Genomic DNA, 115,343 nt, shown 5'->3' with positions numbered 1-115,343 from the left:
TTCCACGGGTCGTCGAGCCGGTCGGCGAAGCGCTTGTCCTGTTCCTCCTGCGTGACATGGACGAACAATTTGACGAGGTTGGTGCGGCTACCGGTCAGCTGCGCCTCGAACTCGTTGATCTCGTCATAGCCCTTGCGCCATTCGGCCTCGCTCGCGAAGCCCTCGACGCGCTCGACAAGCACGCGCCCATACCAGCTGCGGTCGAAGATCGAGATTTCGCGGTTGCCGGGCAGGCGCTTCCAGAAGCGCCAGAGGAAATGGCGTGCCTTTTCCTCGTCGGTCGGCGCGCCGATGGGCCACACCTCGAAATAGCGCGCGTCGAGGCATGCGGTCAGCCGCTGGATGATCCCGCCCTTCCCCGCTGCGTCCCAGCCCTCGATCATGATGACGCTGCGCTGGGCGTGGATGATATGCGCGGCCTGTAGCCGCTCGAGCCGGTCTTCGAGCGCCGCGATAGCCGCGGAATAATCGCCGTCATATTTGGCGCCGGTTTCAAATTCGGAAAGGGAAATGCTCATCGGCTCATTCTAGCGCAAACAAGCGGTTCGGACCAAGCGGGCGATGCGCCCCTGTCATTTTCTGGCACAGAGCCAGCGCGGTTTGTTACGCGGGATTGCGTCAGAGATGTCCGGCGAGAAGAGCGGCGACGCGCGCCGGCGCTTCCATCGGGATGAAATGGCTGTGTTCGGTCCATAGTTCGTCACGTTCGGCGCCGATCGCCGGACCAAGGCCGGTCCAGGTCGGGCTCAGCGAAAAATCGAGCGGGCCACCGCGCTCGCCGGTCGGGGCACGGATCAAGGTCGAAGGCACCGAAAGATAGTGCAGCCACTCATGCGGGTTGGTGCGCAGCGCATTTTGATAGACCGAGGCCTCGAGCGCTGGCGGGCAGGCAAGCTCCAACCCGTCGCCATCGGCTGCCGGAACCAGTCCGTAGGCGCAATAATCGTCGAGGGCACCCGGTTCCCAGTTCGCATATGGCGGCCGGTCGGCAAAACGCGCGCGCATCTCCTCGACGTCCGTCCAGACATTGCGCCGGCGCGCGACGGGATGATCGGCGGGTTCGGGAATCGGCTTGGCACTCTCGCCCTCGTAAAGCGCCGGGTCCATGATCACCGGATCGATGAGGATCAGGTGGCCGAAAGCTGCAGGCCGCTGCGACGCGAGCCGGGTCAATATATAGGCACCCATACTGTGCCCGCAGCCGACGAGCGGGTGGCCGCCAAGCCCGTCGAGCAGCGGCAGCAGCACGTCGGCGGTCGCCGCCCAGTTGGCGAGCGTCGTGGGCCGATAGCTGCGCCCATGTCCGCGGTGATCAGGCGCGATGACGTGCGTGCCCGCCGGTAGCGCCGCGACGACCCGATCCCACAGCCGCGCATGAAAGCCCGTCGCGTGGAGCAAAAGCAGCGAAGCGCCCCGCCCCGGCGTTCCCCATTCGAACCAGCAGATATCGCCTTCCGGCGTTTCCAGCCGGTGCTCCCGGGGCTCGCTCATGCCTTAACTCTTGGGGCCGTCGACGATGCGGATACCAAGTTCCTTGAGCTGCTTGTCGCTGACCGGCGCGGGCGCGCCCATCATCAGGTCTTCGGCCTTCTGGTTCATCGGGAAGACGACGACTTCGCGGATGTTCGGTTCGTCGGCGAGCAGCATCACGATGCGATCGACACCCGGTGCCGAGCCGCCGTGCGGCGGCGCGCCGAACTTGAAGGCGTTGATCATGCCGCTGAAATTCGCATCGACGTCGGCCTGGCTGTAACCCGCGATTTCGAACGCCTTGTACATGATGTCGGGGCGATGGTTCCGGATCGCGCCTGACGACAGTTCGACGCCGTTGCAGACGATGTCATACTGCCAGGCGAGGATGTCGAGCGGGTCCTTGGTTTCGAGCGCTTCGAGCTCGCCCTGCGGCATGCTGAACGGGTTGTGGCTGAAATCGATCTTGCCCGTGTCCTCGTCGGCCTCGAACATCGGGAAGTCCACGATCCAGCACATTTCGAACTTGTTCGGATCGATCAGTTCGAGCTGTTCGGCGACGCGCGTCCGTGCAAAGCCCGCGAGCTTCGCCGCGGTCGCTTCCTTGCCCGCCGCAAAGAACAGCCCGTCGTCGGGACCGATTCCGAGCTCAGCGGCGAGCGCGTCCATCTTGTCCGTGCCGTGGTTCTTGGCGATCGGGCCGCCCCATCCGCCGCCCTTGCGCGTCGCATAGCCGAGGCCCGCAAAACCCTCACCCTGCGCCCAGCTGTTCATGTCGTCGAAGAATTTGCGGCTTTTCTCGGCGGTCGCGGGCGCGGGGATCGCGCGCACGACGTCGCCCGCGGCGACGATGTCGGCAAAGCGGCCGAAGCCCGAACCGGTGAAGTGCGACGAGACGTCGGTGATGATGAGCGGGTTGCGCAGGTCGGGCTTGTCATTGCCGTACTTCAGCATCGATTCGCGGTAGGGGATGCGCGGGAACGAACCCGCCGGGGTCACCGACTTGCCGTTCGCAAATTCCTCAAACACGCCTGCGAGCACCGGCTCGATCGCGTTGAAAACGTCATCCTGGGTGACGAAGCTCATCTCGAAGTCGAGCTGGTAGAATTCGCCGGGCGAGCGGTCGGCGCGCGCATCTTCATCGCGGAAGCAGGGCGCGATCTGGAAATAGCGGTCGAAGCCCGCAACCATCAGCAGCTGCTTGAACATTTGCGGCGCCTGCGGCAGCGCATAGAATTTGCCGGGGTGGACGCGGCTCGGCACCAGATAATCGCGCGCACCCTCGGGCGACGAGGCGGTCAGGATCGGCGTCTGATATTCGGTAAAGCCCTGTTCGACCATGCGGCGGCGGAGCGACGCGATCACATTCGAGCGCAGCATGATGTTCGCGTGCAGGCGTTCGCGGCGCAGGTCGAGGAAGCGATATTTCAGACGGATATCCTCGGGATAGTCCTGTTCGCCCGCGACCGGCATCGGCAGTTCGACCGCCGCCGACTGGACGGTAACCTCGCGCGCGCGCACTTCGATCGCGCCGGTGGGCAGGTTGGCGTTGATCGTTTCGGGCGAGCGCGCGACGACCTCGCCGGTGATCGTCACGACGCTTTCGACGCGCAACCCGTCGAGCGTGGCGAACGCCGCGTCGCTCGAGTCCGCGACGATCTGGGTCAGGCCATAGTGATCGCGCAGATCGACGAACAGCAGGCCGCCATGATCGCGCTTGCGATGCACCCAGCCCGATACGCGTACCGTCTGGCCGACGTCGTCGGCGCGAAGCTGGCCGCAATTATGGGTCCGATAGGCGTGCATTGTCTCGTCTTTCAATTGTCCGGGAAGGCACGCGCAAACGTGCCGATATGGCCGCGCCTAAGGCAGCGCGCAGAGCCATTTGTCAAGGGTTGAAGGGCGTCGGTCAACAGGTCAGGCCCAGCCCGTCGAGAACCTCGCTGCCGAACAGGGCGCGATGCCCGGGATCCGGGAGCAGCCGATCACGCGCAGCGCGCCAGCGCCGGAAATCCTCCTCATAGTCGGCAGCAACGCGCAGCGCGTCGAGGCGGCAGCTTTTCGCCCAGTGCCGCGTGAAGGCGACCCCCTCGGCATCGAGGCATTCAACGACGCGCGCATAGGCATCGGCGGTGCGCGGGCTGCGCGGACCATCGAAATCGATCACGGCATTGTGAAGGAAGCGCGCAGGCGCGAGCAAGCCCTGCGCGCGCTCCATGAAGCGCACGGTGACGACGGTCGAGCCGCCGTGACGCGCGTAAACCGCGCAGATGCGTTCGAAGGCGCGCGCAAGGTCGGCACGGTCGATGGTGACCGAGGCGTTGAACAGGTCGGCGAGCGGCCGGTGCGTATCAAGCCCCTCCCCCCAGCTGCCATAGACGGCGGGCGCATCGACGTCGGGGCCGCTGGCATAGCCCTGTTTCATCGCGAATTGCAGCAACGCGCCGCGCGCCCACGGATAGTCATTGAGCAGCCGGCCGAGCAGGCTGAGCGCGTCGTACCCCGCGCCGAGTTGGCCGGGCGTCGCGCGCGGATAATCGTCACGCCAAGGCTCGCGATAGAGGAAGCGGAGCATCGCGGGCCGTTTGAACGGCTTGTAGGGATTGACGATCATCTGGACGAAATCGGGGTCCCGATCGAGTGCATAGGTCGCCGAGAAGCGCCTGAAATCGCCTGCCGAAAGCCAGTCGAGCGCGGCGCAGTCGACCTTGCGAAGATTCTGGATCGGGCGAACCAGGAATTTGGGCACGCTATCGACGACGAGCGCGGTGATAATCCCGAGCGCGCCGACGGGAAGCTGCGCCGCGGCGAATATCTCGTCATCGCGCATCGGGGTCGATCCGGTCGCGGCGATGAAAGCGTCGCTCATCACGCCGGCTTCGGGTTCAATCCAGTGGACGCCGCCGGACGTCACGACCTGCACCGCGCGGATATGGTCCTGGATACCCCCGCGCGCGATCATCGAGCCGTGGGTGCCGGTCGCGCAGGCCCCGGCAAAGGTCTGCCCGTTGCCCGCGCCGCTGGTCCACAGCGAGCGGCCTTGCGCTTCGAACTTGTCGGACACTTCATCGACGAGCGCGCCCGCCTCGACGAGCATCAAGGCCGCCGCATCGACGCCCGGCCGTACATCTTCGGCGCCGATACGGAAGCAACGGTTGAACCGGCGCGTATGCAGCAGCCAGCTCTGCGAGCTGATATTGATGTTCGATGGCGACCAGCCCGCGCCGAGCGGTCGGACGCGCCGGCGTGCGGCGGCGGCCTCGGCGAGCCAGGCCAGTACCGCCTTCGCCGCGATCGCGATCTCGTCGCGCCCGCGCTCCGCATCGCCGCTGCGCAGCGCGAAGCGTGTCGCCGCCTCGCAGGTCCCGGTGCCATGATAATTGGTCCAGCGTCCCTCCTCGCCCAGTTTGACGATCGGCATCATGCCTCTCCCAGCGGAAGGATGCCGGCATGCGCGCGCCAGGCCACCGTCACGGGGCGGAGGAAGCCGAAGGTCGCGATCGCGACGAGCATCTGGGGCCGTGTCGCGAAGACGCGGACATCGCAAAGGCCATGGTCGGATTCGGGCGTCACGAACGGCTGCGCGGCCTCGGCCGCGAAGCCCCAGCCTTTCTGCGTCACAACCATCGATTCCTCATCGAGCGGCCGCGGATTGGCGATCGAGAGGAAGACATCCGCCTGCCCCGCCAGATATTGCCCGAAAAGCAACGCAAAACCGAGCGCGGCGAGCGCCCAACCAAGCCAGATCATGCCCCAAACCCCTTCGTCTTTTTTCCCGGCCGGTGTTCCGGCTCCGCAACCCGAAGAGAGCGGGCAATTTTTCCTGCCCGTTCCTTTCAACTAGCTGTATAGGCGCGCTATGCAAGTCCATCCGTTGATCGAAACCAACGCCGCGCTCGTCGAATTCTGCGACCTCATTCGCAGCAGCGATTTCATCGCCGTCGATACCGAATTCATGCGCGAAAACACTTTCTGGCCAGAGCTTTGCCTTATCCAGGTGGCCGACCGCGACCATGCCGCGGCGATCGATCCGATGGCACCGAACATCGATTTGAAGCCGCTGCTCGACCTGCTCGTCGACAATGAGGATATGTTGAAGGTCTTTCACGCGGGCGGGCAGGATGTCGAAATCATCTTTAACCTGACCGGCAAGACCCCGCACCCGATCTTCGACACCCAGATCGGTCAGATGGCGCTCGGACAAGCTGAGCAGGTCGGCTATTCGAACCTCGTCGAGGCGTGGATCGGCCTGCAACTCGACAAGGGCGCGCGCTTCACCGACTGGAGCCGGCGCCCGCTCGACAAGCGCCAGATCGACTATGCGATCGGCGACGTCACGCACCTCGCAAAGATTTTCCCGATGATGCTCGACAAGCTGATCAAGACCGGGCGCGGACATTGGCTCGACGAGGAAATGGAAAAGCTCGCCGATCCCGCGAACTACAGCGTCGATCCCGACAAGGCATGGCAACGAATCAAGATTCCGACGCGCAAAGCCGATGTGCTCGGCCGGCTGCAGGCGCTTGCCGCGTGGCGCGAACGCGAGGCACGGAACAAGAATCTGCCGCGCGGGCGCATCGTCAAGGACGAAACGCTCGCCGACCTCGCCGCGCATCCGCCGAAGGATCAGGACGGGCTGGGCCGCGTGCGCGGGCTGTCTGCGACGTGGCGGACGAACGATATCGGCGGCCGGCTGATGGACGCGATCGCAAACGCCAAGCCGATGTCGAAGGACGATATGCCCGACCGCGCACCGCGCGGTCCGGGGCTGGGCAAGGAAGGGACGCTCGTCGCCGACCTGCTCAAGCTGCTGCTCAAGATCCGCGCACGCGAACTTAATGTCGCGGCGCGGCTGATCGCGCGCAGCGACGATCTGGAGGCGCTTGCGGCAGGCGCACGCGACGGCATCCAGATGATGCAGGGCTGGCGCTACGACGTGTTCGGACACGCGGCGCTCGACCTTGTCGAAGGGCGGATGGGCTTCGCCGTCAAGAACGGCAAGCTGGTGATGAGCGAGATCGACGCCGCAGCCGCGGCCGAAGTCTAAAGCAGCACAAGCTCAGGCTTGGCATCAAGCGCCTGCGCGAGAACGCGCAGGCGGCGTTCGACCGATTCGCCGGCCAGATGATGCCATCCGGCCGCGAGAGACAGCCGCAACCTGCCATCGACAAGCGCGATCCCGCTCGCCTTGAGCGGAGCCTCGACGCCGCCGGTCAGTCGCTGCGCAAGGCGGATCGCGAGACCCCATTGCCGCGCGCGGGCGAGCCGTTCCTGCGAAACGAGTGTGCCCATTGCGGGAAATTCGGCATCGGCACCGCCGAAGCCCGCGTAAAGCGCGCGGGCGAGCAGGATTCGTCCCGGTATGTCGATGCTGCGCCAGTTGCCGTGCAGGCCGATTTCTGTACCGCGTTCGGCGCGGAAATCGGGGTTTGCCGACCAGGCGACGTCGCTGAGCAGACTCGCGGCGAGTCGCACTCGGCTGTCGGCCGGCGCCTCGTCGGCAAAGAGCGGTGTGATCCAGTCGGCGATCGCGCGGCCGTGTGGGGCAAAGCGAGCGAGACGACGGCCTTCGAATTCGGCGGCGACGATCAGCGGATCCTGCGCGCGCGTTTCGGCATCGAGCGCCTGATAGAGCAGCCCTTCGCGAAGCCCCGAAGACGAAACGGTCATTTCGGGCACGTCGAGGATGTTGACGAGCGCCGCGAGCAGCGCCGCCGCATCGGGCAAGGCCGCCGCGCGGTTCGACGCCATGCCGGGAATCGCGCGCAATTCCTCGAAGCTCAGCCTTTTGGTCGCGCGGATCAGTCGGCGAAGCGCGCCGCGCGGCAGCGTGTGCTGATCGAGCACCGCGAGCGGGTCCTTGGTCAGCTCGAGGTCGAGGCGCGAGAGCGCGCGCCACGAACCGCCCACGAGGTAGAGCGGCAGCCCGGTGAGTCCGTCACCGGGCCAGCCGGCGGCGCGGAGCATCTTGCGGATCGCCCGCTCGAACGCCTGTTCGCCATCCTTGCGCAGCGCCGGCAGGCGGAGCACGCCTAGCGGGAAGGAGACGCAGCGGCCGACCCGCCCGTCCGAAACCTCGGCCAGTTCGAGGCTGCCGCCCCCCAGATCGACCGCGATGCCGCGCGCGTCGGGAATCGCCGAAAGCACACCATGCCCGGCGGCTTCGGCCTCCTCCTCGCCCGAGAGCAGCCGGATTTCAAGGCCGGCTTCGGCCGCCGCGGCGATGAAGTCGGGACCGTTCGCCGCGTCGCGCACGGCGGCGGTGGCGACGCACTGGATCGTCTTCACGTCCATATGCTTCGCAAGCAGGGCATAGCGACGAAGCGCGACGAGGCCGCGTTCGGCATCTTCGGCCGCGATGCGGCCGTCGATCGCGAGGCCGCGGCCGAGGCCGGCGGCGACCTTTTCGTTGAAAATCACCGCGGGCGCGCGCGACGGGCCTTCATAAACGACTATGCGGACCGAGTTCGAACCGATATCGATGACGGCGGACCGGCTGACCGCTTGTCGGGAGGTGCGCAGGAAACTCAACCTCTTCTCAATCTTCACGCATGTCAAAGGCGAGCGTGGGAACGTCCTGGCGCTGGTGGAGCGCGGTTCCGCGACCCGACAGCGACGGGTTATTCATGAAATAATGGTGTAAATTGAAAGGCTTGTCTCCCGGAGCGACGCGCATATAAGTGCCGTCAGGCTGCAATATCCAGCTTTGTTCATTGTCGATGAGGTTCGCAACAAGCACCTGATCCAAAATCTGGTCGTGCACCGTCGGATTTTCGATCGGGATCATATATTCGACGCGGCGGTCGAAGTTGCGCGGCATCCAGTCGGCGCTGCTGATATAGAGTTTGGCGCCGCGATGCGGCAGCGGCGCGCCGTTCGCGAAGGCCCAGACGCGGCTGTGCTCGAGGAAGCGGCCGACGACCGACTTGACGCGGATCGTTTCGGAAAGGCCGGGCACGCCGGGGCGGAGGCAACAGATGCCGCGCACGATCAGTTCCACCGGGACGCCCACGGCGCTCGCTTCATAAAGCTTGTCAATAATGTCGGGGTCGACGAGGCTGTTCATCTTCGCCCACACCCCCGAGGGCGCCCCCGCCTTCGCCGCGGCGATTTCGGAGTCGATCAGTTGGCTGAGATGCGCGCGCATGTTGAGCGGCGACATGGTGATCAGGTCGAGCCGTTCGGGCTCGACATAACCGGTAATGTAGTTGAACAGCTGCGCCGCATCGCGGCCCGCGCGCGGATCGGCGGTGAAGAAGCTGAGATCGGTATAGATGCGTGCGGTGACCGGATGATAATTGCCGGTGCCGAAGTGACAATAGGTGCGATACCCCTGCCCCTCGCGGCGGACGACCATCGAAATCTTGGCGTGCGTCTTCCACTCGATGAAGCCGTAGACAACCTGCACCCCGGCGCGTTCGAGCTGGTTCGCCCAAAGCAGATTCTGCTCCTCGTCGAAGCGCGCCTTGAGCTCGACGACTGCGGTGACCGACTTGCCGGCCTCGGCCGCCTCGATCAGCGCGCGGATGACCGGGGACTGGTTGCCCGCGCGATAAAGCGTCTGCTTGATCGCGACGACGTCGGGATCTGCGGCGGCCTGCCGCAGGAAGGAGAGGACGACGTCGAAGCTTTCATAGGGATGATGGACGACGATGTCCTTCGAGCGGATCGCAGCGAAACAGTCGCCGCCATGTTCGCGGATACGTTCGGGGAAGCGGGGCGAATAGGCCGGGAATTTCAGGTCGGGACGATCGACGTCGACGAGCGGCGACAGCGCCGCGAGGCCAATGAAACCGCCGATCTTGGCGACGATCGCCTCGTGTCCCTGGATATCGGCGTTCAAGACCTCGGCGATTTCGCCGGGCATGTCGGCCTCCAGCTCAAGCAGAATGACACGGCCACGACGGCGGCGGCGGATCGCGGTGCGGAACAGGCGCACGAGATCCTCGGCCTCTTCCTCCAGCTCGATATCGCTGTCGCGGATGATACGGAACACGCCGAGCGAGCGGATCGTGAAACCCGGGAACAGCAGGTCGCCGAACAGCTCGATCAGATATTCGATCGGCACGAAGCTGCTCACCTGGCCCGGCACCGGCACAAAGCGCGCCAGCGAGGCGGGGATCATCACCAGTTCGCGCACCGTCTCTCCGTTCGCCTTGCGCTGAAGGTCGAAGATGACGCCGAGGCCGCGGTTGGGGATGAAGGGAAAGGGGTGCGCGGGATCGAGCACCTGCGGGGTCAGGATCGGAAAGATCTGGTCGATGAAATATTGACGCAGCGCGGCGCGGAGCGCGTCCTTGTCCGATCCCGCGCCGTGGACGACGATGCCCTGTTCGCCGAGTTGGCGATGGAGCAACTGCCATTCGCTCTGTTGCTGATCGACGAGGCGGTTCACCTCGGCCTCGATCTCTGCGAGTTGCTGCCCCGGCGAGCGGCCGTCGGCGGAGGGGTCGTCGATCCCCTGGAGCTGCTGCCCCTTGAGCCCCGCGACACGGACCATGAAGAATTCGTCGAGGTTGCTGCCCGAAATCGACAGGAAGCGGAGGCGTTCGAGCAGCGGATGCGCGGGATTGCGCGCCTCCTCCATCACCCGCCGGTTGAAGGCGAGCCAGGAAAGTTCGCGGTTGAAAAAGCGCTCCGGCCCGAAATCCGGCCCCGCCGTATCGGGATCATTGTCGGCGCGAAGAGGTCCACCGGCTATCGACATGTCGTTCCATCCTGCCTTTCGAGGAGATCGGGGTCGATCAGCCCTTGTGACAGCAATGTTTCACGCGCGAGACGGATGCCAAGACGCCGCCCCTGTTCGAGCGATGCCGCGTCGAGCGCCGCGACGACGCGGTGGAGCATAGCATAGCTGCGCTCCATGCGCGGCACGATATAGGAGGCGACGCCGGGCGCCAGCGCGACGCCGCGCTGGGCGAACAGCGCCTCGATCAGGTCGCGCGCAAGGCAGTCGTCGGGTTCGCCGATCGTCAGTACCGGGACCGCCGCGAGGCGCGAGCGGAGATCGGGCAGAGCGACATTCCAGTCCGCGGGGGGCGCGTCGGCGACGATCAGCAGCGGCGGGCCGACCTGCGCGGCGTTCCACGCATGGAAGATTTCCTCTTCCGAAACGCTTTCATGGCCGTCGATGACCCGCCCGCCCGTGTCCTGTGCGAACAGCCGACCCATCAGGCTGCGCCCCGAACCGCGCGGTCCGTTGAGCACCGCAGTGCGGACCGGCCAGGTCGATACGTGGCGCAGATAGCGCACGGCATCGGCGTTGCTGGTACCGATAATCAGCGGGCCGTCGTTGGCGCCACCCGCGCTCCAATCGAGCGGCAGGGCAATTTGTGAAGATTTCGGGCTCATCAGCGGCTGATCCGCAGCTGCCCGCCGCCTTCCTGGACGTTGAATCCGCGTGCCGCGAGCGCCGCGCGCAGCGCCGCGATGTCGCCGCGGAAGGTGACGCGCATCACCGACATGCCGCCCAGCGCGAGGCTGGTGGTCGAAGCCGACTGGACGCCGGCGGCGCCGGCGACGGCGCGTTCGGTCGCGGTCACCGAATCGACGTCAGGCGAGCTGTACTGAACGGTGAAGCTCTGGACACCCGCGACAGGCCCGGTGGGCACGCTGGCGTCGATCTCGCCGGGCAAGGCCTGTTCATCCGTCGTCGCGACTTCTTCGGGCAAGTCTTCCCGTTCGACCGGCTTTTCGAGCACGAGATAGGTGTCGGTACGCAAGACGCCCTCTGTGAGCGCGTTCGTGTAGATCGAATCCATCCGCGCAACGGCTTTTTCCATCATGTCGGGCAACGCCGCCGCGCTCGGCCCGGTCATCGTGAAGCTGGAAATCAGCTTGCCGTCGGGACCGAAACGCGCGGTAAAATAGCCTTTGATCGGCCCACCGGGATAGGAATATTCGACGCGCGCGATCGGCGTCAGCACGTCGGCGGCGCCATATTGATCGAGGATCACGCGCCACCAGACGCGGCCGCGGCGGCCCGTCTGCCCCGCGTTGATCAGCAAGGTATCCGCCCCGGTGCCCGCGGTGCGGACATAGTCGATCGCGCTCTGCCCCGTATTATATTCGGCCCAGGCGCGCTGCCAGGCGCTGCGCTGTTCGAACACCTGCGGGATGCCATCGATCGAATAGACGGGGATGACGAGCAGGGGCGGCGACCGCAGCGTCCGGCCGCTGACGCCCAAAATCTGCCCGGCGCGCACCCGGTCGAACTGAATGCCCAGCTTTGCTACATAGCGGCGCGGGCCGATCTGTTCTTCCTCGACGACAATCGACGTGACGATGCCGTCGAGGACCGAATCGCCGAGCGCGGGGCCGTCGCTGCCGTTCAGCCGACGATAGAGCTGTGCCCAGCCCTTGCGCTGCGCCTCGCGCCAGCCCTTTGAGCGCGCGTCGTCGGCATTGTCGCCGGTTACGTCGACGAGGATCCCGCTGGCGAGGAAATCGCCGCTGCTGTTGATCGGGGTAATGCCGCGATTGCCGCGAGTGATCTGTCCATCGACGATCCCGGCGAGCAGAATCGCGAAGAAAAGGCCGAATAGCACAGCCCAGCGCCCATCGCGAAAACGAATTGCGTCGAAGGGAAGCCGAGGCGCGAAGCGGGGGAAAGCAGCCGAAATCATATCTTCTCTATGCTTTGCCCAAAAGCGCGGGCCCCGACAAGGAAATCATGGCAATTCTCGGCTGGAACCGTTAGTCGCGCGTGCCATGGATTCCAAGCAGAACAAACGAGACGGGCAACCCGCCTCCTACACTTATGCCGAGGCCGGCGTATCGATCGAGACCGGCAACGCCTTGGTCCGTGCCATTGCCCCGCTCGCCCGCGCGACGCGCCGTCCCGGCGCCGATGCCGACCTGGGCGGGTTCGGAGGCTTTTTCGACCTGAAGGCGGCGGGGTTCAACGACCCGCTGCTCGTCGCGGCGAACGACGGCGTCGGCACCAAGCTCAAATTGGCCATCGAATCGGGCAAGCATGACGGCGTCGGCATCGACCTGGTTGCGATGTGCGCGAACGACCTGATCGTGCAGGGCGCCGAGCCCCTGTTTTTCCTCGATTATTATGCGACCGGCAAGCTCGACAATGGCGTCGCGACCGAAGTCGTGGCAAGCATCGCCGAAGGGTGCAAGCAGGCCGGGTGCGCGCTGATCGGCGGCGAAACCGCCGAGATGCCCGGCATGTACAGCGACGGCGATTATGACCTCGCCGGCTTTTGCGTCGGCGCGGTCGAGCGCGATCAGGTGCTGACCGCCGACAAGGTGGCGGCCGGCGACGTCATCCTCGGCCTTGCCTCGTCGGGCGTCCATTCGAACGGTTTCTCGCTCGTGCGCCGGCTCGCGGCGGACAAGGGCTGGAAGCTCGACCGCCCCGCCTTGTTCGACCAGACCATCCTGCTGATCGACGCGCTGATGGCGCCGACGCGCATCTATGTGAAGAGCCTGCTCCCGCTCGTGAAGACCGGAAAGATTCACGCGCTCGCGCACATCACCGGCGGCGGGTTGCTCGAAAATATTCCGCGCATCCTGCCGAAGACCTTGCACGCGCATATCGACGCCGACGCGTGGGCGCAGCCGCGGCTGATGGCGTATCTGCAGGCGCAGGGCAATATCGAACCCGAGGAAATGGCGCGCACCTTCAACTGCGGGATCGGCATGGCGGTGGTCGTTGCCGAAGGCGATGTCGCCGAAGTCACGGCGGCGCTCGAAGCCGCGGGCGAGACGGTGTTCCGGATCGGCGATATCGCCGAAGGCGAAAAGGGCTGCACCGTGACGGGCAGCGCCGAAACGTGGAGCGCGATGGGGGCATGGAGCGCGACGCATAATGGCTAAGGCCGCAGAAGCCCCCTCCCGCTTGCGGGAGGGGAGAAGTTGAAGGCCAAGGTCGCCGTCCTGATCTCCGGCGCCGGGACCAATATGGCGGCGCTGCTTTATGCGGCGAAGGCCGAAAACTGCCCCTATGAGTTGGTGTTCGTCGGCAGCAACGATCCCGACGCAGCGGGGTTGAAGATCGCCCAGGCCGAAGGCATCGCGACGTGGAGCCTGTCGCACAAGGGCATGAATCGCGACGCCTTCGACGCGCTGGTCGACGAGCAATTGCGCGGCGCAGGCGCCGAGTTCGTCGCGCTGGCTGGCTACATGCGCATTCTGTCGGACGATTTCGTCGGGCGCTGGGCGGGCAGGATGATCAACATCCACCCGAGCCTGCTCCCGCTCTACAAAGGCCTCAACACGCACCAGCAAGCCATCGATGCTGGCGACAGGTTCGGTGGATGCAGCGTTCATATCGTGACGCCCGGCGTCGACGAGGGGCCCGTGCTGGCGCAGACGCCGGTGGCTATCCTGCCCGGCGACACGGTCGAGACATTGAGCGCACGCGTGCGCCTCGCCGAGCATCAGCTTTATCCCGCCACGCTCGCGGCCTTCGTGACGCGCGAGCGGTCGCCCGATTATCTGCGCGGCCGGGTGCGCGAACTCGCGATGGCATTGCCCGAGGCTGACGAGGTGGTGTCGCACGGCATGCCGTGTTTCGGGATCGTGAAAGGCAAGAAATTCGCCTATTTCACCGAGGATCATCATGGCGATGGCAAGACCGCGCTGCTGGTCAAGATCAGCGGTGCGGACGAACAGGCGTCGCTGATCGAAATGGACTGTGAGCGCTATTACCGCCCCGCCTATTTCGGTGACGGCTGGATCGGCATCCGCCTCGATCTTGGCGATACCGACTGGGATGCGATTGGCGATTGGCTGCGCAAGAGCTGGCTGGCGGTAGCGCCGAAGAAGCTGGCGGGGCTGATGGGGGTAGCCGACGAGTTCTGACGAAAAAGGCCGCCGGATCGCTCCGGCGGCCTTATCTTTTCGGTCATGCCGTTCAGCTTAGCCGACGATTTCTTCGGGCTTGAAGAAATAGGCGATTTCGATCGCCGCATTTTCGTCGCTGTCCGACCCGTGCACGGTGTTCGCCTCGATGCTCTCGGCCAGTTCCTTGCGGATCGTGCCGGGGGCCGCGTCCTTGGGGTTGGTCGCGCCCATGATGTCGCGGTTGCGCTGCATTGCATTCTCGCCTTCGAGAACCTGCACGACGACGGGCCCCGAGGTCATGAATTCGACGAGTTCGCCGAAGAAGGGGCGTTCCTTGTGGACCGCGTAGAAGCCTTCGGCCTGTTCGCGGGTCATGTGGATGCGCTTCGACGCGACGACGCGCAGGCCGGCGTCTTCCAGCATCTTGGTGACGGCGCCGGTGATGTTGCGACGCGTGGCGTCGGGCTTGATGATCGAAAAGGTGCGGGTGACCGCCATGGGAAAGCTCCTGCGTTGGTGTGTTATCTGATGCGCGCGCCTCTAGCGGCGCTTTTGCGGGACCGCAAGGACAGAGCGCCGACGCCCTAGGGCCCTTCCGACCAGCGACCGCCTTCGTCCTGTTTCCAGAAGCGGTTATCGATATCCTCGCGCGCGGCGAGTGCGCGCCAGAGCGCGCGGGCGTCGTCGATGCGGCTGTTGTCGAAAAGGAGGAAGGTGCGTTCGAACACCAGCGCCTGCTCGCGCCACTCTCCGTCGGCGAGCGCCAGGAGGGTTGCGCGGTTGGGCGGCGACGGGTCGAGCGTGCCTGCGATCAGGATCGGCTCGATCGCCTCGTCGGGCGAGCCCGCGTGACCGTGCGGCAGGAAGCTGGCTGGAGTCAGCGTCCAGAGCGCCTCGTCGATCGCCTGACGCTGCATCGCCGAGGCGGCGACCACCAGCAGGCGGTCGCCGTTGCCAAGGATGCGCGTCGCGAGCGCCGGGAGCACCCGTTCGGCGGGGTCGCGGGTCAGCCGGTAGAAGTCGATGCGCGCCATGACCAATTCCGTCATTGCGAGCGAAGCGAAGCAATCTCCAGCCCGCAGCCTTGCGCAAGGCCGCTAGCAGGAGATTGCCGCGTCGCTTCGCTCCTCGCAATGACGAGCATAGGACGATCAGCCTTCGTGTTTGGCGGCGATGTAGCGGTCGAGCAGGCGCACGCCGTAGCCGGTCGCGCCCTTGGCATAGACCGGGCCGTCCTTGTCCGCCCACGCCATGCCCGCGATGTCGAGGTGCGCCCAGGCGACGCCATCCTCGACGTAGCGCTTCAGGAATTGCGCCGCGGTGATCGAGCCGCCTTCGCGCGGGCCGATATTCTTCATGTCGGCGATGGGGCTGTCGATCAGCTTGTCGTAAGCGGGCGACAGCGGGAAACGCCACAGCTTGTTGTCGCTCGCCTCGCCCGCTGCGAGCAGATCGGTCGCGAGCGTGTCGTCATTGGCGAAGATGCCCGCATATTCGTGGCCGAGCGAGATGACCATAGCGCCGGTCAGCGTGGCGAGATCGACGATCACCTTGGGATCATAGGCCTTTTGTGCCCAGCTGATCGCGTCGCAGAGGACGAGGCGACCCTCGGCGTCGGTGTTGAGCACCTCGACCGTCTGCCCCGACATGGTGGTAACGATGTCGCCGGGGCGCATCGCGTTGCCGTCGGGCATGTTCTCGACGAGGCCGACGACGCCGACGACATTCGCCTTCGCCTTGCGGCCCGCGATCGCCTTGATCGCACCCGCGACCGCGCCTGCGCCGCCCATGTCCCATTTCATCATGTCCATGCCCGGCCCGGGCTTGAGGCTGATCCCGCCGGTGTCGAAGGTGACGCCCTTGCCGATGAAGACCACGGGCGCGTCGCCCGGATTGCCGCCGTTCCAGCGCATCGCGAGGAGGCGCGGCGGGCGCGTCGAGCCCTGCGCGACGCCGAGCAACGCGCCCATGCCGAGCGCCTTCATCTGGCGCTCGTCGAGCACTTCCAGTTCGACGCCAAGGTCGGCGAGATGCTGGCAACGTTCGACGAAGCTTTCGGGATAGAGGATGTTCGGCGGTTCGGCGACGAGCGTCTGGGTGAGCGCGACACCATCGGCGATCGCTTCATTTATGGCCCAGCGCGCCGCAAGGTCGCCGTGCGGCGACGCGATCGTCACCGTCTTGAGGCTCGGTTTCGCCTTGTCGGCGAGGCGGGTGCGATAGGTATCGAGGCGCCAGTTGCGCAAGCGCGCGCCCATCGCAAAGGCGAGCACATCGTCGGCGTCGCTCGGCCCGGTGCTCGCGAAATCGACTTGGACCTGGGTCGCACCGCTCGTCTGGAGCTTCGCGGTCAGCGCCGCGCCGCCGCGTTCAAGATCCTGCTCGCTGCCCTCGCCGATACCGACGAGCAGGAGGCGCTTCGCCTGTGCGCCGTCGATCGCCGCGGTTTCGGCGATCGTACCCGCCGCGCCATCGAAGCGCGCCTGCGCCGCCGCCGCACCGAGCAGCGCCCCGAGCGCGCCCGCCTCGCCCTTGCGGACCGGAAAAGCGACGACGTCGGCAGACGCATCGATTTGCGCGACAAACTGAATGTCCATGCCTTAACTTTCTTATGCGATGATTGATTGGAACGTGGCGGACCGATAGGGGTTTCGCCTGCGAGTTGCAAAAACAAAGCAGCCGGTCCAAGCCGGGACGCATCGATTAGGGTCTGGGACAAAGGGATTAAATGAGCTGGGCTTTGTTCCATCGGGCAGCGGATGCGCGGCCGTTCTGGCTGGCGACGGCGAGCGGCTTTGCGCTGGCCGCCAGTCCGGTGCTGGCCCAGAGCGAGGCGAATCCGGCCGAGGCGCAAGAGGTCGTGGGGGAACCCGACCTCCAGACGCCCGACGTCGCCCCGACGACATCCGACGCGCCTGATACCCAGAGCGAGCAGCAGATCGGCTTTGCCGCCGACAACCTCAATTACGACAGCGAATCCGAGGTGGTCATCGCCGAGGGCAATGTCCAGATGAACCGCGAAGCGATCGAGATGCGCGCGGACAAGGTGACGTGGAACCGGCAGACGGGACAAGTCTTTGCGGAAGGCAATGTCACGATCAAGAATCCCGAGGGCGACACCGCCTATGGCGACAAGATCGAGCTCACCGACAGCTTGCGCGACGGCGTGGTCGAGAATCTGCTCGTCGTGCTCGACAATGGATCGCGCCTCGCTGCGGTGAAGGGCACGCGCTTCGACAACGGCAATATCGAGCTGGAGAATGCCGCCTATACCCCCTGCCCCGTCGAGGATGACGACGGCTGTCCCAAGAATCCGAGCTGGCAGATCCGCGCCGTCCGCGTGATGTACGACCGGGTGAAAAACAAGGTGCGGTACAAGGGCGCGCGCGTCGAGATTTTCGGGCTGCCGCTGATCCCGCTCCCCGGCCTCAGCCATTCGATCAACAATGAGGCGAGCAGCGGCATCCTGGTGCCCGAAATCCGGCTCGACCGAAGCAACGGCTTCGAGATCGCGGTGCCCTATTATCTGCGCCTCGCCCCCGATCGCGACATCACGATCACGCCGCATCTCTACACCGACGCGGCGCCGATGATCGAGGGCGAGTTCCGCGCGCTGACCGACATCGGGTCGTTCCGCATCAACGGCTATGCGACCTATGGTTCGCTCGTCCCGCTGGTCGGCGAGGACCCGGACAGCCAGAAAAGGTTCCGCGGCTATCTCGAAAGCGCGGGCAAGTTCCAGTTCGATCCGCGCTGGAGCCTTACCTATTCGGGGCGCATCGCGACCGACCGCACCTTCATGCGCCGCTATGACATCAGCCGCGACGACCGGCTGCGCTCGACCTTCGAACTCGAACGGATCGGCGGCAATAGCTATCTCTCCATCGCCGGCTGGGCGACGCAGACGCTGCGCGTCAACGACATTCAGGGCCAGCAGCCGATCGCGCTGCCGATCATCGATTATCGCCAGCGGCTCGACGATCCGATCTTCGGCGGGCAGTTCGAGCTGCAGTTGAACACGCTCGCGATCGGCCGCACCGCGGGGCAGGACACGCAGCGCGCCTTTGCCGGCGCGCAGTGGAATTTGCGCGGACTGACCGGGCTGGGGCAGGAAGTCACCCTGACCGCGATGGTGCGCGGCGACGTTTATCACAGCGACGAAAATCTGCTGACCGAAATCCCCGGCTATCGCGGCAAGTCGGGCTGGCAGGCGCGCGGGATCGCTGCGATCGCCGCCGACATGCGCTGGCCGTTCATCGGCGAATTCGCCGGCGGGACGCAAACGCTGACCCCGCGCGTCCAGGTGGTCGCGACGCCGCCGATCAAGAATCTCGACATTCCGAACGAGGATTCGCGCGCCTTCGACCTGGAAGACAGCAATCTCTTCGCGATCAACCGTTTCAACGGCCACGACCGGTTCGAGGACGGCGCGCGCATCACCTATGGCCTCGAATGGAATTACAGCCTCCCGGGCTTCAACATCAACAGCATCGTCGGGCAGAGCTATCGTCTGACCGACAAGCCGAGCCTGTTCCCCGACGGCACCGGCCTGACCGACCGCACGTCGGACATCGTCGGCCGGACGACGATTGCATACAGGGATTTCCTGCGCCTGACCCACCGCTACCGGCTCGACAAGGACAATCTCGCGATCCGCCGCAACGAATTCGACGCGACGATCGGCAACCGCTCGACCTATGCGGTGCTCGGCTATTCGCGGCTCAACCGCGACATCCTGTTGCTCGGCGAGGATTTGCAGGACCGCGAGGAAGTGCGGGCGGGCGGGCGCGTCGCGTTCGCGAAACATTGGTCGCTGTTCGGATCGGCGATCGTCGATTTGACGCAGCAAAGCGACGATCCGCTGAGCGATGCCGACGGGTTCGAGCCGATTCGGCACCGTCTCGGCCTCGCCTATGACGACGAATGCCTGTCGATCGCGCTGACCTGGCGGCGCGATTATGCGGATACCGGCGATGCACGGCGCGGCAACAGCTTTTCGTTCCGCATCGCGTTCCGCAACCTGGGGTTCTGACGGCAGTCGACCGGAAGCCATCGTTGGAGATGTGCGCCCCGGCGAAAGCCGGAGTCCGGAACACCGGCGCGAACTCAGCGCGTTCCCGCTCTGGGCCCCTGCTTTCGCCGGGGTTCACAAGCGGCGGCTCTCCACCTCAAAAGTCGACGGTCGTTTCCGCTCAGCCTAGGTTAAGCGTCCCCGCGCTATCCGCGCCGACATCAAATGGCTCCGATGGCGGATTGCGCTGGACCATCGGGCGTGTCCGCTGATACGGAGCGTCCGGACTTTCTCGAATAGGGTAAAGATGACCAAATTTTCGACCATGACCGGCCTGATCGCCTTGGCCGCTGTCGGTGCGGTGCCCGTGCTGGCCCAAACCGTCCCCGACAGCGAAGTGCCGACGACCAGCCTCAACATCCCCGGCAATGTGCAGCTTTACGGCGATGCCAAGCCGAACGTCTATCGCCCCTCGGCGACGGTGAACGGCGAAATCATCACCGCGACCGACATCGAACAGCGTATGGCGCTGATCCGCATCGCCAACAACAATGTCGAGTTGCCGCCGGAAGAGGTCGAGCGGTTGCGCAACCAGGTGTTCAGCAACCTGATCGATGAAAAGCTGCAGATCCAGGAAGCGAAGGCGGCCGAAATCGCGATCGACGAAAATATCGTCAACGAGCAGTTCGCCCGGCTCGCGACGCGCTTCAAGCAGACGCCCGAACAATTTTCGGAGTATCTTGCCTCGAAAGGCTCGTCCGCCGCGGCGGTGAAGCAGCAGATCCGCGGCGAATTTGCATGGGATCGACTGTTGTCGCGCAACATCCAGTCGACGACCAACGTATCGACCGAAGAGGTCGACCTGATCGTCAAACAGATGGAAGCCGCCAAGGGTCAGGATGAATTTCACCTCGGTGAAATCTATCTGTCGGCGACCCCCGACAATATGGCCGCGGTCACCGAAAATGCGAAGAAGATCATCCAGGCGTTGCAGGCGGGTGGCAGCTTTGCCGCCTATGCGCGCCAGTTTTCCGAAGCATCGACGGCGGTTGTCGGCGGCGACCTGGGCTGGGTGAAAGCCGGCCAGCTGCCCGCGTCGATGGGCGAGGCCGCAACGCAGATGCAGCCGGGTCAGCTCGTCGGGCCGATCGAGGTGCCGGGCGGCATTTCGATCATGCTGCTGATCGACCGGCGCCAGGTGCTGACCGCCGATCCGCGCGACGCGGTCCTGAGCCTCAAGCAGCTTTCGCTCGATTTCCCGGCGGGGACGACACCGGAAAAGGCGTCCGAACTCGCCAGCAAGTTCGCCGAAACCACGCGCACCATCGCCGGCTGCGGCGGCGCCGACGCGGTGGCGCAGCAATTGGGCGCGAGCGTCGTGTCGCGCGACAATATCGAAATGCGCGCGCTGCCCGCGCCGCTCCAGGCCACGCTCGCCAATCTCCAGATCGGGCAGACGACGCAGCCCTTCGGCGCCGCGAACGAAGGCGTCAGCGTCCTTGTCCTTTGCGGCCGCGACATGCCGCAGACGGCGACGGCGCCGAACCTCGAGCAGATCGAGCAGAAACTGCTGGAGGACAAGGTCAACAAGCGGGCCCAGCGCTATCTGCGCGACCTGCGCCGGGATGCCGTGATCGAATATAGCTGATGTCGGATTGCAACATTCGACGCCCGATCGCGGTCACCATGGGTGACCCGGCCGGCGTCGGCCCCGAAGTCACGGCGCGCGCATGGGCCGCGCGCCGTGATAACAACCTTCCTCCCTTTGTCGCGATCGGCGACCTCGCCGCGATCGAAGCCGTGTGGGACGGCCCCGTGGCCCGCGTCGGCGACATGGACGAGGTCGTGCGCACCTTCGACGCGGCCTTGCCCGTCTGGCATCTTGAGGACAGCGGTCCGCTAACCCCCGGATCGCCTACGCCCGCCGGCGCGACCTGCGCGCTCCACGCGCTCGAAACCGGCATCGGGCTGACGCGCAACCAGGCGAGCTCGGCGCTCGTCACCGGATCGGTATCGAAACATGCGTTGCACGGCATCGGCTATACGCATCCCGGGCAGACCGAATTCATCGCCGAACGCTGCGGCGTGACCGCGACCAATGCGGTGATGATGCTGGCGGGGCCGTCATTGCGCGTCGTGCCGCTGACCGTGCATATCCCGCTCGCGGACGTGCCGGAGCGGCTGACGAGCGAATTGATCGTCGCCAAGGCGCGGATCGTCGCGCGCGGGCTGCGCCGCGATTTCGGCATCGACACGCCGCGCATCGCGCTGGCGGGACTCAACCCGCACGCGGGCGAGAATGGCCAGCTCGGGAGCGAGGAAGAACGGGTGATGAAGCCCGCGGTCGCCCAGCTTGCCCAGGACGGCATTCTTGTCGATGGCCCGCTTGCCGCCGACGCGCTCTTCGCCCCCGGCATTCGCGATCAATATGACGCGCTGCTGTGCGGTTATCACGATCAGGCGCTCGCGCCGTTCAAGGCGCTGCATTTCCATGACGGGGTCAATCTGACGCTCGGGCTGCCGATCATCCGCACCTCGCCCGATCATGGCACCGCGTTCAACATCGCAGGCACCGGCCGGGCCGATCCCGGGCCGACGATCGCGGCGATCGCGATGGCCGCGCGCATGGCGCTGGCCCGCGAGCGCGGCTGCGCGCCGGCAAAGTGACGATCCAGCCGCGCACGCCGCTGCCGCCGCTGCGCGAAACGGTGCGCGCCCACGGCCTGTCGGCCAGCAAGGCGCTGGGGCAGAATTTCCTGTTCGACGAGCAATTGCTCGACCGGATCGCGGCACTTCCGGGCGATTTGAGCGGCGCGACGGTGTTCGAAGTCGGGCCGGGCCCCGGCGGGCTGACGCGCGCGTTGCTGCGCGCGGGCGCAAAGGTGATCGCGGTCGAGCGCGACGATCGCTGCCTGCCGCTCCTCGCCGAGCTGGCGGAGGCGTTTCCGGGTCAGCTGACGGTGGTCCCCGACGATGCGATGGCGGTCGATGTCGAGGCGCTGACCAGCGGGACGCCTTACCATATCGTCGCGAACCTGCCCTATAATGTGGGCACCGCGCTGTTCACGCGCTGGCTCAAGCCCGCGGCATGGCCGCCGCGCTGGGTGTCGCTGACGTTGATGTTCCAGCTCGAGGTTGCCGAGCGGATCGTCGCGCCGGTGGGGACGAGCGCTTACGGCCGGCTCGCGGTGCTCGCGCAGTGGCGCTCGAACGCAAAAATCGCGATGAAAGTGCATCGTTCGGCCTTTACCCCGCCGCCCAAGGTGATGTCGGCGATTGTCCACGTGACCCCGGGCGATCAGCCCGACGGTGTCGATCCGAAAATCCTGTCGAAGCTGACCGAAAAGGGGTTCGGCCAGCGGCGCAAGATGCTGCGGCAAAGCTTGAAGGGGGTCGAGGGCGCGGTCGCCACGGCCGAAGCGATCGGGATCGATCCGACGCGGCGGGCCGAAACCGTCAGCGTCGGCGAATGGGTCGCGCTGGCGCGTGCGCTTGGCGCCTAGGCACCGCGGAATTTCAGTTCTGGCCGGTGGCCGGCTTGACCGTCGCGACGACCGGCGTCGGCACCAGCGCTTCGGCGGCGACGACGCGCTTCGATGCGCTCGAGGCGATCGTCTTTTCCAGCGCGGCGACCTGCGGGCATTTCGCGCCGCAAACACGCTCGGCCTCGACCAGCTTTTCGCGCGCCAGTTCAAGCGCGCCCTTGTCGGCGAGCGCTTCGCCCTGCCCGGTCAGCGCGACGATGTCTTTGGGTTCAAGGATCAGCGCCTCGCGATAGAGGCCGATCGCCTTGCCCGGCAGGCCCTGTGCACGCGCGACCTGCGCAAGCGCGATGATCGCCGAACGGTTGCGCGGGTCGGCGGCGAGTGCCGATTCGTAAAAATCGATGGCAAGGTCGAGGTCGCCGGCGTCCTGCGCCTTGTGGCCTTCTTGCTGAAGCGCGATCGAGCGGGGGAAGATGTCGTTGTCCGCACGCTGGGCATCGGAGGCGGTCGGCAGGCTGGCCAGAACGAGGCCGGCGCCAATAGCCAGAAAACTGATGCGCATCGCATTCTCCCATCGCTTCATCGAGAGGGATGCTAACATGGCGATGTCAGCCGTGCGAGAAAAAATCCGTCGCAGCCATCATGGCCGGGCGTCAGCAGGAAACCCGCGCCCGCGGCACGGCCGATACCCTCGGGAAGATAGCCCGCGTCGGCGGTCCAGCCCGGATGCCGGTTCAGAAAATCGTCCACCTGTGCCCGCCCCTCGCGCGTGATGATCGAGCAGACAGCATAAAGGAGTTTGCCGCCGGGCGCCACAAGATCGGCGCCGATGTCGATGAGCTTCGCCTGGTCGGCCCGATGACGATCGAGCCGCGCGGGGGTCAGGCGCCAGCGCAGTTCGGGGCTGCGACGCCAGGTGCCGCTGCCCGAGCAGGGGGCATCGACGAAGACACGGTCGGCCCTGCCCTGCCAGTCATCAAGCATCGCTCTTTCCTGCCCCGGATTGAGCAGGCGGGTTTCGACGCGCGTCGCGCCCGCGCGTTCGGCGCGCGGCTGGAGTTGCTGGAGGCGCGCGCGATTGGTGTCGCAGGCGAGAATTTCGGCGTCATTGCCGGTGAGCGACGCGATGGCGAGCGTCTTTCCGCCGCCGCCCGCGCAAAGATCGACGATCGCCTGCCCCGCCGCGGTATCGAGCGCAGCGGAGGCATATTGGCTCGCCGCATCCTGCACCTCGAAGCGGCCTTCGGCATAGCCAGGATGCTGGACGGCCGCGGTTTCGGGCGGCAGGCGCCAGCCATCCGGCGCGCCGGGGATCGCTTCGCCATCGGGAAAAAGATGGGAGAGATCGCCTTGCGACGATTTGATGCGGTTGGCGCGAAGGTCGAGCGGCGCGCGCGCCAGCATCGCTTCATGCTCGTCTTCGCCGACGAGCGCGTCGAAGAGGTCAATCAGCGCCCCTGCGGCGAGCCCGGTTTCGGCGCGCGCCTCGTCGTCCGTGATCGGTGCGGGGCCGTAACCGGATCCGTCGAAGAGCGCCGCGAGATCGGGCTGCACATCGACGAGCGCCAGCATCGCGGCGCGTCCCGAGGCAGGCGCCGAGCGCACCGCGCGGATCGCGTCATAGACGTGGGCGCGGATCGCACGGCGGTCCTTCGACCCCGCATAGCGGCGCGCGCGCATCGCTTCGGCGAAGATCGCGTCGGCAGGCGCCCCGCCCTCGCGCGCGGCGGCGGCGATGGCGTCGAGGATCTCGATTGACGTCTGGAGGCGGGCGGCGGGGGTCATGGCTTTCCCATTATTTCGTCATTGCGAGCGAAGCGGGCCGAAGGCGGCCGCAGGCCAACTCATCCAGAGCAGTTTACGCGATCCCTGGATTGCCGCGTCGCTGCGCTCCTCGCAATGACGAAGCATGGGATTCAACCCGCCGGATAGTTCGGCGCCTCGCGCGTGATCGCGACGTCGTGGACATGGCTTTCGCGCAGACCCGCATTGGTGATGCGAACGAACTTCGCCCGCTCGCGGAAATCCTTGAGCGTCCGGCTGCCGGTATAGCCCATCGCGGCCTTCACGCCGCCGACCATCTGGTGGATGACGTCCTTCGCAGGCCCCTTGAACGGCACCTGCCCCTCGATGCCTTCGGGAACCAGCTTCATCTGGTCCTTGATATCCTGCTGGAAATAGCGGTCGGCGCTGCCGCGCGCCATCGCGCCGACGCTACCCATGCCGCGATAGCTTTTGTAGGTGCGCCCCTGATAGAGAAAGGTCTCGCCGGGCGCCTCGGCGGTGCCGGCGAGCATCGACCCGACCATAACGCTCGACGCGCCCGCCGCAAGCGCCTTGGCCACGTCGCCCGACGTACGCAGGCCCCCGTCGGCGATCACCGGCACGCCGAGCTTCGACGCCGCCTCGACGCTGTCGAGGATCGCGGTGAGCTGCGGCACGCCGACGCCCGCGACGATACGCGTGGTGCAGATCGAGCCGGGGCCAATCCCGACTTTCACGCCGTCGGCGCCCGCGTCGATGAGCGCCCTGGTCGCGTCGCCGGTGGCGACATTACCCGCGAGCACCTGCACGCGGTTCGACAATTTCTTGATGCGTTCGACCGTCTGACCGACGCCCTTGCTGTGGCCGTGCGCCGTATCGACGACGATCAGGTCGCACTCCGCATCGAGCAGCGCCTCGGCGCGCTCGACGCCGCTATCGCCGGTGTTCGTCGCGGCTGCGACCCGCAGGCGACCATTTTCGTCCTTCGTCGCGTCGGGGAAATTGACCGCCTTTTCCATGTCCTTGACGGTGATCAGGCCGATGCAGTGATAATCATCGTCGACGACGAGCAGTTTTTCGATCCGGCGCTGGTGCAGAAGCTTGCGCGCTTCGTCCTGACCGACGCCGGCGCGCACCGTCGCGAGATTTTCCGCGGTCATCAGCTCGCGCACCGGCTGGCCGGGATTGTCGGCGAAGCGCACGTCGCGGTGCGTGAGGATGCCGACGAGCTTGCCGCCAGGCTCGACCACCGGAATGCCCGAAATCCGGTGCTGATCCATCAGCGCGGTCGCAAAGGACAGCGGCGCGTCGGGGGTGATGGTGATCGGATTGACGATCATCCCGCTTTCGAAGCGCTTGACCTGCCGCACCGCCGCTGCCTGTTCCTCGACCGTCAGGTTGCGGTGGAGCACGCCGATCCCGCCGATCTGCGCCATCAGGATCGCCATGTCGGCCTCTGTCACCGTGTCCATCGCCGACGACAGGATCGGGATGTTCAGGCTGATCTCGCTGGTCAGCTGGGTCGACAGATTGGCGTCCGAAGGCAGGATATCCGACGGACCCGGCACCAGCAGCACGTCGTCGAAGGTCAGGCCGGTGATGATTTCCATGGATGCCACTTTCTGGTGCAGGCGGCGCCTGCCCCGGATTTCGGGGCGGCACGCGCGAATCATTTGGTGGCGGCCCATGTAACCAGTCGCGCCCGCGCGCGCCAGTGGGGGACGAACGATTATTTCGCGCGATTCGGGAGCGAGCCCGGTGCGCCTTGAGGGCGCGCATCATCGGCACCGATGTAACCGGTTGCATTGCCTCCGACGCCCCGTTAGACCCGCCGCATAACATAGTTCCGGCGAAGAGGATATTGCGAATGAACCTGCCCAGCGAGGCGAGCGTCCAAAGTGGCGGCCGGTCGACTGCCATGGCGGCCTTTGCCGCGGTAACCGTGCTGTTTTTCGCCTGGGGCTTCATCACGTCGCTGATCGACCCGCTCGTCGCCGCGGTGAAGGGTATCTTCACGCTGAGCGATGCCGAGGCGCAGCTTTCGGCATCGGCCTTTTTCATCGCCTACGGCCTGATGTCCTTCCCGGCAGCGGCGCTGATCGCCCGCTTTCACTCGGTACCGTCGATCCTGACCGCGTTGTCGACGATGGTCGTCGGCTGCCTCGTCATGCTCGCCGCGGCGAATCTCGCCGTCTATCCGCTCGTGCTCGCGGGCCTCTTCATCCTCGCAAGCGGGATCACCATCCTGCAGGTCGCGGCCAATCCGCTCGCCGCAGCGCTCGGCGACCCGAAACGCAGCCATTTCCGCCTGACATTCAGCCAGACCTTCAACAGTTTCGGCACCTTCCTCGGCCCGCTGATCGGCGCGCACCTCTTCCTCGAAGGCGTCGAGGTCAAGGAGGGCATGGTGGTGACCGAGGCGGTGCGAGCGCAGGCGCTTGGCGGGATCGACGCCGCCTATTTCTGGATCTGCGGGCTGATCATCGCGTTGCTTTTCTTCTTCTGGTTCAGCCGGCGGATCGTCAACGAAGCTGTGCCACCCGCGCCGATCGGCCAGCGTGCCGGGATGGGGGAACTGATCCGCGAAGCCTTTTCGTCACGCTGGGCGCTGCTCGGCGGTTTCGCGATCTTCCTGTACGTCGGCGCCGAAGTGGCGATCGGGACGCAGATGGCGCTGTTCCTCAACAGCGATGCAATCTGGGGACAGTCGGACGCAGCCTTTGGTACCTTCGGCTGGATCATGGGCAGCGACGGCGTCGCCGGCGTTTCGTTGCAAGAGGCCGGAAAGGCGGTCGCGCTTTACTGGGGCGGCGCGATGGTCGGCCGCGCGATCGGATCGGTGCTGCTCGCGCGCTTCTCCGCATCGAAGCTGCTCTCCATCTTCACAGCCGTCGCGGCGCTGCTCTGCCTTTATATCGTGTCCGTCGGCGGCGTAAGCGCAGGCTTCGTCGCGCTGTCGATCGGACTGTTCAATTCGATCATGTTTCCTGTGATCTTCACGCTGACGCTCGAACGTTCGACCGCGCGCGCCGAAGCCACATCGGGGCTGCTCTGCACCGCGATCGTCGGCGGCGCGGCGATCCCCTATCTTGTCGGGCAATTGTCCGATGCGGTCGGCTACGCCGCTGCACTGGCCCTGCCGGCCGCCTGCTACGTCGCGCTATGCCTGTTCGCGATCGCCGCGGGACGCGCGCCGGCGCGGCAGGCGAGCGCAGGCGTGACGGTTCACTGAGGTCCCTGGAACGCCGCGAAACATGGCTCGACTATCGATCGAGGGCGCGCGCAAGAGCTTCGGGGCGACCGAGGTCCTGAAAGGCGTGTCGATCGACGTCGCCGACGGCGAATTCACCGTGATCGTCGGCCCGTCGGGATGCGGCAAATCGACGCTGCTGCGTGTCGTGGCGGGACTGGAGGATCTGACGGACGGCCGCATCGTCATCGGCGACCGCGACGTCACCGACCTTGCACCCTCGGAGCGCGGCATCGCGATGGTGTTCCAATCCTATGCGCTCTACCCGCACCTCAGCGTCTATGAGAATATGGCGTTCGGGCTGAAAATCGCGAAGACGGACAAATCCGCGATCGATGCCGCGGTGCGCCGCGCGGCGGCGATACTGAATATCGAGGGCCTGCTCGACCGCAAGCCGGCGGCACTGTCGGGCGGGCAGCGGCAGCGCGTGGCAATCGGCCGCGCGATCGTGCGCCAGCCGCAAATTTTCCTGTTCGACGAGCCGCTGTCGAACCTCGACGCCGATCTGCGCGTGCGGATGCGTTACGAATTTGCCGAGCTGCACCGCCAGCTCGGCACGACGACGCTCTATGTGACGCACGACCAGGTCGAAGCGATGACGCTTGCCGACCGGATCGTCGTGCTGCGCGACGGGCGGATCGAACAGGCAGGGACACCGCGCGAACTTTACGCGCGGCCGGCGAATATCTTCGTCGCGCAGTTTCTCGGCACGCCGCGGATGAATATCCTGGCTGCAACCATGGCGGAGGGCGGCCGGGCGGCGCTGGCCGACGGGCGGAGCATCGCCCTGCCCTCGCTCGAAGCGGCGCCTGCGACCGGGACGCCGCTGTCGATCGGGATCCGGCCCGAGGATATCGCGATCGGCGATGCTCCGGACGCGCTGCCTTTCACCATCCGTTTTATCGAACGGCTCGGCGGGCTCGCGACGCTGCATCTGGGCGCGCATGCGGACGATGAAGCCATTGCGTGCCAGCTACGCGACGACGGCCGCCTCGATGAGGGGGACGCGGTCACCGCCGTGCTTCCGGCCGACCGGCTGCACCTGTTTGACGCCGCCGGCCAAGCCTTGGGAAAGGCCGGGAAATGACCTTGCCTTTCGCCCGTGTAACCGGTTACGCTGTGAATGTTTCCGCACCCGGCGAACCTGGAAGAACCGAGTCGCACAAGCGGCCCGCTGCCAATTGAGGGAAAGGGGGCCAGCGGCATGGCAACATTGAGGGATGTCGCCCGCGAAGCGGGGGTTTCGGTGGCGACGGCATCGCGAGCCATCAACGGGCTCGGCAATGTCACCGCGCCGACACGCGCCGCAGTGATGGCGGCGGTCAAGAAGCTGAATTTCGTGCCCCATAGCGGCGCGCGCAGCCTGACCCGGCGCAAGACCGACACCGTCGGGGTCATCCTGCCCGACCTGTTCGGCGAATTCTTCTCCGAAATCATTCGCGGCATCGACCTGGTCGCGCATGAATCGGGGATGCACCTCCTGCTCGGTAACATGCACGGCAGCACGCACGAGACGGCGGCGGCGATCGCCGCGATGCGCGGCCGCGTCGATGGGCTGCTCGTCATGCCGCCCGACCTGAAGCCCGAATTGCTGTCGGACTATCTCGACCCGGCACTGCCTACGGTGCTGCTCAATTATGACGCGGGATCGCTCGACCTGCCATTTGTGGCGGTCGACAATTATCGCGGCGCCTATGCAATGACCGAAGCCTTGCTGACAGGCGGGGCGCGGCAGGTCGTTCATATCGCCGGGCCCAAGCACAACCGCGACGCGCGCGACCGCCAGCGCGGCTTCGCCGATGCGATGGCGAAAATCGCCGGGGAACGTAGTCCGGTGATCCTGCCCGGCGACTTTTCGGAAGAAAGCGGCGAGAAGGCCGCGCGGCTATTCGTCGAGGGGCAGCTCCCGGCCGACGCGGTCTTTGCCGCGAACGACCAGATGGCGGTCGGGCTGATCGCCGAACTGGCGCGTGCGGGCGTGTCGGTGCCCGGCGACGTCATGGTCGCGGGTTTCGACGATATTCCGCTCGCGCGGCACCTGAGCCCCGGCCTCACGACGATGCAGGTCAATATCGACCGGCTGGGTTCGACCGGCATGATGATGCTGCTCCGCCTGCTGCGCGGCGACGCGCTGGGCGCGGCGAGCGCGACGATCCTCACGCCCAGCCTCATCGCGCGCGGCACCACCGCGAACGCGCCCGGAACCGAGAAAGCGACCGCCGGGGCGGGAGCCTCGCCGCCATGAGCACGCCGGCGCGCCCTTGCCGATGCAGCTGACGCGCCGCCATTTGACCGGCGCGCTCGCCGCGCTGCCTCTCGCCCCCCTGCTAAGCGGCTGCGGCGCGCGCGGGCGCGATACGCTGACCGTCTGGGCGATGGGCAACGAAGCGGCGAGCCTGCCCGCGCTGGTCCGGGGTATCGACTGGCCCGCGACCGCGCCGCCGATCGCGGTCCAGCCGCTGCCCTGGACCGCCGCGCACGAAAAATTGCTGACGGGCTTTGCCGGGGATTCGCTGCCCGCCGTCGGGCAGGTCGGCAACAGCTGGATCGCCGAGCTCGCCGCGATCGGCGCGCTCGCGCCGGTTCCCGCGCACGCGATGCGCCTCCTCGGCGACCAGTTCGGCGCGGTGGTCGATACCAACCGGATCGCGGGCAAGACGTGGGGTATTCCATGGTATGTCGACACGCGGCTGCAATTTTATCGCAAGGATCTGTTCGCGCGCGCGGGATATGCCGCGCCGCCGTCCGGCTGGGCCGAGTGGAAAGCCGCGCTCCACAAGGTGAAAAAACAGGCCGGCGACGGCAATTTCGCGCTGCTCTATCCGCTCAACGAATATGAGCAGTTGACGACGCTCGCGCTGTCGGCGGGCGCGCGGCTGCTGCGCGACGACGGTGGACGCGGTGCCTTTTCGGACCCCGAGTTCAAGGCAGCGCTCGCCTTCTATAAATCGCTGTTCGACGAAGGGCTGGCGCCGCGGGTATCGATGGCGCAGATTTCGAATGTCTGGGCCGAATTCGCGCGCGGCTATTTCAGCCTCTTCCTCTCCGGCCCCTGGACGATCGGCGATATGAAGAGCCGTCTCGCCCCCGAATTGCAGGACGCGTGGGAGACCGCCGCCAACCCCGGCCCCGACGGCGTCGGCTCTGCGGCGCCCGGCGGGTCGAGCCTCGTCGTTTTCGCAAGCAGCGCGCACGGCGAGGCGGCGTGGGATCTGGTATCGCGCCTGATGGCCCCCGGCGCACAGCTTGCGCTCCACGAGGCGACGGGAGATCTGCCCGCGCGGCGCTCGGTGTGGACTGCGGCAGGGCTGATACGCGACCCGGCGGTCGAACCCTTCCGCACGCAGCTCGACCGCGCGACCGCGCTGCCGAAGGTCCCCGAATGGGAGCGCATCGTCACCGAGATGCAGATCGTCGCCGAACGCATGGTGCGCGGGCAGTTCAGCGTCGACGAGGCGGCGAAGGAGATCGACGTGCGCGCCGATCGGCTGCTCGAAAAGCGGCGCTGGATGCTGGATAGGGGGCGGACTCTGTGAGCGCGCAGTCGCGAGCCAGTGAACGCGCGAGCGCGGTCGGCCGGGCGAGCGAGGCACGCGCGGGCTGGGCGATGTCGATTCCGGCGCTCGCGGCGATCCTGCTTTTCTTCGTCCTGCCGGCGATCGCGTCGCTGTTCCTGAGCTTCACCGATTTCGACATCTACGCGCTCGCCGACATCGGCAACCTGCGCTTCGTCGGGCTCCAGAATTACGAAAGATTGCTCGATAACCCGCTATTCTGGAAGGCGATGACGAACACATTGCTCTTCGTTGCGGTCGGCACGCCTTTCATCGTCGCGCTGTCGCTGTTCGCCGCGATGATTGTCAATTCGCGCTGGCTGAAATGGCGGCCGCTGTGGCGCGTCGCGCTGTTCGCGCCCTATGTGACGACGCTCGTCGCGACCGCCGTCGTGTGGCGCTACCTGCTCCACACGCGTTACGGCCTGCTCAACTATCTGCTCTCCTTCTTCGGCGTGCCGCCGGTCGACTGGCTTGGCAGCCCCACCGCCTCGCTGCCCGCGATCCTGCTCTTCGTCGCGTGGAAGACCTTTGGCTATAATATGATCATCTTCCTCGCCGCGCTGCAGACCGTGCCGCGCGAACTCGACGAGGCGGCGCGGATCGATGGCGCGGGGTGGTTGACGCGGCTGCGCCACGTCACCCTGCCCGCGATCGCGCCGACCGTGCTGCTCGTATCGGTGCTGACCGTCGCGGGCATGTTCCAGCTGTTCGCCGAACCCTATGTGATGACGCAGGGCGGCCCCGCCCAGTCGACCGTCACGATCCTCTATTTCATGTATGAGGAAGGGTTCAAATGGTGGAACCTCGGCTCGGGCGCGGCGGTCGCCTTCCTGCTCTTTCTCTGCATTCTTGCCGTGACGCTGGTGCAGCTGCGGCTTGCGAAACGGAGCGGCGCGATATGAGCCTGCGTCGCTGGTCCGTCACGCTTCTCGCCGCGCTGGTCGCACTGGTCACGATCGCGCCGCTGATCTGGATGGTGTCGGTCAGCTTCATGGCGCGCGGCGAGGCGGCGCAATTCCCGCCGCCGCTGTGGCCCGCGAGCCCGACACTCGAAAACTACCACCTGCTGTTCGGCACCTTCGGCGTCGGGCGCTTCCTGCTCAACAGCATCCTCATCTCGACGCTCGCGACAGGGCTGGCGCTGCTTTTCACCATCCCGGCGGGCTACGCCTTTGCCAAGCTGCGCTTCGCGGGACGCGACGCGATCTTCCGTTTGCTCGTCGCGGCGCTCGTCGTGCCGGGACAGATCGGGATGCTGCCGCTGTTCCTCGAGCTCAAGGCCATGGGCCTCGTCAACAGCTATGCCGGCGCGCTGGTGCCATGGCTCGCGGGCATTTTCGGCATCTTCCTCGTGCGCCAATATTGCCTGTCGATCCCCGACGAGATGCTCGAGGCGGCGCGCATCGACGGCGCGAGCGAAGGACAGATCCTCCGCCGCATCGTCCTGCCGATCCTGACCCCGATCATCGTCACACTGGCGCTCTATGTGTTCCTGTCGAGCTGGAACGATTTCATGTGGCCGCTGATCATTCTCGCCGACCAGGATCTCTACACCTTGCCCGTCGCGCTCGCCGCGAACAGCCGCCAGAATGTGCAGGATTACGAGATCATGATGGCCGGCGCGGTCGTCACCACCCTCCCCGTCCTCATCCTCTTCCTCGCGCTCCAACGCTATTATCTGAGCGGGCTGCTGACCGGGAGTGTCAAGGGATGACCCGTTCAACCAAGGAACCGAATATGAGATATTGGACCGCGGCGCTGCTGGGCCTTGCGCTCGCCACTTCCCCCGCTGCCGCCTGGACGAAAGCCCCTCCGGTCGTCGAAGGCCAGACACCCCGGCAGCCGGTCGCATCCGGCAATTATCCGTACCAGCTGTTCGTGCCCCAGGGCTATCTGACCGACAAGGCGAACCACTATCCCCTGCTGATCTTTCTCCACGGCTCGGGCGAGCGCGGCGACGATGTCGCTAAGGTGAAGGTGCACGGTCCGCCAAAGATCGCCGACCGCGATCCCACCTTCCCTTTCCTCACCGTCTCGCCGCTGCTCGGCACCGATCAGGACTGGGATATCGAAAAGCTCGACGCGCTCGTCGACCATGTAACCAAGACCTATCGCGTCGATCCGGCGCGGATCTATCTCACCGGCCTCAGCCGCGGCGGCCATGCGAGCTGGCGCTGGGCGATCGCCGAGCCCAAGCGGTTCGCCGCGGTCGCCGCGGTCGCTGGGCGCGGAAATCCCGGAGAGGCGTGCCGCCTGATGGACCTGCCGGTCTGGGCGTTCCATGGTGACCGCGACGATGTCGTCATGCCCGAAGGCAGCTTCGCCATGGCGCGCGCAATCCGCGCCTGCGGCGGCCGCAAGGTCCGCCTCACCATCTATCCCGACCTCGGCCACAATGCCTGGGATCCCACCTATGACGACCCAGCGCTCTATGCCTGGTTGCTCGAACAGAAACTTCCCTCCCCGACTTATGCCGACAAGGACAAGAAATGACGCAGACCGTTTTCCCCGACGATTTCCTGTGGGGCGCCGCGACCGCCGCCTATCAGATCGAGGGATCGCCGCTCGCCGATGGCGCGGGCGCGAGCATCTGGCAGCGCTTCAGCCACGATCCGCGGCTGATGGCGGCGAAGGGCGACACCGGTGACGTTGCCTGCGATCACTATAACCGCATGCCCGCCGACGTCGCACTGATGAAGGAATTGGGGTTGAAGGCCTATCGCTTCAGCGTCAATTGGGGCCGCGTGCTGCCCGAGGGGATCGGGCGCGTCAACGAACCGGGGCTCGGCTTTTACGAGCGGCTCGTCGACGAACTGCTCAAGCACGATATCGAACCGCTGCTGACGCTCCACCATTGGGACCTGCCCGCGGCACTCGACGACAAGGGCGGCTGGCTGAACCGCGACAGCGCCGACTGGTTCGCCGAATATGGATCGGTCATGTACCGCCGCCTCGACGGCCGCGTAAAGAAATGGGTGACGCTGAACGAGCCGTGGGTGATCACCGACGGCGGCTATCTCCACGGCGCGCTTGCCCCCGGGCACCGCAACCTGTTCGAAACGCCGATCGCGAGCCACAATCTGATGCGCGCACACGGCCGCGCGGTGCAGGCCTATCGCAGCGAAGGCGCACACGAGATCGGCCTCGTCGTCAATATCGAGCCCAAATATCCAGCGAGCGACAGCGCCGAGGATCTGGCCGCCACTGCACGCGCGCACGCCTATATGAACCGCCAATATCTCGACCCCGCGCTGAAAGGCAGATACCCCGACGAACTTGCCGAAGTGTTCGGCGAAGCCTGGCCCGAATGGCCCGCCGAGGATCTCCGGGACATCTGCCAGCCGGTCGATTTCATCGGCATCAATTATTACACGCGCAACGTCGTGAAGGCCGATCCGCACCAGTGGCCGGTCGGCGCGTCGCCGGTGCGGCAGAATGCGACGCACACGACGACCGACTGGGAGGTCTACCCACCCGCGCTCACCGACATGCTGATCTGGTTCCGCGACACCTATGGCGACATCCCGGTCTATATCACCGAAAATGGCGCCGCTTTCTATGACCCGCCAAAGGCCGGACCCGACGGGGTCGACGATCCGCTGCGCTGCGACTATCTCCGCACGCATATCTCGGCGATCGGCGACGCGATCAAAAAGGGCGTCGACGTGCGCGGCTATATGGCGTGGTCGCTGCTCGACAATCTCGAATGGTCGCTGGGCTTCTCGAAGCGCTTCGGCATCGTCCATGTCGATTACGAGACGCAGGCCCGCACGCCCAAACGAAGCGCGCGTTTCTACAGCAGCGTGATTGCCGCCAACGGAGGAAATCTCGGATGATCAGCAAAACCCTGTTCCTCGCGGCGGCGCTGCTCGCGATGCCGGCGGCGGCGAAAGAACGCGCCGACCATTATGAGGCGATGACCTATAATATCCGGCTCGATGTCGCTTCGGACGGCGACAATGGCTGGCCGCACCGGCGCACGGCGCTGACCGCGCTCGTCGCCTATCGGGCGCCCGATCTCGTCGGGATGCAGGAGGTGCTGCAACACCAGAAGCAGGCCGTCGAGGCCGATCTGCCCGCATATCAATTCGTCGGCGTCGCGCGCGACGATGGCAAGGATAAAGGCGAATATTCGATGCTGGGTTTCCGCCGCGACCGCTTTACGCTGGCCGGATCGGGGACCTTCTGGCTATCGCCGACGCCCGAGGTGCCGAGCAAGGGCTGGGACGCCGCGCTGCCGCGGATCGCGACATGGGCACGGCTGCACGACCGGACGGCGAATCGCACATTGCTCGTCGTGAACACCCATTTCGACCATATCGGCGAGGTCGCTCGGCAGGAAAGCGCCCGGCAGATCCGCCGCTGGATCGACGCCGAGCGCAAGCCAGGCGAAAGCGCCATATTGATGGGCGATTTCAACAGCCCCGCGACGAGCAACCCCTATGCCGCGATTGTAGAACCCGGCAACGGCGCGCTGCGCGACAGCCGCACGATCAGCCGCACGCCGCACTACGGCCCGCTCGGTACCTTCACCGGCTTCGACATCGCGCGGATGGACGCGAGCCCGATCGATCATATCTTCGTCAGCAACGATGTGACGGTGCTGCGCCACGCGACGCTGACCGATCAGACGGGCGGCAAGCTGCCGTCGGATCATTATCCGGTGGTCGCAGATTTGTGTATCGGAAAGGGCTGTTAATCTGTTCTCCGGCGAAAGCCGGGGAACATTTATTTCGCCTCGTCCAGCCAGCCGCCGGTAAAGCCGATGCGCTTCAAGCCGCGCTGGATATGCGGATTCTTTCGCATCACCTTCCAGACGAGGCCGCTGCGATGATTTTCCATCATCGCGAGGATCGGTCCCTGGTCGATTCCGAGATAATCATTCGCAACCCAGCCCTGCACGGGATCGACCTCGCCCGATTTCGAGCCCGCGTCGGCAAAGGTGAAGCTGGGATTGAACGCATCCTTGAAACCGTAGCGCGTATAGAGCCTGGGCCCATATTGCGCGCGCATCGCCATCAGCGCGGGGATCGTCACCTCGGGCGCGAAGGCGACCGAGCCGCCCGCTGCGGTGGGGACGATCGTGCCGTCGTCGACGACGCGGATCGCGCTGACACCGCGCGCCATATAGCCGTTGAAATTCCGCGGCGCGCCGCCCACACGATATAGCCCCTCCGAATAGCCGGGGCCGTCCGACGCGGTCCAGCCCCAGATGTCGGCGCCATAGCCCGCCCATTTATTCGGATTGTCGGAGCCATAGGCACGCTGCGCCAGCGTCGCACGGCGGCTGTTCTCGAAATAATCGATGCCCTTCCCCCGCATGAATTCGTCGTGGATCCCGCGGAAATCGACCCAGACATGGCTGTACTGGTGCCCGAACAGCGGTTCGAACTGGAGGTGCTGTTGTCCGTAATAACTGCCCCAGTCCTTTTCGAGATCGACCGCCCAACCCTTGTCCCACGCATCCTTGCCGACGGGATGCGTCGGCGATCCGAACGCGAGGATATAGACGAGCATCCCTTCATTGTAGCCGACCCAGTCGTGGGTCCCGAAATCGCCGCCCTCGCCGCGTTCGGGATACCAACCCATCGCGATCGCCTTGCGCCCGCCGCCGTTGGCTGACGGGATCTTGCTGTTCTCGCGCTGGACGAAGGTCCAGTCGACCCGGCCGTAGATTTTTTCGGCAAGGTCGCGGATCTCGCCCTCGACGGGCGTATCGCGGTCGTAATAGCTCTGCGCGAAGAGGATACCGCCAAGCAACAGCGACGTATCGACGGTCGAAAGCTCGGTCTTGCCCCGCCGCGTTCCATCTTCATTGTTCAGGAAATGATAGAAAAAGCCCTTGTGGCCGGTCGTTCCGGTCACGGCGGCCCCCTGCGGCGCGGTCCAGTAGAAGCGCAGGCAGTCGCGCGTACGCTCCGCCGCCGCGGCGCGCGTCACATAGCCACGCTCGGCGCCGATGCCATAAGCGGTGAGCGCAAAGCCCGTCGCGGCGATCGAGGAGAAGGGGTTGCTCGGCCAGCGGTCGGGCGCGAGGCAGCGCTGCGTGTCGGTCGTATCCCAGAAATAGCGAAAGGTGCGTTCGGTCAGCTCTTCCGAAAAGGCCGCCTCGCTCAGCGGTGCCATCGTCGACGCGGGGGTGACAGCGGAAGGTGCCGCGCCGGGGGTGCAGGCGGTGGCCAGCGCGATGAGGGGCAGGAACAGGGCCACGCTGCGGAACGACATCAAATACTCCAAAAATTTGAGGCGCCCGGCCCGCGGGAGGGGGGTGCGGGCCGGACGCCTGATCAGCCGGTCAGAAAGAGAAACCGGCCGAAAGCTTGATCGTTCGCGGCGGCCCGTCAAGCCCCATGTCGTTGGGGTTGCGCAGCCCGGTAATCGCGTCGAAGCCGCTGAAATTGCGGTCGTTGAACAGGTTGATGATATCGAGGCGGAAACGCAGCCGCGCTTCGTCGCTGACAAAGGCGATCGGGACATATTTGGTGATCGAAAGGTCCATCTGCCGATAGCCCCAGCGGTCGCCATTGCCCTCCGTCTCGGTCGAGATCGCTTCGCGCGATGGCGGCGTGCCTCCCGTGCCCGGCGTGTTCAGGATCGCGCCGAGATATTTGGGCGATGCGATCTGGAACTTGCCCGACACGGTGAAACCCATCGGGATATCCACCGTTCCCGCCATCACCAGACGATGTTTGCGCACACCCGTCGCCGTGATGAAGCCATAATCGTCGATATTCGGGAAATCGAGGCTGAAGACCTCACCAAACTGCCGGTTTTCCTTGGCATCGGTGTAGGTGTATGTTGCGTCGAAGCTCCACGGCGAGGCCTGGGTATAACGCTTGGTCAGCTTGAGATAGGCGGTATGCGCCTTTGTTTCGAGCCCGTTGTCGCCGAGGATGATCGAACCGAAAGGTGACGGCGGCGAACCGAACGGTGAGTCCGGATTGCCCGTCGGCGGGAAGAAGCTGCCGTCGGGCCGCCGGTTGCCGAGCAGATAGACGAAACCGTCCTTGCTCTTCACATAGCTATAGCCGACTTCGGCATCGAGCAGGTTGAAGCGCCCGCGCACACCGAGGCTGAACTGGTCCGAATAGGGCACCTTGAGGTCGTTCTTGATGAAGCGCAATTCGCGCCCCGCGCCCGGCGGCAGGCCCGCGATCAGATCCGCGCGTCCTTCGGGCGTCAGATAGACGGGATCCCATGCGATACAGGTCGGGCTGGGATCGCAGACATTGGTCGTATCGCCCGGATTGTTGAAGTTGAAAACGCGGTTGGCGAACAGCCCCTGGCGAAGTTCCTGCTGGATGAAATCGAACTGCGTCCGGTCATAGGAACGGCCGTAGCCGCCGAAAACAGCAAAGCGCCCTTCTTCGTCGAGTTCATAAGTGAAGCCGATACGCGGCTGCCACGCGCCCTTGAACGCCTTTCGCTCGGAGCCGGTCGAGATATAATCGTTGATGTCGTAATCGGCGTTCAGCAAGTTGGTATAGGGCGGCGTCACCGTCCCGTCGGGCGCGGTGTAGGAGGCTTGACCGCTCACGAAGGCAGCAATCGCTGGGTCGTGGACATAGTCAAGAAAGGCCGGGGTCCGTTCATAATCCCAGCGTAGGCCGATGTTTACCGTCAGCCGGTCGGTTACCTCCCAATCGTCCTGCGCATAGAGACCGAGTTGGAAATTGTTCGACCGGATGTTCGGATCCCCGTCGGTCACGGGCGCGCTGAACTGCATGCGATAGGGAATGGTATCGTTGAAATCGACGCCCGCCGGATAGAGCGCGTTGTAGAAGAAAACTGGGTTGACCCCGCCCTGCTCGTTGGTGTTGAGCTTGACCCATTTCGCCTTCACGCCGACCTTGAACGTGTGGCTTTCAAGACCAGTGAAGGTGAAGTCGTTTGAAACCTGCCAGCCCTTCTGCCCCTTGTCCTGAAAATTGCTGCCCGCACCGATACGCAGAATGTCACCGCGCTGTGTCGTGCCTGGGACGGTGCCCGGCACCGTAGCATTGAAGACGCTGACATTGCCGAATTCGGCCGGGCGCGGTCCCCAGCTCACATCTTCATAAGCGACCTTGAAATCATTGACCCAAGTGTCCGCCGTATGCTCCCAGCGGGCGAGGCCACGCCATTCCTCGACCCTCGCGAGCGTCCGTGTGTCGAAGGCAGCGAGCCCGTTGTTGATCTGCACACCCGTTTCGTCACGATATTTACCCGAAAATTCGAACAGATCGCTCGACGTCGGGGTGAAGTTGAGTTTGCCGAAATAGAGATTCTCGTCGAACGTCTCGCTCGCCGAACCGAATGCGCCCTGATATTCGGTCGGGAAGAAATCGGGCGACAGGTTGAGGCCCGGAGTGATCGTGCGCGGTTCGGTCCGCCGCTTGCCTTCATAGGTCACGAAGAAATGGAGGACGTCCTTCACGATCGGACCGCCCAGCGCGCCACCGAACTGAATGTCGCGCGTCTTGATCTTGGGAATATAAGTGGGATAATTTTCGGAGGGCGTGCGGTCGCGCAGATCCTGGTTGGTGAAGTCGATGAAGCCTTCGCCATGGAATTCGTTGGTGCCGGATTTAGTCACCGCGGTGATCGCGACCGAACTCACCTGATCATATTCGGCCTTATAGTTCGAGCCGATGACCCGATATTCACCGATCGCGAGCTGCGGAAACGGGTTGCCCTGCGTCGAATCCTGTCCGGTAATGCCGTTCTTCAGGACATAGTCCTTCTGTCCCACGCCATCGATGAAGATATTGACCGAATTGCTGCCTTGCGCACCGCCCTGAAGGCGCGACTGACCACTGGCGTTGGTGATGAACTGAACGCCCGGTGCGAGGTCGGCAAAGGCGAGGAAGTTGCGGTTGTTTTGCGGGAGTTGCTCGATCAGCCGCTGCGAGATGTTGATACCGACCTCGCCCCCCTCCATCGAACGGATACGGCTGCCCGTCACGATGATCGCATCGTCGCCTCCCTCGGCTATGTCGGGTTGCGAGAAGTCGAAATCGAGCACCGCATTCTGCGCGACGTTGAGCGTGAACTCATCGGTCTGACGCTTGCCCTGCGGTGTCGTCAATTCGAGGCGATAGGTGCCGACCGGCAATGAGGAGAAGCTGTAGCCCCCGTTTGCATTGACCGTCGAAGTGCGCGTCAGGCCGGTATTGACGTTGATCGCGGTGACTTCGGACACCCCGCCTTCGGCTTTTACGGTGCCGCGCAGCGACGCGCCGGACACCTGCGCCTGCGCCGGGGTCGCGACGGCCACGGCGAGCGCCGCGCCGGCGCTGCTCCAGGCGAGCGCGGCGGCGAACCGGCGCGCGCGCGACCGGCGTGCGGTCATGGTCTGAAATTCATGCGAAAGCTTCACGGCATCCTCCCTTTTTGTGCCCCGACATTTCCCGTACCCGCCTTGCCTGCCGACCGGCCTTGCCGCCGGTGCAGCAACGAGTCGCGGGAAACCACGTCGTTGTTTTTTTGATTTGTAACCGGTTTCACGATCACTGTATAGGGGGAAGCGACACAGGTGGATGCGATCGGGGACCAGCCGGTTTCCGGCCGAAATTCGGCCAATCCGCGTGACAATGTATAAACAGACCCGACTGGGAAGGACGAATCATGCCGCCGAAAACGCGCAACCTCACATGCCTGACGCTGGCCACTTTGTTGGTGACGGCGCCGCTTGCCCCCGCTCCGCTGTTCGCGCAGCTCGCGCCCGCCGCAGAGACGTCGGCGAATGCGGCAGCGTGGACGCGCGCCGATCCGAAGATGGACCGGTTCATCGCCGATCTGATCGCGAAAATGACGCTCGACGAGAAGATCGGGCAATTGTCGTTGCTGACCAGCGACTGGGATTCGACCGGCCCGACGATGCGGGACGGCTATCAAGACGACATCCGAAAGGGGCGGATCGGGTCGATCTTCAACGCCTTCACCGCCAAATATACGCGCGACCTGCAACGCCTGGCGGTCGAGGAAACGCGGCTCAAGATCCCGCTGCTCTTCGGCTATGACGTGATCCACGGCCACCGCACCATCTTTCCGATCTCGCTCGGCGAATCGGCGAGCTGGGACTTGAACGCCATTGAAAAAGCTGCGCGAATCTCCGCGACCGAAGCCTCCGCCGAGGGGATTCACTGGACCTTCGCGCCGATGGTCGACGTCGCGCGCGACCCGCGCTGGGGCCGGATGTCCGAAGGGGCGGGCGAAGATGTCTATCTGGGTAGCAAGATCGCGGCGGCGCGGGTGCGCGGCTTTCAGGGCGACGATTTGAAGCGCGTCGATACCGTGCTGGCGACGGCGAAGCATTTTGCCGCCTATGGCGCCGCGCAGGCGGGCCGCGATTATCATACGGTCGATATTTCGGAGCGTACGCTGCGCGACGTCTATCTGCCGCCGTTCAAGGCCGCCGCCGACGCGGGCGCCGCGACATTCATGACGGCGTTCAACGAATATGACGGCGTGCCCGCATCGGGCAGCCATTATCTTCTGACCGACGTGCTACGCGATAAATGGGGTTTCAAGGGCTTCGTCGTAACCGATTACACGTCGATCAACGAAATGGTCGCGCATGGCTATTCGAAAGACCTCAAGCAGGCGGGAGAGCAGGCGATCAACGCCGGGGTCGATATGGACCTGCAGGGCGCGGTGTTCATGGACCATCTCGCGAAATCGGTCGCCGAGGGCAAGGTCGATGTGAACCGCGTCGACGCGGCGGTGAAGGCGATCCTCGAGATGAAATACCGGCTCGGCCTGTTCGAGGACCCGTATCGCTATTCGGACGAAGCGCGGGAAAAGGCGACCGTCTATCGCCCCGACTTCCTCGAAGCCGCGCGCGACGTCGCGCGCAAGTCGATCGTCCTCCTCAAGAACCAGGACAATGCCCTGCCCCTCGCCGTCTCGGCAAAGTCGATTGCGCTGATCGGCCCGCTCGGCAACAGCAAGGAGGATATGATCGGCAGCTGGTCCGCCGCGGGCGACCGCAAGACGCGGCCGGTTACGCTGCTCGAAGGGCTGCAGGCGCGCGCGCCGAAGGGAACGACGGTCGCCTACGCCAAGGGTGCGGGCTACCAGTTCGCCGATGCGGGCAAGAGCGATGGATTTGCCGAGGCGATCGCGCTGGCGCAGAAATCCGACGTGATCATCGCCGCGATGGGCGAGCATTGGAACATGACCGGCGAGGCGGCAAGCCGCACCTCGCTCGGCCTGCCGGGCAACCAGCAGGCCTTGCTTCAGGAACTCAAGAAAACCGGCAAGCCGATCATCCTCGTTTTGATGAGCGGGCGCCCGAACAGCATCGAATGGGCCGACGCCAATGTCGACGCGATCCTCGAGGCCTGGTACCCGGGCACGATGGGAGGCCACGCAATCTCCGATGTCCTGTTCGGGGATTATAACCCGTCGGGCAAATTGCCCGCCACCTTCCCGCGCAACGTCGGTCAGGTGCCGATCCATTACGACATGAAGAATACCGGACGGCCGATCAATCCGGCGGACCCGAATGCCAAATATGTCTCCCGCTACCTCGATACGCCGAACACCCCGCTCTATCCGTTCGGATATGGGCTGAGTTACACCAGCTTCACCTATTCGCCGGTGACGCTCGACCGGGCGAATATCCGCCCCGGCGATAAGTTGACGGCGAGCGTCACCGTCACCAACAGCGGCACGCGCGACGGCGAGGAAGTGGTGCAGCTTTATGTCCGCGACCTCGTCGGGTCGGTGACGCGGCCGGTCAAGCAACTCAAAGGTTTCGAAAAGATCAGCCTCAAGAAGGGTGAAAAGCGGACGGTCCGCTTCACGCTGACCGACGCCGATCTCGCCTTTACGAGGGCGGACATGAGCTGGGGCAGCGAGCCCGGCCAATTCAAGCTGTGGATCGGGCCGTCGTCCGCCGAGGGGGCCGAAGCCACGTTCGAGCTGACCGATTGACGATGCGGTCTCGCCTTCCGGTCGCGCTCGCCCTGCCGCTCGCTTTCGCTGCCGCGGCGGGGGCGCAGCCGGCCGCGCGCCCGAACATCGTCTACATCATGTCGGACGATCACGCCTATCAGGCGATTTCGGCCTATGGATCGCCGTTGTCGAAGCTTGCGCCGACGCCCAACATCGACCGCATTGCAAAGAATGGTGCGATGTTCACGCAAAGCTTCGTGGGCAACTCGCTCTGCGGCCCCAGCCGCGCGACGCTGCTTACCGGGCGCCAGAGCCACGCGCATGGCTTTACCCAGAACGGCCAGCGCTTCGAGAATAATGTCTGGGTCTGGCCCCGCGCGCTGAGCCAGGCGGGCTATGCGACCGCGATGTTCGGCAAATGGCATATCAACCATTCGCCCGAAGGCATCGGCTTCGACGACTGGAAAGTGCTCGACGATCAGGGCGAATATTATAATCCCGATATCATCACGCCCAAGGGGCGCAGCGTGGTCGAGGGCTATGCGACCGACCTCATCACCCGGTACAGCCTCGACTGGCTGAAGAACGGCCGTGACAAGTCCAAGCCGTTCGCGATCCTGATCCACCACAAGGCGCCGCATCGCAATTTCATGCCCGCGCTGCGCCATGTGCAAAAATATCAGGGCGTGACCTTTCCCGTGCCCGACAATTATTTCGACGAATATCGCGGCCGCATTGCTGCCGGCACGCAGGAAATGAACATCTATCGCGATATGTATGAGGGCCACGACCTCAAGATGACGGTCGCGAAGGGGTCCGCGCAGCTGCGCTACAATCGCTGGCCGGGCGCATTCGACCGCATGACGCACGCGCAGCAGGCCGAGTGGGACGCGCTTATGCAGGCCGACAACGACCGGCTCAACGCTACGCCGCTCTCGGGCCGCGACCTCGCGCTGTGGAAATACCAACGTTACATGCAGCAGTATCTGGGGACGATCGCGGCAGTCGACGAAGGCGTCGGCGCGGTGCTCGACTATCTGGAGGAAAGCGGCCTCGATCGGAATACGATCGTCGTCTACACCTCCGATCAGGGCTTTTACCTCGGCGAGCACGGTTGGTTCGACAAGCGATTCATCTATGAAGAATCGATGCGCACACCCTTCCTGATCCAGTATCCGGGGCATATTCGCCCGGGCACGCGCATCGCTGCACCGATCCAGAATATCGACTATGCGCCGACCTTCCTCGACTATGCCGGGGTCAAGGGCCCGGCGACGATCCAGGGCCGCTCGATGACGCCGCTGCTCACGGGTCGGACGCCGCGCGACTGGCGCAAGGACCTCTATTATCATTATTATGAGTTCCCCGGATTTCACTCGGTTCGCGCGCATTATGGTGTGCGCGGCGAGCGCTACAAGCTGGTCCGCTTCTATGGCGACGGACTCGACGCGTGGGAGTTTTACGACCTCAAGACCGATCCGCGCGAGATGGATAACCGGATCGCAGACCCCGCGATGAAGGCGCCGATCGCGCGCATGAAGCGGCGGCTGGTCGAGCTGCGCCGCGAATATGAAGATACGAGCGGCCCCGCCATTCGCTGACCGGGTTGCGGCGATCGCCGGGCGGCGTTAGGCGGACTGGTGTGAGCCCTGAACCGCCATCTGCGTTCGCGCCCTTCCGCTACCCGGCGTTCCGCGCGATCTGGATCGCCAACCTGGCTTCGAACATGGGGTCGATGATCCAGTCGGTCGCGGCGGCGTGGCTGATGACCGAACTCACCGAATCGCATCTGCTCATCGCGCTGGTGCAGGCGGGTGCCACGATTCCGATCATGCTGCTCGGTATTTTCGCCGGTGCGATCGCCGACAATTTCGACCGGCGGCGCGTGATGCTGGCGGCGCAGACCGGAATGCTGATCGTCTCGGCAGCGCTGACGCTGACGACCTATATGGATGCCATCACGCCGCTGACGCTGCTTTTCTTCACACTCGCGGTCGGGTGCGGCACTGCGCTCAACGGGCCGGCGTGGCAGGCGTCGGTGCGCCTCCAGGTGGGGCCGAAGGATTTGCCGCAGGCGATCGCGCTCAACACCATCGCCTTCAACCTGGCCCGCAGCGTCGGCCCGGCACTCGGCGGGATATTGATCTCGATCGTCGGCACAGCCGCCGCGTTCGGACTCAACGCGATGAGCTATGTCGCGCTGATTGTCGTGCTGCTGCGCTGGCATCCCGAAACCGTGCCGCCGCGCCGGACGCCGATGTTGACCGCGATCGCCGCGGGCATCCGCTTCTGCACCCATTCGGATCCGGTACGCCGCGTCCTTATTCGTGGTTTCGCCTTTGGCGTCGGCGCGGCGGGGTTTCAGGCGCTGCTCCCTTCGCTCGTCCGCGACCGGCTGCACGGGACCGAAATCGTCTATGGCCTGTGCCTTGCCGCCTTCGGCGCCGGATCGATCTTTGCCGCGCTGTGGATCGGGGGGGCGCGCCGCCGCTGGGGCAGCGACCGCGTCGTGACCGCCGCGTCGCTGATCTTTGCCGCCGCGATGCTGCCGGTCGCGCTGACGGCCAGCCTTCCCGCCCTGATGATCGCCGCCTTCGTCGCCGGCGGCGCCTGGGTGTCGACGCTGACGACGCTGAATGTCGCGATGCAATTGCGATCGCCCGAGGAGATTCTCGGCCGCTGCCTGTCGATCTACCAGGCGGTGACCTTTGGCGCGATGGCGCTCGGTGCCTATACGCTCGGACTGGTCGCCGACCTCAGCAGCTTGCCCGCGGCGATCCTCGGTTCGGCCGGCTGGCTTCTTCTATCCGCGCTCGTGCTGCGTTTCGTGGCGCCGATGCCGCGCCGCGACGAGGGCCGTATCCTGCCCTGAACCTCAGCACGCCTCTTCGATCGTGAAGCGGCTGTTCGACAGTTGCAATTCGTCGCCGCAATGGCTGCACGCCGCGACCATGTGCAAGTCATGCCCGCACGGACGATGCGTCAGCAGCACCGGGGGGCCGCGCTCGTCGGAGAACCATTTGTCGCCCCATTGCAGCAGCGCGAGCAGCACCGGGTAAAGGTCGCGGCCCTTGGCGGTCAGGCGATATTCGACGCGGTCGGCGTGGCTCGAATAGGGCACGGTCTTTAAAATTTCCTGCCGCACCAGCCGTTCAAGGCGGCCGGTCAGAATGTTCGTCGCCATCAGCGTGTCACGCTGGATATCGTCGAAGCGGTTGATGCGCGTGAACATCGCCCGGACGACGAGCGTCGCCCAGCGATCGCCGAACAGCTCGATCATCGTATCGACAAGCGGACGTCCGCCGGGCCGCCGCGCGCCGACCTCGCCGTTGAAACGGCGACGTTCATAATGCGGGACGACTTGCGCAAGGCCGGGCCCTTCGCGCCAATCGACGTCGCGCGGGTCGATCTCCACCCGGCAATGGGCACATGCGGGCACCGGCTCGGTGGCGTGGCCGCAGGTCGCGTGGTGGAGCCGGACCTGGAAATCGCGGCTGTCGGCTTCCCACTTGTGCTGCCAGCGCAGCATCATCAGGCCGTTGGGAAACTGGTCGCGACCCTTTTGCGTCAGCACATAGTGAAATCCGCGCCCGCCCTTCTTAGGCACCTTGGCGAGGCAATCCTCCTCGACCAGCTTCTTGAGCCGCCCGTTGACGACCGAGCGCGCGAGGCCGGTGCGCGCGACGAATTCGTCGAAACTGTGAATGCCGAGGAACGTCTGTTCCATGATCAGGAGGACGGGAACGTCGCCGACGACATCAAGCGCGCGCCAGATCGAGCAAGCCCTGATGGTGCGGTCGTGTTTCAAATAAGCGGTCCTTATCTCGCTCCGCCCCTAGACCAAGGGACATGCATCGACAAGGCTGGCGCCCGCGACAGCGAGGACGGCCGGAGCCGCCCTCCCACCCCCTCAAAAGCGGCCGGTCAATTGCACCGCGATCGTGCGCGGGCGGTCGACGATACCATTGTACGCGTTGCCGGCATTGCCCGTGATCGTGGTCGCGAGCGGCATCGAACTCGCGGTCTGCAGGATACGCTGGTTGGTGAGGTTGCGACCGATGACCGCGACCTCCCAGCGATCGTCGATCTCAGCCAGCGCAAGGCGCGCGCCGAGCTTTACATAGCCGTCCTGATGCGTGCGAGGGTCGAGGTTCGCCGCGGCGATATAGGAGGAGGAGAAGTCAGCGTTGACGTTGAACGCGACCTTCATGCCGCTGGTAACGGGCGTGGTATAATCGACGTTCAAATTCCCCGACCATTCGGGGCTGAGCGCGTTGCGCTTGCCCGAATAATCGCAAAAACCGTTCGCGCCGGGCACTTGCAGATAATAGCATTGGCCATCGGTGAAGTTGGTGAATTTGAAGTCGAGATAGGCGATCGCGCCGCTGACGGTCAGCCCGGGGGCCAGCGCCGCGCGGAAATCGGCCTCGACGCCCTGGGTTCGCGCTTCGGCGGCGTTGCGAACGTTGAAGTTCAGCGTCCCGTCGAAGATGTTGACCTGAAGATCCTTATAATCGGTGCGATAGACCGACAGGTTGAACGCGACATTGCGGCCCTTGTATTTGAGGCCCGCCTCGAAATTGTCGGCGCTTTCGTCCGCGAACTCGAACGCCCCCGGCTTCGCGACGGTGGTCGAGGTCGGCAGCGAGTTCGACCGGATGTCGAAGCCGCCCGCCTTTGTGCCCTTGGCGTAGGAGGCGTAGAGCATCAGGTCGTCGGTCGCGTCATACTGGACGTTGACCATCGGGTTGAAGCTGTCCTCGCTGATCTTGCCCGCGATGCTGTGCGCTTCGATATTGAGCGCGCGGAACACCGCCGCGACGACCGGCGCGGGCGCGGTGCTGAGCGGCCCCTGCACGATAGCGAGGCTGCGGCTGCCGCTTTTTTTCTCGTGATTGAACCGCGCGCCGGCAGTGATGCGAAGCTGGTCGGTCACCGACAATTCGCCCTGCGCGAAGGCCGAGATCAAATCGGATTTCTGCGCATAATCGCGGTCGTTGCTGGTGTCGCCAAGCGCGCTGAACGGGGCGCCCAAGGCGAGGAAAGTCGGGTTGAAGAGGGTGAAGTCCTGCACATCGAGCTTCGCGTGCTGATAATAGACGCCGCCGATATAGTTGAACACCTCGCCGCCCGGTGAGGTCAGGCGGAGTTCCTGGCTGAACTGGCGATAATCCTCGCGCAAATTGGTGCCGTCGAGGAAACTGATGCCCGAAAAATCGACGTCGACGATCTCGCGCGTCTTGTAATCGAGCAGCGACGAGACCGAGGTCAGCGTATGCTCGCCGAGTTCGAGGTCGGCATTGAGCGTCGCGCCGAACACCTTGTTGCGGCTTTCATAGCCATTGTCCTCGCGGACATAATCGGGATCGGTGCTGACGAAGAAGGGGCCCTGAAAGACGGCGTTGTAGTTGCCGACGGCGCCGAACACGTCGCGTGGCTGTCCTTTCATTTCAAAGTCGGCATATTCGAGCTTGAGTTCGGCCGCAAACGGCCCACCCTTGTCGAATTCGAGCTTGCCGCGGAAATAATATTCATCGACGTTGGGTTCGTCGCGATCGAGCTTCTGGTTATAGAAATAGCCGTCCATCGAACGGTGATAGCCGACGACGCGCGCCTCGACGCCTTCGCTCAAGGGGCCGGACAGTACGCCGGTAAGCTGAAATTCCTTGTGGTTGAATTCATAGAGGCCGCTGACCGAGCCTTCGAATTCGTCGGTCGGGCTGCGCGTCGTGATGTTCACCGCGCCGGCGATGGCATTTTTCCCAAACAGCGTCGGCTGCGGCCCGCGCAGTACCTCGACGCGCTCCATGTCGACGAGCGGCAGGCGCGAGAGTTGGTCGCGGCCGTAGTAAACCCCGTCGACGAACATCGCGACCGACTGTTCGAACCCCTTGTTGTCGCCCGAAGCGATGCCGCGGATCGCGATGCGGTTGGCAATCGCGGTCTGGGTGATCTTGAGGTTCGGGACCGACGACGAAATCTGTTCGAGGTTGGTCTGCCCGTAATTTTCGACCTGCTTGCCGCTGACCGCCGAGATCGAGATCGGCACATCCGACAGACCCTCGGCGCGTTTTTGCGCGGTAACGATGATTTCCTCGAGCCCGCCCTGATCGTCCGCGGGCGCCGCGTCCTGCGCAAAGGCGATTCCGGGGGTCGCGAGCGCGGTCGCGGCGAACAGCACGGCAAAGCTGGTCTTCATAATCTCTCTCCCTCCCACCATCGTCAGGTTCGCCCCGCGATGCTTTTCTGGTCTTGCGACTCTTATCGTCTTTAAGTATCGTTATGCAAGTCAGATAATTTGGGAGAGCATGATAGTGCCGAATAACGGCCTTCCACCGGCGCTGACGCAGGGTTTGCGACTGCCCGCAATCGCCGCGCCGATGTTCCTTGTCTCGGGACCCGAGATGGTGATCGCCGCCTCACGATCGGGCGTGATCGGCAGCTTCCCTGCGCCCAATGCTCGGACATCCGCCGACCTGGAGGATTGGATCAGCCGGATCGATGCGGCGCTGTCCAACGATCCTCACGCCGCATCGTGGGCGGTCAACCTGGTCGTCCATCCGTCGAACAGCCGCTTGCCCGAAGACCTCGCTTGCGTCGTGCGCAACAAGGTACCGCTCGTCATCACCGCGCTCGGCAGTCCGGCACGGGTGGTCGAGGAAATCCACAGCTATGGTGGGCTGGTCTTCGCCGACGTCAATTCGGTCGGCTTTGCGCGCAAGGCAGCAGCAGCCGGGGTCGACGGCCTTGTGCTCGTCGCCGCGGGCGCGGGCGGGCACACCGGCGCGACCGCGGGCTTCGCCTTTGTCGAAGAGGTGCGGCAGTTCTGGGACGGTCCGCTGGTGCTCGGCGGAGCGATTTCGACAGGTCATGCCGTGCGCGCCGCCGAGATATTGGGCGCCGACTTCGCCTATCTCGGCACGTCGCTGATCGCCTGCGCCGAGAGCATGGCGGCGGCCGGCTATAAGGACATGATCGTGGCCGCGGGCGCCGAAGACATCGTCCCTTCAAAAGGTATCACAGGTGTAACCGCCAACTGGTTGAAATCGAGCCTGATCGCCGCCGGATACGACCCTGCAAACATGCCCGAGGACAAGCGCCCCAATTTCTCGGACGCGCAGGACGATGCGAAGGCGTGGAAGAATGTCTGGTCCGCGGGCCAGGGCGTCGGCGCGGTGCGCGGCGTCGAACCCATCGCAACCATCGTCGATCGCCTCGTGAAAGAATATGATGCGGCCGCAACGCGCCCGCGCTTTGTCCCCGCCGAAGGAGTCATCGCATGACCGCCCAGCTTGTCGACACGATCCAGACGACGATCCAGCCGAACGACCATCCCTATATGAAGGGCGCGTGGCGCCCGACCTACAATGAGTGGAACGCGATCTTCGCCAACGGCGATGCCGAGGTGATCGGCAATATCCCGACCGACATCGACGGCGTCTATGTCCGCACGGGCGAAAACCAGATCCACGAGCCGATCGGGCGTTATCATCCCTTCGACGGCGACGGTTTCATCCACGCGATTTCGTTCAAGGACGGTCGCGCGAGCTATCGCAGCCGCTTCGTCCGCACCAAGGGGTTTGCGGCGGAGAAGGAAGCCGGCCGTTCGCTGTGGGCGGGACTGATGGAGCCGCCGCACAAGTCGACGCGCCATGGTTGGGGGGCACAGGAGTGGCTGAAGGATTCGAGTTCGACCGATGTCGCAATCCACGCGGGCAAGATCATCTCGACCTTCTACCAGTGCGGCGAGGCGTACCGGCTCGACCCCTTCACGCTCGAACAGTTCGGCACCGAAAGCTGGGTGCCGCTCGACGGCATTTCGGCGCACTGCAAGGTCGACCTCGCGACCGGAGAATTGATGTTCTTCAATTACTCGAAGCACGCGCCTTACATGCACTATGGCGTTGTAGGCGCGGACAATAAGCTGAAGCATTATATCCCGGTGCCGCTGCCCGGACCGCGGCTGCCGCACGATATGGCGTTCACCGAAAACTATACGATCCTCAACGACATGCCGCTCTATTGGAACGAGGAACTGCTCGAAAAGCGGCTGCATGTCGTCCAGTTCCACCCCGATCAGAAGACGCGCTTCGCGATCATCCCGCGCCACGGCCAGCCCGAAGACATTCGCTGGTTCGAGGCCGAGCCGACCTACACGCTCCACTGGCTGAACGCATGGGAGGAAGGCGACGAGATCATCCTCGACGGCTATTATCAGGAAGAGCCGATGCCGAAATCCTATCCCAATGCGCCGGAGGGCTTGGAGCGGATGATGGCCTATTTGGATCAGGGATTGTTGAAGCCGCGTCTCCATCGCTGGCGCTTCAACCTCAAGACTGGCGCGACGGTCGAAGAGCGGCTCGACGACCGCGATCTCGAATTCGGCATGTTCAACCACCGCTATGCGGGCAAACCGTATCGCTACGCCTATAGCGCGATCCCCGAGCCGGGCTGGTTCCTGTTCCGCGGCCTCGTCAAGCACGACCTGAACGCGCGCACGAGCGAAGAATATGAATTCGGCCCCGGCCGCTTCGGTAGCGAGGCGCCTTTCGCGCCGCGCATCGATGCGAAGGACGAGGATGACGGTTACCTCGTGTCGTTCATTGCGGACCTCGAAACCGACACATCCGAATGCGTGCTGATCGACGCGAAAAATATCACGGCGGGGCCGGTGTGCCGGATCATCCTGCCCGAACGCATCTGTTCGGGCACACACACCGTCTGGGCGTCCGGCGACGACATCGGCATGGGCGAAAACAGCGTGTTGGCCGCCTGAGATGATCGTTGCGGGAGAGGACAAGCGACAACAACACCGCGCAAGCGGCTGGTGGGGCGACAAGACGTTCGCCGACCTGTATTTCGCCAATGCGGTGGCGCATCCCGACCGGCTGGCGCTGGTCGATGCGCCCAACCGCGGCGACTTCGCTTTCGGCGAACCGCAGCGGCTGATCTACGCCGAGCTGGCCGCCGAGATCGATCGGCTCGCGGGCGCGCTCGTCGCCGCGGGGATCGGCAAGGACGATGTGCTGCTGGTCCAGCTGCCAAACATCAGCGAGTTCGTCGCGCTCTATTTCGCCGCGGCGAAGATCGGCGCGGTCGTCAGCCCGGCGGCGGTGCAATATCGCAGCCATGAACTGAAGGGCATGATCGGCGTCGTTGGGCCCAAAGCCTTCGTCTGCGCAACTCAGGTCAAGGGCTGCGATCATGTCGGGGTTGCGGCACCGCTGCTTGACGGCATCGCGCTGATGACCTTTGGCCCCAACCCGCCCGCGGGCGCGCTCGACCTTTCGACCGTCGGGGGCGACCCGGACGCGCTCGTCGCGCATGTCGCGTCGAACCCGGTCGATGCCGACGATATCTTCACCATCTGCTGGACCTCGGGCACCACCGGCGTTCCCAAGGGCGTGCCGCGCAGCCACAACCACTGGATCGCGGTCGCGGCCGCGGGATATGAGGCGTTGAAGGTCGGGCCGGGCGATGTGCTGCTCAACCCCTTCCCGCTCATCAACATGGCGAGCATCGGCGGCATCACCATGTGCTGGTTGACCAGCGCGGGGACGATGGTCCTTCACCATCCCTTCGATCCCGGCATCTACCTCAAGCAGATCGCCACCGAGCGGCCGAGCCTGACGATCGCGCCGCCCGCAGTGCTCAACATGCTGCTCCAGAACGAAGCATTGCTCGCGTCGGTCGACCTCTCCAGCCTGCGTGTGATCGCCTCGGGCTCGGCGCCGCTCGCGCCCGCGATGGTGCGCGGTTTCCAGGAAAAGCTCGGCATCATCATCGTCAACGTGTTCGGGTCGAACGAGGGGATGAGCTTCATCACCGGCGAAGGCGACATGCCCGATCCCGGCAAGCGCGCGAGCCTCTTCCCGCGCCGCGGAACCTATCAGCGCCCCTATGGCGAAGGCCGCGCGCCGAACATCGAAAGCCGGCTGGTGCCGCCCAGCGGCGGCGATCCGATCGAGGCCGACGGCGTGTCGGGCGAACTCCAGATCCGCGGACCGACGCTGTTCGAGGGCTATCACAACGCCCCCGAGCGCACCGCCGAAGCCTTCACCGACGACGGCTGGTTCCGCACCGGCGACCTGTTCGAAATTGCCGAGAACGGCGACTTCTACCGCTTCGTCGGCCGCTGCAAGGACCTCATCATCCGCGGCGGCGTCAACATTTCGCCCGAGGAGATCGACCAGCTGCTCGGCGGCCATCCGTTGCTGGCCGAAGCCTGCGTCTTCTCGCTCCCCGACCCGACGATGGGCGAGCGCATCGGTCTCGCCTATGTCCCGCGCGGCGATGACGACGTCGGCTTGCCCGAGGTCGCCGACTATCTGCGCGGCCACGACCTCGCGGTGTTCAAGCTGCCCGAGCGATTGTTCCGCGTCGACGCCTTGCCGCGCAACGTCACCAACAAGGTGATGCGTAGCGAAGTGCGCGAACAGGCGCTCTCCACTCTCGAAAAGGAAGCCTGACATGGCGAAGGACGTCTTCATCCTCGGCGGCGCGCAGAGCGATTTTGCGCGCAACATGGAACGCGAGGGCGGCGGGCTGTTCGAACTGTTCCGCGACGTCGCCGAAGCAGCGTTCGTCGCTACCGGGATCGAGCCCAGAGAGGTCGAAACCGCGCATGTCGGCAATTTCGTCGGCGAATTGTTCGCGGGGCAAGGTCAGCTCGGCGGTTTCTTCGGCCATGTGCACCCCGACCTCGCGGGCGTTCCGGCGTCGCGTCATGAAGCCGCCTGCGCGTCGGGCAGCATCGCGATCCTCGCCGCCGCGGCCGAAATCGAGGCCGAGCGTTACGGGCTGGCGCTGGTGCTCGGCATCGAGCTGATGCGCAACGTCCCCGGCCAGCGCGCCGCCGAATATCTCGGCGCCGCCGCCTGGGCCGAGCGCGAGGCGCAGGAAGCGCGTTATCTCTGGCCGTGGATGTTCGCGCGCGTCGCCGAGGAATATGACGAACGCTTCGGGCTCGACCGCGCGCATCTGCGCGGGATTTCGGCGAACAATTTCGCGAATGCGAAGAAGAACCCGAACTCGCAAACGCGCGACTGGGCGGTGACCGACGATCATCTCGGCGAGAATGACGAGGTCAACCCGCTGATCGAAGGCTCGCTTCGCAAGTCCGATTGCGGGCAGGTCACCGACGGCGCAGCCGCCATCTTCCTTGCCTCGGGCGAGGTGGCCGAGGCCTATGCCAAGCGGCGCGGCATTTCGATCGACTCGATCCCGCGGATCAAAGGCTGGGGACATGCCACCGCCCCCCTGCTCTATTCTACCAAAGTTCAAGACAGCCGCGGCGGCGATTATGTCTTCCCAAGCGTGCGCAAGGCGATGATGGACGCGCTGCGCCGCGCCGAGATGCCCGATATTTACGCGTGCGACGGTGTCGAGGTGCATGATTGCTTCTCGATCACCGAATATATGGCGATCGACCATTTCGGCATCACTCCGCCCGGCGAAAGCTGGCGCGCGGTCGAGGATGGAACGATTGCCTTGGGCGGAAAATTGCCGGTCAATCCGTCGGGCGGGCTGATCGGCCTTGGCCATCCGGTCGGCGCGACGGGGGTCAGGATGCTGCTCGACAGCTGGCGGCAAGTCACCGGCAATGCGGGCGATTACCAGGTCGAGGGGGCACGCAACTTCGCGACCTTCAACGTCGGGGGCAGCGCGACCACAGCTGTCAGTTTCGTCGTCGGCACCTGATTTGCCGCACCCCGTCTTTCTATACGATGCCGTGCGGACGCCGCGCGGCAAGGCGCGGCCCGATGGAGGGCTTGCCGGACTGAGCCCGCAGGAGTTGGTGCGCCAGCAGGCGGCGGCGCTCGCGGTGCGTTGTGGCGACATCGCGGCGACACCCGATGCGCTGATCCTCGGCTGCGTCACGCAGACCGGCGCGCAGGGCGGGCATATCGCCCTGGTGTCGAAGCTGCATGCGGGCCTGCCCGACACGGTGGCGGCGCACAGCATCAACAATTATTGCGCGTCGGGGCTGTCGGCGATCGGTCAGGCGGTCGCGAAGGTCGCAAGCGGCGAAGCGACGCACGTGCTGGCCGGGGGTGTCGAATCGATGAGCGGCGCGCCTTTTCTCGGCGATTGCGCGGGTTTCTATACCAACGACGAACTTCCGCCCCGCGCGCGCTTCGTCCCGCCTGTTCTCGCGGCCGATCGCCTTGCCAATGCCGAGGGCATCAGCCGCGCCGAACTCGATGCTGTGGCTCTCGCTTCGCAACGAAAGGCGGGCACCGCCGAAAACAACGCCACGCTTCAAAAATCGCGGATCACAACAGGCCCGCTGGTCGGCGAGGAGTGTATTCGTCCGCAAACCACCGCGGAATCACTCGCCGCCGCGCCGCCCGCGTTCGGCGAATTGCAGCAGCAATATGCCGGCGCACTCGAAGGCGCGAGGTTCGAGCCGCTCCACAGCATAGCGCACGCCCCGCCGATCTGCGATGGCGCCGGGCTCGCGCTGGTCGGCGGCGCAGGTCTTGGCCCTGCCCCACGCGCGCGCGCGATCGCTTTTGCCGAGAGCGGCGGAGATCCGGCTGCGTCGCTGACCGCGGGCTTCGCGGCGATGGACAAGGTGCTGGCGCGCGCCGGGCTGACCCTGGACGACATCGACCGGATCGAGTTCATGGAGGCCTTTGCCGTCACTATCGCCAAATTCCTGCGCGACCGCGAAGCCGATCCCGCGCGCGTCAATGTCAGCGGCGGGCACCTCGCCAAGGGGCACCCGATGGGGGCAAGCGGCGCGATCCTGACCTCGACCCTGCTCGATGCGCTCGACACCTGCCGCGGCCAATACGGCCTGGTCGTGCTGACCGGCGCGATGGGGGTCGGCGCGGCGATGGTCGTCGAACGACTGTAAATCCCGATTGCGCAAAACTGCCGTTCCGCTATGGGCGGCGCGTGCGGGGCTTGCTCCGCATATGATCGCGCCGGTGCCCGAGAGGGCTTAAAATGGGAACGCGGTAGGCGTGTCGGAAGGCGCGCCGAAACCGAGGCTGTCCCTGCAACTGTAAGCGGCGAGCGAGATGCACTGGTCCGGAATTGCGGATCAGCCACTGGGGAAACCTGGGAAGGCGTGCATCAAGCCCTGACCCGCGAGCCAGGAGACCTGCCGGCGTGGGTCGCTCAATGCCAAGGCCCAGGGAAAGGCCACGGCACGGAGGATTCCGTCGAGCGACGACCAAGCGGCTGGGGCCGCTTCGGTGCCGGGGTTGCAGGCCTTTACGCCACTTGCGACGCCAGCATCGGTCGATCGCGCTCGCGTTTCGGCAGGCTCCGCCTTCGTTGCCGGCGTGCGGGGGCCTCCCATGTTGAAATCCACGACCCTATCCTTGATCGCACTGACGGCGGCGACGCCCGCTTTCGCGCAGACCGGCGACGATATCGTCGTCACCGCGTCGGGCATCGAACAGCCCCGCGACGAGGCGGGGCAAGCGATTACCATCATCGACGCCGATACGATCGAGACGCGTCAGTCGGTCGACGTCGTCGACCTGCTCGCCACGACCCCGGGGGTGCGGTTCAGCCGGACGGGCAGCATGGGATCGGTGGCGAGCATATCTCTGCGCGGCGCGGAAACGACGCAGACGCTGGTGCTGATCGACGGCGTCAAGGTCAACGACCCGAGCGGCATCGGCGACGGATATGATTTCGGGCACCTGCTGACCGGCAATATCGACCGGATCGAAGTGCTGCGCGGGTCGAACTCGGTCGTGCACGGCAGCCAGGCGATCGGCGGCGTCGTCAGCCTGACGACCGCGACCCCGGCTAAAGGCTTTGCCGCCAAGGGATCGGCCGAATATGGTTATAGCGACAGCTTCACCGGCAAGGCCGATGTGTCGGGCACCGCCGGACGCATCTCGGGCGGCATCGGCGGCGCCTATTTCCGCACCGACGGCATTTCGTCGGCGGCGGTCGGCACCGAGAAGGACAGTTACAAGAATTTCGCCGGCAACGCGCGGTTGAAGGTCGCGTTCAGCGACGCGCTGAGCCTCGACCTGCGCGGCTATTATATCAACGCCGACCTCGATTATGACAGCTTCTTCGGCGCGCCGGCGGACAGCGCCGACGTCGCGAAGCTCGACCAATATGTCGGCTATGCGGGGCTAAACCTCGGCCTCTTCGACGGCCGTTTCACCAGCCGCGCCGCGGTGACCTGGCTGCGCAACGACCGCGATTATTATTTCGTGCGCGGCACTGCGCCCGACTATGGCTATTCGGGCACCAATTTGCGCTTCGAATATCAGGGCGTGGTGACGCCCGTCGAACAGGCCAGGCTGATCTTCGGTTACGAGCATGAGCGCCCCGATTATGATTTCTTCGGCTTTGGATCGACCGACAGCCAGCGCGCGAACATCGACAGCGTTTATGCGCTCGGCATCGTCCAACCGTTCGCCGGACTGTCGGTGACGGGCGGGGTCCGTCATGACGATCACAGCCAGTTCGGCGGCGCGACGACATTCGGCGCCAACGCCAATTATTCGCCGAATGATGGCGCAACCAATGTGCGCGCAAGCTATGGCGAGGGATTCAAGGCGCCGTCGCTTTACCAACTGTACGACGCTTTCAGCGGCAATGCGGCGCTGCGCCCCGAACGGTCGAAAAGCTATGATGTCGGGATCGACCAGAGCCTCGCGGACGGGCGTGCGCTGGTCTCGCTCACCGCGTTCCTGCGCAACACCAACGACCAGATCAATTATGACAATACGGCCTTCACCTATGGCAATATCGACCGCACGCGCGCGAAGGGCGTCGAGGCGACGCTGGCGCTGAGGCCGGTCGACGCGCTGAACGTCACCGCATCATACAGCTATATCGATGCGCGCGACCGCTCGGGACGCGCGGTGTTCGACGGCAAGCGCCTGCCGCGCCGCGCCGAACATGCGGTCAGCCTGTCGGCCGATTATGATTGGTCGTTCGGCCTGTCGACCGGCGCGACGCTGACCATGGTCGGCGACAGCTTCGACGATGCGGCGAATGCGGTGCCGCTCGATGGCTATGCGCTGGCGGGCATCCGCGCCTCCGTCCCGGTCGGGCCGAATTTAGAGATTTACGGCCGCGTCGATAATCTGTTCGACGCCGATTATGCGACCGCCTTCAATTACGGCACTTATGGCCGCGCCGCCTATGGCGGCGTGCGGGCGCGCTTCTGATGAAGACGCGCACCGACGCCGAACATGCGGCGAAGATGAAGAAGATCCAGGCCGCGCAGAACAAGAAGGTCGCGGCGAAGACGGTCGAAAAGGGGCTGGTGATCGTCCACACCGGCCCCGGCAAGGGGAAGACCTCTGCCGCACTCGGCATGGCCGTCCGCGCGATCGGTCACGACATGAAAGTCGGTGTCGTGCAGTTCGTGAAGGGCGCGATGGCGACCGGCGAGAAAGCGGTGTTCGACCGCTTTCCCGATCTGATCGAGTTCAAGCCGATGGGCGAAGGCTTCACTTGGGACACGCAGGACCGGACGCGTGATATCGCGGTGGCACGCGAGGCTTGGGAGGAAGTGAAGCGCATGATCGCCGAGCCGAGCTATGCGATGGTGATCGCCGACGAGCTCAACATCGTGCTGCGTTACGATTATCTGCCGGTGGGTGAAGTGCTCGATGCGCTCGCCGCGAAGCCGCATATGACGCATGTGGTTATCACGGGACGCAACGCGCCCGAAGCGCTGATCGACGCGGCCGACCTGGTGACGGAGATGGTGCAGGTGAAGCATCCGTTTCGCGAACAGAATGTAAAGGCGCAGAAGGGAATCGAGTTCTGATGCGGCGACTCGGTCTTGCGGCGGCAGCGGCGCTGCTCGGCGCCGCAGGGCTGCTTTGGGCGGCCTCCCCTGCGCCGCGCGCCAAAGCGCCCCGAGTTCCGCAGCGCATCGTTTCGATCAACCTGTGCGCCGACCAGCTCGTCCTCGCACTCGCCGACAAGGGGCAGATCGCGGGGCTGACGAAAAATGCCACCGATGCCGAAATGTCGGGCGAGGCAGCAAAGGCGCAGGGCATCCCGCAGCTCAGCAATTCGGCCGAGCAGATATTGGCGATCGAACCCGATCTGATCGTCGGCATGCCCGCGAGCCGCAGCGCGGCGCTCAGCGCGCTGCCCGAACAGACCTATCCGCTGCTCGACCTCGACACCGCGAACACGCTTGGCGGAATCTATGCGTCGATCCGCCAGACCGCCGTTGCTATCGGCCATCCCGAACGTGGCGATGCGCTGGTCGCACGGATGGAGGGCGAACTGGCCGGCCTGCCCAAACCGGGCCGCGGCCGCGTCGCCGCTTATTATCAGCGCCGCGGCTATATGACGGGCACCGGCACGCTGATCGACGAGCTGATGATGCGCGTCGGGCTGGTCAACCTTGCCGGCAAGCTCGGCAAGCCGCCGCTGTCGCAACTGAGCATCGAGGAGATGGTCGCGGCACAGCCCGATTATCTGATCGTCGAAAGCGCGACCGACAAGGTGACCGATCAGGGGAGCGAAATGCTGCACCATCCGGCATTGAAGGATATTCCGCGCATCAGCATGCCGCAGGCGTGGACGGTGTGCGGCAGCCCTGCATACACGCAAGCCGCGCGCAGCATGGCGGCGCAGATCGTGCGCCTCGACGGGGGCCGGTTATGAGCCGCTTCGCCCCGCCACGCTGGTCGCTGATCGCGGCGCTGGCGGCGCTGGCCTTGGTCGCCGCGGTCGCATCTTTGCTGTTCGGCGCGGTCGACCTGTCGGTCGCCCGGCTGTTCGCCGCCGCGACGGGCAGCGGCGACAAGGTGGCGTCGATCATATTGTTCGACCTGCGCCTGCCGCGCACCGTGCTGGCGCTCGCGGTCGGCGCGATGCTCGGGCTCGCAGGGGCGGCGCTGCAAGGTTATCTGCGCAATCCGCTCGCCGAACCGTCGGTGCTCGGCACGTCGAACGCGGCGGCGCTCGGCGGCGTCGCGGCGATCTATTTCGGGCTGGCCGAAATCCATCCGATCATATTGCCGCTGCTCGCGACCGGAGGCGCGCTCGTGTCGCTCGCTTTGTTGTTCGTGCTGGCGGGCAAGGCCGAGAGCCCGCTGACCTTGATCCTGGCGGGGATCGCGGTCGGGACGCTGGCGGTTGCGGGAACCAGCCTTGCGCTCAACCTGTCGCCCAATCCCTTTGCGGCGATGGAGATCATGACCTGGCTGCTCGGCAGCCTCGAGAACCGGTCGTTCGATCATGTTTGGATCGCACTGCCGTGCATCGCGATCGGCGCGGCGATGCTGCTGTGGAACGGCCGCGCTCTCGACGCGCTGACGCTCGGCGAGGATGCGGCGCAGGCATTGGGCACCGACCTTCAGAAAACGAGGCTGCGGCTGCTGATCGGCACCGCGATCGGGGTTGGCGGCGCGGTCGCCGTGACGGGCGCGATCGGTTTTGTCGGGCTGATCGTGCCGCACCTGATCCGGCCGCTGACCGACCGCAGCCCGTCGGCGATCCTGCTACCTTCTGCCATCGGCGGCGCGGCGTTGCTGACGCTCGCCGACCTGGGCGTGAGGATAATCCCGACGACGAACGAGCTGAAGCTCGGCGTCGTCACGGCGTTCCTCGGGGTGCCGGTCTTCCTTGTCCACCTGATGCGGGAGCGCCGGCTATGGTGACCATCACGCTGAAGGACGTCGGCGTCACGCTCGGCCGGCGCGCGGTGGTGCACGGTGTCAGCGCGGCGTTTGGCGTGGGGACGCTGACCGGGATCGTCGGCCCCAATGGCGCGGGCAAGTCGACGCTTGCGCGCGCGATGCTCGCGCTGGTGCCCGCGAGCGGAACGGTCGAAGTCGATGGCGCCGATGTCGCGGCGATGCCGCGTGCCGACCTCGCCCGGCGCGTCGCTTATGTGCCGCAGGGCCAGACGCTCCACTGGCCGCTTACGGTCGAACGGCTCGTCGGGCTGGGGCGCCTGCCCCACCTTGCGCCGATGTCGCGGATTGCCGACGCCGACAACGCCGCGATCGAGCGCGCCATGGCGCGCGCCGACGTGCTGGACCTGCGCGACCGGATCGCGACCGAGCTGTCGGGCGGCGAGCGCGCTCGGGTGCTCTTCGCGCGCGCGCTGGCGGTCGAGGCGCCCGCGCTGATCGCCGACGAACCGCTCGCGAGCCTTGACCCCCGTCACCAGATCGATGTCATGGATATGCTTCACACCGAGGCGACAGGCGGCGGGCTGGTGATCGCGGTGCTCCACGACCTTACGCTCGCCGCACGCTATTGCGACCGGCTACTGCTGATCGACAGCGGGCGGATCGTCGCCGACGGCGCGCCCGCCGAGGTACTGACCGCCGCGCGGCTGCGCGCGGTGTACGGGATTGACGCGGCGGTCGAGACGGGCGGCGAATGGCCGACGATTACCGTCCTCGGCCGTGCCGGGGGTTAGGCAGTGCTCCCGCCGCTGCGACACATGCCGACGACATAGTCGATAATCATCCGGTCGCGCTGCGGCGACGGCGGGCCGAGCACGCCCTGCGCGTGCGGCGGCAGGTGATCGACCGCATGCGTCGCGCCTTCGCCGAAGACATAATGGTCGAACCAGCTTTTCCAGGCGGCGCGCTCGGTATCGGGGAGTTCGCGGATCGAGTGCATCGCAAGCATCAGCGCGGCGAACGGGAAACGGTCCTGCCGCTTGCCGAACCAATAATTGACGAGCACATTGAGCGCGCCGTCGCTGCGCACATGGTGCCACCACATCGGCGGCATATAGATGGCGTCGCCGGGCAAAAGGTCGGCGACGAGCTTGTAGCGCTCGGCCCTGGCATAAAGCGGGTAACGCGCATGATCGGGATGGTCTGGGTCGACCATGCTCGTCGGCTGGCCCGCGATCGTGCGTTCGACCGGACCGACATAGAGGTTCGCGATCTGCTCGGGCGGGAACAGCGTGAAGCACCGCTGTCCCGCGACGACGACCGCGATGTTCGCAGCCATGTCGTAATGCGGAGCGATGCGGCTAGCGTTGCCGACCCAGATGCGGGGATCGACGCCGGTGTCGACGGGCAGCGGGTTTTCGGCGGCAAAGCTCGCGACGCTCTCGGGCGTCGGGGTCGACCCGGCGTAGAGGCTCGGCGCGTCGGCGGTCTCGCGCAGCACGAGCAGCTGCTCGACGAGCATGGCCATCGGCATTTTCTCGCTGCGAAAATTCACCCCGCGCATGTCGTCCGAATAGAAATAGCGCCCGCCGGCTTCGGGCGGGCCGACGAGCACGGTGAGCGGGTTGCCGGTGTCGCGCGCGGCGAGCCAGGCCGCGATAGCCACGTCGCCTTCGCGCGCGGCGGCGACGGCGGGCCAGTCGGCGGCGATGCCGCGGAGGATGACGGGGCGCTCGGCTGCCGCCACGGCGCGCGCGATTGCGGCATGATCGCTACCGGCGATTTCGTCCAGCGTCCCGCTCACTTCGTTTCCCCTGCCCCTAGCGGGCGGGTTCGACCCGCACCGTCCGGCTGGCGCGCTTGCCGTCGGCGGAACGACTGCGGAGGTCGACTGCGCCGCCGACCGCGACGGGCCCGGCATAGCGCGTCCACGCGCCGCCTTCGACCCGATACTCGATTGTCGTACCGGGGAACATGCTGTTCGCCTCGAGCCTGCCGTTCGCGATGCGCGCGCCCGGCGGCGCAACGCGATAGGCGACACCGATCTTTTCGAGCATCGGGAATTGCGCCGCGGTGCGTCCGGCGAAATCCTGCCAACCGGCTTTGAGCCGGGCGGCATCGACGCGCGGGTCGGCCCATATATAGCTGGCGCCCGCCTGATAGGCCGGGGTCCAGGGCGCAGGGCTCCACGCGCGCTCGGCAAGCGCAAGCAAGCGGGGGAAGAGCATATAATCGACCTGCGCGTCGGTGCGGATCGTCTCGCTCCAGAGTTGTGCCTGAAGGCCCGCGACGCGGTGGCCGGGCTGGAGGACGGGCTTGTCCTCGATGGGTTTGCCTTCGGCGTAAATGCTGCGAATCGTCGCGGCGTTGGCGGGCAGGTTTTCGGGCATGAAGCCGAACACCTGATAGGGATCGACCCCGCGCGAGGCCCAATCATAACCGCCCTCGTCGGGATGCGGCGCATAGGGCATGTCGAAATAGCCGAGGTCGGGGATCGACAGCACAACGTCCCAGCCGCGGTTCAGCTGATCATGCGCCTCGCGGATCGCACCGGTGTGGAGCACGCCCCAGATGTTGGTCTGGACCGCCTGCGGCATTGCGGCGGTTTCGGTATGCCCCATGCCGTCGCTCCACCCGCCGGCTTTCAAACCCTTGGCGGCGAGGCTTTCGCTCACGCGTTCGATGAAGCGCGGGGTGAGCTTGCCGGCATCGCCGCCATTCTCCGCAATCATCGCTTTGCACGCCGGCGAACCCACCCAGGCTCCCGCGGTCTCGTCGGCACCGAGGTGGAAGGTCTTGAGCGGCGCCCCTGCCTCTCTGTGCATCGCGGCGAGCGCGTCGACGACGGTATCGACGAAACGATAGGTCGCAGGCAGGCAGACGTTCAGCGTATTGTCGTTATAATTCTGGATGCTGCGATATTCGGTCGTGTCGGCCTGGTCGATCAGCCGATATTCCGCGGCTTCGGCCGTCTTGCCCGCCGCGTTCAGCCGGGCATGGCGCAGTTCCATGGCCTTGATCGCCGCGCGACTGTGGCCGGGCATGTCGATCGACGGGATCACCTCGATCTGCCGCGCCGCCGCAGCCTGCACGATCGCGACATAGTCGGCGGTGGAGAGGTAGCCGTTGACGCTGCCGGTCCCGTCGGGTCCGGCTCCGAGTTGCGGCAGGAGACAGGTCTTTTCTTCGGGATCATGGCAGCGCTTCGAACCAATCTCGGCGAGTTCGGGGAGCGCGGGGATTTCGATGCGCCAGCCTTCGTCTTCGGCGAGGTGGAGGTGGAGCTTGTTGAGCTTGTACGTCGCCATCGCCTCGACGAGCTTCAAAATCTCGTCGCGGCTGTGGAAGTTACGGCCCAGATCGATGTGCAGGCCGCGGAAGCCATATTCGGGCGCGTCCTCGACGTGCAACGGTGTCAGCTTGCCCTTTTCGAACGCCGCCTGCTGCGCGAGCGAGCGCAGCGCGTGGCTCGCGCCCGCGGCGTCGTGCGCGGTGATTGCGATGCCCGACGCTTTGGCATCAAGGATATAGCCCTCGACCTTGGGCGCCGCTGCGGGGTCGACCCGGATCGTCAGCGGCAATGCGCCGGTTTCGGGGGCGCCCAGCGCGGCGAGCGCGGGTGCGACGGCGCCGCGCTCGACACCGTTCAGCGTCAGCGCGACGCCGCGGCCGAGATCGACGGCCGTTCCCTTGCCCTGCACGGCCTTTGCGGGCTTCGGCAGGATAACGATCCCCTTCGCCTCGGGCGCGAGCCGCCCGGCCTGCAGATCGAACGTGCGCTCGGCGGTCAGCCAGCGCGTCTTGTCGGCGTCGCTCTTGGTCGCGAGCTTTGCCTCGTCGGTCATCGGCGCAACGAAGGGCAGGATTTCGAGACCCGTCCCGGGATCGATCACCGCGCGGGTCGCCGCGATCGTGCGCGGCCTGAGCCCGTCGGCAACGAGATAGGCGTTGGGCATGCCGAACGCCTTCGAGAAGTTCGACCCGACGCCCCACAGCCTGATTTCATGTTTCGCGCCGGGGCGCAGCGCGGCGCCGGGCTTGAGCACGAGTTGCTGGACGTCGCCGTTGACCAGCCGGTGCGTGAAGATGTCGCTTTCGACGAGCGGCAGCCGGTTGACGAAGCTGAAATAGAGCGAGAGCCCCTTTGCGGGCAGATCGGCGGGAAGCGTCTCGGGCAGCGTCAGCGTGATTATCGACAGGAAGCAGGCGTCGATCCCGGCCGGGCATTCGGGGCCGTTATCGACCATGGTGAGCTGGTAGCCGAGCGTGTCGGCAAAGCGGTCGAGCGATGTCTGCGACGGCGCTTCCGCCGCCAGTAGCTGCGGCGCGGCGAGTGCCGCCATCGCCATTGCCGTCCAACCCGCAGCCCGCATGCTTTTTCTCCCGCTCGACAATTTGTATCTAATTTGTCATGCAGTCGCGGGCGGGTCAACGCCTTTCAGATTCGACAGAATTGAAAGGAAAAATGGCAAAATGACGACAAATGAGACTTTTCGCTTCATTGCATCGATCCTGATTGGTTTTACATTGATATTGTCACCGGGTTTCGCTGCCGCGAAGCAGCCGCGCCCCGTTGTGGTTGGCTATCTCGCGGCGTTCAAGGGGCTGGAGATGTCGATCGCGCGATCCGACCTGTCCGCCTTCACCCACTTCAACCTGTCCTTCGCCAATCCCGATGCCGAGGGGCGTTTCGTTCGCGACGGGCGGATGACGTGCATGAGCGACGAACAAGGCGCCAACCTGTCGGTCGAGGCGCTGCGCGCGACCGTCGCGATGCTGCAGGCAAGCGGCGCGAAAGTGCTGATCTCGACCGCAGGTGGCGTGATTCCAAGCTGTTCGGGGGACTGGAAGGTCTTGCTCGCGCCCGAGCGGCGCGCTGCGACGGTGGCAGCGCTGATCGAGCTGGCCGATACGCTGGCACTCGACGGCATCGATATCGACATCGAAGGACAGCTGCTGACCGAGATTGACCGCGCCGGCGACTATACCCCGTTTATCGCGGCGCTGTCCGGAGCGATGAAGGCGCGTGGCAAACTGCTGACCTGCGCGACCGCTTCTTACGAAGGTGGGATGATCCCGGTGGGCTCAATCCGCTATTTCGATCTTGTCAACATCATGTCCTATGACGCGATCGGGCCGAGTTGGGGCCAAGCAGGAACCGAGCACAGCAGCTATGCGATGGCCGCGCGCGATCTCGACCTGTGGCTGGCGCGCGGCGTCGCGCCGGACCGCCTTGTCCTCGGCGTCCCTTTTTACGGCTATGGATTCGGCGGCGAAAAGGCGAATTGGTCCTATCGCGACCTTGCCGCCGCACATGGCATAAATGCGACCAAAGCCGATGTCATCGGCGAGCTTTGCGCCGGGTGCCGCTATATCAGCTATAACAGCCCCGCCGCGATCGCCAATAAATCGCGACTCGCCGCCGAAAAGGCGGGCGGCGTGATGGTGTGGGAATTGTCGCAGGATACGCCCGATCACGCGCTGACGACCGCCATCAAAGAAGGGCTTTCGCGCGAATAAGTCGCAACAAGGTTGACGCAAGGATACCAATGCAACACATGCTGCGCTATGGCTGGTCCTATCGACCGGCATGCCGGAGCCATCGAGTGGAGCATCGTCCTTGTCATTGATCGAACGCGTGGGTCCGCTCCAGAAGGACGATCCGACACCGCTTTACCTGCAGTTGCAGAAAATCCTGCGCGACGCGATCGAGGGGCAGGTCGTCAAGGCCGAAGAAGCGATCCCGACCGAGCGCGACCTCGCCGAGGAATTCGACGTGTCGCGCATCACGGTGCGCAAGGCGATCGACGGGCTGGTCGCCGACGGCATCGTCACGCGCCGCCGCGGTGCGGGGACGTTCGTCACGCGGCCGCGCGTCGAAAAAAGCTTTTCGAAGCTCACCTCCTTTTCGGAGGACATGAAGTCGCGCGGAAGGCGGCCGACGAGCAAATGGGTGAGCAAGACCGCGGGCGCGGTGACCCCCGAAGAGGCGTTGTCGCTCGGCCTGTCGCCGGGATCGCTCGTCTATCGGTTCCACCGCATCCGTTACGCCGACGACACGTCGATGGCGCTCGAATATGCGACGATCCCCGCGTACTGCCTGCCGTCGGTCGAGGCCGTCGGTGCGTCGCTGTACGAAGCGCTGGAAGCGGCGGGACACCTGCCGGTGCGCGCGCTGCAACGGCTGCGCGCGGTCGCCTTTACCGCCGAACAGGCGGATATCCTGGGGATCGAGGCGGGAACGCCCGGGCTGTTCATCGAACGGCGCGGTTTCCTGTCCGACGGGCGCACTGCCGAGTTCACGCAAAGCTATTATCGCGGCGATGCTTATGACGTCGTGGCGGAGCTCAACGGCTAACCCAGCCCCCGCAGAAACGCGATGTGAGGCGGCAGCTCGGCGAGTTGCTCGGCGACGCGGCCGCGCAGCGCCCCGAGGCGTGATGCCAGTTCGTCAGCGGAGAGGCCGTCGGCGATCGGGTGCCAGCTTTGCGGCCGCACCCCCTGCCCGGTCAGCACGGCATGCCAGTTGGTCGGGCCGAACAGGTCGCCGGGCTCGAACAAGATGTTGCCGGTGGCGCGGAACGCCTCGATCCGCTCGGCAAGTGTATCGGGCATACCTGCCGCGGCGACGTCGCGCCAGAATGGCGTGTCGTTGCGGTTCGCGAGCGCATAATGGGCGATCACGAAATCGCGGATCGTCCGATACTCGTGCAAGGCATCGCGATTGAAGCGCGCGACGACACGGGGATCGATCGCATCGCGCGGCAGCAGCGAAAGCAGCCGGATGATCGTCGTCTGGATCAGGTGGATCGAAGTCGATTCCAGGGGCTCGAGAAAGCCCCCCGCGAGCCCGATCGCGACGCAGTTGCGGTTCCAGATCTCCTTGCGATGCCCCGCGGTGAAGCGCAGCCGGTTGGCGTCGGCGAGCGCCGGCCCGGGCAGGCGCGCGCGCAGCAGCGTCTCGGCCTCGTCATGCCCCAGATGCGCGCTCGAATAGACATAGCCATTGCCGTCGCGATGCTGGAGCGGGATGCGCCATTGCCACCCCGCCTCGCGCGCGGTCGAGCGCGTAAAGGGCGCCGGGTCGCCCTCGCCTTCTGACGGCATGGCGACCGCGCTGTCGCACGGTAGCCAGCGGCTCCATTCGGCGTAGCCGGTCTGGAGCGCACCTTCGATCAGCAGGCCGCGAAAGCCCGAGCAGTCGACGAACAAATCGCCCTCGATCGTCCGGCCGTCGTCCATTTCGATCGCGGTGATAAAACCGTCTTCGGGATCGAGGCTAACGTCGGCGACCTTGCCCTCGATCCGCACGACCCCCCTGTCCTCGGCATAGGTTCGCAGGAATCGGGCATAGGCGGCGGCGTCGAAATGGACGGCGTGATGCACCGGCCCGTGGCGCGTTGCGGGGGCAAACCGGCCGGCGCGCGCGGCCATCGTTTCGAGGTTGTAGGGCGCCTGGTCGGGATCGCCCCCCGCCGCGAGATGGCGCAGCCAATAATGATGGAAGTGGATGCCCGCCATTTCGATGCCGAAATAGCCGAAGGGATGGAAATAGTGGTGCCCCTCGCCGCCCCAGCCATCGAACTGGATACCGAGCTTGATCGTGCCATGCGTCGCGCGAAGGAATTCGGCTTGATCGATCTTCAGGTAGCGGTTGAATTCGTGGATCGGCGGCACGGTCGCCTCGCCGACCCCAATGGTACCGATCGCTTCGGATTCGACGAGAGTGATGGCATGCGACTGCCCCGACAGCGCGCGGCCGAGCGCCGCCGCCGTCATCCAGCCCGCGCTGCCGCCGCCGACGATGACGATGCGCCGCACGGGGCGCTGGCGCGCGCTCATCGGCGTATCCGTCGCAGGGCTTCGGCGTGGGTTTCCATCGCGTGCACCTCGCTCGCCACGGCGCGGAGCTGGCGCTGAAATTCGGCCATCAACGCCTGTTCGTCGACGAGCAGCGCCTGCGGGTCGAAGCTGCGCGGAACGACGCCATGCCCCGCCATGACGAGCGCCCAGCTATCCTCGACATACGCCTCGTGATTGAAATGCGCGAACATGCCGCGGGCGGCGAAAAGGTCGATCTTTGACGCGAGTTCGTCCGAGACCGGCGCGGTCCGGGCGGCGTCCCAATAGGGCTCGCCAACGCGGGCATTGAGGCGGAAATGCTGCGCGGTGAAATCGCCGACGCGCGCCCGGGTGCCGGCAAGTTCCTCATTATAGATATCGGCCTCCGGCATCGCGGCGCGATCGATCGGCCAGAGCAGCACCAGCTGTGCGATCGCAAGCTGGAGCAGGAGCAATTCGGCGCCGTCGAGCGCGGGCGCGGCGCCCGCCGCGCGACCGACCGCGACGACGTTACCGATCCACGGGCGCGGGCGCGCGGCGGTGGCGAGCGACGCGGGCGGAGCGGCGTCCACCGGGCGTCCGATGGCCGCCGAAAGCGCGGCGCGTGCATCGGCGTCGGACAGCAGCCGGCCGTCATAGCAAAATTCAATCGCGGTCCGGTTCGCAAGCGGGATCATCGTCAGCCATCCGGCGGAATGCGCGGCGACGCGGCTGTAGAGCGGCAGCGGATCGAAGGCAGGCACCGACGCGCGGACGATCCGGTCGCAGAAGCCTCGGCGCGTCACATCGTCGTCGGGATCGAGCGCGGCGATCAGCGCGCCGTCGGTGTCGATAAACAGGTCGGCATCCAGTCGCTCACCATCGGCGAGGTCGATCCGGTCGAGGCGGCCACCGGCCGCATGGACCGCAGCCCGCGCAACCGAAACGATGCGAATATCCGCCTGCTCGCACGCCGCGCGGAGCAGCCGGACATAGCCGGGGGCATCGAGATGCCAGCCCGCCTTCACCGCCTGCCGCGTCGCCGCTTCGCGCGGTGCGCCGGTGCGGCCCTGCTTCGCGGCGGCGGCGGCGAGGCAGAAATCCTCGAGCGCGACGCGCAAGCCTGCCCCCCGCGCGCGCGTCCAGTGCTGGACGAAGGGCAGCGAGGCGAAGGCGCTGCCGGCGTCGCCATAGGCGTGGAGGAAAGCGTCGTCGCCGCCCGACCAGCCCGCGAATTGCTGTCCCATGTTGATCGTCGCGGCGGCGCCGGCGGTCAATGCGGCTTCGTCGATACCGAGCAGACGGTGGAAGGTCGCCAGATCAGGCGATGCGATGAGTGCGGCATGCGCTGGCGATTCTTCGCCGGTGTCGATCCATGTGACATCGGTTCCGAGCCGGGCATAGGCGCGGCTGACCGCTAGCGCCGCCATCGCCGCCGCAACGCCGCCGCCATAAACGACCACCTGCTGAACCGAATGCGTCATGGTGCGGGCGCCGGGCAGTAACCCGCGATGAAGTCGGCATGCGACGGCACGGTCGCCGCCGCGTCGGCGATCGTCGCCGCCAGATTCGCGAGCCGCTCGTTCACCGTCGCGGCGGGCAATATGTCGGCGAGGCGGTCAGCGGCGCTCGGCTCGATCCCCTGCCCGACGAACACCGCCTGCCAGCTCGGCGGCCCGAACAGGCCGTCGCGATAGGCCTGGACATGGCCGCGATGGCGGAAGCGATCGATCTTGCCTGCAAGCGTATCGGGCAGATCGATTGCCGTCACGCGCTGCCAGAGCGGCGCGTCGGGCTCGTTCGCGATATAGTGAAGGATCAGGAAGTCGCGGATGCGATCATATTCGACGTCCATCACGCGATTGAGCTCGGCGCGCAGCGCGGGATCGATCGCGCGTTCGGACGGCATCAGCGTTAGTATGTGCATGATCGCCATCTGGACGAGGTAGATGCTCGTCGATTCGAGCGGCTCGAGGAAGCCGCCCGCGAGGCCCATGCCGATGCAATTGGCAGCCCACGCCTTTTTGCGCTTGCCCGCCTTGAAGCGCAGCACGCGCGGATCGGCGAGCGCTTCGCCGTCGAGATTGGCGAGCAGGGTCGCCGCCGCCTCGTCGTCCGAAATATCGGCGCTCGAATAGACATAGCCGTTGCCGGTGCGGTGCTGGAGCGGGATGCGCCATTGCCAGCCCGCCTCGCGCCGCGTCGAGCGCGTATAGGGCGTGAAATCGGGCGAGCGCGCCGAGGGCACCGCCTGCGCGCTGTCGCACGGCAGCCAGTGCGACCAATCCTCCAGATCGACGCCGAGCGTCTGCCCGAGCAGCAGCGAGCGGAAGCCCGAGCAATCGACGAACAGGTCGCCTGCGATGCGCCCGCCCGATGCAAGCTTGACCGCCGCGATATCGCCGCTTTCACCGTCCTGTTCGACTTCGACGATGCGCCCCTCGACGCGCTCGATCCCGCGCGCCTCGGCCCAGCCGCGCAGGTATCGCGCGTACAGGAAGGCATCGAGATGATAGGCGTAGGCGAAGGCATTGCGCACGTCGCCCGCGTCGCCGTTCGGCAACATGAAACGGTTTTGCAGCGCGGTGACGATCGGGAAGCAATAGTCGAAGAGCGGCGCGGCGGTGCCGGCGCGGCGCGCGCGGATCCAGTAGCTGAAGAAATCGGCCTCGCCGATCGGGCGCCCGAAAGTACCGAAGGGGTGGATATAGCGATCGCCCTCGCGTCCCCAGTTGACGAACTCGATGCCGAGCTTGAAGCTCGCCTGTGTCGCCTTCATGAACTCGACTTCGTCGAGCCCGAGGAAGTCGTTGAAATCCTTCATCTGCGGCAGCGTCGCTTCGCCGACGCCGACGGTGCTGATCTCTTCCGATTCGACGAGGCGGACACGAAAACGCGTGGGGTCGAGCTTCGCGGCGCAGGCCGCAGCGCACATCCAGCCGGCCGTCCCGCCGCCCACAATCACCAGTTCGAATTTATCCCCCATACAGGATCCAGCTTAGCGCCAGAGAAAGCCGGCGCCAGTCCCCTGAAGGAACCGGCGCCGCTCCCCTTGTCAGAAGCTCAGCCGCACACCGAGCTGATAGCGGCGGTCGTTCTTGAACCAGGCGTTCGGCTTGAGCAGGCCGTCCGAGTCCACCTGCTGCATCAGCACGGTATCGGTGCCGAGCAGGTTGGTGCCCTCCAGAACGAACTCGATATTCGCCGTCGCGCGCAAACGAAGCGACGCGTCGAGATAGCCCGTGCTCTTTTGCCAGATCGGGAAGCCGACGCAGCAGTCGATCGCGGTCACCAGATATTTGGAACGCCAGTTATAGGCGACACGCGCCGATAGCGGCCCCTTTTCATACATGCCGACGAGGTTGTAGCTATGCTTCGAGATGCCCTCGAGCGCCTTGGCCTTCACCGTCGACGTGTCATAGCTGATGCCGCCGCCCGCAGTGCCGCCCGCGGTTTCGTTGGTCAGGTTGACCGTCTCGATCCCGTCGTTCTTTACAAAGGTGTAGTTGGCCTGCACCCCGAAGCCGTCGAGCGGCGCCGGCAGGAAGTCGAAGAAGGTCTGAAAGGCGAATTCCGCGCCATAAATGCTCGCGCCGTCGCCGTTGACCGGCCGGTTGACGCGGACGTTTTCAGTCACGCCATTGTTGGTCACATCGACGTTGAACGAGCCCGCCTGGATATAGTCGTAGAATTTCTTGTAGAAACCCGTCGCGGTGAACGAACTCGACCGGCCGAAATAATATTCGAGCGTGAGATCGAACTGGTCGGCCGTCATCGGTTTCAGCCCAGGGTTGCCCGATGTGCCGGTATATTGCCAGTCATAGGCGATCGCATTGCCATCGGCATCGCGCGTGACATTGGGGTCAGACCGGTCGTTGAGGTTCGGCGTCAGGCGGTTCACGGTCAGGAAGTTGCGCAAGAGGCCGAAATCGGGTCGCGACATCGCCCGAGAATAGGCGAAGCGCGACACGAGTTTGTCGGTCAGGTCGAACTTGATGTTGAAGCTCGGCAAAGCATGGAAATGATTGACCTTGCTGGTGTCGGCCACGGTTGCGCCATTGCCGAAGTCGATTTCCGTTTGCGTGACCACGCAGCCCGAGGAGGCGGTTGGCAGGCCGGTGCCCGGATCGGTGCCGCGTTCGCAGAGCAACGCGGTGGGGGTGAAGGGGTTGGGCAGCGTGGTCGCCCCCACCGTATCGTCGCGCGTCCAGATCAGTCGGACGCCGACGTTGCCGGAGATCGGCACCCCGCCGATCGCGAGGCTGTCGCCGCCGAACTTCGCCATCGCATAGGCGGAAACGGTCCGCTCGCTGACGCGGTGGACTTCGCTCGGGAAATAGCAGCCGAAGGATTTTTCGATCGTTTCGGCACCGCGATACCCCTCGCCCGAACAGACGGGATAATAATCGCCGACACCGATCGACGGACGGCCAAGCGCCGCCGCGAGTTGTTCGCGATCCGACAACATATCCATGTTGAAGAAGGCGAAGCTGTTGTGGTTGATCTGGTTGCCGGCGAAGAAATCGCCGCTGAAGGTGTGGAGCCCGCTGGTGCCAGGCGCATAGGCCGGACTGTCGATGTTGAAATAGGGCGCCTGCGTAAAGGTCCAGGTATTCGAGATGTTCGCCCAGTTATAGGCGCCCCAACGCACCGTCTGGTCGCGGTCGGCATAGCGCGCGCCGACCTTGATCGCATCGAGCCAGCCCGAATCGACGTCATATTCGACGTCGGCGCGCAGCGCGACTTCCTCGCCGTCGCTGTCCTCGGTGTGATCGGTGATCGCATAATAGAAATAATTGTTGGGATTGTTCAGCCCGCCGTTCGACAGGTTGATATTCTCGGCCTGATTGGGAAGGAATTCGAGCCGCGGATATTTGCCCGTCAGGTCGACAAAGGTGTCGGCGAAGCTGCGCGCGGTGACCGATGCGTTATAGTTCTTCACACTGGCGTCCACATATTGGCCGTCGAGCGTGACGCGCAGCCGGTCCGAAACATCCCAGCGGAAATTGAGCCCGAAATCCTGCGTGATCTGCTTGTTCTTCAACGCGTTGGCGGCGGTATCGACCTGCGGCGCGCGCTGTTGCGGAACGCAGCCTTCCCAGCCGTAGCAGCGGTTGAAGAATGCCTCGCCATCCTCGTTGACGCCAAGGCCGAGGTTGGCGTCGCCCTCGCCGACATAGGGACGCGGCGCCGACCACCAGCCACTGAGGAAATTGCCGTCGTCGTCGAACTGAAACGGCGCGGTGCCGGTCAGCGGATTCACGAGCGTCGGGTCGGTGACCAGATAGTCGCTCGGCTGGCCGTAGATGCTGAAGGCGCTCGAGTAGATCGCATGTTCGCGCCAGCTGTTGTTATATTGCGACCGCAGATACTGGCCGGTCAGTTCCATATCGCCGTCGTTCGAGCGCCACTGGAAGGCGGCCGAGACGCCATAGCGTTTGCGGTCATATTCATTGTCGCGCATATAGATGCCGCTGGGGATATATTGCTTCCCCGGACCGAACACGCCGTCGAAGATCGCCATGCGGTCGAACTGGATACCTTGGCTGGCCGTCACCGCATGCGAGTAGGCTCCGTTGAGCATCAGCCCGATCTCGCCGATCCCCGTCTGCCAGCGGTCCGAAATGATGCCCGAGATCTCCGGCGTCGATTTCTTCGCAATGTCGCCATAGGTGTTCTTGATCGAGATCGAGATCAGGCGCCCGTCCTGGTCGAAGGGCACGCGGGTGCGCAGGTTGACGGTGCCCGCAATACCACCCTCGATCATGTCGGCGGTCTGGTTCTTGTAGGTATCGATGCCGCCCAGAAGTTCGGGCGAAATGTCCTGCCAGCTGAGCCCGCGCGACGAGTTGGCGCTGAATGTGTCGCGGCCGTTGAATTCGGAGCGGACCTGGCTGAGACCGCGAACGATGACGCCCGACGGCTCGGCCGAGAAGTGCGAGGTGTCGTCGGTGCCCGCAAAGCGAACCACGGTGATACCGGGCACGCGCTGCAACGCCTCGGCGACCGATTTGTCGGGAAAGGAGCCGATATCCTCGGCCGTGATCGAATCGACAACCGTGTCGGCGTTGCGCTTGCGGTTCTGGGCCGATTCGAGGTTGGCGCGAATGCCGGTGACGACGATATCGTCCGCGTTTTCCTCGTCCGCCGATACCGGCGCGCCGCCTTCCTGCGCTGCGGCGGGAAGCGTAAGCGCGCTAGCCAGTGCTGCACCGCAGATGCCGTAAAGCAGGCTGTGGCGAATCCGATGTGTCTTGGCAGGCCCCTTAACCATTATAATTTTCCCCCATCCAATCCGGTCCAGATTGCCTTCCCACAATCTATATAAGACCAATTGCGTCCTTGGACTATTACCAATAGACTACAAATATGAAGCGCTGTCCATTGCAAATTTGTGTCAGCGCCAAGATGTTGCCTGAGGGGGCGGCCAGAACCGGGGAGGCGAAGCCATGCGATTGATTTCACTTGATGTGCTCAGGGGGCTGACGGTCGCCGGGATGATCCTCGTGAACTCCGCAGCGGCAATGAAATATGGCGCCGAGGCCGATGTCTCGCCGATATTGCTGCATGTCAGTTGGGACGGTCTCACCCTCGCGGACCTCGTTTTTCCGGGCTTCCTGACGATGGTGGGGATCGCCATCCCCTTTTCGATGCGCGATGCGAAGCTCGATGCGGCGCAGCGCCGCCACATCTTCGGCCGCACCGGCCGCCTGCTGCTGCTCGGTTTCATCCTCAGCAATCTTTACTGGTTCACCAGCTTCGCCTCGGGCGACTGGCGATTGTTCGGCGTGCTCCAGCGAATCGGACTCGTCTATTGCGCCTGCGCGCTGCTGTTCCTGATCGCTGCCCCCCGCGCGCGGATGATCATCGCCGCGACGATCCTCGCACTTTACTGGCCGCTCGCGCTGCTGCCCTCGCTTGATGGCGTTGCGACTGATATTTGGGTGCGCGGGCATAATTTCATCGCTTCGGTCGATCGCCTGTTGCTCGGTAACCATCTCTATGTGAAGGGACCCGAAGGCTATGATCCCGAGGGAATCCTCGGCACCCTCCCTGCGATTGCGCAGGGGCTGATCGGCGTCGCGATCGGCGAGCTGCTGATTGGCCGCAAGGGTCCGGCGGCAAGGCAACTCGGCCTGATCGGCGCCGCGATGCTCGTCGCTGGCGGCGTCTGGAGCATCGCCTTCCCGATCGTGAAGGATATCTGGTCGAGCAGCTTCGTGCTCGTCACGAGCGGGATCACGATCCTCGCGCTCGCATTGCTTCACCACTGGCTCGACCGCGAGGGCCGCAAGCCCGGCCTTGCCGCGACCGCGATGCTGGCGTTCGGCGCCAACGCGATCGCGGCCTATACGCTGCACCAGGTGACGGCGGGCGTCGTCACTTGGGACTTGCTGCTGCTGCCTTTCCGCGCGCTGCGCGAAATGCTGGGCGATCCGGCCGCGTCGCTGTTGCCGGTGGTCCTCTATATGCTGTTGATCTGGGGCGCGATGGAATGGCTCCGCCGCAAGGGTTGGGTCATTAAAATCTGAACTCTCGAACATACCTCTTGATGAGGCATATATAACCTATATAATACCAATAAATCGGATGGAGCGATGCCTCCGGCTGGAGACAGATGAATGACGCCGAACGCCGCAGTAGACGGACGAAAGACGCTGATGGAGCAGGAAGCCGGGGAGGCAGCGGCCGCAGTCGCCGCGATGCTGGCTGCGAATCGCGACGCATTCATCGCAATCGGCAAGCGCCTGCGCGCCGCGCCGCCGGCGGCGGTCGTGACCTGCGCGCGCGGATCGTCGGATCATGCCGCGACCTATGCCAAATATCTGATCGAAACGCTGACGGGGACACCCACCGCGTCGGCGGCGCTGTCGATCGCGTCGCTCTACGATGCGCCAGCGGTCGCGGGGAATCGCCTGTGCCTTGCCATATCGCAGTCGGGAAAAAGCCCCGACCTGCTCGCCGCGGTCGAGCAGCAGCGCGCGGCCGGCGCCTTCGTCGTCGCACTGGTCAATGCCGAGGGATCACCCCTCGCGGGGTTGGCCGACGTGGTGATCCCGCTGTCGGCAGGGACCGAACATTCGGTCGCCGCGACCAAATCCTATATCGCCTCGCTCGCCGCGATCGCCGCGCTCGTCGCGGCGTGGGCCGAGGATGACGCGCTCGACGCCGCGCTGGCCGCCCTGCCCGGCCAACTCGAGCGAGCGTTCGCACTTGACTGGTCGCGCGCCGTCGCGGCGTTCCGCGACGCGACGAACCTGTTCGTCCTCGGCCGCGGCTATGGGCTGGGCGTCGCGCAGGAAGCCGCGCTCAAATTCAAGGAAACCTCCGCGCTCCACGCCGAAAGCTTCAGCGCCGCCGAGGTGCGCCACGGGCCGATGGCGATCGTGGGCGATGCCTTTCACGTTCTGGCGTTCGGCGGCACCGACCGGGCGGCAGAGAGCGTGCGCGAAGCAGCGGCCGAGTTCCGGGGGCGGGGCGCGACGGTGCTGCTCGCCGATCCCATGCGCGGCGACCTGCCCGCCATCGCCGCGCACCCGGCGATCGAGCCGATCCTGGCGATCCAGAGCTTCTATCGCATGGCGAGCGCGCTGGCGCTCGCGCGCGGACAAGACCCCGACTCGCCACCGCATCTCAACAAGGTTACCGAGACCCTATGATATTTCGTTTCCACAACGGCCGGGTGGCGCTGCCGACAGGGGTCGCCGAGGCTGCCGATATCGCCGTCGCCGATGGCGCTGTCACCGCGGTATCGGATGCGGGCGATGCGCCGGCCGGACGGGAAATAGATCTTGAAGGCGGCTGGCTGCTGCCCGGTTTCGTCGACACACAGGTCAATGGCGGCGGCGGCGTGCTGTTCAACGACCAGGTCGATGTCGAAGCGATCGCGGCGATCGGCGCCGCGCATGCGCGCTTTGGCACCACGTCCTTCCTGCCGACGCTGATCAGCGATACGCCGGCGCAGATCGCCTCCGCACTCGCCGCGGTCGATGCCGCGATCGAGCGAGGCGTGTCGGGCGTCGTCGGCATCCATATCGAAGGACCGTTTATCAACGAGGTGAAGCGCGGCATTCACGAAGCGCACCGCATCCGCCGCCTCGATGCGGAGATCCTCGAGACGCTCACCGCGCCGCATCGCGGGCGTGTGATGCTGACGCTCGCGCCCGAACTGTGCGACGAGGAGGATATTCGCACCCTTGTCCGGCACGGGGTGATCGTCAGCGCGGGCCACAGCGATGCCACTTATGACGAAGCGCAGCGCGCGATCGGCGCGGGCCTCACGGGCTTCACCCATTTGTTCAACGCGATGTCGCCGCTGCACCACCGCAATCCGGGCGCGGTCGGCGCGGCGTTCGACTCCGATAGCTATTGCGGGCTGATCGTCGATGACGTCCACCTGCACCCCGCCGTCGTGCGGCTGGCGGTCCATGCCAAGGGCAAGGACCGGATCATGCTCGTTACCGACGCGATGCCGAGCGTCGGCACCGACGTCAGCGAATTCACACTGCAAGGGAAACGCATCGCGGTGAAGGACGGCGTCTGCATCTTCGAGGATGGAACGCTCGCGGGCACGCATCTCGACATGGCGTCGGCGCTGCGCAAGACGGTCGAGGTCACCGCTCTTCCGGTTCCCGACGTGTCGGCGATGGCGAGCGCGACGCCTGCCGCCTTCCTGTCGCTGCACGACCGCATCGGCTCGATCGCGCCGGGGCGGCGCGCCGACTGGGTGTGGCTCGATGCCGGGCTTGCGCCCCGCGCCACGTGGATCGGCGGCGCGCCGACGACCGGTTCCGCCCCTACCTTCGTTCAAGCCGCACAATAGGGATTGCCGATGAGCCTGATCATCACCTCTCCGCTCAGAGGTTGGGCCTCGGCACTCGACAGCGTTCCCGATCCGGTCTTTGCCCAGCGGATGATGGGTGACGGCGTCGCGATCCAGCCACTTGGCGATACCGTCGTCGCGCCCTTCGATGGCGAGGTGGTGACGCTCCACGAAGCGGGCCATGCCGTGTCGCTGCGCAGCGCCGAGGGCGCCGAGGTGCTGATCCATATCGGGCTCGATACGGTGATGCTGAAGGGCAATGGCTTCACCCCTCTCGTCGTGACGGGCCAGAGAGTATCGCGCGGCGACCCGTTGATCCGGTTCGACCTCGACGCGGTCGCGCTTGCGGCGACGAGCCTGATCACCCCGGTGATCGTGACCAACGCCGAGAGTTTTGCGATCAGCCGGCGTACGGTGGATTGTGCGATCGGCGCGTGCGAGGCGCTGATGACGCTCGTCCCCGTGCAGAGCGAAACGCGTCGTCGATCGGACGACGGCACATCGGTCGAGCAGGCGGTGACGCTGTCGCTGCCGCACGGCATCCACGCGCGTCCCGCGGCGCGGATCGGCGAAGCCGCGCGCGCCTTCGAGGCCGACGTCCATCTGGTGAAGGGTGACAAGCGCGGCGACGCGCGGAGCACCGTCGCCCTGCTCGCGCTCGGCACCGCTTTCGGCGACGAGGTGGTGGTACAGGCGCGCGGCGACGATGCCGAAACGGCGCTTGCGGCAATCGTTGCGCTGCTCGCGAGCGACATGGGCGAAGGAGCGCCGGTTGCCGCGCCCTGCCTGCCCGCCGCCGCGACCAATCGGCTCCGCGCGGGACAGATCGGCGGCGTGATCGCCGCGCCCGGCCTCGCCATGGGACCCGCAGCGCGGCTCCGGCAGACGGAAATCGCGGTCGCGCGTGAGGGCAAAGGGGCTGCCGAAGAGCGCGCCGCGCTGCTCGCGGCACGGAACGAGGTTAGCGCGCAGATCGAAGCACGCGCCGAAGATGCGAGCGGCGGCGTCGCCTCCGTGATGCAGGCGCATCTCGCGCTGATCGACGATCCCGAACTGCTCGCCGCTGCCGAGACGCGGATCGTCGCCGGGAGCAGCGCGGGTTTCGCGTGGCGCGGCGCGATTCACGACCAGATCGACGCGATCCGCGCGACGGGCAATTCCCATCTGATCGAACGGATCGACGATCTGGTCGATATCGAACGGCAGATGCTCGCGACGCTGACCGGGACGGCACTCGATGGCGCAGCGGTCCCCGCGGGCGCGATCGTCGTCGCCGAAGACCTGTTGCCTTCGCAGCTCGTGACGCTTGCGGCGGCGAAGCCCGCGGGCATCTGCCTCGCGCGTGGCGGTCCGACATCGCATGTCGCGATCCTGTGCGCGGGGATGGGCTTGCCCGCGCTCGTGGCGATGGGCGAGGCGCTTGACAGTATAGAGGATGGCGCGCCGCTGTTGCTCGACGCCGAGCTGGGCCACGTCACAATTGCCCCCTCGCTCGCCGATAACGCAGCTTTCACCGAGCGGCTGACGAAACGCGAAGCGCGGCGCACTGCTGCCCAGGCAGCGGCGAAGGATGCGTGCCACAGCGCCGACGGCACCCGCATCGAGATCTTCGCCAATATCGGCACGGCCAAGGACGCCGCGCTTGCCGCCGCGCAGGGCGCCGAAGGATCAGGCCTCGTGCGTAGCGAATTCCTCTTTCTCGACCGAGAGACCGCGCCGTCGGAGGACGAGCAGCACGCTGCCTATCAGGACATCGCCGAAACCCTCGCAGGCAAGCCGGTGATCGTGCGGCTGCTCGACATCGGCGGCGACAAGCCCGCCGCCTATATCCCGATCGACGCCGAGGAGAATCCGGCGCTCGGTCAGCGCGGCATTCGGGTAGCGCTTGCACGGCCCGACCTCCTCGAAACGCAGATCCGCGCGATCCTGCGCGTTCGTCCCGGCGGCCAATGCAAGATCATGATCCCGATGGTCGCGAGCGTCGATGAACTGCGGCAAGTGCGCGCGATCGTCGAGCGGTTGCGCGGCGAAATGGCCATCGCGGCGCCGGTCGAGATCGGGGTGATGGTCGAAACGCCCGCCGCGGCGATGACCGCCGACCTGCTCGCCGCCGAAGCCGATTTCCTGTCGATTGGCACCAATGACCTGACCCAATATGTGCTGGCGATGGACCGGGGCAACCCGGCGGTCGCCGCCGGGGTCGATGCGATGCACCCCGCGGTGCTGCGGATGATCGGCGAAACCTGCCGCCTCGCCGCCGTCCACGGCCGCTGGGTCGGGGTATGCGGCGGGCTCGCGTCCGATCCCGCGGCGCTGCCGATCCTGGTCGGGCTGGGCGTCACCGAATTGTCGGCGGTACCCGGCTTCGTCGCCGAGGCGAAACAGATCGTGCGCGGCCTGACGCTGGTCGAGGCGCGCGCGCACGCCAAGCTGGCGCTGCAATGCAAGTCGGCAGCGGAGGTTCGCGCACTCGCCCGCGCGTTCGAGGAGACACGTTGATGCGGAAGATACTCGAAACGCTCCAGCCGCTTGGCCGCGCACTGATGTTGCCGATCGCGGTCCTGCCGATCGCCGGCCTGCTGCTGCGCATCGGCCAGCCGGACCTGCTCGACATCGCCTTCATCTCGGCGGCGGGCGCGGCGATCTTTGAAAATCTCGGCATCTTGTTCGCGATCGGCGTCGCGGTCGGCTTCGCGCGCGACGGCAATGGCGCGGCGGCGCTCGCCGGGGTCGTCTGTTACCTCGTCACGACGACCGGCGCGCAGACCTTCCTGACCGCGCCGGGCGATGTGGGCGCGGGATGGCCCGAAGCAGCGGCGACGCTGGCCGGAAAAAACTGGGCGCTCACGCAGATCGACAAGCTCGAGGTGCCCATCGGCATATTGTCGGGGCTGATCGGCGGGCATTTCTACAACCGCTTTGCGACGATCGCCCTGCCCGAATATCTCGCCTTCTTCGGCGGGCGGCGCTTCGTGCCGATCGCGAGCGGTGTCGCGGGACTGCTGCTCGCGGCGGTGATCGGTTACGGCTATGCGCATATCAGCGGCGCAATCGATGCGGCGAGCCGCACCGTGGTCGAAAGCGGCGGCGCGGGCCTCTTCGTCTATGGCGTGCTCAACCGGCTGCTGATCGTGACCGGATTGCACCACATCATCAACAATGCCGCATGGTTCGTCGTCGGCGATTTCGCTGGCGCCACGGGCGACCTGCGCCGCTTCTTCGCGGGCGATCCGAACGCCGGGGCGTTCATGTCGGGCTTTTTCCCGGTCATGATGTTCGGCCTGCCCGCCGCGTGCCTCGCCATGTATCACGAGGCCCGGCCCGATCGGAAGAAAGCGGTCGGCGGCATGTTTTTCAGCCTTGCCTTCACCAGCTTCCTGACCGGGGTGACCGAGCCGATCGAATTCACCTTCATGTTCGTTGCGCCTTTGCTCTATGCGATCCACGCGCTGCTGACGGGCGCGTCGATGGCGTTGATGAACGCGCTCGACGTCAAGCTCGGCTTCGGCTTTTCGGCGGGGTTGTTCGACTATGTGCTGAATTTCAGCCTCGCGACGCGGCCGTGGCTGCTGCTGCCCATCGGCGCAGCCTATGCGCTGCTCTATTATGGGCTGTTCCGCTTTTTCATCCGCCGCTTCGACCTGACGACGCCAGGGCGCGAACGGGGCGATGTTGCCGAGACAGCGACGGCATCGGCGGGCGGCACGCGCGGCGAGGCGTTCGTCGCCGCACTCGGCGGCAAAGGCAATCTGGTGAGCGTCGATGCCTGCACGACGCGCCTTCGCCTGATCGTCGCCGATCAGGGGGCGGTCGATGACGCCGCGCTGTCGGCGCTCGGCGCGCGCGGCATCATCCGGCCGTCGGAGAACGCCGCGCAAGTCGTACTGGGCCCGGTCGCCGATCTGGTCGCAGAGGAAATCCGCGGCGCGCTGGCCGGGAGCGGCGGCGCCATGGCGGCCCCTGCCCCGACGTCCGGCGAAAGGGGCGCGGGCGCGACCTTGCCCGACGACATAGCAGGCGCGCTCGGCGGCGCAGCCAATGTCCGCACGGTGCACGCGCTCCACGGCCGCTACCGGATCGAACTCGCCGACGCGGCGCAAGTGGACGAAGGGGCGCTCGCGCGCCTGACGCGCGGACTTGTCCGGCCCACTCCCGATGTCTGCCATATCCTGATCTGACAGGGCGGCGGTCTTCCCGCCGTTCGCCCTTGGCGCTCGCCGCGGTTTCGTCCGGAACCCGGCGGGCGCCGTTCAGGCGGGCGACGACAATTTCATCAGGATGAGCCCGCTGATGATCAATAGCGCCGCAACAATCCGCATCGCGTTCGCCTGTTCGCCGAGCATGAAAATGCCGACAAGGAAGGCGCCGATGGCACCGATCCCGGTCCAGATCGTATAGGCGGTGCCGAGCGGCAGCGACTTCATCGACAGCGCAAGCAACGCAAAGCTCGCAATCATCGCCACGATGGTGACGGCGGTCGGACCGGGCCGCGTGAAGCCGTCGGATTGCTTCATCGCAAAGGCCCACACGACTTCGAAAATACCGGCGACCGTCAGATATACCCAGGCCATGGCAGCCTCCTCTTCAGAGCTGCCGGGCCGTCCCGGACTTGAAGACCCGCGTTGCGCGAGCGAGGACGTGGCCCCTTTCGCGGGCCGCGATCGCGGCCCTAGCGCGAAATATCCTGCGCGGCGTCGGACACGCGGTCAAGCATCGAGCGCGGGAAAGGCGCAAAATCGCCGTGCAGCCCATGTTTGAGTGCGGCGAGAGCGAGACCGTGCTTCGCCGCATCGGCCAGCCCCTTGCCGCTCCACAAGCCGTCGAGAATGCCCGCCGCGAAGGCATCGCCCGTCCCGACCCGATCGATCACCGGCGTGACGAGCATGGGGTCGCTGGCGCCCCGGTCGTCCCGCGTATCGATGCGCGCGGTGATCCGGTGGGCGTCGGGACCGAGGATTTCGCGCGCGGTCGAGGCGATATGTTCGAGCGAGGGAAAATGATCGAACAGCGCAATCGCCGCCTCGCGGCGCCGGTCTTCGCCCTCCCCGGAAAATTCGCGACCCAGAAGCAGCCCCGCGTCGCGATGATTGCCGAAAAGCAAGGTCGCCTGTGCGACGATCGGTTCCAGGACAGCCGCCGGATCGGGCTGCCACCGTTCCCAGAGACGCCCGCGCCAATTGCCGTCGAACGATACCCCGATCCCGGCCGCGCGTGCGCGCGTGACAACTTCGAGCGTGGCGGCGGCGCTGTCCGGCCCGAGCGCTGGCGTGACACCCGACACGTGCAGCCAGCCGACGCCGCCGAGCAACCCGTCCCAGTCCCATGCGTCGGGCCTCGTCGCGGCGAAAGCCGAACCCGCGCGGTCATAGACGACCTCGGCGGGGCGCACCGGACCCCCCGGAAGGTAATAATAGAGCCCCATGCGGCCGGCGGGGCGGAGCACGGGCGCGACGTCGACGCCGTGGCGGCGCATTTCGCCGAGCGCGCCGTCGCCCATTGGGCCCTCGGGCACCGCGCTGATCATCGTCGTAGCACGGCCAAGCGCGGCGAGCGCGACCGCGACATTCGCCTCGGCGCCGCCGACATGCGCGTCGAAGCGCGCCGATTGCAGCGGCAGTTCGCCTTCCGGAACCGAAACGCGCATCACGATTTCGCCGAAACAAGCGATGGTGCGGGGAGGAGCGATCATGCGTTGAATCCGTTTTCTGCCGCGGCGATGCAGGCGATAGGGGAGGTCGCGCCGAAACGGGCTGTCGCTGTCTGGCCGACCGCGATCGTGTGGACCCCTGTGATCGCACCGGCCGAAATCCATTGCCCGGGCTTCAGTTCGATCACTCCGCGATGATGAAGCTCGACAAGAAAGTCGAGCGAACCCCAAGGGCCGTCGAGCACATCGATCGGACGTCCGCTGCCGACCGGCACGCCGTCGATCGACGTTTCGACCGCCAGCGCAACGAAATCGCGGATGTCGAGCTGCGGGCCGAGCAGCAGGCCGTTGTTGATGCCGATATCGGCGACGATGCCATAAGGGGCGTGGTCGTGGACGTCGGGCGCAGGCGAACTCGCTACCTCGAACCCCGTGCGAATCTCGTCGATCCAGCGTGCGCCGTCGTCGCCGTTCGTCACGCGTCCCTCGGGCACGGCGCGCAGCCGCAGCATCACCTCGGACTCGATTGCCGCCGCCCCGCCGTCGAAGACCCGCGCCTCACCCGGGGCATCGCCCTCGAGTTCGGCGACCCGGAGCACCGGCCCTGCTATGCGCTCGGCACCCAGCCTCTCTATCAGCGCGGGCGGGATGCGCCCGACCTTCCAGCCGAGTACCGGCGCGCCGAGCGCGGCGGTCAGCTGCTGCTGGATCGCATAAGCCTCGGCCAGCGTTGCGGGAACAGGAGCGGGAAAGGCCGGAAGCGCCTGGCCCGAAAGGCGCGCGGCAAGCAGCACCGCAACGGGATCCGACGCGTCAGGCATCAGGCGAGTTTTGCGCTCAGCAGATAGCGTTGGCGACTTTCGGCCGACTGGCGACGCAGTTCGACCATTGCGCGTTCCTCGGTCTCGTCGAGCATCGATTCGAGCAGTCGGTTGAAATGGCGTCGCATCGCGAGCCGCGCCCCGGTCGCGTCCCGATTGCGCAGCGCCGCGACGACGTCGGCATGTTCGGCCTCACGCGCGGCACCGTCCTTGCGGCAAACGAGCGAGTGGCTGCTGCGCACCTCGGGCAATTCCATGCGCATCCGCCACAGGCTCTCGATCACATGGATGATCGCCTTGTTGCTCGACGCCGCCGCGATCGTCATGTGGAATTCGCGGTCGATCGCGCTGATTTCTTCCTCGCTCTTGCCGTCGTCGGCCATAGCCACGAGCAGTTCGTCGAGTTTTTCGAGCGTTTCGCTCGAAATCGTCGGCGCGGCCAGCGCCGCCGCCTCGGCCTCGAACAGCGAGCGCGCCTCGGTCAGTTCGAACGCGCTGACCTTGGGCAGGATCGCATTGTCACCGGGCAGGACCGCCTCGACATAGGCGCCCGCGCCGGTGCGGATATGAATCCACCCCGTCGCCTGCAGCGCGATCTCCGCCTCGCGGATCGTCACCCGGCTGACCTCGAAACGCTCGGACAGCTCGCGCTCGCCGGGCAGGCGGGTCCCTGGCGGGAAGGTTCCGTCGAGAATCAGGCGCCGGATCGCGTCCGCAATATCTTCAAAAAGGCGGCGTTCGGCCATGATCAATCGTCTCCCCACATAGGCATGAGGAAATCCATACAATCAGGTAGGACAAGTTTGAAGCCCATGACCGAACTTAGTTTATATGCCTAGATCCGTGCCCGCAGGCCGATGAAATATTTGGACCCATAATAGTGGTATTGGCGGCTGCTGCCATAGACGGGCATATAGGTCGCCTTGGGCTCGTTGAAGAGGTTGAGCGCCTCGAACCGCAGCGAGACGCCGGGCATCAACGCAAGCGAGGCGCGGAAATCGACCGTCTCGCTCGGCCCGACATAGCGCAGTTGGCTGTTGCCGCCGACGAAGTCCTGGAAATATTTGCTGCGATAATTGTAGATCGCCTGCAGCGACACCGGGCCGAGCTCGTAATAGGCCTGCGCCGACAGCACATGCTTCGAATAGCCCGAAAGGCCCGCCGGTGCGATAAGGCCTTGGCTGACCTCTTCAGTCACCGGATCAAATTGATCGCCGAGCCGGACGTCCTGCGTTTCGAAGTTCGAATCGGCATAATTGTAACTCACCTTCGCGCCGAGGCCGTCGAGCGGCTTGGGCAGGAAGCTGAAGCGCGTCGCGGCGGTCAGCTCAAGACCATAGATACGCGACTTGTCGGGGCTGTTGCGCGTCTGCGTCACCGGCGCCGTGACCGTCTGTCCGTCGATGACGAATGCTTCGTCGAACACCACGGGCTGGAACCCGCCGTTGAACTGCTTGTAATAGACGGTCGCCGACAGGAGGCTGTCCTTGTTGGGATACCATTCGATCGCCGCGTCGGCATTCCACGACATCAGCGGCTTGAGGCGCGGGCTGCCGTTGGCGCGGACGTTGCCGATCGCTTCCTCGACCGAGGTGAAGTCGTTGCCGTCGAGCTGGAAGGTACGGCCGGCGCCGAGCGCGCTTGGTGCCGGGCGCGACATGGCGCGATAGCCTGCGACGCGCAGCAACGTGTCGGGCGCGACTTCGAAGATCGCATTGACGCTGGGCAGGATGCGCGTGTTGCTGCTCTTGATCGTCACCGTTTCGAAATCGCCGGTGGTGTCGAGGCGGATGGTGCCGTCGCCATTGTCGATGATGGTGAGGTCGCTGCGCAGGCCGTTCGACGTCACGTCGGTCTTGACAACGCGTACACCGATATTGCCGCGCACGGGCATATTGCCGAGATCGGCGTCATAGTCCGCCATGATATAGCCCGCGAGCGTGCGTTCGGTGACATCGCGGTTTGCCGGCGAACGCTTGTCCTCGAGCGCGCCCGGGTCTTCGCTGCCGGTATATTCGCGGAACAGGCAATCGACGTCAAAGGTCGCCCAGCTGTTGATCGCATTGCCATCGGCCGCCGACAGGAAGCCGGTCTGCGGGAAAGCCCGCGTGCGACAGAGATTGTTGATCCGGCGTTCTTCGTCGATGTCGGACGTCAGGTCGAAACCCTCGTTGCGCACATCATAGTCGCGGAAGGTCATTTCGGACCAGCGGACGCCCGCGGACAGCTTGCTGAAGAAACCGTCCATTTCATATCCGGCGTCGAAACGGCCGGCGATGATCTCGTTATGCCGGCGGCTCTGGTCGCGGCGCAAGCGTGCATCGTCCCAGAACAGGTCGTGATTATTGAGGTCGAAGCGGGGGTCGATCGTGATCGTCGGCACGAAGCTGCCCGGCGTAATCTCGTAGGTGTAGGGGATACGCATGTTGTTGAAGACGGTGGTGTCGCCGTTGAGGTCCCTCGGGTCGGTGCGCAGGCGGACGTTGCGCTCATCCTCGACGCGGATCGTACGCGAATAGCTGCCATCGACGGTCAGCGTCAGCCGGTCCGACGGTTGCCATTCGACCGAGAGGCCGCCCCCCAGATATTCTTCGGCGCGCGACAGTTCGGACCCGTTCGATTCGATCGCGCTCTGCCCGCTCAGGCTCTGGACGATGCCATTTTCGTCATAAACGACGTCGGTCAGGCCGCGGCGCGCTTCAGAAATGTTGAGGTCGCGGCGGCTCTCGACGAAGGTGCGGTCCGAATATTGGACGTCGAGGTTGACGTTGAACTGGTCGGAGGGGCGCCATTGGATCGCGCCGAAAACCGCGTCGCGCTTGTCGGTTTCGCTGATCTGGCGGAAGGTATAGGCGTTGGGAACAAGGTAAAAGGGGTCCTGCCCATAATCGGCGCGCGCCAGTTCGGTGCAATTGGCTGCCGCGCTATTATCGGCCCGGCATGCAGTCCAGGTCGTCGAAGCCGCATAGGTTTCCTCGGGGTTGTTCGTATCGTTGCGCTGGACGCCGATCGCGATGCCGATCGTGTCGTTCGCGAACTGGTCGACATAGCTCAGCGTCCCGCGCCAGCCGATACCTCCCGACCCGACGATGCGATCGCCATAGGGATTATACTGGGCCTTGACCTCGCCCTGGATGCGGCGCTTGCCGAAGTCGAGCGGGCGCAGCGTCCCGATCTCGATCGTGCCGGCGACGCCGCCCTCGACGAGGTCCGCCTGCTGCGTCTTGTAGATTTTGATATTGTTGACGAGTTCGGACGGGAACTGGTTGAAGTTCACCGAACGGTCGCCGCTGCCGTTGGTCGCGTCGCGGCCGTTGAAGGTCGCGTTCGAGAGGAAGGGGCCGAGGCCGCGAAGCGCGATTTCGGAGGCGTCGCCCTTTTCGCGGTGGGTCGTCGCGCCGGTGATCGTCTGGATCGCCTGACCGACCGACAGCGCGGGAAGGTCGCCGATGTCATCGGCCGAGAGCGCGTCGACGATCGCGGTCTCCTCGCGCTTGGTGTTGATCGAATTCTGGATCGTCTCGCGAATGCCGGTGACGACGATCGCGTCCTCTTCGCCCTGCGCGGCTGGTGCCGTGTCCTGCGCCCTTACGGGGATCGCGGTGACCAGCAGGGTCGAACCGGCGCCGGCAAGCAAGGCCGCGCGGAGACCGCGCGCACGGATTTGATTACGAGAATTCACTTCGTCTCTCCCAGATGTCGATTCTGTTATGACCAATGCTGTCGAATATCGCAGCAAAATTGTCAACCACTCTGTATGCCAGATTGGTTAGTCCATATTGCTATACACGGCCTTAGCGGACGAGCTGGCTCCGCAAAGCCGGCACTTCGCGGGCAAGCGCCTCGGTTACCAGTTTGGCGGTGACTTCGGCGCCGACGTTGCCGAGGTGCGTATAGTCGAACTTGCGCGTCACCTGTCCGCGCGCGCCGTCGCCCGTAATCGGCGGCGGCGGGGGTGGCGCCGGGCGCGCGGTCAGCGTCGTTCCGGCTTGCGCGGCGGCGAGTTCCTCGGCCGTCGGGGGCTCCTGCGCGAGCTTCGTCGCCATTTCGGCGCCCATTTCCTGCGCCTGCGCGGCGCTGAGCGCGTTCAGATCGACGAGCGGCACATCCATTGCCTTGCCGACACCACGGATCTGGTCGGACCAGCTCGCGAGCGTATTGCGCAGCTTGTCGTCGCGGAATTCGCGCCGCGTCAGCGGCGTGACGAGCACCGGGGTTGCGCCCGCGGCCCTCACTTCTTCAACGAAACGGCGCAGGTTCGCAGGAAACTCGGTGGTCTCGTCGGTCCAGCGTTCGGACTTCGACGACTGGTCGTTGTGCGCGAACTGAATCAGCACCCAGGTGCCACGATAGCCCGGCACCTTGGCCTCGGCGAGCGCGATGTCCCAGCTTCCTTCCTGTCGGTAGCTACGCGTCGAGCGCCCCCCGCGTCCGGTGTTGAGGCAGGCGACCGACGATTTGACGTGATGCGCGCAAAACGCCCCGCCCCAGCCGCTGTGCGGCGCCATTGTCGAATCGCCGACGAGGATGATCTTGTATGGCTCGAGCGGCGGTGCGTCCGTCCGTTCGCGGGTCTGCGCCTGCGCCCCGCTGGCGAGCAGCGCGGCCATGGCGGTTGCGGCGAGCCAGCGCATCAGGAGAAGCCCAGCCCGCCGTTGACGTCGAGGCAGACACCGGCAAGGAAACTCGCGGCCGGCGACGCGAGATAGACGATCGTATCGGCAACCTCGTCGGGGTGGCCTTCGCGGCGCAGCGGGGTGTTGCCTGCGGTCGCGGCGCGGCCTTCGGGTTTCGAGAAGATGTCGTGGAAGCTGGTGCCGATCAGGCCGGGACAGACCGCGTTAACGCGGATACCCTGCGGCCCGAGTTCTTTGGCCATCGAACGCGTGTAAGTCATCAGCGCGCCCTTTGCGGTCGCATAGACCGACGCGCCGGGACCGCCACCATCGCGGCCCGCGAGCGACGACACGTTGACGACCGCCGACCCTTCGCCGAGGAACGGCTGCGCCGCCTGCAGCACAAGGAAGGCCGATTTGAGGTTGAGCGTCATCACCTCATCGAAGAACGCCTCGTCCATCTCGCTCAAAGTCTTGCGCGCGATCATCCCGCCCGCGAGGTTGACGAGGATGTCGAGGCGGCCGCTGAACGCGACACCGACCTCTTCGAGCATCGTCCGGACCGCGCCGCTGTCGGTGACGTCGGCCTGGATCAGAAAGGCATCCCCGCCTGCGTCCTTGATCGCCTTCAGCGTATCTTCGGCGGCGTCGCGGCCGCTGTTGTAGTTGATCGCGACGCGGACGCCGGCGCGCGCGAGGGCGATCGAAACCGATCGGCCGATATCGCGGCCGCCGCCGGTGACGAGCGCGGTTTTCCCCTGGAGATTCATGTGATGCAGTTCCTTATTCTTGGGTTTTGGTGGGTGGAGTGACGACCGGTTCGACGCGTCCGCCGATCAGCCAGAAGCAAAGGAAGGCGATCGGCACGATCGCCGCGCCAAGCGCGAAGATCGGCGCGTAGCTCGTCTTGGTGAGTACGGGGACGAGCCAGGTGGTGATCAGCGTCCCCGCAACTGCGGCGGTGCCGCTGATACCGGCAAGGCTGCCGACCGCGCCGCCGCCGAAATAGTCGCTCGGCAGCGTCTGGATGTTGCCGATCGCCATCTGGAACCCGAAGAGGATGCACGCGATCAGCAGCACGGCGTTAAGCGGCTCGCTCGCGCCGATGGTGAAGAGCAGCGACGGCAGCATGATCGCGCAGCCGATCGCGATGGTCAGCGTCCGCGCCTTGTGCACCCCGCCGCCCCTGCTGATGATCCGGCCCGCGAACCAGCCGCCGAACAGGCTGCCCAGCATCGCGCCGACAAACGGCACCCAGGCGAACAGGCCGATCTGCTTGACGTCGAAGCCGAAGGTTTCGGCGAGATAGATCGGCAGCCAAGATACGAAGAGCCACCAGACGGGATCGAGGAAGAAGCGCGACAGGATGACGCCCCAGCTCTGGCGGTAGCGGAGCAGTTCGCCGAGCGGCACGCGACGGCTGTCGTCACGGCCCACCTCGGTGCGGCCGGTCAGGATATAGTCGCGTTCCTCCTCGCTCAGCGCCGGGTGCTTTTCGGGGTCGGCCTTGTAGAACCAGAGCCAGGGCACGAGCCAGATGAAGCCGAGGACGCCGATGAGCAGGAAGGTGCCGTGCCACCCGAACTGGACGAAGAGCAGCGCGATCAAAGGCGCCGAAATAATGCCACCGAGCGAGGCGCCGGCGTTGAAAATGCCCTGCGCCAGCGCGCGTTCGCGCGACGGGAACCACAAAGCGTTCGCCTTCGCCGCGCCAGGCCAGTTGCCCGCCTCGCTGACCCCGAGCGTCGCGCGCAGCACCATCAGCAGCGGCATCGAGCGGACGAGCGCATGGGCTGCGATCGACAGCGACCAGACGACGATCGAGATGGTGAAACCCATCCGCGTGCCGATCGCGTCGAAGATGCGCCCGAACAGCGACTGGCCAAAGGCGTAGAAAATCATGAAGATCGTCACCAGCAGCGCATAATCTTCCTTGGTGGCGCCGATTTCTTTCGACACTTCGGGCCACATCACCGCGAGCGCGTTGCGGTCGATATAGTTGATGACAGTCGCGAGGGCGATCAGCGCGATCACGCACCAGCGGAAGCGACCCTTGATATTGCTCATTTCTTCGCTCCGGTTTTGGCAAGGTCGAGGCGGCCGACGGGGCCGGTCCAGGCCAGCGTGCTGCCGTCCACGGTGACGCTGTGCCGCGCGTCGGGCGCGACATCGTTGGCGACCGCGACCGCAATGCGGCGTCCATCGACAAGCGTGACGACGACGAGATCGACGCCCTTTGCGCGGCGATGGTCGAGCCCCGTCACGCGCGAACTGCTGGCGACGACGGTCTCGGCCGACGCGTCATAGGCGCCGTGCGGTTCGAGCAGGCCGACGAAGGTCGCGTCCTCGGCACCGTCGACGCGCTGGATCAGCGCGGGCTCGCGGCGCAGATTGAATTCGGGATCGTTGGCGCCACTCTCCGCGACGATGAAGCGCGCGCCCGCGGGCGGCGCCATATGATAGCTGTAGAAGCGGCTGCCCTGCCTCCACGTCAGCCGCGCCTTGCCGGCCTTTGCGCCCTCGCCGTCGACCCACAGATGCTGGTAGCCGTTCGCCTTTCCGAGCACCGGCCGTTCGGCGAGTTTGCGGTCGAGCGCGATGTCGCTGTCGATGATATGCCCCGAAAAATGCAGCGGCAGGTCATAGCGATGCCTGCCGCTGCCAGTTCCACGGAGGATATCGAGCGCGAGGGGATTGGCGAGGCCATCGACCTCGACAAGCAGCAAAGCGCGGCGGATTTTGACATCCTCGTACGCGCTGTCGATCTCGCCGATCGCATAGCGGGTGGGACCTTCGAGCGACGCCGCGAGCTGGCGCGTCCCCGATTTTTCGCCAGCTTTCCAGTCGCCTGCGAAGTGGCTTTGCTCGTCGACAACAAGCGTGTTGTGCGCAATCGTCGCGCTCGCCCAGCTGTCGTTTTCGGGGAGATAACGCCCGCCCCGCTTCGCCTCGACATTGAGGAAGCGCGCGGCGCCATAGTCGGTCACGACCGCGCCCGTCTCGTCATAATAGAGCCAGCCCAGCCGGTCGAAATGGCCGTGCCCCATGCCCTGCAGCGTATTCTTGGCGACGAGCAGCGGACCGGTCGCGTCGGCCTTGGTGCGCAGGAGAACGAGCGCGCCGCCCTTGCCCTCGGGACCGTCGGAGAGCAGCCGCGATCCGAAGGGCCAAGGCTTGGCCTTGCCCGCCGCAAGGTCTGCCGCCATCGCCTGCCCCGCCGGCGTCAGCACCGTGCGCCCCTGCCAGTCGGCGATCGACAGGAAGGCCGGATCCTTCGTGGCGCCATAGGCGATCGCGACCGCGTGATAGAGTTCCTCGGTACGCAGGCTCTTGTCTGGCATCGCGTCGTTAATCGGCAGGAAATAGCCGTCGTGCGTTACGTCGATCGCGGTGCGGATCGCCTTGAGCACGATGCCGTCGCGGTATTCGAAGATCTTGCGGTCGGGATCATTCGCCGCGATCGCCGCCGTGAAGACGATGAAAGGCTGGAGCGCATAGCGCTGATAATAGGGCCCTTCGGCATAATAGCCGTCGGGCGAGAAGAGCAGGTCGAGCTGGCGCAGGAAGCCCGCCTTGCCGCTCTTGTCGAGCCCGAGCAGCGCCTTGTCGACCAGATCGCGATCACCGAGCAGATAACCCGACAGGCCCACCCCAGCCGCCGCCCAGGTCGCATGATTGTGGATGCGGTTGATCACCTCGGGCGAGCCGTCGGACAGGAAGCGCGCCATCGGGCGAATCACCTGATCGTCGATGCGCTTGCGGTCGGCGGGTGACAAGGCATCGCGAATTTCGGCATAGCCCTGCACCGCGTTCACGAGGAAGACGCTGTCGTTCAGGCTCTGCCAGAACAGGCGGCCCGGAACCTGGTTCGACGCTGCGGGATGCGGCCCGAGCTTCGGATAGAGATCGGCATAAGCGAGCAGCAAGTCGCGGACATGATCGCGGTAGCGCGCCTCGCCGGTCAGGCGGAAAAGCTGGCCGCCCTCGAAGATCGTGCGATAATTGCGCTTATGCTGTTCATGGGTAAACCCGCCGCCGGGGTCCTTGGGCACGGGCACGTTGATGCCTGCCTTGATCGACGCATCGACATCGCGCCGTGCGCGATCGACCTCGGCGGCGAAGAGCGGCGCGAACGCCTGCGCCGAAGCGGCGGGCGGGGTCTGTGCCGCGGCGGGAACCGCAGGCAGCGCCGCGGCGGCGAGCAGGATCGCGATGGTGCGGGTCACGGGCGCTCCTCCACCAAATTGCCGGTGAGCTGGCCACGCGGCGGCCCTTTCCACATCAGTTCCTCGATGCGCGGCGCAGGGGTCGCGGCAAAGGCGTTCGACGCGATCCGCGTCTCGGGCGCGCCGACCGAATGGATGACGAGCATTCCGTCCGATTTGGCGAAATTATTCTGCGCAATGTCGACGTGCTGGGCGCCCGAGATCCGCAGCGAAGCGCCTTTCGAGCCGGTGTCCGCGACGCTCGATCCGGTCATCGCGAACCAAGGCCCGAAGGTGCTTTCGTCGGTGCCCTTGCGCAAGAGGTCGGCAACCATCGAAACGCGCGCGAAGCGGCTGCCGCTGATCGTCAGCCGTTCCATCGGATACCAGCCTTTCGGTTCCTGCTCGCCGGTGCCCAGGACGACGACGCCCATTTCGGCGAAGTCGCTGTTCGTGATGGTCACATCGTCGGCGAAGGTGCCGGGGGCCATGGCGATGCCGTCGAGGCGGCCTTTGCCGGGACCGCGCATCGACACGCCGTCAAGCGCGATGCCGTAATTGGGCGCAGCGCCCGAACTGACGGCAATAAGTGCGCCCTCGCCCGCTGCGGCGCTTGCATCGACCGCCAGATTTTCCAGACGCAGCCCGCCGCCCCCTTCGATGCGAGCAAGGCTCGACGCGACGCGCAGTACCGGCTTCGCATCCTTGGCGCCGGCGATGGTCAGCCGGTGGCGGAGCGCAAGCGGCGCCGCGACTTCATAGGTGCCCGTCGCAAGCGCCAGCGTGTCGCCCGCCTTGGTACCGGCGACCGCCTGCGCGAGCGAGGCGCCCGCGGCGAGCGACCGCGTGCTGCCCGCGCCGAATGCCGCTTCGGGGGCGTCGCCGCGATACCATATCGCGCCAACTTCCTCGCGCGTCACGGGCCTGAGGTCGCGCGGCGCGCCAACAGCGGCCAGCGCAGGGTCAGTCGGGTACAGCAAGCCGTTCGCCGCGCGTTCGAGCTTGACCTCGCGCTGCTCGACACCGGCGCCGAGCAGCGGTTTCGCAACCTTCGCCTCGACATTACCGGCAAGCGCGATGCCGCCGATCTCGCCCTCGGCGCGGAACGGGTCCTGCCCTTTCGCGCCGACGATCAGATTGCGCTCGAACTTGCTGCCCGTCGGCGCGGCCGACCGTTCGGCATCGGCGCCGGCAGCGAAGGTGATGCGCACGCTGTCGATGATGCTGTTACCCTCGATCCGCGCGTTCGCGACCTGATGATAGCGGTTGATCACCGAATTGGGCACGCCGTTCATCACGCTGATCGCGCTCTTGAACGAGGCGCCCGCCAGCCCCTCGAAATAATTGTCGCGGACGACCTGGTCGCGATTGATCACGCGCACCCCGCCGGTGTCGGGCACGCTCTTGCCGAGGAAAATGTTGCGCTCGACCAGGTTACCGTTGCCGTGGCGGAGAACGAACGCTCCCTGCGCCTCCAGCACCAGATTTTCGCGGATGATGTTGCCGCCCGACTTGACCGAGACGATCTCGACCTCGCCGCTGGTGCGGTCGAAGATGTTGCGCTCGACGATCGTGTAGCTGTCGGACAGCGATTCCTCGCTGGTGCCGATGCGGATCGTCTCGCCGCCGTTCGATCCCAAGGGCGGGCGCGGGCCGAAATAATTATGATCGATGCGGTGGCGGTTGTCGAGCGGATCGCCCGCGCGGCGGATCACCGCAAGCGTCACGCCGGCGTTGGTCTTGCCCTCGAAATGCGAATGGTCGACGCGGTTGCCGGTGCCGTAGAGCGCGACCCAGATATCGTCGGCGCGGCGATCGGCCTTGCTATAGCCGTCGATGACGGTTTCGGTGACGCGTGAGTCGCTCGCGAGGGTTTTCGAATCGCGGCGAAAGCTGATCACCTCGCCGGTCGGGCTGGCCCCATTTTTGAAGACGAGCCCCGATACGAGCAGATGTTTGCCGCCGAGACGCAGGTTCGACTGGCCGGTGATGAGCACCTTGCCCTTGGTCTGCACGGTCAGCGTGATCGGCTTCGCGGCGGTGCCGGTTCCCGTAAAGACCATCTGAAGATCGCGCCATTCGCCGTCGGCGAGGATGATCGCGTCGCCCGGCTGCGCCTTTTTCACCGCCGCTTTGAACTGGGCCTGATCCGATACCAGCATGTCGCGGGCGAACGCCGGATGTGCCGCCGAGACCAGTATCGCTACCGTTAGAACCGCCCTTATCTGCGCCATGCCTCACCCTTTTTATGATTCTTGATCAGTGGACTATACAAGAGGTAGGACAATATCAACCCTTGTTCGGTCTGAATCTGGGTTGACATATTGGTCTGACACGACGAGCTTCTCTCCAAACATAAGTCAATGAGGGAGAGTGGGATGATTCGGGGCAGCCTCGTGCGCGTAACGCGCGGCAACATCAATTTCGCAACGCTGCTGGGGACGACGGCGATGGCGATTCTCGCCGTCCCGGCCTTTGCGCAGGATACGGCGGCACAGGATGCGAACGCCGAAGAGGTGGGCGATGATGCGATCGTCGTCACCGGCATCCGCAGCTCCCTTGCCACTGCGCTGGGCGAAAAGCGCTCCTCCGACAATATCGTCGAGGTCATCCAGGCCGAGGATATCGGCAAGCTGCCCGACCAGAACCTCGCCGAAGTGCTGGAAAATGTCACCGGGGTTCAGATCACGCGGCAGGCCGGGGTCGGTAACGCGGTGCAGATCCGCGGCACCGACGCGAACCGCACCGAAATCAACGGCGTGTCGACCGTGGGATCGGGCGCCGGGCGCTCGGGCATCAGTTTCGAAGACCTGCCCGCGGCGCTGATCGCCTCGGTCGAAGTGACCAAGGTCCCAACCGCGCAGACGATCGAGGGATCGGTCGGCGGCACGATCAACTTGCGGACGATCCGCCCGCTGGACCTCAACGAACCGCTGATCGCGGCGCGCGCGCAGATGGAAAACAGCGACCTCGCAAAATCGACCCTGCCGCGCCTGTCGGCGACGCTCGGCAACAGGTGGGATACCGGCATCGGCGAGATCGGCATCGTGGTGAGCGGAAGCTATGCGCGGCAGGACGTCGCCGCGTTCAAGCCGCGTGTCGACCGCGATGCCGTCGTCCTTCCAGGCTCGGGCTTGAGCGCCGAAGCCTTCCCCTTCCTGCGCATCCAGTTCTTCCAGCAGGGACTCGAGAATTACGAATATGAAACCTACAACGGCACCGCGGCGCTCGAGTGGAAGCCGAACGACGACCTGAAATTCTATTTCGACGCGACGCTGAACAACCAGACGCGCGGCCAGCAAAGCCATCGCGTGCAGATTTCAGGAACGGCGACGCCGTCGGTCGTTGACGCGACCGACAATACGGCATTCGAAACGGTCGATTGGGGCACCCTCGACGGACCCGACGGCCCTATTGACCTCGGCAGCGTCGATGCCACCGTAGCCGGCACCATCGGCATCGGCGGCACGACCGGAACGGTGATCGACCCGAACATGCGGACATCGAGCGACACCGGCGCGCGTGTCACCAAGAGCCGGGTGTTCGACCTCGGCAGCGACTGGCAAGTCACCGACAAGCTCAGGATGCGCGCGGAAGTGTCGCTATCGACTTCGAAATCGGACTTCCCCAACTTCTCCACGACGCTCGATTTCATCAACCCCAACGGGCCGCAGCCGGAAATCGGGCAGAGCATCGACAATGGCGTGCCGCTCGAATTCGACCTGCGGGATGGCACGCTGCAATTCGGCATCGATCAGGCGAGCCCCTTTGCCCCGACCACGGCGCAACTGCTCGATCCCGCCAACTACCAGCTGCAGCAGGTCGCGCAGGGCGCCAATTCGACCGACAATCAGGAAAGGGCGGCGCGCCTCGACTTTTCCTACGACACGACCGACCTCAACCCCTTCGTGACTTCGATCGACTTTGGCTATCGGTGGAACCGGACGTCGGCCGAAAACAACGAATTTTCGCGAAATGTCAGCCTGACCAACACGACCAGCGCCTGGAACCGGCCGTCGGGCGACCTGTTTTCGGACATATTGATCCCGGGGCCCAGCAACTTCAACGCGGCCGACGGGCGCCGGCTCTATTTCTCCGACTTCCTGCTGATCGACGGCGGATTGGCATTCGACGATCCGGCAAAAGTTCTCGAATCGCTCAACGCCGCGATCGACGCGAGCAACGCCGCCGCGACCCAGGGACCGCCGGTCGCGCCGCTGACGACACCGACCGAATCCTTTTCGGGTTTCTTCAAAATCAAGGAAACGACAAACGCCGCCTATTTTCAGGCGAATATGGAGGGTGAAATCGCCGGTATGCCGGTGCGCGGCAATGCGGGTGTCCGCTGGTTGCACACCAGCCTGTCCTCGACCGGCAACAATATCGCTAACGGTGAAGTCACGGGGCAGACCGTCGCCAAAAGCTCGTATAATTTCCTGCTGCCGCGCTTCAACCTGGTGATCGAGCCAGCCGACCGCTTCCTCGTCCGCGCCGGGATCGCGCGCGACATTCGCCGCCCGAATTTCGACACGCTGTCGACTTCCTTTTCTTTCGGCACCGGCGCCAACACGCCGGTCGCGGTCGGCAACCCCGACCTCGTCCCCGAAGCGGTTTGGTCGTTCGACCTTTCAGGCGAATATTATTTCGCGCCCTCCAGCCTGATCAGCATCGGTTTCTTCCACAAAAGCCGCACCAATTTATTCGCGCAGCGGCAAGAGGACCCGGCGCCCAATCTCGACGCCGACGGCAATCTCAACATCTCGATCGATCCGTCCTGCCCCGACGGCGGCATCTATAACCCCATCGCCAACCGTAACATCAACAACCCGATCCAGGGCGTCGGCATCTGCGTGCCGCGCAGTTCGACGTTCAACGTTCCCGGGACGACGACGCAGACCGGCGTCGAAATCGCCTTCCAGCACGACCTGTCGGCGTGGGAAGACACGCTCGGTTTCGCCTCGGGCTTCGGCTTCATCGGCAATTTCACCTATCAGAAGGCGGGCGGGTCGGCGCGCGAATATCGCACCGCCGACGGCCCGCGGACGGTGTTCACGCAGCTCGGATATCCGGGGTCGCAGGACCTGATCTCGCTCACGAACCTGTCGAAATACGCCTATAATGCGACGTTATTCTACGACAAATACGGACTCAATGCCCGCCTGCGCTACACTTGGCGGTCAAGCTATGTGTCGAATGACCCCTTCTTCTTTGGCCTGCCGCTGATCAACGGCGCGAGGGGGCAGCTCAACGCCAGCATCAACTATGACATCACCGAAAATATCAACGTCGGCGTCGAGGGCATCAACCTGCTGCGCGGCGACCAAAACCAATATTGCGTGAACAACAAGGCGCTGCTCTGCTTCCAGGGCCTGACCGATCGCCGGATCACCGCAGGCCTCAGCGTCAAATTCTGAAGATCCGCGCCAAAAGAATGGGGCCGAGGCAACGAATATTGCCTCGGCCCCAAACTGCGTGAACCGCTTCCGATCGGGTCGCTATCAGAAGGCGATGCGCGCAGTTACTCGTGCACCATGGGCGCTGCGATCCGACGCCAGCGTGCCGGTATAGGCAGCGCCGAGGCGGAAGGCCCCCGTGGTGAATTCAAAGCCGGCCTCGACCTCCGCCGAATTTTTGGGGATCGCGATGCCGAGGATGTCGAACGCCGGTCCGCCCGCGACGAAGCGCGAGACGATCGGGGCGCCCCGGTCATTGAAGGCGCGGTTCCACGCGGCCGACAGATAGGGCTGGAAGCCGGGCTGTCCTGCGTTGAACTGCGCGCGCGCGCCAAGGCTGAGGAAGGTCGCCTTCTGATCGGCCTTGCCTACCGTCAGCGCTGCATTGCCGCCGGCTTCGGTGAAGGCGTCGCTGCCGGTATCGACATGCGCCAGCCGGGCAAAGGGCGTGACCGCCGTGTTGCCGGTGACGATGTCGTAACCGATCTCGCCGAAGATCTGCAGCGTGTCGGCGTCGCGCTTCGAGGTCAACGTTTGTGCCAGCGGCGCGCCGCTGATGCCGCGGCTGGTGTCAATGTCGTGCCAGGCATAGCTGACCCCGACGGTGCCGCGCAGCCCCTCGCCGCTGCCATAGGTGGCGTGCGCGGCGAGATATTTGCTATCGACTTCGGCGCGGTCATTGCGGCCGTCGAACCGGAAGTCCGAACCGCCGATCCCCGCCGAGAGCCCTGCGGCGAAGCCGTTGCCGCCGAAGCCCACGCCGGCGACCAGGCCCTTGTGGTCGGTGTCCATCGCGAAATTGCCGCGATTGGCGTCGAAATCGCCCCAGCCGCCAAAGGCCGAGCCCCAGACGAACGCGCCGCTTTCCTCGGGTGCCCTCATCCCCATCAGGCTATTGCGGAGATGCCGGCTGTCGTCGGTCAGGCCGCTGAGCGAGCTGGCGAGGATTTCGCCCGACAGGTCGCCGAAGCTCGCCTGCGCGGTCGCCGCATTCTGCACCAGCACCGCTTCGTAAAGCGGATTGTCGACCCCGAGCGCCTGCACCGCGGTCGCGACGCTCGCCTGGTTGAAGCCCACCGCGATGTCGGCGAAGTCGATGTCGTTGCGATAAAGCGACAGGATCACCGAATTGGCATCGTAGCGCAGCAGCGGATCGAGGAAGGCGAGGTCGCTCGTCACCGTCCCGAAGGTGCCGGTGATGCCGCCCGCGCCGGTCAGGATCACATAATCGGTCCGCCCGTTATATTCGCCCTCTTCGGCGAGGACGGCGACGCTTGCCGTGCTGTCGATCGTTACCGCGCCGGTGGCGTCGAGGCGGTCGGCTTCGCCGGCCGCGTTGACTTCGACCTCATAGGTCGAGCCGGGCGCGAAGGCGAGGTCGCCGTTGACGGTCAGCCGGCCAATCGAATTGCCCGGTGCGAGCGTGCCGCCATCGCCCACCGTCGTCGAACCGACGCTGCCGTTGCCGCCGAGGGTGCCGCCGCTGTTGACGGTGACCGGCGAGACGATCGACCCGTTCACCGCGAGGGTGCCGCCATCGACCGAGGTGGGGCCGGAGTATGTGCTATCTCCCGTCAGGTTGAGCGTGCCTTCGCCCTGCTTGACGAAGCTCCCGGCGCCCGAGATGCTGCCGCCGAAAGCGGTATTGCCCGGCTGATCGACGGTCAGCTGGTTGTCCCCGATCTCGACGTTCGAACCTTCCTCACCCTCCAGGCCGCCGATCGTCTGATCCTTGCCCGTGATGTCGAGCGTGCCGCCATCGCCGAGGTTGAAATCGGTAGTCGGGTCGATCGTCCCGCCGATCCGGACCGAACCGCCTAGGATGTTCGTCACGCCTTCGAAGGCATAGTCGCCCATGAAGGTCAGCGCGCCGTCGCCCTTCTTGTCGAGCACGCCATTGCCCGAGAAATCACCGAGGAAATCATAATCGTCAGACCGATTGAAGACGAACCGGCCGTCGTTGACGATATTGCCCGCGAAGCTGCCTTCGGTGCCGCCGGCGCCGAGTTCGAAATAGCCGTCGCCTTCGGTCTTCACATCGCCCTGCAGCACGCCGGTCAGCACCAGCCCGCCGTTGGAGACGATCGTGCCGCCCGTATGCGCGATATTCGCGGTATCGACCGTGAACACGGCCTCGCCGATCAGTTGCAGCTGCCCCGCCCCGTCGATCGTCAGATCGTCGAGCGCCGAGACGGTTTCGTCCTCGCCGAAGTTGAGCACGAGCAGACCGTCGGTGCGCACCGTCGAGGTGAGGATCGGTGACGAAGTGCCTTCCTCGCCCAGATCGACCTCGTTGACCTGCAGCGCCGCGCCTTCGTCGATCGTCACATTGCCGAATTCGCCGACGAAGCCCGACGTCGACCAATATCCCGCCGCGACGTCGAGCGCCTCGAAGCCGTTGGCAGCGGTCAGTTGCTGCGCTTCGGTCAGTTCGAGCACGTCGCCGTCGAGCGTCAGCGTGTCGATACCCTCGCCCGCGTCGACGAGACCCGAGATCGCGCTGCCCGTGCCCAGCGTGACGCTGTCGTCGAATGCACCGAGCAGCACCGCGACACCGTTATCGCCGGCAATCGAACCGTTGTTGGTGAGGCTGGTCTGCGTCGTCGATTCGATTCCCGTCCCGGCACTCTGGATGGTGCCGGCGTTGATCAGGTCCAGCGTTCCTTCACCATCGGCGTAGACGCCATAAGCGGCCCCCTCGATCACCCCGTCGGCGCTGTTGGTGATCGTCACGTCGCCAAGCGTACCGTGGAACACCCCCGCCCCCGCGACGCTGCTGATCGTACCGCTGTTGTCGAGCGTCGCGGTGGACAGGTCGCTGCCGAAGCCGACGCCATAACCGTTGAGCCCGTCGTCGCGGGTGCCGGTTATCGTGCCGCTGTTGACGACGCTGGCGGTCAGCCCGCTGCGATCCTCGCCGGGGTCGGTGTTGATCGCGGTGCCCTGGAGGAACATGCCGCCGTCGGCGCCGGTGATGTCGCCCGCATTTTCGACCGAGCCGCCGCCCGACAGGATGATCCCGAAGCGCGCGCCGCCGATCTCGCCGCCCTCGGCGTTGACGACCGAGGCACTGAAATCCTCGTTCGCCTGGTCGACGAAGGCGTACATCGAGATGCCGTCGGAGAAGGCGGTCCCCTCGCCGCGGATCGATCCGCTGTTGGTGACGGTGCCGCCGCCAATCAGGCGCACGCCGTCGTTCGCTTCGCCCAGGATGCTGCCGCTGTTGGTCACTTCGGTGCCGACTGCGAGGCCGACGAGCGCGCCGAGCTCCTCGTCGAACACATAGGCGGTGGTGATGCCGGCGCCGGCGCCCGAGATGGTGCCGCTGTTGGTCACGCTCGACGCGGCGGTACCAATGGTGATGCCGGCATCGGGAGCCGCATCGAAGCCGTCATAGGCGCCGTCGCCGCGGATAGTGCCCGCATTATCGACGGTCAGCGTGCCGCTTGAGCCGCTGTAGATGCCCGAGGTGGCGCCGGTGATCACACCGCCCGCCTCGTTGGTGATCGTCAGGTCGGCTAGCGAACCGTGGCTGACGCCCTCGGCGAATTCGCTGCTGATCGTGCCGCTGTTGACCAGCGTCGCGGTCGACATGTCGCTGCCGAAGCCGACGCCATAGCCTTCGGTGCCGGTGCCGCCGAAATCGCCGAGGCCGGTGATCGTGCCGCGGTTGACGACGTTCGCGGTGAGTCCGCTGCGTTCCTCGTTCGGGTCGGTGTTGAGCGCGGTGCCCTGAATATAGACCCCGCCCGACGCGCCGAGGATTTCGCCGTCGTTCACCACCTCGCCGCCGCCCGACAGGATGACGCCGAAGCGGACGCCGATGATCCGGCCCTCGGTCTCGTTGGTGAGGAGCGCGCTATAATCCTCGTTCGCCTGGTCGGTGTAGGCGAACATCGACACACCGTCGGCAAAGGCGTCGATCTGGCCGCCGATTTCGCCGCTGTTCGTGACGCTGCCGCCGCCGATCAGGCGCACGCCATCGTCATTATAGCCATAGATGGTGCCGCTGTTGACCACGGTGGTGCCGGTCGCGAGTCCCTGAAGCTGCCCCGTCGCGGCGTTGAAATAATTGGCGGTCGTGATGCCGAAGCGGTTGCCGGTGATGCTGCCGCTGTTCGTGACCGTGCTGACCCCGCCCGAAATGGTGACGCCCGCGTCGGGCGGCGCATCGAAGCCGGGGTTGACGCCGTCGCCATGGATCGAGCCCGCGTTGGTGAGATCGAGCCCGCCAAGTTCGGCATGAACGCCCGATGCCGCGCCGGTGATCGTGCCGTCCTCGGCGTTGTTGATCGTCGTAACGCCGGTGGCCAGGGTCCCGACATAGATGCCGTCGCCGCCGAGGCCCGAGATCGATCCGCTGTTATCGACCGTGCCGCCTCCGGTCAGCCGGATCCCCGCATTGTTCGTCCCGGTGATGGTACCGCTGTTGTTCACTGCCGCGTTGAAAGCGACGAACTGCGGCCCCGTCGTCGGGGTCGCAGGCTGGACGTTGGTGGCGACCCCCGACTGCCCGCCGGTGATCGTCCCGCTATTGGTGATCACGGCGTCGGCGGTCAGGATGTTGATCCCGTTCTGCGAATCGCCGCGGATCGTGCCCGCATTGTCGACCGTCAGCTGGCTCGTCGCGGCCTGGATGCCGTTGCCGCCGGATGCGATTTCCGCGCCTTCGCCATTGTTGACGATCAACTCGCCGTTCGACTGGCCGAAAATGGCCACGGCGGCGCCATTGATGATGCCTTCGTTGTTGATCGTGGTCGTTTCGAGCGAACCGCCCGCAAGCACGCCGATCAGGCCGAGGACGACGCCCTCGTTGTTCAGCGTCGCGCTCCGCCCGACCTGCTCGGGCGTTGCATTCATGACGATCCCGATCGGAGCCTGCGCACCCGGAATCGCCGGGTTGAACTGTCCGGTGGCGCGGATCGTCCCACCGTCATTGTCGATCGTCCCGCCGCCCTGCAGGATAACGCCGAAAGTCTGCCCCTCGATGATCCCCGTGTCGATGTTCGTGATCGTGCCGATGCCGGTGACATCCTCCGCGATCGCATCGGGGAACTCGGTAACGATGACGCCTATCCCGTTGACCCCGCTCCCCGGCGCGCCGTTGAAGCCCTGGATCAAGCCGTCATTGTTGGTGACGCTGCCGCCGCCGGCCAGCGCGACGCCGGTGCCCGCGTCGCCGCGGATCAGCCCAGTGTTGACGACCGTCGTGTCGGCCGCGCGGGCTTCGGCCGGCAGTTCGTCGTCATTTTCGTCCTCGCTGAAGAAATAGGAGGTGGCGATGCCGTTCGATCCACCGGTGATCGTGCCGCTGTTGGTGACGCTCGACCCCGGCTGCGCGATAACGATACCGCCGCTCGGACGGCTGTCGGGACTGCCGACGCTGGTGCCGTTGCCGCGAATCTCGCCGGCATTGTCGACGGTGACGGGGCCATTGTCGGCATAGATGCCGATGTCGAGGCCTTCGACCTCCTCATCCTCTGCGACCACGATTTCCAGCAGTTCGGGCTGGTCGTTGTGGATACCGAAGGATTCCTGTGCCGCAGCGGGCGCCACGACCTGCCCGATGGAAAGGCCGACGATCGCGCTGGTGGCCAGCAGGCGGGATTTCGAAATACGCGACATGAATGTGACTCCCCTCGACATTGCAAGCATGGCGAGAGGTTCGCCGGGGAGCGCTCGGCTCCCCGGCTAGTCCACCCCGCCGCAAAAATGTGCGTCCCCCAGCTGATTGGATGACAGGCATCTTTCAGCTTTGTGGGCGTTGACTAGGTCGCGGTGGCCCCGAGCGTCTACCCAATGTTTTTTGGGGTAAATTTGCGACGGACCGTTGACGTCATGCTTGCACACGGGCGTGCACCGACGTTACGGTGACCCGTCACCGGGGGGTGGGTCGCTGATATTCGGGGGAGCGCGGGAAATCGCGCGCGCCCTCCGTGAACATGATGAAACCGCTGGCCCCGTAATCGAACGACGGGTGCCAATGATCCGAAGCCTGCTTGCCATCCTGATTTTCGCCATGGCCTGGCTGGTGCAGCCGGCTTGGGCCGCGCCCACCGAATTGCCCGTGCTGGAAGTGCGTGCGGGCGAGGATGCGCCGAACCTGGCACCCTTCATACGGTTCGCCAAGCGTCCCGGCGACAGCCGGACGCCTCAATTAAACGCCATTCTCCAAGGCCCGCTTCAGCGCGTGGAGGGTTCGACCATCCATTTCGGGCCGCCGGGGACCCGCACCGTCGTCTTGCTGCAGGTCCGCAATGCAAGCGACGAGCAAGGGAGCTGGATCCTGACCACCGGCCGTGGCTCGCTCAAGCATTTCCGGCTTTATGAAGCTAAAGACGGCCGCCTCGCCCTGGCAGTCGATGCCACCGATCCGCAGACCGCGCGGCAAAATCTCGGCACCTATCAGGCGTTCAGCTCGGAACTCGTCCTCGGTCCGCGTCAAGGCACGCTGATCGTCATCGAATTTATTTCCGAAAACTCGACATATATGCCGCTGAAAATCGAAAGTTACGGGACTTTCTTCAAGGAACGGCGCGCGAATATCTCGATGGTGTCGGGCGTCGTGGTCGGCGCGCTGATTCTGCTGCTGCTGAACTTCCTCTTCTTCTCGATCACGGGTTTCAAGGAATTCCTTTGGCTGGCCGTCGCGGAAGCCTTCTTCGCGCTGAACACCGTCCATTCCGAAGGCTATATCACGATCTTCTTCCTCTACGACAAACCGCTGACCGGGCTCGCGGTCGAGGATTTCATCAAATGCGGCTTTGCCGCGTCGATGGCGCAATTCTGCCGGAGTTTTGTGAAGACACCGACGAATTTCCCGAGGCGCGACATGGTGCTGAAGGCGCTGATCTGGTTCGCGCTCGCGATCATGCTGTTCCAGCCGGGGCTTGCATATTATCCACCCGAGCTGCGCTTCCTTCTACACATCGCGACTTGGCTGGTCGCGGTCGCAGTCGCATTGTTCCTGCCGTTCGTCGGCTATGCCGCGATGAAACAGCTCGGCTTTCAGCTCTGGCCGCTGTTCATCGGCTGGGCCAGCCTCGCGCTCTTCATCGTCTATGCGGCGATCGCGTCGATGGGCATTTTCGCGTGGTTGCCGGTCAACTGGCACCTCGCCGGACCGGTCGGCCTGTTTGAATCGGTCATGGTGACGGTCGCGCTGGGACTGAACCTCAAGAAGATCCAGCGCGACAAGGTGGTCGCCGACTGGAAATATGCGCAGTCGTTGACCGAGAGGCTGGAAATGAGCGAGCGCGCGACGCGACTGGCCGAGGAAAAGGCTTTCGCGCTCGAAACGGTCCACAGCCAGAATGCGCTGCTTCACGCGTCGGGGCACGACAGCCGGCAGGTGATCCTCGCGCTCAATAGCGCGGTCGAGGTGCTCAAGCGCCAGAATCGCGCTGATGCCGACGACCAGCTGGTCGAAATGCTCGAAAGTTCGGCTGATTATCTCAATGAGATCGTGTCGACGACGATCTCGGGCGCCAATATCGCGGCCAGCGATTCGGGTTTCGTCGCGCTCAGCAGCTTCCGCGCCGAGGCGCTCGTCGAACCTTTGTCGATGATGTTCAAGACCCCCTTTGCGGGCAAGAAGCTGACGCTCGACGTTCGCGTTCCGGACAAGGTGACGATCATTTCCGATCGTCCCTTGCTGATGCGCGCGCTCGCCAATTTGCTGAGCAACAGTTTTAAACATACCGACAGCGGGGGCGCGAGCATCGCAATCGCGCTTGAGGACGGCTGCGCCGTCATCACGATCCGCGACAGCGGCGCCGGCATGCCCGCCGAACTCGTCACGGCGTTGAACGGCGGCACCGCGACGCGCATCCGGGCCGATGAAAGCGATGAGGGCACAGGATCGGGCTTCGGGTCGGCGCAGCGCATCATCGAGACGCTGCGCGGATCGCTGAAAATCATCGCATCAAGCGTCGCCGGGACCGAAATCCGGATCGTGCTGCCCGCGGCCTTTCCGTCGGTCACGCCGGTGTCCGCCGAAACCTTGCAGTCGCAGCTCGATGGCTGGAAACTGCTCGATTTCGACGACCGTACGGCTTTCGAGGCCCGACTGAACGCCGCCGACACCAAGAACGGCCAGACGATCGCGCTGACCTATGACGATACAACGGTGACGCGCGGGAGGCTCAGCCAGCTGGTCGCGATGATGGCGATCAAGCCGGCGTGCCGCGAAATGGCGATGCACCCGCTTTTGGGCGAGCGATCAGAGCAGGTTTAGCTCGTTCGCGCGCTCGACGATCTTGCGATTGTGCGCGACGTCGAGCTTGCGCCGCAACTCGGCGATATGGAAGGACACCGTCGGCGGCGCGATCGACAGCCGATAGGCGATTTCCTTGTTCGTCTCGCCCTGCGCCAGATAATGGAGAATCGCCATTTGCCGCGACGACAGCGCAACCGGCGGCTGCTGGAACTTGCCGAGCGCCTCGCCGATATGGGGTGAGACATAGATTTCCCCCGCCAGCGCCGCGTCGCAGGCGGCGACGATATGGTCGAGCGAGTCCGACTTGCTGACGATCGCGCGCGCGCCCAGCTTCAACGCCGAATGAATCTCGTTCACATGCGTTTCGCCGGTCAGGATGATAACCGTCATATCGCGCGAGCCGACGATTTCGGCGAGCACATTGATTCCGCGCACATCGGGCAGATTGAGATCGAGGATCACCAGGTCGACGGGCTGCGACTGGACGAAGGCATTGACCGTCGCCCCGCGATCGAGCGCCCCCACCACCGTATAGCGATCGAGCGATCCGAACAGGAAGCGCAACCCGCTCTGCGTGATGCGGTGATCGTCGACGATCAGGATATTATGCTTCGCCACCATGCCTGCGCCCCGCCTGCTCGATGCGGGTTGATCGGCAGATTTTGCAGCCGCCGCAACCCGAATAATATTGGGGGACGCCGGGCGCGGCAATGTTCGGGATTTTGCGGTGATCGATTCCGGCGATGCCCGACGAGCATGATTGCGCGCCCCGCCCCGGCTGATCATCGTCCCGCGCCCTTGTAGAAGCGCGCCTTTGCCGGCAATTGCGCGGCGGGGCACCAGGTCCAGTCTTCGCTGTAGGTTTCGACCGCGAAAGACCGCGGCCCGGTGACGCGATAGTTGGTCGTCCCGGCGGTCGGCCGCCCGTCCTCGTCCAGACAGCTCTCGGTTTGCCGGAAATTCCGGCCATCGACCATTTTTAGGCTGGTAAATTTGCAGCTGTTGTAAGGCGATACGAGCCGATCCTCGGCAAGATAGAGCGTCCCGTCGCCGAAGGGCCTGGCGCAGGTGCCGATACGCATATCGACATAATAGCCGACGGGCAGCGGCACGGCGCGGGACTGGCCGGGCTTCGCCGCGGGCGAGACCGCCGCCACCTGCGGGCATTGTTTTTCAAGCGAGCGGATCGCCGCGGTCGATCCCGCAAGCGACAGATAGGTGATTTCCTCCCACTCGTCGCCGCCGTCGGTGCTGGCATAGGCGGCAAGGTCGGCGTCCGCGCCGGTCAGCAGCGCCTGCATCGCCGGGTCGAGCGCGCCGCTGAAATCGGGCTTGCCGGGTTCGAGCATCAGTTGCTGCGTCGCTTCGGTCAATTCCCCGTGACTCCGAAAACCGATCAGGAGCGGCCGGCCCGCGGGCGGCAGGCGCAGCGCCTTCGTCGGCACGACGCTCATATAAAGGCCGCCGCCCGGCTGGCAGCGCAGCCCGAGCGCGACGAATTGGGGATGCCCGGTCACCGCCGCGACCGCCCCGGCCCCGGTGCCGCCGAATTGCCAACGTGCACCGTGCCCTGGCGACGGCGGGAGCGCCGGCTCGCCGCCGTCGGTGCCGATATCTTCGGGCGTGCCGCGCCGCCGCCCGGCGAGCGCCCATTTGCGTCCGTCCCAGCGCAGCACTTCGAGGCACATGTCTGCACCGATGCTGCCGCATACGGTCCCGTGCACCGACAGGCCGAGGCCCGTCCCGCCACGATCGAGCTTCACCGCTTCCCAGCCGCGGACATTGTTGCTGAAGATTTCGGTCAGGCCGCCGCGCCCCGACCCGAGGATCGCGATCATGCAGCCGGCGGTGCCGCACCACGCCGAATAGCCCTGATTGGAGCAGTGCGCCGCGTCATATTCGACAACCCAGTCGGGCTTGCCGTCACCCGTTACCTCGGTTTGGACCGCGAACCGGGCGCGATCGGGGACGAACTTGCCCCCGCCCGCGCGACATTCGGCCTTGAGTTCGTCATAAACCGCCTGAACCTCGCGCGGCCAAGCTTGCGGTTGCGACTGGACGAGCGCGGCGACCGGCAGCAGCGCCGATGCGAGCGTGAAAAGCGAACGGATCATGATTGCCTCCCGACAGGACCGGACGCCGGGGCCGGAGCCCCGCCGGACCGGTCAAAAACCCTCTTCGGAATATTCCCACGGTTTCCAGCGTTGCGCGGACGAACACCAGGTGTAGCCGCCGGTCCACCAATTGCCTTGCTGCACGATGATGAACTTCGGGTCGTTCATGTCGATGACCTGACGCTCATCTTCGCCGCCGGTCTGGTAGCGTCCGCCGCCGAGCGCCTTGAACGGCGTGACATTGTAATAGTCCTGCGGGCCGGTCATCACCTTGCCGTCGAAAATGAAGTCGGGATCGCCCTGCCCGCGGGCCAGCGCATCGCACGCGGTGCGGTTGCGTGCCCAGAGGCCGGTGGCCATCGGCAGACCGGTCTCGGCCGCCTTCGGCTTCGGCGCGAAGGCCGGCGCCAGTTCGCAAATCCGACCTACGAGCGATCGACCGCCATAGACATATTCGCGGCCGTTCCAGCGCAGGAAGGGAAAGCAATCGGCGCCCGGTCCGCCGACCTCTATGTCGGGCCATGCGATGCCCTTGCGCGGGTAGAAGCCCGGGATGCCCATGCTGTCGGTCATCACCTTCCAGTCCGTTCCCGATTTGGCGAGCAGCTTGAACGCGAGGCCGGTATTTCCGAAGCAATAGCTGCTGCCGCCACTGATCACCGCCTCGGCGATGCCGTCGCCGTTCAGATCGCGCATCTCCGTGTTTTCGACGCCGTACCAACTGTCCTTCGGCACCGGCTTCATGTCGGCCTCGCAACTCGTCATCCATGTCCCGCCGCGTTGCCGATAGCCTGCGGCGCGGAGCGCGCCGTCGCGATCCTCGGCGCCCGGATTCGCGCCGGCGGCGGCTTTAGGGGCGGCGGCGCCAGCCGTGGCCGTGCCGGCCGCCCCTTCCCCTACCCCCGTCGGCGTTTCGCCGCTGCTGCAGGTCGCAATCAGCAGCGACGAAAACAGCAAGGGGCAAAGGGAAAGCCAACGCGCGGCTCGCCGGCCGGTCACGCCGCTTCGCCTTCGCGCCCGGCGCGCATCCGCCCATGCTCCGCCTTGGCATCGGCCAGCACCTCGTCGATCCTTTGCCGCACTGCTTCCTTCAGCTTCCGATATTCGCCGGCCTTCTTGTGCCAGGCGTAGAAGGCCCAGCTGAACCCCGCGAGTCCAAGAATCCACCAGAGCCCGGTGAAAAGCGAGGCGCCGATGATCGCGCCCACTATCGGGGCGATCAGCACCATCAGAGCCGACGGAAATTTTCCCAGCGGCCATGCCAGCCAGCCGTCCGGTGCGTGAGTGTTGCCGGTATTATGGTTGTGATAGGCGACATTATAGCCCCGGCCGGGGCGCGAGCCGATGCGAACGACCGTCACCCGTTGCCCCTCGCGCGCGGCGAAGCCGCCGCCCTTGATCGTCACCTCTTCCTCGTCGTCGTCGCCATATTCCATGAAGAAGCGCATGACCTCGGTATTGGTCGACGATACCGTCACCGTGGGCGCCGATATGTGCCCCGTTCCATTGTGGACATAGCCGCCGCCGCCGCTGGTCGAAGATCTCACATGCGTTTCGGACCAGTTGCCGACGCCGCGAACGGTACCCGTGCGGAAAAAGCCGTGGATGTCCTCGACACGCCGGATCGGCTGCTCGTTACTGCTCATCATGACCTCCCCGAATTCAATCGTCGGAGATTGCTCGCACATCCTTGAATTCGCGTCCTGATCCTGTTCTAAAGCTTTTCTAAAGAATGGTCGGGGGGCTGTGATTTCTATGTCGGGAACCCATTCGTCACGGCGCCGGCGGCGCCTCTGGCACTTCGCCAACGCCGATTTCGACGAGGCGAGCTGGGCACTGCGCATCGACGGGCGCGCCGTCGCGCTCGAGGGCAAGCCGCTCGAAGTACTGCACGAGCTACTGCTGCGCGCGGGTGAGGTTGTCACCAAGGACGAGATACTCGATGCCGTCTGGCCGGGCCTTACCGTGGTCGAAGGTTCGCTCGCCACCGCCATATCGAAATTGCGCAAGGCGCTGGGCGGTGAAGCCGATGCGATCATCGCGACCGTACCGCGCGTCGGCTACCGGCTCGTCGCCACCGTCGCGGTCGAAAGCATCGACACGCCGCTCGCGCCGCGCTTCGCCTTTGCGCCGGGCGACAGTGTTCCCGGCCGCAAGCTGTGGCAGCTCGACCGTCCGCTAGGCGACACCGGCAGCGAGGATGTCTGGCGCGCCCGGCAGGCGAAGACAGGCGAGGCGCGCGTCTTCAAATTCGCCGACGCACCCGACCGGCTCCGCAGCCTGAAGCGTGAAGCGGCGCTGTCGCGCCTGCTCTTCGCCGGGCTGGGAAAGACCGCTCCGATCCCGGCGCTCCACGAATGGAATTTCGACACGGCGCCCTTCTTTCTGGAATATGCGTGGGGCGGCGACGACCTGCTGGCATGGGCCGAGGCTGCGGGCGGTTTAGCCGCCATCTCGCTCGAACGGCGCCTGTCGGCCGCCGCGATGATCTCGCGCGCGCTCGCGGCGGTTCATGGCATGGGCGTGCTGCACAAGGATCTGAAGCCCGCGAACATCCTGATCGACCAGGTCGACGACGAGCCGATGGTGCGGCTTGTCGATTTCGGGAGCGGGCGGCTGCTCGATGACGCGGTCCTCGCCAATTATCACATCACGGACCCCGGCTCGCTCGACGCCGACCTTGGCAAGGACGAGCCACGATCGGGTACGCTGGCGTATCGCGCGCCCGAACTCGCGGGCGAAGCCGTGCCGACGGCGAAGAGCGACATCTATGCGCTCGGCCTTATCCTCTATCAGCTCGTCATCGGCGATTTTTACGCAGCGCTGGCGCCGGGCTGGGAAGCACGCGTGGCCGATCCCTTGCTGCGCGACGACATCGCGCGTGCGGCGGCGGGAGCGCCGGCCGAACGGTTGGCGAGCGCCGAAGAACTCGCCGACCGGCTGGACCGCCTGCCGCAACGCCGCACCGAGGCCGTTGCGCAAGCCGAGCAGGCAGCGCGGCTCGCCGAGCAGCAAAAACTGGATGACAAGCGCGCTGCGCGTCGCCCGTGGGTTCGTGCCGCCTTCGCCAGCCTGACCATCGGACTGCTGACCGCATCGGCACTCGCCGCCTATGCATGGCACCAGCGCAACGAGGCGGTGGCGGCGCGCGAACTCGCCGAAACCAGCTATGCCTTTATCGCCGAGGATGTGCTCGGCAGCCCGGATCCAGCGAAATCCAGCGCCGACGAAACCGTGATCGACGCGATCAAGCGCGCGAGCCAGCAGATCGACCAACGCTTTGCCGGCGCGCCGCATGTCGCTGCGCGGCTCCATCTCGCGGTCGCGCGCGCCTTTCATCAGCGATCCGATTTCGACACCGCGCGCGCCGAATATGCGCGCGCCGACGCGCTGTTCGGCAAGGCGGGCGAGATAGAGAGCGACGATGCCGTCGTTGGCCGGCTCGGTCGCATCCACATGGAATCGACCTCGGGTCAGCCCGAAAGGCTCGAGGTCGCCGGCAAGCTGCTCTCGGCCGAGCGCAAGCGGCTCGGCGCGCGCGGCGATGCCGGGCGGGTCGGCTTCGCGCTCGCCTCGGCCGAAGGTGCTTATGGCTATATGGCGGACATAGCGGCCGCCGAGCGCGCGTTTCAGCGAGCGGTGAAGATCGGCGAGGCGGCGGGCAGCGCGGTGCCACAGGGGCAATTGCTCAAGACGCGGTCATCGCTCGTGCTGACATTGATGCGGCTCGGCCGTGCCGAAGACGCAGAGCCGGTCGCGCGCGCCATCGTGCGCGATTCGACGCGTATCCGGGGCGCAGACCATCCCGACACGCTCGTCACGCGGCAGCATTGGCTGAACAGCCTGTCGATGACGGGACGGCACGACGAGGCGTTGAAGGCCAGCGCCCCGCTCCTCGCCGCGATGCTGAAGCGTTTCGGCCCCGACCACCGCTTCACGCTGGCCTTGCACTCGACGCGGTTCGAAAGTTTCGCGGCGCTCGGGCAATATGATGCCGCGGCGCGCGAAGCCGAGCGGGTCTGGCGGGGCGCCGCCGCGCTGGCCGGACCGCAATCGCACCAGGCGCTGGTCGGCCAGATCGACTATGCATCCGCGCTATGCCAGACGTCGCGCCGCCCGCAGGCGATGGGAATCGCGAACAACGCCCTTTCGACCGCTCGCGCCGTCTTTGGCGCCGACTATCCGCTCACGCATGTCGTGCAGTATTTCACCGCCGAATGCCTGATCGCCAACGACCGCTTCGCCGACGCGCGCGGCTTGCTGACCGGCCTCGACCGGGGAAAAATGGCGCAATTGCTAGGCAATCCCGACATCGGCGCGACTATCGATCTCGCGCTCGCCGAGGCTGCGCTGGGTAGCGGCAGCGAGGCCGAAGCGCGGAGATTGCTCGCAAGCGCCGCGCCGGCGCTCGCCGATGCAAAGGATGTGTCGGCAAAGGCGCGGGCCAGCAAGCTCGAGGCAAAGCTGGCGTCCAAGGGCGGCTGATCGGTCTCATTCTCCGCCGCAACTGCCATCGATCAGTTGCGGATTTTTTTGGAAAGCATGCAGGACCGGCCAGTGTCCCGTAACGCCAGCCGATCATAGATTTTTTCCACTATCTGTAGCTTATAGGTACCGGAACGGGAGCATTCTACTTCAGCTCAGTTGACGCCTCGAAATTAATTCAAGGGATCAGCGGGGGCCGCTCCGTCTTAATTCTTGCTGGTCACGGCAACGTGTGGTTGACCGTTGCTCGTCGACGCAGTCAGCGATCGTGCTCGTTCGATGATTCTGGCGAAGGACTGGGTCTGATCTTGTTCGACGAAGAGGAACAAGCACGGAGGGCAAGCTTGCCCGAATTGTGGCAGGCGCCCGGGGTCACCGTTAAGAGTGTCAACGTTAGCTGCGTTGCTGCCACGGCGTAACAAATCTCGAAATTGGTGATGCTCGGAACCAGCCGTCGTTCGCTCGCCCAGCTCAACTGGCCGACAACGGAACGGCAGTTTTTGGGTCGCACGCGGGAGAAGCGGACGTTCCCAGCCAGCTAAGGGCGAGGCTCGATAACGCGCCATGGCAACGCGCTGCTACTTCGCAGGTGGCACCTTATGACGGTCCATATGTGGTATGAAATCCATCTTGCCGATGGCTAGCCCCGCATTGCGGAGCAAGGCGTAGGCCATCGTCACGTGAAAGTAAAAGTTCGGCATTATCCAGTCTCGAATGTCTTCCTCCGACGACATCAAAAAGCGAACACCATTCGGCAGCTTTAGATCGACAGTCGCCTCGGCGTCTGCCCATTCAATCGGCTCGGCGTGATCGACATGTGCGCGAACAACCGAAATCCGTTGGCGAATTTCGGCAAGTGACCGATATGGAGTTTCTTCGAGTGGCACTGATTTTCCACCGACCTGATTGAGCGCCAAAAGCACCTGGTTAAGTGCGACTCTGAACTGCAACTCGAGCGGAAACATGTCGTCAGTAAGCTTCTCAACAAGCACATCGTCCGTCATGCGGGCATCGATGGCCTTGCTGACGAGGTGATCGAGGGTGCCAAGCATGTTGGTAAAGGTCATTCGAGTTGAATGGGCGTAAGACATCGCGAACCTTTGAAGCCGAATTTTGGGATAGGTATAGCATCTGCAAAAGCGGTCAATGCGTTCCCAATAAGCCAACGCGGCGGATTGCGAATTCATTTCAGACTTTCCGGAATCTGCGTGATCCCTGTACGCGTGTCGGCTTGACTTCGCCGATGCACGAACCGCTGCGCGGATTGGTGCTAGCCTCGATGTAAAGCGGCCCAGCGATCGCCGCACCTGATTGAACGCGGGCTGCCGCAGGCA

The 115,343-nt window shown here is 65.2% G+C and carries 80 protein-coding genes and 1 riboswitch (1 of these 81 running past the window's edge); of the genes, 39 read left to right on the top strand and 41 right to left on the bottom strand.

The features are described from left to right. The 5 genes from HDC29_RS15170 to HDC29_RS15150 all read right to left on the bottom strand — a co-directional run. Window positions 1–518: the 5' portion of a polyphosphate kinase 2 family protein gene (locus HDC29_RS15170; protein ID WP_179499122.1), read on the bottom strand. Its footprint begins 268 nt before the window's first position; 518 of the gene's 786 nt are visible here — the first part of the coding sequence; the start codon lies at window positions 516–518; its stop codon lies beyond the left edge, outside the window. A gap of 100 nt (window positions 519–618) precedes the next feature. Further along, entirely contained in the window at window positions 619–1,491 is an 873-nt protein-coding gene (locus HDC29_RS15165) for an alpha/beta hydrolase (protein WP_179499120.1), read from the bottom strand. A 3-nt stretch (window positions 1,492–1,494) separates the two neighbouring features. Then, window positions 1,495–3,276, bottom strand: coding sequence for an aspartate--tRNA ligase (aspS, locus tag HDC29_RS15160; RefSeq protein WP_179499118.1), 1,782 nt, complete (start codon window positions 3,274–3,276; stop codon window positions 1,495–1,497). Window positions 3,277–3,379: 103 nt separating this feature from the next. Then, entirely contained in the window at window positions 3,380–4,894 is a 1,515-nt protein-coding gene (locus HDC29_RS15155; RefSeq protein ID WP_179499116.1) for an FAD-binding protein, read from the bottom strand. Then, window positions 4,891–5,220, bottom strand: a complete 330-nt coding sequence (locus HDC29_RS15150; RefSeq protein ID WP_179499114.1) for a hypothetical protein — start codon at window positions 5,218–5,220, stop codon at window positions 4,891–4,893. Before HDC29_RS15150 ends, HDC29_RS15155 begins: the two co-directional genes overlap by 4 nt. A gap of 109 nt (window positions 5,221–5,329) precedes the next feature. On the opposite strand from HDC29_RS15150, the gene rnd reads away from it, so the two are divergent. Then, window positions 5,330–6,517, top strand: coding sequence for a ribonuclease D (gene rnd, locus HDC29_RS15145; RefSeq protein ID WP_179499112.1), 1,188 nt, complete (start codon window positions 5,330–5,332; stop codon window positions 6,515–6,517). On the opposite strand, the gene HDC29_RS15140 is transcribed toward rnd, so the two are convergent. The 4 genes from HDC29_RS15140 to HDC29_RS15125 are packed head-to-tail and all read right to left on the bottom strand — an operon-like array spanning window position 6,514 to window position 12,017. Further along, entirely contained in the window at window positions 6,514–8,001 is a 1,488-nt protein-coding gene (locus tag HDC29_RS15140; protein WP_179499110.1) for a Ppx/GppA family phosphatase, read from the bottom strand. The genes rnd and HDC29_RS15140 overlap by 4 nt on opposite strands. Window positions 8,002–8,008: 7 nt before the next feature. Then, window positions 8,009–10,177, bottom strand: coding sequence for an RNA degradosome polyphosphate kinase (locus HDC29_RS15135; RefSeq protein ID WP_179499108.1), 2,169 nt, complete (start codon window positions 10,175–10,177; stop codon window positions 8,009–8,011). Next, entirely contained in the window at window positions 10,168–10,821 is a 654-nt protein-coding gene (locus HDC29_RS15130) for a chromosomal replication initiator DnaA (protein ID WP_179499106.1), read from the bottom strand. The genes HDC29_RS15135 and HDC29_RS15130 overlap by 10 nt, the downstream gene beginning before the upstream one ends. Beyond that, the gene (locus tag HDC29_RS15125; protein ID WP_326914548.1) at window positions 10,821–12,017 is read right to left on the bottom strand and encodes a heavy-metal-associated domain-containing protein; all 1,197 of its coding nucleotides are present in this window, start codon (window positions 12,015–12,017) and stop codon (window positions 10,821–10,823) included. Before HDC29_RS15125 ends, HDC29_RS15130 begins: the two co-directional genes overlap by 1 nt. A gap of 163 nt (window positions 12,018–12,180) precedes the next feature. Between HDC29_RS15125 and purM the strand changes: the two genes are divergently transcribed. Both purM and purN read left to right on the top strand, forming a co-directional pair. Further along, a complete protein-coding gene (gene purM / locus HDC29_RS15120; protein WP_179499102.1) occupies window positions 12,181–13,299 on the top strand; it encodes a phosphoribosylformylglycinamidine cyclo-ligase in 1,119 nt (372 codons plus the stop codon). A gap of 39 nt (window positions 13,300–13,338) precedes the next feature. Beyond that, window positions 13,339–14,286, top strand: a complete 948-nt coding sequence (gene purN / locus HDC29_RS15115; RefSeq protein WP_179499100.1) for a phosphoribosylglycinamide formyltransferase — start codon at window positions 13,339–13,341, stop codon at window positions 14,284–14,286. 57 nt (window positions 14,287–14,343) lie between these two features. Here purN and ndk read toward each other — a convergent pair whose 3' ends face one another. The 3 genes from ndk to HDC29_RS15100 form a co-directional block, all read right to left on the bottom strand. Further along, entirely contained in the window at window positions 14,344–14,766 is a 423-nt protein-coding gene (gene ndk, locus HDC29_RS15110; RefSeq protein WP_179499098.1) for a nucleoside-diphosphate kinase, read from the bottom strand. An 86-nt stretch (window positions 14,767–14,852) separates the two neighbouring features. Continuing rightward, window positions 14,853–15,302 carry a DNA polymerase III subunit chi gene (locus HDC29_RS15105; protein WP_179499096.1) on the bottom strand — a complete coding sequence of 150 codons (450 nt, stop codon included), beginning with the start codon at window positions 15,300–15,302 and terminating at the stop codon, window positions 14,853–14,855. A gap of 117 nt (window positions 15,303–15,419) precedes the next feature. Further along, the gene (locus HDC29_RS15100) at window positions 15,420–16,865 is read right to left on the bottom strand and encodes a leucyl aminopeptidase (RefSeq protein ID WP_179499094.1); all 1,446 of its coding nucleotides are present in this window, start codon (window positions 16,863–16,865) and stop codon (window positions 15,420–15,422) included. 131 nt (window positions 16,866–16,996) lie between these two features. Here HDC29_RS15100 and HDC29_RS15095 point away from each other — a divergent pair, with 131 nt between their 5' ends. From HDC29_RS15095 to rsmA, 4 genes are all read left to right on the top strand, one after another. Further along, on the top strand, window positions 16,997–19,300 hold the full coding sequence (locus HDC29_RS15095; protein WP_179499092.1) for an LPS-assembly protein LptD: 2,304 nt from the start codon (window positions 16,997–16,999) through the stop codon (window positions 19,298–19,300). A 286-nt stretch (window positions 19,301–19,586) separates the two neighbouring features. Then, window positions 19,587–20,927, top strand: a complete 1,341-nt coding sequence (locus tag HDC29_RS15090) for a peptidylprolyl isomerase (protein WP_179499090.1) — start codon at window positions 19,587–19,589, stop codon at window positions 20,925–20,927. Next, window positions 20,927–21,946: a 4-hydroxythreonine-4-phosphate dehydrogenase PdxA gene (gene pdxA, locus HDC29_RS15085; protein ID WP_179499088.1), complete on the top strand. Its 1,020-nt coding sequence runs from the start codon at window positions 20,927–20,929 to the stop codon at window positions 21,944–21,946. Before HDC29_RS15090 ends, pdxA begins: the two co-directional genes overlap by 1 nt. Beyond that, a complete protein-coding gene (rsmA, locus tag HDC29_RS15080; protein WP_373562816.1) occupies window positions 21,943–22,782 on the top strand; it encodes a 16S rRNA (adenine(1518)-N(6)/adenine(1519)-N(6))-dimethyltransferase RsmA in 840 nt (279 codons plus the stop codon). Before pdxA ends, rsmA begins: the two co-directional genes overlap by 4 nt. Before the next feature lie 13 nt (window positions 22,783–22,795). Here the strand turns inward: rsmA and HDC29_RS15075 are convergent, their stop codons facing one another. The 3 genes from HDC29_RS15075 to guaB form a co-directional block, all read right to left on the bottom strand. Continuing rightward, entirely contained in the window at window positions 22,796–23,326 is a 531-nt protein-coding gene (locus HDC29_RS15075; RefSeq protein WP_179499086.1) for a tetratricopeptide repeat protein, read from the bottom strand. Between the two features lie 32 nt (window positions 23,327–23,358). Then, window positions 23,359–24,549: an RsmB/NOP family class I SAM-dependent RNA methyltransferase gene (locus HDC29_RS15070; RefSeq protein ID WP_179499084.1), complete on the bottom strand. Its 1,191-nt coding sequence runs from the start codon at window positions 24,547–24,549 to the stop codon at window positions 23,359–23,361. 131 nt (window positions 24,550–24,680) lie between these two features. After that, window positions 24,681–26,138 (bottom strand): IMP dehydrogenase, encoded by a 1,458-nt coding sequence (guaB, locus tag HDC29_RS15065; RefSeq protein ID WP_179499082.1) that lies wholly within the window; start codon window positions 26,136–26,138, stop codon window positions 24,681–24,683. Between the two features lie 257 nt (window positions 26,139–26,395). Here guaB and HDC29_RS15060 point away from each other — a divergent pair, with 257 nt between their 5' ends. The 9 genes from HDC29_RS15060 (at window position 26,396) to HDC29_RS15020 (ending at window position 36,034) form a co-directional block, all read left to right on the top strand. Continuing rightward, the gene (locus HDC29_RS15060; protein ID WP_257018317.1) at window positions 26,396–27,760 is read left to right on the top strand and encodes an MFS transporter; all 1,365 of its coding nucleotides are present in this window, start codon (window positions 26,396–26,398) and stop codon (window positions 27,758–27,760) included. A 22-nt stretch (window positions 27,761–27,782) separates the two neighbouring features. Continuing rightward, entirely contained in the window at window positions 27,783–28,865 is a 1,083-nt protein-coding gene (locus HDC29_RS15055) for an ABC transporter ATP-binding protein (protein ID WP_179499080.1), read from the top strand. Between the two features lie 117 nt (window positions 28,866–28,982). Further along, a complete protein-coding gene (locus HDC29_RS15050) occupies window positions 28,983–30,023 on the top strand; it encodes a LacI family DNA-binding transcriptional regulator (RefSeq protein ID WP_179499078.1) in 1,041 nt (346 codons plus the stop codon). A 22-nt stretch (window positions 30,024–30,045) separates the two neighbouring features. Beyond that, entirely contained in the window at window positions 30,046–31,314 is a 1,269-nt protein-coding gene (locus HDC29_RS15045) for an extracellular solute-binding protein (protein WP_179499076.1), read from the top strand. Then, window positions 31,311–32,237: a sugar ABC transporter permease gene (locus HDC29_RS15040; RefSeq protein WP_326914538.1), complete on the top strand. Its 927-nt coding sequence runs from the start codon at window positions 31,311–31,313 to the stop codon at window positions 32,235–32,237. Before HDC29_RS15045 ends, HDC29_RS15040 begins: the two co-directional genes overlap by 4 nt. Beyond that, on the top strand, window positions 32,234–33,049 hold the full coding sequence (locus HDC29_RS15035) for a carbohydrate ABC transporter permease (RefSeq protein WP_179499074.1): 816 nt from the start codon (window positions 32,234–32,236) through the stop codon (window positions 33,047–33,049). The genes HDC29_RS15040 and HDC29_RS15035 overlap by 4 nt, the downstream gene beginning before the upstream one ends. A 23-nt stretch (window positions 33,050–33,072) precedes the next feature. Beyond that, window positions 33,073–33,828 carry an alpha/beta hydrolase-fold protein gene (locus HDC29_RS15030; RefSeq protein ID WP_179499072.1) on the top strand — a complete coding sequence of 252 codons (756 nt, stop codon included), beginning with the start codon at window positions 33,073–33,075 and terminating at the stop codon, window positions 33,826–33,828. Then, window positions 33,825–35,171 carry a GH1 family beta-glucosidase gene (locus HDC29_RS15025; RefSeq protein WP_179499070.1) on the top strand — a complete coding sequence of 449 codons (1,347 nt, stop codon included), beginning with the start codon at window positions 33,825–33,827 and terminating at the stop codon, window positions 35,169–35,171. The genes HDC29_RS15030 and HDC29_RS15025 overlap by 4 nt, the downstream gene beginning before the upstream one ends. Beyond that, on the top strand, window positions 35,168–36,034 hold the full coding sequence (locus HDC29_RS15020) for an endonuclease/exonuclease/phosphatase family protein (protein ID WP_179499068.1): 867 nt from the start codon (window positions 35,168–35,170) through the stop codon (window positions 36,032–36,034). The genes HDC29_RS15025 and HDC29_RS15020 overlap by 4 nt, the downstream gene beginning before the upstream one ends. Window positions 36,035–36,063: 29 nt before the next feature. On the opposite strand, the gene HDC29_RS15015 is transcribed toward HDC29_RS15020, so the two are convergent. Then, entirely contained in the window at window positions 36,064–37,560 is a 1,497-nt protein-coding gene (locus HDC29_RS15015) for a glucoamylase family protein (protein WP_179499066.1), read from the bottom strand. A gap of 70 nt (window positions 37,561–37,630) precedes the next feature. Then, window positions 37,631–40,693 (bottom strand): TonB-dependent receptor domain-containing protein, encoded by a 3,063-nt coding sequence (locus HDC29_RS15010; protein WP_179499064.1) that lies wholly within the window; start codon window positions 40,691–40,693, stop codon window positions 37,631–37,633. A 248-nt stretch (window positions 40,694–40,941) separates the two neighbouring features. Here HDC29_RS15010 and bglX point away from each other — a divergent pair, with 248 nt between their 5' ends. Genes bglX through HDC29_RS14995 form a run of 3 tightly spaced genes read left to right on the top strand, consistent with a single transcriptional unit; the run spans window position 40,942 to window position 46,087 of the window. Continuing rightward, window positions 40,942–43,254 (top strand): beta-glucosidase BglX, encoded by a 2,313-nt coding sequence (bglX, locus tag HDC29_RS15005; protein ID WP_179499062.1) that lies wholly within the window; start codon window positions 40,942–40,944, stop codon window positions 43,252–43,254. Window positions 43,255–43,256: 2 nt separating this feature from the next. Further along, window positions 43,257–44,816 carry a sulfatase gene (locus HDC29_RS15000; protein ID WP_179499060.1) on the top strand — a complete coding sequence of 520 codons (1,560 nt, stop codon included), beginning with the start codon at window positions 43,257–43,259 and terminating at the stop codon, window positions 44,814–44,816. A gap of 41 nt (window positions 44,817–44,857) precedes the next feature. After that, window positions 44,858–46,087, top strand: a complete 1,230-nt coding sequence (locus HDC29_RS14995) for an MFS transporter (RefSeq protein WP_179499058.1) — start codon at window positions 44,858–44,860, stop codon at window positions 46,085–46,087. 3 nt (window positions 46,088–46,090) lie between these two features. On the opposite strand, the gene HDC29_RS14990 is transcribed toward HDC29_RS14995, so the two are convergent. Both HDC29_RS14990 and HDC29_RS14985 read right to left on the bottom strand, forming a co-directional pair. Beyond that, entirely contained in the window at window positions 46,091–47,023 is a 933-nt protein-coding gene (locus tag HDC29_RS14990; protein ID WP_179499056.1) for a helix-turn-helix domain-containing protein, read from the bottom strand. Window positions 47,024–47,125: 102 nt separating this feature from the next. Continuing rightward, a complete protein-coding gene (locus HDC29_RS14985; RefSeq protein ID WP_257018316.1) occupies window positions 47,126–49,414 on the bottom strand; it encodes a TonB-dependent receptor in 2,289 nt (762 codons plus the stop codon). A gap of 109 nt (window positions 49,415–49,523) precedes the next feature. On the opposite strand from HDC29_RS14985, the gene HDC29_RS14980 reads away from it, so the two are divergent. From HDC29_RS14980 to HDC29_RS14935, 10 genes are all read left to right on the top strand, one after another. Then, a complete protein-coding gene (locus HDC29_RS14980; RefSeq protein WP_179499052.1) occupies window positions 49,524–50,498 on the top strand; it encodes a nitronate monooxygenase family protein in 975 nt (324 codons plus the stop codon). Further along, complete coding sequence (locus HDC29_RS14975) at window positions 50,495–51,991, top strand: carotenoid oxygenase family protein (RefSeq protein WP_179499050.1); 1,497 nt, start codon at window positions 50,495–50,497, stop codon at window positions 51,989–51,991. Before HDC29_RS14980 ends, HDC29_RS14975 begins: the two co-directional genes overlap by 4 nt. Window position 51,992: 1 nt before the next feature. Continuing rightward, entirely contained in the window at window positions 51,993–53,684 is a 1,692-nt protein-coding gene (locus HDC29_RS14970) for a class I adenylate-forming enzyme family protein (RefSeq protein ID WP_179499048.1), read from the top strand. Window position 53,685: 1 nt separating this feature from the next. Beyond that, window positions 53,686–54,915, top strand: coding sequence for an acetyl-CoA acetyltransferase (locus HDC29_RS14965; protein ID WP_179499046.1), 1,230 nt, complete (start codon window positions 53,686–53,688; stop codon window positions 54,913–54,915). Between the two features lies 1 nt (window position 54,916). Next, window positions 54,917–56,077, top strand: a complete 1,161-nt coding sequence (locus tag HDC29_RS14960; RefSeq protein ID WP_257018315.1) for an acetyl-CoA C-acyltransferase — start codon at window positions 54,917–54,919, stop codon at window positions 56,075–56,077. A 54-nt stretch (window positions 56,078–56,131) separates the two neighbouring features. After that, window positions 56,132–56,349, top strand: a riboswitch (cobalamin riboswitch). 176 nt (window positions 56,350–56,525) lie between these two features. After that, on the top strand, window positions 56,526–58,370 hold the full coding sequence (locus tag HDC29_RS14955) for a TonB-dependent siderophore receptor (protein WP_179499042.1): 1,845 nt from the start codon (window positions 56,526–56,528) through the stop codon (window positions 58,368–58,370). After that, entirely contained in the window at window positions 58,370–58,978 is a 609-nt protein-coding gene (gene cobO, locus HDC29_RS14950; RefSeq protein WP_179499040.1) for a cob(I)yrinic acid a,c-diamide adenosyltransferase, read from the top strand. Before HDC29_RS14955 ends, cobO begins: the two co-directional genes overlap by 1 nt. Then, on the top strand, window positions 58,978–59,832 hold the full coding sequence (locus HDC29_RS14945) for an ABC transporter substrate-binding protein (RefSeq protein WP_179499038.1): 855 nt from the start codon (window positions 58,978–58,980) through the stop codon (window positions 59,830–59,832). The genes cobO and HDC29_RS14945 overlap by 1 nt, the downstream gene beginning before the upstream one ends. Further along, window positions 59,829–60,830: an iron ABC transporter permease gene (locus HDC29_RS14940; RefSeq protein ID WP_179499036.1), complete on the top strand. Its 1,002-nt coding sequence runs from the start codon at window positions 59,829–59,831 to the stop codon at window positions 60,828–60,830. Before HDC29_RS14945 ends, HDC29_RS14940 begins: the two co-directional genes overlap by 4 nt. Beyond that, window positions 60,824–61,600, top strand: a complete 777-nt coding sequence (locus tag HDC29_RS14935) for an ABC transporter ATP-binding protein (RefSeq protein WP_179499034.1) — start codon at window positions 60,824–60,826, stop codon at window positions 61,598–61,600. The genes HDC29_RS14940 and HDC29_RS14935 overlap by 7 nt, the downstream gene beginning before the upstream one ends. Here the strand turns inward: HDC29_RS14935 and HDC29_RS14930 are convergent. Both HDC29_RS14930 and HDC29_RS14925 read right to left on the bottom strand, forming a co-directional pair. Then, a complete protein-coding gene (locus HDC29_RS14930) occupies window positions 61,597–62,610 on the bottom strand; it encodes a cupin-like domain-containing protein (RefSeq protein WP_326914521.1) in 1,014 nt (337 codons plus the stop codon). The two genes, HDC29_RS14935 and HDC29_RS14930, sit on opposite strands and share 4 nt — an antisense overlap. A gap of 16 nt (window positions 62,611–62,626) precedes the next feature. Continuing rightward, window positions 62,627–65,179, bottom strand: a complete 2,553-nt coding sequence (locus tag HDC29_RS14925; protein WP_257018314.1) for a family 20 glycosylhydrolase — start codon at window positions 65,177–65,179, stop codon at window positions 62,627–62,629. 100 nt (window positions 65,180–65,279) lie between these two features. Between HDC29_RS14925 and HDC29_RS14920 the strand changes: the two genes are divergently transcribed. Beyond that, on the top strand, window positions 65,280–66,326 hold the full coding sequence (locus HDC29_RS14920) for a glycosyl hydrolase family 18 protein (protein ID WP_179499030.1): 1,047 nt from the start codon (window positions 65,280–65,282) through the stop codon (window positions 66,324–66,326). Between the two features lie 100 nt (window positions 66,327–66,426). Continuing rightward, complete coding sequence (locus HDC29_RS14915; protein ID WP_179499028.1) at window positions 66,427–67,164, top strand: GntR family transcriptional regulator; 738 nt, start codon at window positions 66,427–66,429, stop codon at window positions 67,162–67,164. Here HDC29_RS14915 and HDC29_RS14910 read toward each other — a convergent pair. The 4 genes from HDC29_RS14910 to HDC29_RS14895 form a co-directional block, all read right to left on the bottom strand. Further along, complete coding sequence (locus tag HDC29_RS14910; RefSeq protein ID WP_179499026.1) at window positions 67,161–68,648, bottom strand: tryptophan halogenase family protein; 1,488 nt, start codon at window positions 68,646–68,648, stop codon at window positions 67,161–67,163. The two genes, HDC29_RS14915 and HDC29_RS14910, sit on opposite strands and share 4 nt — an antisense overlap. Continuing rightward, a complete protein-coding gene (locus tag HDC29_RS14905) occupies window positions 68,645–70,111 on the bottom strand; it encodes a tryptophan 7-halogenase (protein WP_179499024.1) in 1,467 nt (488 codons plus the stop codon). The genes HDC29_RS14910 and HDC29_RS14905 overlap by 4 nt, the downstream gene beginning before the upstream one ends. After that, a complete protein-coding gene (locus tag HDC29_RS14900; protein WP_179499022.1) occupies window positions 70,108–71,613 on the bottom strand; it encodes a tryptophan halogenase family protein in 1,506 nt (501 codons plus the stop codon). The genes HDC29_RS14905 and HDC29_RS14900 overlap by 4 nt, the downstream gene beginning before the upstream one ends. Window positions 71,614–71,682: 69 nt before the next feature. Next, the gene (locus HDC29_RS14895; RefSeq protein ID WP_179499020.1) at window positions 71,683–74,901 is read right to left on the bottom strand and encodes a TonB-dependent receptor; all 3,219 of its coding nucleotides are present in this window, start codon (window positions 74,899–74,901) and stop codon (window positions 71,683–71,685) included. Window positions 74,902–75,076: 175 nt separating this feature from the next. On the opposite strand from HDC29_RS14895, the gene HDC29_RS14890 reads away from it, so the two are divergent. The 5 genes from HDC29_RS14890 to nagE all read left to right on the top strand — a co-directional run bounded on the left by HDC29_RS14890 (window position 75,077) and on the right by nagE (window position 82,628). Beyond that, window positions 75,077–76,159, top strand: coding sequence for an acyltransferase family protein (locus tag HDC29_RS14890; protein ID WP_179499018.1), 1,083 nt, complete (start codon window positions 75,077–75,079; stop codon window positions 76,157–76,159). A gap of 90 nt (window positions 76,160–76,249) precedes the next feature. After that, complete coding sequence (locus tag HDC29_RS14885; RefSeq protein WP_179499016.1) at window positions 76,250–77,287, top strand: SIS domain-containing protein; 1,038 nt, start codon at window positions 76,250–76,252, stop codon at window positions 77,285–77,287. After that, on the top strand, window positions 77,284–78,450 hold the full coding sequence (gene nagA, locus HDC29_RS14880; RefSeq protein ID WP_179499014.1) for an N-acetylglucosamine-6-phosphate deacetylase: 1,167 nt from the start codon (window positions 77,284–77,286) through the stop codon (window positions 78,448–78,450). The genes HDC29_RS14885 and nagA overlap by 4 nt, the downstream gene beginning before the upstream one ends. A 9-nt stretch (window positions 78,451–78,459) precedes the next feature. Continuing rightward, window positions 78,460–80,949, top strand: coding sequence for a phosphoenolpyruvate--protein phosphotransferase (gene ptsP, locus HDC29_RS14875; protein WP_179499012.1), 2,490 nt, complete (start codon window positions 78,460–78,462; stop codon window positions 80,947–80,949). After that, complete coding sequence (gene nagE, locus HDC29_RS14870) at window positions 80,949–82,628, top strand: N-acetylglucosamine-specific PTS transporter subunit IIBC (protein ID WP_179499010.1); 1,680 nt, start codon at window positions 80,949–80,951, stop codon at window positions 82,626–82,628. The genes ptsP and nagE overlap by 1 nt, the downstream gene beginning before the upstream one ends. 72 nt (window positions 82,629–82,700) lie before the next feature. Here the strand turns inward: nagE and HDC29_RS14865 are convergent, their stop codons facing one another. The 10 genes from HDC29_RS14865 to HDC29_RS14820 form a co-directional block, all read right to left on the bottom strand. Beyond that, the gene (locus HDC29_RS14865; RefSeq protein WP_179499008.1) at window positions 82,701–83,021 is read right to left on the bottom strand and encodes a multidrug efflux SMR transporter; all 321 of its coding nucleotides are present in this window, start codon (window positions 83,019–83,021) and stop codon (window positions 82,701–82,703) included. A 98-nt stretch (window positions 83,022–83,119) separates the two neighbouring features. Next, window positions 83,120–84,139 carry a sugar kinase gene (locus HDC29_RS14860; RefSeq protein WP_179499006.1) on the bottom strand — a complete coding sequence of 340 codons (1,020 nt, stop codon included), beginning with the start codon at window positions 84,137–84,139 and terminating at the stop codon, window positions 83,120–83,122. Then, the gene (locus HDC29_RS14855) at window positions 84,136–84,918 is read right to left on the bottom strand and encodes a 2-keto-4-pentenoate hydratase (protein WP_179499004.1); all 783 of its coding nucleotides are present in this window, start codon (window positions 84,916–84,918) and stop codon (window positions 84,136–84,138) included. The genes HDC29_RS14860 and HDC29_RS14855 overlap by 4 nt, the downstream gene beginning before the upstream one ends. Continuing rightward, window positions 84,918–85,664 carry a FadR/GntR family transcriptional regulator gene (locus HDC29_RS14850; RefSeq protein ID WP_179499002.1) on the bottom strand — a complete coding sequence of 249 codons (747 nt, stop codon included), beginning with the start codon at window positions 85,662–85,664 and terminating at the stop codon, window positions 84,918–84,920. Before HDC29_RS14850 ends, HDC29_RS14855 begins: the two co-directional genes overlap by 1 nt. Window positions 85,665–85,753: 89 nt before the next feature. Continuing rightward, window positions 85,754–88,600 (bottom strand): TonB-dependent receptor, encoded by a 2,847-nt coding sequence (locus HDC29_RS14845; RefSeq protein WP_373562815.1) that lies wholly within the window; start codon window positions 88,598–88,600, stop codon window positions 85,754–85,756. Window positions 88,601–88,712: 112 nt separating this feature from the next. Beyond that, window positions 88,713–89,552, bottom strand: coding sequence for a rhamnogalacturonan acetylesterase (locus tag HDC29_RS14840; protein ID WP_179499000.1), 840 nt, complete (start codon window positions 89,550–89,552; stop codon window positions 88,713–88,715). After that, window positions 89,552–90,304, bottom strand: a complete 753-nt coding sequence (locus tag HDC29_RS14835) for an SDR family NAD(P)-dependent oxidoreductase (protein WP_179498998.1) — start codon at window positions 90,302–90,304, stop codon at window positions 89,552–89,554. The genes HDC29_RS14840 and HDC29_RS14835 overlap by 1 nt, the downstream gene beginning before the upstream one ends. A 13-nt stretch (window positions 90,305–90,317) precedes the next feature. Then, window positions 90,318–91,601, bottom strand: coding sequence for an MFS transporter (locus HDC29_RS14830; protein ID WP_179498996.1), 1,284 nt, complete (start codon window positions 91,599–91,601; stop codon window positions 90,318–90,320). After that, window positions 91,598–93,760 (bottom strand): heparinase II/III family protein, encoded by a 2,163-nt coding sequence (locus HDC29_RS14825; protein WP_179498994.1) that lies wholly within the window; start codon window positions 93,758–93,760, stop codon window positions 91,598–91,600. Before HDC29_RS14825 ends, HDC29_RS14830 begins: the two co-directional genes overlap by 4 nt. Beyond that, window positions 93,757–95,973, bottom strand: a complete 2,217-nt coding sequence (locus HDC29_RS14820) for a chondroitinase-B domain-containing protein (protein WP_179498992.1) — start codon at window positions 95,971–95,973, stop codon at window positions 93,757–93,759. The genes HDC29_RS14825 and HDC29_RS14820 overlap by 4 nt, the downstream gene beginning before the upstream one ends. A gap of 144 nt (window positions 95,974–96,117) precedes the next feature. On the opposite strand from HDC29_RS14820, the gene HDC29_RS14815 reads away from it, so the two are divergent. Then, window positions 96,118–99,153 carry a TonB-dependent receptor gene (locus HDC29_RS14815; RefSeq protein ID WP_218844644.1) on the top strand — a complete coding sequence of 1,012 codons (3,036 nt, stop codon included), beginning with the start codon at window positions 96,118–96,120 and terminating at the stop codon, window positions 99,151–99,153. Window positions 99,154–99,237: 84 nt separating this feature from the next. Here the strand turns inward: HDC29_RS14815 and HDC29_RS14810 are convergent, their stop codons facing one another. Continuing rightward, a complete protein-coding gene (locus tag HDC29_RS14810; protein ID WP_179498988.1) occupies window positions 99,238–104,817 on the bottom strand; it encodes an autotransporter domain-containing protein in 5,580 nt (1,859 codons plus the stop codon). Window positions 104,818–105,175: 358 nt separating this feature from the next. On the opposite strand from HDC29_RS14810, the gene HDC29_RS14805 reads away from it, so the two are divergent. Continuing rightward, window positions 105,176–107,428, top strand: a complete 2,253-nt coding sequence (locus tag HDC29_RS14805) for a sensor histidine kinase (RefSeq protein WP_179498980.1) — start codon at window positions 105,176–105,178, stop codon at window positions 107,426–107,428. Here HDC29_RS14805 and HDC29_RS14800 read toward each other — a convergent pair. From HDC29_RS14800 to HDC29_RS14785, 4 genes are all read right to left on the bottom strand, one after another. Beyond that, window positions 107,414–108,031, bottom strand: coding sequence for a response regulator transcription factor (locus tag HDC29_RS14800; protein WP_179498978.1), 618 nt, complete (start codon window positions 108,029–108,031; stop codon window positions 107,414–107,416). The two genes, HDC29_RS14805 and HDC29_RS14800, sit on opposite strands and share 15 nt — an antisense overlap. 161 nt (window positions 108,032–108,192) lie before the next feature. Beyond that, a complete protein-coding gene (locus HDC29_RS14795; protein WP_179498976.1) occupies window positions 108,193–109,524 on the bottom strand; it encodes a hypothetical protein in 1,332 nt (443 codons plus the stop codon). 51 nt (window positions 109,525–109,575) lie between these two features. Continuing rightward, window positions 109,576–110,523 carry a hypothetical protein gene (locus tag HDC29_RS14790; RefSeq protein WP_179498974.1) on the bottom strand — a complete coding sequence of 316 codons (948 nt, stop codon included), beginning with the start codon at window positions 110,521–110,523 and terminating at the stop codon, window positions 109,576–109,578. Then, on the bottom strand, window positions 110,520–111,173 hold the full coding sequence (locus HDC29_RS14785; protein WP_179498972.1) for a hypothetical protein: 654 nt from the start codon (window positions 111,171–111,173) through the stop codon (window positions 110,520–110,522). The genes HDC29_RS14790 and HDC29_RS14785 overlap by 4 nt, the downstream gene beginning before the upstream one ends. Before the next feature lie 106 nt (window positions 111,174–111,279). Here HDC29_RS14785 and HDC29_RS14780 point away from each other — a divergent pair, with 106 nt between their 5' ends. Next, the gene (locus HDC29_RS14780; protein ID WP_179498970.1) at window positions 111,280–114,009 is read left to right on the top strand and encodes a winged helix-turn-helix domain-containing protein; all 2,730 of its coding nucleotides are present in this window, start codon (window positions 111,280–111,282) and stop codon (window positions 114,007–114,009) included. Between the two features lie 578 nt (window positions 114,010–114,587). Here HDC29_RS14780 and HDC29_RS14775 read toward each other — a convergent pair. Then, window positions 114,588–115,343 (bottom strand): DUF1993 domain-containing protein (locus tag HDC29_RS14775; protein ID WP_257018313.1); only part of this gene is annotated, 756 nt, incomplete at its 5' end.

This window comes from Sphingopyxis sp. JAI108 (assembly GCF_013410105.1).
In the GTDB taxonomy this organism is placed as follows: domain Bacteria; phylum Pseudomonadota; class Alphaproteobacteria; order Sphingomonadales; family Sphingomonadaceae; genus Sphingopyxis; species Sphingopyxis chilensis.
Note: the sequence above shows the minus strand (reverse complement) of the source record. Positions and strands in the feature narration are given on the sequence as shown.

Excerpts from the sequence above, each read along its gene's own strand:
- HDC29_RS15165 (WP_179499120.1), bottom strand. The coding sequence starts at position 1,491 with ATGAGCGAGCCCCGGGAGCACCGGCTGGAAACGCCGGAAGGCGATATC.
- aspS (WP_179499118.1), bottom strand. The coding sequence starts at position 3,276 with ATGCACGCCTATCGGACCCATAATTGCGGCCAGCTTCGCGCCGACGAC.
- HDC29_RS15155 (WP_179499116.1), bottom strand. The coding sequence starts at position 4,894 with ATGATGCCGATCGTCAAACTGGGCGAGGAGGGACGCTGGACCAATTAT.
- HDC29_RS15150 (WP_179499114.1), bottom strand. The coding sequence starts at position 5,220 with ATGATCTGGCTTGGTTGGGCGCTCGCCGCGCTCGGTTTTGCGTTGCTT.
- rnd (WP_179499112.1), top strand. The coding sequence starts at position 5,330 with ATGCAAGTCCATCCGTTGATCGAAACCAACGCCGCGCTCGTCGAATTC.
- HDC29_RS15135 (WP_179499108.1), bottom strand. The coding sequence starts at position 10,177 with ATGTCGATAGCCGGTGGACCTCTTCGCGCCGACAATGATCCCGATACG.
- HDC29_RS15130 (WP_179499106.1), bottom strand. The coding sequence starts at position 10,821 with ATGAGCCCGAAATCTTCACAAATTGCCCTGCCGCTCGATTGGAGCGCG.
- purM (WP_179499102.1), top strand. The coding sequence starts at position 12,181 with ATGGATTCCAAGCAGAACAAACGAGACGGGCAACCCGCCTCCTACACT.
- ndk (WP_179499098.1), bottom strand. The coding sequence starts at position 14,766 with ATGGCGGTCACCCGCACCTTTTCGATCATCAAGCCCGACGCCACGCGT.
- HDC29_RS15105 (WP_179499096.1), bottom strand. The coding sequence starts at position 15,302 with ATGGCGCGCATCGACTTCTACCGGCTGACCCGCGACCCCGCCGAACGG.
- HDC29_RS15100 (WP_179499094.1), bottom strand. The coding sequence starts at position 16,865 with ATGGACATTCAGTTTGTCGCGCAAATCGATGCGTCTGCCGACGTCGTC.
- HDC29_RS15095 (WP_179499092.1), top strand. The coding sequence starts at position 16,997 with ATGAGCTGGGCTTTGTTCCATCGGGCAGCGGATGCGCGGCCGTTCTGG.
- HDC29_RS15090 (WP_179499090.1), top strand. The coding sequence starts at position 19,587 with ATGACCAAATTTTCGACCATGACCGGCCTGATCGCCTTGGCCGCTGTC.
- pdxA (WP_179499088.1), top strand. The coding sequence starts at position 20,927 with ATGTCGGATTGCAACATTCGACGCCCGATCGCGGTCACCATGGGTGAC.
- HDC29_RS15075 (WP_179499086.1), bottom strand. The coding sequence starts at position 23,326 with ATGCGCATCAGTTTTCTGGCTATTGGCGCCGGCCTCGTTCTGGCCAGC.
- HDC29_RS15070 (WP_179499084.1), bottom strand. The coding sequence starts at position 24,549 with ATGACCCCCGCCGCCCGCCTCCAGACGTCAATCGAGATCCTCGACGCC.
- guaB (WP_179499082.1), bottom strand. The coding sequence starts at position 26,138 with ATGGAAATCATCACCGGCCTGACCTTCGACGACGTGCTGCTGGTGCCG.
- HDC29_RS15060 (WP_257018317.1), top strand. The coding sequence starts at position 26,396 with ATGAACCTGCCCAGCGAGGCGAGCGTCCAAAGTGGCGGCCGGTCGACT.
- HDC29_RS15055 (WP_179499080.1), top strand. The coding sequence starts at position 27,783 with ATGGCTCGACTATCGATCGAGGGCGCGCGCAAGAGCTTCGGGGCGACC.
- HDC29_RS15050 (WP_179499078.1), top strand. The coding sequence starts at position 28,983 with ATGGCAACATTGAGGGATGTCGCCCGCGAAGCGGGGGTTTCGGTGGCG.
- HDC29_RS15045 (WP_179499076.1), top strand. The coding sequence starts at position 30,046 with ATGCAGCTGACGCGCCGCCATTTGACCGGCGCGCTCGCCGCGCTGCCT.
- HDC29_RS15035 (WP_179499074.1), top strand. The coding sequence starts at position 32,234 with ATGAGCCTGCGTCGCTGGTCCGTCACGCTTCTCGCCGCGCTGGTCGCA.
- HDC29_RS15030 (WP_179499072.1), top strand. The coding sequence starts at position 33,073 with ATGAGATATTGGACCGCGGCGCTGCTGGGCCTTGCGCTCGCCACTTCC.
- HDC29_RS15025 (WP_179499070.1), top strand. The coding sequence starts at position 33,825 with ATGACGCAGACCGTTTTCCCCGACGATTTCCTGTGGGGCGCCGCGACC.
- HDC29_RS15020 (WP_179499068.1), top strand. The coding sequence starts at position 35,168 with ATGATCAGCAAAACCCTGTTCCTCGCGGCGGCGCTGCTCGCGATGCCG.
- HDC29_RS15015 (WP_179499066.1), bottom strand. The coding sequence starts at position 37,560 with ATGTCGTTCCGCAGCGTGGCCCTGTTCCTGCCCCTCATCGCGCTGGCC.
- bglX (WP_179499062.1), top strand. The coding sequence starts at position 40,942 with ATGCCGCCGAAAACGCGCAACCTCACATGCCTGACGCTGGCCACTTTG.
- HDC29_RS15000 (WP_179499060.1), top strand. The coding sequence starts at position 43,257 with ATGCGGTCTCGCCTTCCGGTCGCGCTCGCCCTGCCGCTCGCTTTCGCT.
- HDC29_RS14985 (WP_257018316.1), bottom strand. The coding sequence starts at position 49,414 with ATGAAGACCAGCTTTGCCGTGCTGTTCGCCGCGACCGCGCTCGCGACC.
- HDC29_RS14980 (WP_179499052.1), top strand. The coding sequence starts at position 49,524 with ATGATAGTGCCGAATAACGGCCTTCCACCGGCGCTGACGCAGGGTTTG.
- HDC29_RS14975 (WP_179499050.1), top strand. The coding sequence starts at position 50,495 with ATGACCGCCCAGCTTGTCGACACGATCCAGACGACGATCCAGCCGAAC.
- HDC29_RS14970 (WP_179499048.1), top strand. The coding sequence starts at position 51,993 with ATGATCGTTGCGGGAGAGGACAAGCGACAACAACACCGCGCAAGCGGC.
- HDC29_RS14965 (WP_179499046.1), top strand. The coding sequence starts at position 53,686 with ATGGCGAAGGACGTCTTCATCCTCGGCGGCGCGCAGAGCGATTTTGCG.
- HDC29_RS14955 (WP_179499042.1), top strand. The coding sequence starts at position 56,526 with ATGTTGAAATCCACGACCCTATCCTTGATCGCACTGACGGCGGCGACG.
- cobO (WP_179499040.1), top strand. The coding sequence starts at position 58,370 with ATGAAGACGCGCACCGACGCCGAACATGCGGCGAAGATGAAGAAGATC.
- HDC29_RS14945 (WP_179499038.1), top strand. The coding sequence starts at position 58,978 with ATGCGGCGACTCGGTCTTGCGGCGGCAGCGGCGCTGCTCGGCGCCGCA.
- HDC29_RS14940 (WP_179499036.1), top strand. The coding sequence starts at position 59,829 with ATGAGCCGCTTCGCCCCGCCACGCTGGTCGCTGATCGCGGCGCTGGCG.
- HDC29_RS14935 (WP_179499034.1), top strand. The coding sequence starts at position 60,824 with ATGGTGACCATCACGCTGAAGGACGTCGGCGTCACGCTCGGCCGGCGC.
- HDC29_RS14925 (WP_257018314.1), bottom strand. The coding sequence starts at position 65,179 with ATGCGGGCTGCGGGTTGGACGGCAATGGCGATGGCGGCACTCGCCGCG.
- HDC29_RS14920 (WP_179499030.1), top strand. The coding sequence starts at position 65,280 with ATGACGACAAATGAGACTTTTCGCTTCATTGCATCGATCCTGATTGGT.
- HDC29_RS14910 (WP_179499026.1), bottom strand. The coding sequence starts at position 68,648 with ATGAGCGCGCGCCAGCGCCCCGTGCGGCGCATCGTCATCGTCGGCGGC.
- HDC29_RS14905 (WP_179499024.1), bottom strand. The coding sequence starts at position 70,111 with ATGACGCATTCGGTTCAGCAGGTGGTCGTTTATGGCGGCGGCGTTGCG.
- HDC29_RS14900 (WP_179499022.1), bottom strand. The coding sequence starts at position 71,613 with ATGGGGGATAAATTCGAACTGGTGATTGTGGGCGGCGGGACGGCCGGC.
- HDC29_RS14895 (WP_179499020.1), bottom strand. The coding sequence starts at position 74,901 with ATGGTTAAGGGGCCTGCCAAGACACATCGGATTCGCCACAGCCTGCTT.
- HDC29_RS14890 (WP_179499018.1), top strand. The coding sequence starts at position 75,077 with ATGCGATTGATTTCACTTGATGTGCTCAGGGGGCTGACGGTCGCCGGG.
- HDC29_RS14885 (WP_179499016.1), top strand. The coding sequence starts at position 76,250 with ATGACGCCGAACGCCGCAGTAGACGGACGAAAGACGCTGATGGAGCAG.
- nagA (WP_179499014.1), top strand. The coding sequence starts at position 77,284 with ATGATATTTCGTTTCCACAACGGCCGGGTGGCGCTGCCGACAGGGGTC.
- ptsP (WP_179499012.1), top strand. The coding sequence starts at position 78,460 with ATGAGCCTGATCATCACCTCTCCGCTCAGAGGTTGGGCCTCGGCACTC.
- nagE (WP_179499010.1), top strand. The coding sequence starts at position 80,949 with ATGCGGAAGATACTCGAAACGCTCCAGCCGCTTGGCCGCGCACTGATG.
- HDC29_RS14865 (WP_179499008.1), bottom strand. The coding sequence starts at position 83,021 with ATGGCCTGGGTATATCTGACGGTCGCCGGTATTTTCGAAGTCGTGTGG.
- HDC29_RS14860 (WP_179499006.1), bottom strand. The coding sequence starts at position 84,139 with ATGATCGCTCCTCCCCGCACCATCGCTTGTTTCGGCGAAATCGTGATG.
- HDC29_RS14855 (WP_179499004.1), bottom strand. The coding sequence starts at position 84,918 with ATGCCTGACGCGTCGGATCCCGTTGCGGTGCTGCTTGCCGCGCGCCTT.
- HDC29_RS14850 (WP_179499002.1), bottom strand. The coding sequence starts at position 85,664 with ATGGCCGAACGCCGCCTTTTTGAAGATATTGCGGACGCGATCCGGCGC.
- HDC29_RS14840 (WP_179499000.1), bottom strand. The coding sequence starts at position 89,552 with ATGCGCTGGCTCGCCGCAACCGCCATGGCCGCGCTGCTCGCCAGCGGG.
- HDC29_RS14835 (WP_179498998.1), bottom strand. The coding sequence starts at position 90,304 with ATGAATCTCCAGGGGAAAACCGCGCTCGTCACCGGCGGCGGCCGCGAT.
- HDC29_RS14830 (WP_179498996.1), bottom strand. The coding sequence starts at position 91,601 with ATGAGCAATATCAAGGGTCGCTTCCGCTGGTGCGTGATCGCGCTGATC.
- HDC29_RS14820 (WP_179498992.1), bottom strand. The coding sequence starts at position 95,973 with ATGGCGCAGATAAGGGCGGTTCTAACGGTAGCGATACTGGTCTCGGCG.
- HDC29_RS14815 (WP_218844644.1), top strand. The coding sequence starts at position 96,118 with ATGATTCGGGGCAGCCTCGTGCGCGTAACGCGCGGCAACATCAATTTC.
- HDC29_RS14810 (WP_179498988.1), bottom strand. The coding sequence starts at position 104,817 with ATGTCGCGTATTTCGAAATCCCGCCTGCTGGCCACCAGCGCGATCGTC.
- HDC29_RS14805 (WP_179498980.1), top strand. The coding sequence starts at position 105,176 with ATGATCCGAAGCCTGCTTGCCATCCTGATTTTCGCCATGGCCTGGCTG.
- HDC29_RS14800 (WP_179498978.1), bottom strand. The coding sequence starts at position 108,031 with ATGGTGGCGAAGCATAATATCCTGATCGTCGACGATCACCGCATCACG.
- HDC29_RS14795 (WP_179498976.1), bottom strand. The coding sequence starts at position 109,524 with ATGATCCGTTCGCTTTTCACGCTCGCATCGGCGCTGCTGCCGGTCGCC.
- HDC29_RS14785 (WP_179498972.1), bottom strand. The coding sequence starts at position 111,173 with ATGATGAGCAGTAACGAGCAGCCGATCCGGCGTGTCGAGGACATCCAC.
- HDC29_RS14780 (WP_179498970.1), top strand. The coding sequence starts at position 111,280 with ATGTCGGGAACCCATTCGTCACGGCGCCGGCGGCGCCTCTGGCACTTC.